Consider the following 114276-nt stretch of genomic DNA (forward strand, 5'->3'; position numbering starts at 1 on the left):
ATGAGGATGCCAGGGACGCGGTGGCCACGGCAGCTGCAGCCCTCCGTTCGCTGGACGAAGGTGCCAGGGCCGGCCTGGATCCGGCGCTGGCAGGACTGGAAGTGCTCGACGGCTATTATCCCCAAGACCCCGGGGTCCTGATCTCCCTGCTGCTCAACCGGGTCTCACTGGCTCCCGGGGAGGCCATCTACCTGCCCGCCGGGAACGTGCATGCCTACCTCAGCGGGCTGGGCGTGGAAGTCATGGCTTCCTCGGACAATGTCCTGCGCGGAGGTTTGACGCCCAAGCACGTGGACATCCCGGAGCTGTTGCAGACCATCGATTTCCAGTCCCTGGGCATCCCGCGGGTGGAAGCCCAGACCAGCGGCTTGGGCCAGGAAGTGTACCGGCCGCCGTTTAGCGAATTCGCGCTGCAGCGGCTGGAGCTGGTGCAGTCCGCCAACGGGGCGGAGAGCATGTCGGCCTCGGACGTGCCCGTACTCCAGAACGGGCCCACACTGGTCATTGCGCTCCGCGGCTCAGTGGTCCTGGACTCCCCGAAACAGGACCTGGTCCTGCACCCCGGAGACTGCGCCTTCATCCCGGCGGAGGAAGCCCCGGTGATCGCGAAGCTCGCCGCCCATTCAGCCCAGCACGACGACGGCGCCCTGGCCTTCGCCGTTACGGTCGGCGCCTCGGGCGCAGCCAACGTCCCGGACGAGCCCCAGCTGGACCTCTAGGGCGCCGTCCCCGCGGGCAGGGTCAGCGCCTTACCCGGGCGGCCACTGAGGAAGCCACCCCCCGGGCACGGCGCAGGGCCGTCTTGGCCAGCGGCAGCGCCGTCGTGAATACCGGATACAGCGGGGACAGCGGCTTGTCCCAGGTCCCGGCCAGCAGGTCTTCGTGCTGCGCCCAGCCCGTCTTGAACTTGGACACGCCGTCGTTGAGCAGTCCGTTGAAGTCGTAGCGGGTGACTCCCCTGTCCTTCATTTCCCGGATGGCGAACCATTTGAGCGCATAGTTGGCCCGGAGGCGTTCGCCTTCTTCACTCATGCCGCCGTAGAGTTCGAAGGCAGTGTGTCCGCTGGCGGAGAGCCACAGGAAGGCCACGACGTCGTTTCCCTTGAATGCGGCGTAGACCGGTGAATCAGCACCCAGGTTCTCGAAGATGTCCTGGTAGTACCGGTCCTCGTGGATGCCGAATCCGGCGCGTTCAGCGGTCTCCTTGTAGACGGCGAGGCACTGCGGGATCTCTGCGGCCGTCACGGCACGGTAGTCCAGGTCCTCCCGGCCGGACTTGCGGATGTACTGCCGGTGCTTCTTGCTCATTCCGGCCAGCAGGTCCTCTTCGCTAAGCGTCAGGTCCAGGATCAGCGTTCGCGGAATGAGGATGGTGTTGGTGCTCCGCCGGAACCCTGCAGCCGGCAGTGCGGCGGTAGCTGGAGCAGCGTCGTCCCAGTCCGGCTCGATCGTCAGGGCCACTGCGCCGTGGTGTGCTTTGGCCCATCCGGCGACGGCGTCGAGCATGGCGTTCTCCCGTCCCGGCTGCCCCTGCGGTCCGCGCGGAATGTAGGCCAGGGCCCGGAAGGGAAACGGCAGGGGCCGCAGCAGCAGCTGGGCGGCGCCCACTACCCCGGAGCCCTCGGAGAGCAGGAGCCGCTCCACACGCCAACCGTGATCAGCCTTGGTCTTCCCCCATCCCCACAGCTGCTGGGGATGACCGTTGAACTGGTTGACGTACTCGTTCCAGCGGGTGGGATCAGTACAGGGAGTAACGCTCAGTGTCATGACATCAAGCCTACGTGGAAGCCGGCACCGGGCTGGAACACGGCGGTTGCTATGCAGCTGGAACCGGCGGGGCGGTATATAGTAAGCAGGCTTTGCTAGGCTCGACTATGGCTACTTCGACCCCCAGCGCATCCAGTCCATCGGAACCGTCTGTTGATGGCCGGACCGGCTTCGGCCGCCGGGACCTGATCCGCCAACTGACGGTGACCGCCTCCTTTATCCTCTGCATCATCGGCTCGGTGATCGGCGTCGGCGTCTTCGGCGGCACCCGCATCGCCGAAGCTGCAGGCGGGGCCCTCAGCGCCGATGCCACTTTCCTGGCACCGGCGAGTCCGGCCTTCTCCATCTGGTCCGTCATCTACACCGGCCTAGGCGCCTACACGGTCTACCAGTGGCTGCCCTCACAGCGTTCGGCACCGCGGCAGCGCTCACTGGGCTGGCTCGTGGCCGTCTCCATGCTGCTGAACGCGGCCTGGATCCTCAGTGTGCAGGCGGGCTCAGTGCCGCTCTCCGTGGCCGTGATCGCCGCGCTGCTGGTCACTTTGGCCATCGTCTTCAAGCGGTACTCCCGCAGCCGTCCCGACAGCTGGCTCGGAGCCATAGTCGTCGACGGAACCCTGGGGCTCTATCTTGGCTGGGTCTGCGTGGCCATCTGCGCCAATATCGCCTCTGCCCTGACCGCCGGGGGCTTTGACGGGTTCGGCCTCGACCCGGTCCTCTGGGCGGGCACTGTGCTCGCAGCAGCTGCAGCCGTCGGGATCGGGCTGGCCGTGTACGGCCGCGGACGCCTGGCACCGGCTGCGGCTCTCGCCTGGGGCCTTTCCTGGATCGCGGTTTCCCGGGTCACCGGCGAACTGGTCTCGACGGCGACTGCGGTCCTGGCAGCGGCTGCGGCCGCGGTGGTGGTCATCGCGACGGTCGCGGCGCGGGTCGCCGCTGTCCGCCGCGGCTAGACCTTGCGGCAGGGCCGGAACACAGGAAGGGCGGGCCGGAAGACTCCGGCCCGCCCTTCCTGTGTTGGTTCCTAGCGCAGGCGCGCGTAGGACTCCCACTTGTGTGACTGGTGTTCGCCATCGACCACGCGGATGGTTCCGGACTTCGAGCGCATCACGATCGACTGGGTCAGCACGCGGTCCTTCTTGTAGCGCACGCCGCGGACCAGGTCACCGTCGGTGATGCCGGTCGCAGCGAAGTAGCAGTTGTCGCTGGTGACCAGGTCATTGGTGGAGAGCACGCGGTCAAGGTCATGCCCGGCGTCGATCGCCTTCTGCTTCTCCTCGTCCGAGGTCGGCCACAGCCGGCCCTGGATGACACCCCCCAGGGTCTTCACGGCGCAGGCGGTGATGATGCCCTCGGGGGTTCCGCCGATGCCCATCAGCGCGTCGACGTCGGTGCCCTCGCGTGCAGCGGCGATGCCGCCGGCGACGTCGCCGTCCATCAGCATCCGGGTGCGGGCGCCGGCGTCGCGAATTTCCTGCACCAGCGGCTTGTGCCGGTCGCGCTCGAGGATCATGACGTTGAGCTGGTTGATCTTCTTGCCCTTGGCCTTGGCGATCAGGTGCAGGTTCTGCTTGACCGGGAGGCGCAGGTCCACCATGTCGGCGGCTTCGGGGCCGGTGACCAGCTTCTCCATGTAGAACACGGCGGAGGGATCGAACATGGTGCCGCGCTCGGCAACTGCGAGCACGGCCAGGGCGTTGTTGATGCCCAGTGCGGTCAGGCGGGTTCCGTCGATCGGGTCGACAGCGACGTCGCACAGCGCACCCGTTCCGTCGCCAACATGCTCGCCGTTGTAGAGCATGGGTGCTTCGTCTTTTTCGCCCTCGCCGATGACAACCACGCCGTTGAAGTGGACCGTGGAGATCAGGGAGCGCATTGCGTCGACGGCAGCGCCGTCGGCGGCGTTCTTGTCACCGAAACCGACCCAGTGGCCGCCGGCGATCGCTGCGGCTTCGGTCACCCGGACCAGCTCGAGAGCCAGGTTCCGGTCCGGCTCGTCATCACCGACGGCCAGTGCGGGAGAAAGAGTTGAGTACTGGGCACCTTGGGACACGTTAACCTCATCTTCGAAATTCAGGCCTGCCCAGGACATGGTCCCGGACAGCGGCCTGCAGCTGATCCTTGATCCGATCATAGTCGCCGTGACACGGACCTCACCGCTGGAACGCTGTTTTGGGCTGCTTTCAGCTGCTCCCGTACCCCGGCGGCTTGGCCGAAAATAGGACTTGACCCCCCGGATAGGCGATTATGGAAGGGTGAGTGAGCAGCAGCCGGAGAATCCCGTAACCCCCACCTTGACCGCCAAGCAGGCCAAACGTGCCAACGCGAATGTCATTGGCATGCTCATTGCCACCGGGATCACGCTGGCAATCGTCCTCATACCGGTGCTCCTGAACCCGTACCAGAAGCCTCCGGTGCGGGACGTAGACGTCCAGGCCATCGCGGGCGAAGCTGCCGGCGACGCCGGGTACGATCCCCTGGCTCCCGGGCTGCCCGAGGGCTGGACCGCCAATTACGCCCGCTGGGACTCCGGGGTCAATTCCGGCGTCCCCGCCTGGGAAGTGGGATATCTCACTCCCGATACCGAATTCATCCGCCTGACGCAGACCGCCGAAGCCAACCCGACCTGGATTTCGCAGACCACCCGGGACTCGCTCGTGGCTGGTGAGCGCACTGCCGGTGGAGCCGTGTGGCAGCTGCGGGACAGCGCCAACGGGGAAGCGCACCTGGTCACGGAGGTCGAGGGCATGACCGTCATCCTCAGCTCCGAAGCCGACCTTGCCAGCGTTGACGTCCTGGCCGAGGCCGTCCTCCAGGACCTCGCGGCCCCCTCCGGCAACTAGCAGCCGGAACGTTGCACCCGGCGGTAACAGAGCACCGGAGTGCCGCCTGAGCCTTATGGTGGAACGGTGACCGAATTGAACAGCCCCCTTAGCGCTCCGCTCACTCCAGCCCAGGCATGGCAGCGCCTCCGTGAAGGCAACGAACGTTTTGTCTCCGGCACCTCCCGGCATCCCAACCAGGACGCTCCCCGCCGCAGCTCACTAGTGAACGAACAGAATCCGTTCGCTGTGATCTTCGGCTGCTCCGACTCCAGGCTGGCGGCCGAAATCATCTTCGACCTCGGCCTCGGCGACGTTTTCGTGGTCCGCACGGCAGGACAGGTCACCGACGACGCCGTCCTGGGTTCGCTCGAGTACAGCGTGGGAGTGCTGGGGGTTCCGCTGATCGTGGTCCTGGGCCATGACAGCTGCGGCGCAGTGACTGCGGCCAAGCACACGGTCGACACAGGCTCGATGCCTGCGGGCTACGTCCGGACACTGGTCGAACGCATCACCCCCTCGGTCCTGGCCGCCCAGCGCAACGGCCTGGAGGAGGTCAATGACATGGTCGTTGAGCACACCCGGCAAACCGCGGAACGCCTGGTGGAAAGCTCACGGCTGATTTCGGATGCTGTGAGCACCGGAGCAACCGCCGTCGTCGGGCTCTCCTACCGCCTGGCTGAAGGGCGGGCCGACCTCGTCTCCAGCATCGGCAAGATCGAGACCGAAGCCCAGGACCTGGCGGCGAACTAGGGCGCCTGCACTTTACGACGCGGGTTTCAACACCTGCGCCCGCGCCCACTAGGCTTGGAGCCATGACTTCGAACTCCGCTGAATACCGCATTGAACATGACACCATGGGTGAGGTCCGCGTCCCGGTAAATGCCCTTTACCGCGCCCAGACCCAGCGCGCCGTGGAGAACTTCCCGATTTCCGGCAAGCCGCTGGATGACGCACACATCGAGGCACTGGCACGCATCAAGAAGGCTGCCGCCATCGCCAACGCTGAACTGGGAGTGCTCGACGACGAGCGCGCCAAGGCGATCGCTTCCGCCGCCGATGAGGTGGCTGCCGGCCAGCACTACGGCCAGTTCCCGATCGACGTGTTCCAGACCGGCTCCGGCACGTCCTCGAACATGAACACCAACGAGGTCCTCGCCGAGCTGGCTACCCGCGCCCTCAAGGCTGCAGGCAGCGAGACTTCAGTTCACCCCAACGACCACGTCAATGCCTCCCAGTCCTCCAACGACGTGTTCCCGACCTCCGTCCACGTCGCTGCGACTTCCGCGCTGATCAACAACCTGATTCCGTCCCTGGAGCACCTCGCCGCGTCGCTGGAACGCAAGGCCGTGGAGTTCAAGGACGTCGTCAAGTCCGGCCGCACCCACCTCATGGACGCCACCCCGGTGACCCTTGGCCAGGAATTCGGCGGCTACGCTGCCCAGGTCCGCTACGGCATTGAGCGTGTCCAGGCTTCCCTGCCCCGCGTCGCCGAGGTTCCGCTGGGCGGCACCGCCGTCGGCACCGGCATCAACACCCCGGCAGGCTTCCCGCAGCGAGTGATCGAACTGCTGGCTGCCGACACCGGCCTGCCGCTGACCGAAGCACGCGACCACTTCGAGTCCCAGGCCAACCGCGATGCCCTCGTCGAGGTCTCCGGCATGCTGCGCACCATCGCAGTGTCCTTCTCCAAGATCGCCAACGACCTGCGCTGGATGGGCTCCGGCCCCAACACGGGCCTGGGCGAAATTGCCATCCCCGACCTGCAGCCGGGCTCCTCGATCATGCCGGGCAAGGTCAACCCCGTCATCTCCGAGGCCGTTATGCAGGTTGCGGCACAGGTTGTGGGCAACGATGCCGCCATCGCCTGGGCCGGTACGTTCGGCTACTTCGAGCTCAACGTCGGCATCCCCGTCATGGCCTCGAACCTGCTGGAATCGATCCGCCTGCTCGCCAACTCCTCCGTGATCATGGCGGACAAGATGATCGACGGCATCGAAGCCAACGTTGAGCGTGCCCGCTACCTGGCCGAGGCCTCCCCCTCGATCGTCACGCCGCTGAACAAGTACATCGGCTACGAGAACGCCGCCAAGATTGCCAAGTTCGCGGTCAAGGAAGGCAAGACCATCCGCCAGGCCGTCGTCGAACTCGGCTTCGTCGAGCGCGGCGAGGTCACCGAGGAGCAGCTCGACGCCGCCCTCGACGTCCTCTCCATGACCAAGCCGCCGCAGGCCTAGCCACCAGCGCTGAAAGGGGCCGCCGGTTCATCCGGCGGCCCCTTTTTCATAATCTCCATAATTTTGCACTGTGGAACAACGCGTGCAAAAGTTTACTTCGTGACGAATAGTGCATCCAGTGATCTGGGCCTCCGGGAACGCAAACGGGCGGCCACCAGGCAGGCGATCACCAGCGCCGCGCGTGCGCTCACGGCACAGTCCGGGCTGGGCGGCTACACCGTGGAGGAAGTGTGCGAGCAGGCCGGAATCTCCCGCCGGACCTTCTTCAATTACTTCCCTTCCAAGGAAGACGCCGTACTGGGGACGCCCGAGGGGCTGCCGGAAGAGCTGACCGCCCCCTTCATCGACGGCGGCTCCCCTGATGCGGGACTCTCCGAGACCCTCCTGCAGGACCTGGTGGACCTGGCCGTCGCCCATGTGGAGGGCATGGCCGTTTCCCGTGCGGAGCTGCTGCAGCTCAAGGAAGCACTGGCCACCGAGCCGCGCCTGGTGATGAAGGTGATGCAAGGCACGCGGGAACTCGAGGAAGGGCTGCGCCGCCTCATCGCCCAACGGGAAGGGCTGCTGCCTGAGGACCCCCGGATCGCGGCCGTCACGACCATCTTCACCGCCCTCGTCCAGCGGGCCGGTCCGGAGTTCTTCGATCCGTCCAACACCCGAACCTACCGCCAGGTACTCACGTCCGGTGCCGAGACCGCGCGGGCAGCCTTCGCTGCTTTCAGTCCCCTAGCCTCCACCAAGGAAAAGCCATGACCACCACCGCCGCGCCCGCCTCCGGGCCGCTGCTGCTGACCCAGAAACGCATCTGGATCATTTTCTCCGCCCTGATTGCAGGCATGCTGCTCTCCAGCCTGGACCAGACCATCGTCTCCACAGCCATGCCCACAATCGTGGGCGAACTCGGCGGCGTCGAGCACCAGACCTGGATTACGACCGCCTACCTGCTCGCCACCACCATCGTCATGCCGATCTACGGCAAGTTCGGCGATGTCCTGGGCCGCCGGAACCTCTTCCTCTTCGCCATCGCCCTGTTCACGCTGGCCTCGGTCGGGTGTGCCTTCGCCACCGATTTCTGGGGCTTCGTGATCTTCCGAGCCCTCCAGGGGCTGGGCGGCGGCGGCCTGATGATCCTCTCCCAGGCCATCATCGCGGACATCGTTCCGGCGAATGAGCGCGGCAAGTACATGGGTCCGCTCGGCGGCATCTTCGGCCTCTCCGCCGTCGCCGGCCCCCTGCTGGGCGGCTTCTTCGTTGACCACATGACCTGGCAGTGGGCCTTCTACATCAACATTCCGATCGGCATCGCCGCCTTCCTGATTGCGTTCTTCACCCTGACGCTGCCGAGCAAGAAGGCCGTGAAGCGCATCGACATCCCAGGCGTCGTCCTGCTGTCCATCGCCACCACTTGCCTGATCTTCTTCACCGACTTCGGCGGCGACGCCGACCGTGGATGGACCGATCCCCTCACACTGGCCTTCGGCACCGGCCTCCTGGCCTCAGCCTTTGCCTTCGTCCTGGCCGAGCGCCGTGCCGATGATCCGATCATCCCGCTGAGCCTGTTCAAGAACCCGATTTTCGTGAACAGCACGGCTATCGGCTTCACGCTCGGCATGGGAATGTTCGCTGCGCTGGCGTTCGTCCCCACTTTCCTGCAGATGTCCACGGGCACTTCAGCGGCGGCTTCCGGCCTGCTGATGCTGCCGATGATGGTGGGCATGATGGGCACCTCCATCTGGTCCGGACTCGCGATCACCAAAACCGGCAAGTACAAGAAGTACCCCATCTCCGGCGCCGTCCTGGTCCTGGCAGCCCTGCTGTGGATGACGATGCTCACGGCCGAGACTCCGGTGTGGGTGATTTGTTCACAGCTGTTCGTCTTCGGTGCCGGCCTCGGCCTGATCATGCAGGTGGTGGTGCTCGTGGTGCAGAACTCTGTTCCCGTGGACCAGATCGGCACCGCCACGTCGTCGAACAACTACTTCCGCGAGGTAGGGGCATCGCTCGGCGTAGCCATCTTCGGCGCCATGTTCACCACCCGGCTGTCGGAGAACCTCATGGGAGTCTTTGCCGGCGCCGGCTTCGATGCAGCGGCGGCCGGGGAGGCCACCGCCACCCTGCAGCCCTCCGCCATGGAGGCCCTTCCGGAACCGGTCCGCGACGGAATCGTCAATGCCTACGCCGAATCCCTGGCACCTGTCTTCTGGTACCTGGTGCCGTTCCTGGCCCTGGCCCTGATCCTGGCATTCTTCCTCAAGGAGATTCCGCTCTCCGACGTTGCCGGAATGGTTGCCCGGGGCGAGGCAGTCGGCGGCGAGGAAGCCGTGCGGCTGGAGAAGGAGCAGGCCGCCGCGCGTGCCTCGGGCACCCCAGCCCCGGGCTCCGGACACAAGGCGCAGCCTGTGCAGGATGCTCAGACCCGGCAGGACCCTGACGGCCCGCAGCCGTAGGTACCCACCCCAGCGGGAAGGACCGGCACCCTGCGCGGGTGCCGGTCCTTCTTGGTCTTCCTGGTCGTGCCTGTCGTTCCGCCGGCGCTTCAGGCCTCGAACACCGGCACGCCCGTGGAGGTCCGTGCCAGCTCGATGAGCATCCGGTGCCGCTTGTTCAGCTCCGGAAGGGCGTCGAGGGCGAACCAGCCCACGTCCGTGGATTCGTCGTCGTTCACCCGTGCCGTTCCGGCTTCATAGGTGCAGCGGAACACAAGGTTGAGGAACTGGCAGCGGTCCCGGTTCGGGAATTCGATGGGATCCGTGGTTCCCACATGGATCAGGTGGTCCAGCTTGGACCGGACTCCGGTTTCCTCTTCGATTTCCCGCAGCAGGCCCGGGCCTGGCTCCTCCCCCGGTTCCAGGATGCCGGTGATGATGGTCCAGCGTCCGTTGTCCGCCCGCCGGCAGAGCAGCACTTCGCCGGCGGGATTGAAAACGACGGCGGCAACTCCCGGCAGCCACAGCAGGTCATGACCAACTTTCTCGCGCAGGGAAAGGATGAAGTCGGGTGTGGGCATGGTCCTACTGTAGGCCAGGGGCAGCGAGCACCAAGGCGGCCCCTGCCAGCATGAACGGTCCAAAGGCGATCCGCGTCTTCCCGGTCCCGCGGCCGCTCAGCACCAGCCCCAGCCCCCAGATTCCTCCGAGCACGAAGCCCGCAGCGGCTCCGGCCAGGACGTGGCCCCAGCCGGCGTACCCCAGGAAGAGCCCCAGGACTCCTGCCAGTTTCACGTCGCCCAGGCCCAGTCCGCCGGGACTGATGAGCCGCAGCAGGAAGTAACCGGCCAGCAGTGCAGCGGCGCCGAAGGCCATACCCGCAAGCCGCCCGGGTTCCCCGGCGGCGAGCGCCGCAGCGCCAAGCAGCAACGACGACGCCGGGTAGGCGGGCAGCACCAGCCGGTTCGGTAACCGGCGCGTACGGAGGTCTTCACCGGCAAGGCGCAGGGACAGCACCACGAAGTAACCCAGCGCAGCCAGCAGCAGCCAGGCAGCAAAGCTGTTTCGAACCCAGTACTCCCCCACGATCCCCCACATGGGCCCTACCGTACCGGTAGGGCCGTCCACAGCGGGACAGCCGTCGCTCCGCTGTGGACAGAGCCTGCCACCACCCTAGGGGATCTGCCCGTCCTCCAGCAGTTCCGTTACCAGGGCCGCGATCGGTGAGCGCTCAGAGCGTGTGAGGGTCATATGCCCGAAGAGCGGGTGGCCCTTGAGGGTTTCCACCACTGCTGCAATACCGTCATGCCGTCCTACCCTCAGGTTGTCGCGCTGGGCGACGTCATGGGTCAGCACCACCTTCGAGTTCTGTCCGATGCGGGACAGGACGGTCAGCAGGACGTTTTTCTCCAGCGACTGGGCCTCGTCCACGATCACGAACGCGTCGTGCAGGGACCGCCCGCGGATGTGGGTCAGCGGCAGGACCTCCAGCATTCCGCGGTCCAGCACCTCCTCCACAACCTCCTTGGAAACCAGCGCCTCCAGCGTGTCGAAGACCGCCTGTCCCCAAGGCCCCATTTTTTCGCTCTCGCTGCCGGGCAGGTAGCCAAGTTCCTGGCCACCCACGGCATACAGCGGACGGAACACCACCACCCTGCGGTGTTCGCGGCGTTCCAGGACCGCCTCGAGTCCGGCGCAGAGCGCCAGCGCCGACTTACCGGTGCCGGCCCGGCCGCCCAGGGAAACAATGCCCACTTCCGGATCCATGAGCATGTCGATCGCCAGCCGCTGCTCCGCTGACCGTCCGTGCAGCCCGAAGACATCGCGGTCTCCGCGCACCAACCGCACCTGCTTGTCGGCTCCCAGCCGGCCGAGGGCTGAGGAGCGCCCGGCCAGCAGTACCAGGCAGGTATTGACCGGCAGGTCCGCAGCCTCGGGAATGAACACCGGTTCATGGTCATAGAGCGCGTTGACCTCGGCGTCGCCGATCTCCAGTTCCGCCATACCGGTCCACCCGGTATCCCGCACCAGTTCATTGCGGTACTCATCCGCGGTGAGGCCAACGGCTGCCGCCTTCACCCGCAGGGGAAGATCCTTGGACACCACGGTGATAGTGCGTCCTTCGTCCGCGAGGTTGCGGGCGACGGCGAGGATCCGGCTGTCGTTGTCCGTTCCCCGGATCCCCAGCGGAAGGACGTCAAGCGAGATGTGGTTCACCTCCACCCGCAGGGTTCCGCCGGCGTCGCCGATGGGCACCGGGCGGTCCAACCCGCCGTGCTCTACGCGCAGTTCGTCCAGGAGGCGCAGCGCGGTCCTGGCGAAGTAACCCAGTTCCGGATCGTTGCGTTTGCCCTCAAGTTCGCTGATAACCACCAGCGGCAGGATGACCTCGTGTTCCGCGAAGCGCAGGATGGCTTTCGGGTCGGAGAGCAGAACAGAGGTGTCAAGCACGAATCCGAGGGGTTGCCCGTTGGATCCGCCGGTGTGTGCCTGGGTGGATTGCGTCGATACGGCCACGTGGAACTCCAGTCAGGGACCGCAGGCCCCGATTCGCTAGAAGTGTGGTTATCCGCAGGCCGGCACGAGGGGCCGCCAGCGGCCTCCCTGGCACACACTGTGTGAGCATCCGGCCTCCGGTTCCGTCAGCGTCGGGCTGACCGATACGTACAAGCTACGCCCGCCCTCATGCCTGCCGGCAGAGGGACACGACCAAGTTCACGGAAGTTCGCCTCCTGTTTACTGCAATGAGGCCGGTCTGGGCCGGCCAGAGGGACGTCATTGCGGCAAGAGAATCTGCGGCGGAGCCGTAACAACCCTCGTGCAGCAGAGGAAGACCGCGAGCCGCTGCGTGCCCCTGGCTGTGGGCGCGGGAACCGGTGTTCCCGTTACTCAGTGGCTCGGGCAGCCCTTCCGGGTTTGCTGCGTTTTGGGCTGATTCGTTTGTTGTGGGAATTTGCTGCGCGGCGCCGTGGCAAGATTTTCCCCGGACGACCGGTTCCTCCCGAAACGCAGCGTATCCGTGTCACAGGGCGCAGCGAAATCCCGGAACGCAGTGTTTCCGAACCCAACGTGCAGCATTCGCCCAAGCTGCAGTGTTTCCGAACCCAAGCGCACTCAGCTGTGCCGGTGGCCGGGATGGCCCCAGGACGCTGCGGCCGCGATGACCAGCGCTCCGATCGCAGGGTTCAGCGCCGCCATCCCCAGGGCAAAGTAGGCCGCACCGCCGCAGAGAGATCCCACGGTCAGGGCGGACCACAGCAGCAGGTAGCGCCCCCAGCCGGTGTCCTTCTCGCCGAAAAGGGCGGCAACCGCGCGCTGGCCGAGCTTCACGAGGGTTCCGGTCATGTAGGTGATGCCGATGGACACTTCTCCCTCCCGCTCGAACACGGCGTTGAGGCTCCCCATGGACAGGGCAAGAAGCGGACCCAGCATGCCCTCGGTACCGGGCGTGGCCGTGCTGAGCAGGGCGGCCGTGAGCACGGCGGCAGATGCCAAACAGATGGCAGGGCGGCGGTGCCGGGACAGGAGCCGGCGCAGCACGGAGGCACCGGCAACACCCAGGAAGAACGCCGCAATGAGTCCGAAGGCCTGGAGGAAACCGGTCAGGGAAGCATTGGCTACGGCTGCACCGGCACGGGTCGAGTTTCCGGTCATGAAGGAAACGAACCAGCCGCCCAGGTGGAGGAATCCGATGGCATCTGCATAGCCTGCCGTCCAGGCCAGCCCTGAGGCCAGGAGGATTTCGGAACGTGTATGGCGCTGCATGGTCAGGGTGCCGGGCTAGGATCCAAACCGTCGCTGACGGCTGGCGTAATCGCGGAGGGCGCGCAGGAAATCCACCTTGCGGAAATCCGGCCACAGCGCCTCGCAGAAATAGAACTCGCTGTAGGCGCTCTGCCACATCAGGAAGCCCGAGAGCCGCTGCTCACCCGAGGTCCGGATCACGAGTTCAGGATCGGGCTGTCCCCGGGTATACAGGTACTCGGAAATCTGCGCGTCGCACAGTTCCTCGGTGATTTCCTCGATCTGCTTGCCCTGCCGGTGGGCATCGCGCAGGAGCTCCTTGACGGCGTCGACAATCTCGCGCCTGCCGCCGTAGCCGATGGCAACATTGACGTGAAGACCCGTTGCGGTGGCCGTGGCTTCCCCGAGGCGGGAGAGCTGGCCGGAGAGCTCCTGCGGCAGGATCTCCAGCGCACCCACGGGCTGGACCCGCAGGTCTCCCCGCTCCCCGAGCCGGTCCAGGGTGTTGGCGATGATACCCAGCAGGGGTTCCAGTTCATCCGGGTCACGGTTGAGGTTGTCCGTCGAGAGCATGTAGAGCGTCACTACGCGTACGCCGAGTTCCTCGCACCAGCCCAGGAACTCAAGGATCTTGTCCGCCCCCGCCTGATGGCCGTCCGACGTCGGTGCACCGGCGAGTTTTGCCCAGCGCCTGTTCCCGTCCACCATGACACCGATGTGTTCCGGAATCCGGTCATTGGCCAGGCTCCGCCTCAACCGCCGCTCATAGTAGGCGTAAACCACACCGGGAAACCGCACGGGTGACTCACCTGCCTCTGAGGATTGGGACCTGCGCAGAACGCAGGATCGACTGTTTCTAGGCTACCGCGCACTCTCGTCCCTGCCGTGCAGGGAGACATGGCGGGCGAGTGGCGGAGTCCTCTACCCGAAGGTAACCTACCGGATCGTAGGTTAGAATCGGCAGCATGACTTCACGCTCGCAGCGAGTGCCGGTCCAGCAGGATCCGGACTCCCGTACAACACCGGGGCCGCTCGAATCGGCAGTTGAATCCGTGGCCGATGCCCTGGACATTAAACCCCGTCTGCGCGGATGGCTGCATGCCGGGGCCACACCGCTGGTGCTGGCAGCAGGCATCCTCCTGGTCGTGCTGGCTCCCACCACCGGAACCCGGATCGCATCCGCGGTGTACGCGGTGACCGGGATACTTCTTTTCGGCATTTCAGCCGTGTACCACCGGGGCAACTGGTCCCCCGGCGTGAAAATTATCCTCAAGCGGCTCGACCACACGAACATCATGCTCGTTATTGCCGGCTCCTACACTCCGCTGGCCTGGGCGCTGCTCCCGCGCGACAAAGCTGTGCTGCTGCTGATCCTTATCTGGAGCGGTGCGCTGGCTGGAATCGCTTTCCGCCTGCTGTGGCTGCATGCTCCCCGCTGGCTCTATACACCGGTCTACATCGCCCTGGGCTGTGCGGCGCTGTTCTACATCCCGGACTTCTGGTCGGTGAATATGCCGGCAGCGGTGCTTGTGATCGCCGGCGGGGCTGCGTACATTGCCGGCGCGGTGATTTACGCCATGAAGCGGCCGAACCCGTCCGTCGAATGGTTCGGATTCCACGAGATCTTCCATGCCTTCACGCTTGCCGGATTCTCCTGCCACTACATCGCCATCATGATGGCTGTCCTGTCCGCCGGAAGCTAGCGGCAAGTCAGCCGCAAGCTAGCCGGCCGGCACGTCCGGCCGCAGCTGGGCACGCAGCTCTTCAGCCGTCGAGACCGGCTGCCGGCAGGCCATCCCCCTGCAGACGTATGCCAGGGCGGGAACCTCCGTGTTGCGTCCTTCGAGCAGCGGCACCCCGTCCGGGCGGCCGTGGGCTATGACCAGCGATGGTCCGCCTGCGGCCCGTCCTGCGGCGAGCAGGGCGGCGACGGCGTCCGGATCTGATCCGGTGACGGCAAGTTCACGGGGTCCGTCCAAGAGCGCCTGCTGGACGGACATCGCCCATCCCACTGCTTGTGGAGCCGCGGGCGCGGCCCGCAGCACATGGAACACCAGCTGTTCCGCCAAGGCACGGTGCCGGGCCGGCCCGCCATAGGATGCCGAGGTCAGCAGCACACCGGCGAACAGGGCCGTCCCGCTCGGCACCACGTCGTCCAGCGGGCTGGCAGATGACGTGCCGCCCTGGGCATGGCGCACCTGAGCTGACTCGGCCGCCGTGTCTGAGAGCTTGCCTGAGGCCAGGAACCGGTCAACGGCGGCCGCGACCAGGGTCTGGGCCTCAGCATGCCAGCGGGGTTCGCCGGTGACGGCGTACAGCGCGAACAGCCCCTCCGCGACCCCCGCATAGTCCTCCAGCAGGCCTTCTATTCCCTGGACTGAGCCGTGGTTGGACACCCGGTAAAGGATTCCGTCCTGCCGATGCACTGCAAGCAGGTACTCCGCCGCGTCGCGGGCAGCTTCCAGGACCTGCGGCTCGGGGACACCGTTGTCCGCCAGCACCGCGGCGGCGTCGGCGAGCCCGGCAACCGCCAGCCCGTTCCACCCCGCCACAACCTTCTCGTCGCGGTCCGGCTGGGGGCGGGAGCCGCGTACTCCGGCCAGGATCTGCCGCGCTTCTTCCCAGGTTTGTGCCTGTGCCTCGTCCGGAACGGCAGCCAGCCGCAGGGTGCTCCCGGGCAGGCGGTGAGAGGCACCGTCGTCGGCATCAACGTCCAGCAGGTCCAGCGCCGGACTGCCGGTGCCCAAGGCGGCCGTCAATTCAGCCCGGGTGAAGACGTAGGTGGCTCCCTCCACGCGCCGGCCGTCCACCTGGGTATCGGCATCCAGGGAAGAGGCATAGGCTCCTCCGGGCAGCCGCAGGCGAAGATCCAGCCAGTGTGCCGTTTCGCGCGTCACGCGCAGGGCGAGGGCGCGGTGGTCGGGATCTTCCGCGGACCGGGCCCACTGTGCGTAGAGCCGCAGCAGCTGGGCGTTGTCGTAGAGCATTTTTTCGAAGTGCGGCACCTGCCAGCGCCGGTCCACCGTGTACCGCGCAAACCCGCCTTCCACCTGGTCGAAGAGACCGCCCAGGGCCATGGCGGTGAGGGTCCGTGCGGCCAGCCCGGCTGCCGCCGCTGCGGTCGGAGCGCTGCTGCCCGAATGTGCCAGCAGGAAACGCAGAAGGGGCGACGGCGGGAACTTGGGTGCTCCGCCGAAGCCGCCAAAGTCGGTGTCCTCGGCGCCTTCGAGGACCTCGACGGCGGACGAAAGCGCCCGGGCGGCTGCTTCGGCATGCTCCGCTGCGTCCGGCAGGCCGGCGCCGTCGATGGTTCCCAGCAGGCGGGCGTTGGCAAGCTGGCCGGAGGCAAGGTGTTCGGCGATCTGGGCAGCGCTTTGCTCGACCTCCTGGCGCCGGTCGCGCCACGCGCCCGAGACTGCTTCCAGCACCTGCCGGAAGGACGGGGTTCCCTGGAGCTGCTGCGGCGGGAAGTACGTCCCGGCGTAATACGTCCTGCCGTCGGGAAGGGCGAAAACACTCATGGGCCAGCCGCCCTGCCCGGTCAGCGCCTGTGTCGCCGCCATGTAGGCAGAATCCACATCGGGCCGTTCCTCACGGTCCACCTTGATGCTGACGAAGTGCTGGTTGAGGAAGTCCGCAATCTCCGGGTCCTCGAAGGATTCGTGCGCCATGACGTGGCACCAGTGGCACGCGGCGTAACCGATCGAGATGAACACCGGAACGTCGCGGCGGCGCGCCTCATTGAAGGCTGCGTCGCCGAAGGGCCACCAGTCCACCGGGTTGCCGGCATGCTGGCGCAGGTAGGCGGAGGCCTGGTTCTTCAACCGCTCCGCCATGGTGCTTATCCCGCCGTGTCCTGGCCGGAGCGCTTACCGGCGGTTTCGGCGGTTGCCGTCTGGTCCGATTCCGGCACGGAGCCCACGGGGTCGGCCTCGCGGACGGGGAAGGTGGTCCCTGCACGGCCGTCCGTGTCGACGTCGCCGGCGGCCTGGGCGCGGTAACGGACCCGGCGGATCCTCTTCACCATGTCGCGGATCAGGAAGACCACGCACAGGGCGAGGAAGAGCGTCGCGAGGAAACCCAGCAGGCCGGGCGTGATGTCGCCTTCCTCCAGGCCGGGCTTCAAGTCGCCCTCGATCGGGGACGTGACAGTCAGGGTGAGGCTGTACAGCAGGTTCACGAAGTATCTCTCTCTTGGCAAAACACAGCGCCATGGAACGCGGTGTCTAGCCTCTATCGTATGCCAGCGAAGAGGTCGGTTTCAGGGACAGTGGCTGGAACGCGGGATTCGATCAGGGAATAGTCCTCCCACGGCCAAACCTGCTTCTGGAGATCGGTGCTGACGGCGAAGAAGAAACCATCCGGGTCCACCTGCGTGCGGTGCGCCTTCAGCGCCTTGTCACGCAGGGGGAAGAACTCCCCGCACTCCACCTGAGTGGTGGTGGGATGCAGCGGGGCCGGGGGCTGGTTTCCCTCGGTGTCCGTTTCCAGCCAGGCCGCCAGCCGTTCCGCGTACGGTGAGTCCAGCCCGGCCTGGATCAGCGCCTCGTGCAGGGCCCGGAACCGTTCGGGGTTGAAGCCGCGGTCGTAGTAGAGCTTCTGCGGTTCCCACGGGGCACCGGTGCCGGGGTACTTCGCGGGATCGCCGGCAGCATGGAAGGCCTCGACGGCAACCTTGTGCGCCATGATGTGGTCGGGGTGGGGATAGCCGCCGTTTTCGTCATAGCTGATGATCACGTGCGGGCGGAACTCCCGGACCAGCTTCACCAGCGGGGCTGCGGCCGTCTCAAGCGGGCGGAGGGCGAAGCACCCGGCGGGAAGATCCGGCAGCGGATCTCCTTCGGGCAGCCCGGAATCCATGAATCCCAGCCAGCGGTGTTCGATTCCGAGGGCTGCCTGGGAGGCTGCCATTTCGCTGCGGCGCAGCCCGGCCAGGTCCCGCTTGGCGGCAGGAATCCCTGCCGCTGCAGGATTGAGCACGTCTCCGCGTTCCCCGCCGGTGCAGGTGGCCACCATGACCCGGACCCCGGAGGCCGCATAGGACGCCATGGTTGCCGCGCCTTTGCTGGCCTCATCATCCGGGTGCGCGTGGACGGCCAGCAGCCGCAGTTCTCCGGCGGGCCCGGAACTCGTTTCGGTCGGCAACGCACTACTCCTGACGTCCGGCAAAAGGCCGGTCTGAATGTTCGGTAAAATGAAGCGGTGAGCACTGAGGATGGTACTGAAGAGGCAGCCGGCGGCCAGCCTGCTTCCGAGCGCCCCGTGGACGGAATGTTTTCTGAGACAAGGTTAGCCAATCGCTACGGCACCCCCAAGCCCGGCATGAGCCGGCGCACAAAGACCATCCTCGCTTCGGTGGCCGGTGCTGCGGCCGTGGGTGCCGCAGTCTTCATGGCTATTCCCACCGGAGCCGGGACAGTGACTTCCAAGGACGTGGGCTTCACCATCCCCGATGCCTCAACCGCCGTCGTCGACTTCACAGTCACCAAGCCAACGGATGTCACGGTCGACTGCGCCGTCCAGGTCCTCAACGACAGCTACGCCGTCGTCGGCTGGAAGACTGTCCGGATCGGACCTGCCGAGACCGGCACCGTGTCCCTGAGCGTCGCTGTGCGCACTGATTCGCTCGGCGTGACCGGAGGCGCCAACGCCTGCTGGGTTATCGACGCGGAACAGTAGGGCCCGGACCCCTCGCAAAGGGAAACCGCCCGGCGGTCTTGGGTTTGTGCCTCCGGCTGACTAGTATGGAGGCTACGTTACGCCCCGCCCAGGTGATCACCGGATTCAATTCCGAGCGAACCGGTCACCACATGAGCGGGGTCTTTGCTTGTAAGGCCAACCGGCCGCGCAGCAATTTCAGCCAAGCCGGACCAGGTTTTCAGCGGTCCGGATGTTCATCTAAGGAGAGACCCGTGTCTACCAACAGCACATCTGTTGCCTGGCTCACGCAAGAGTCTTACGACCGCCTGAAGGCGGAACTCGACCACCTGTCCGGCCCCGGCCGCACCGAAATCGTGGCTCGAATCGAACAGGCACGGTCCGAGGGCGATTTGAAGGAGAACGGCGGTTACCACGCTGCCAAGGAGGAACAGGGCAAGGCTGAGGCCCGGATCCGCCAGCTGACGCAGCTTTTGGAGACCGCCCAGGTCGGCGAAGCACCGGCGGACGACGGCGTGGTCGAACCCGGCATGCTGGTCGAGGCCCGGATCGCGGGAGACCTGGAACAGTTCCTGCTGGGCAGCCGCGAGATTGCCGGCGACAGCGACATCGACGTGTACAGCGAGAAGTCTCCGCTGGGCGCAGCCATCCAGGGCCTGAAGGCCGGCGACGCCACAACCTACACCGCGCCCAACGGCAAGAACATTTCAGTCGAGATCGTCTCGGCAACACCGTACGCAGGCTAGCAGCCGCCAACCGTACTCAAACGCGGGTCCGTCCCTAGGGGCGGACCCGTTTTTGTGTCCGGTCGGGGTCCGTGCGGAGCACGATAGCCGCCAGCACTCCCCCGGCGGCACCAAAGAGGTGTGACTGCCAGGAAACTCCGGCGGCGGTCGGCAGGATGCCCCACAGGATGGATCCATACACCAGGAACAGCACGCCCGCGATCAGGATCTGCGGCAGGCTGCGGTTGTAGAAGCCGCGGACGATCAAGTACGCGAAGAGTCCAAAGACGACGCCGGATATGCCAATCGTGAGCCCGCCTCCGAAGATCCAGACTCCGATTCCCGAGGCCAGCCAGCAGATGGCTGTCACGGCAGCGAACCGGCGGAGCCCTTCCAGCAGGACGAGGAAAGCGAACGCCAGCAGCGGCAGGCTGTTGCTGATCAGGTGCCCGGTTCCGGTATGGAGCAGCGGGGCGAAAAGAATTCCGTCCAGGCCTTCCAGCTGCCGGGGAAGGATTCCGAGTTCCGGCAGGAGGCTGTTCTGGAAGGGCAGGGTGAGGAAATACGCCAGCCACAGGAGGGCCGTAAAGCAGGCGGCTGCCAGGAGGGCACTTTTCGCACGGCGGGCCAGCATGGGCTACCCGTGCAGCACTACGGGATGGAAGCCTTCGGCCCGAAGGTTCTGCAGGACCTTTTCACAGTGCTCGTGACCCTTGGTCTCCATGTTGATCGTGATTGCCACGTCTCCCATGCTGATCGACCCTCCCACCCTGGTGTGGTCCACTCCGGTGACATTGGCGTCCGACTCGGCGATGATCCGCGAGATTGTCGCCAGTGAACCCGGACGGTCATCCAGCAGCATCCGCACCACCAGGTAACGCCCGGCGGCTGCGAGGCCGCGCTGGATAACCTTCAGCATAAGCATCGGATCGATGTTTCCGCCCGAGAGGATGACCGCGGTGGTGCCCGGATTCTCGATTTTTCCGTCGAGGAGCGCGGCCACGCCCACGGCGCCGGCCGGTTCAACCACCAGCTTGGCCCGCTCCAGCAGGAAGATCAGGGCACGTGCCAGCGAATCTTCACTGACCGTCACGACGTCGTCGACCAGTTCGCGGATGATCGAGAAGGGAAGCTGGCCCGGCCGGCCAACGGCAATGCCATCGGCAATCGTTGATACCTTGCTCAGCGGCACCAGGGCGTCGGCGGCGAGGGAGGGCGGGTAGGCAGCGGCGTTTTCGGCCTGGACGCCGATGATCCGCACCTCGCGGCCCAGCTCCCTGGCCCGTTCCTTGATGGCAACGGCTACGCCTGCCAGCAGGCCGCCGCCGCCAACGCCCATCAGCACGGTGTCCAGCTCAGGAATTTGGTCGAGCAGTTCCAGTCCGAGGGTTCCCTGCCCCGCGACGATGTCCACGTTGTCGAACGGGTGGACAAACACTGCCCCGGTTTCGTCCGCAAAGCGCTGGGCCTCTGCGAGGGCCTCATCAACGTTATGGCCGTGCAGGACGACTTCGGCTCCGTGTCCCTGGGTTGCGGCCAGCTTGGGCAGGGCGACGCCGAGCGGCATGTAGATCCGTGCGGCGATGCCCAGGCGGGCAGCCGCGACAGCCACGCCCTGGGCATGGTTGCCTGCCGACGCCGCGACGACGCCGCGTGCTTTCTCCTCGTCACTGAGTTTTGCCATGCGGACATAGGCACCACGGACCTTGAAGGACCCGGCACGCTGCAGGTTTTCGCACTTGAGGAAGACGTTGGAGCCGGTTAGCCTTCCCAGCGCCCGGGACTGCTCAATGGGCGTATGGGCAATCACGCCGTCCAGGAGTTTGGCCGCGGCCTGGATGTCGTCAAGGGTCACGGGCAGCTGGGGTGCGTCGGTCAAGGCTGGTTCTCTTGTTCTCTTGCTGTGGATTCTGAGGATGCTGAAGGTTTTTTGGACTCTGTGGATCGGGTTTCGTCGTCGCGGCGGGCGGCGGGTTCGGACTCTTCCTGCTCGTCGTCGGGTTCTTCATCCTGCGGCGGCGCGCCGGGCGGTCCGAAAAGATTGTCCGGAGTCAGCAGCGGGTCCTGTTCCCAGCGCCGGGCCGCGATGTACCGGACCATCGAGTTGACGATTGCCATCAGCGGCACGGCGAAGAGTGCGCCTGCAATGCCTGCGACCAGGGTTCCGCCCGTCACCGCCAGGATGACGGCGAGCGGGTGCAGCGAGACTGCGCGGCCCATGATCAGGGGCTGCAGGATGTGGGATTCGACCTGCTGAATCAGCAGCACGATTCCCAGCATAATCACTGCGTTGAGCCAGCCGTTGGCTACCAGGGCCAGCAGGACGGCAATAGATCCTGTGATGACGGCACCGATCAGCGGGATAAAGGAACCCAGGAACACCAGGACGGACAGCGGCAGCGCCAGCGGCACACCGATAATCGCAGCTCCGGCACCGATGCCGACCGCATCGATAAACGCGACGACCAGCTGCACACGGACGTAATTGGTCATGGATTCCCAGCCGCGGATTCCCGCCCCGTAGGCGGCAGCCTTGGCGCGGCGCGGCATCAGCCCGGCGACAAAGCGCCAGATCCGCCGACCGTCGAGCAGGAAGAACACCAGCGCGAAGAGCGTCAGCAGGACTCCGGCGGCAAAGTGCCCGGCGCTGCTGCCGACGCTGACGGCACCGGAGAGGATACTCGCGGAATTGTTCTGCAGCGCGGAAGTTGCCTCCTTCAGCAGCTCGTCAATCTGGGTGGAGGTCACCTGCAGCGGCCCGGACTCAAGCCAGTCCTGGAACTGGGTGAACCCGTTCAGCAGTTCATCCCACAGGTCGCGGAAGCCCAGCGCCAGCTGCCGCCCCACCAGGGTGAGCGCGGCGACGATCAGGCCCAGGAAGGACACGATGGTTACCGCTACGGCGAGCCCGGAGGGCACCTTGTTCCGCCGGAGCCAGGAACTGATGGGAGCCAGCAGTCCGGCGAGCAGGGCTGCGATCATCAGCGGAATGATCAGGAGCGAAAAGTGCCCAAGGATCCAGACCAGCCCGCCGCTGACCAGGAGCACGACGCCAAGGCGCCATGCCCAGGACGCGCTGACGCGCAGGGCATAGGGAACATCGTCACCGGCACGACTGGAGCGCACCGCTGCGGCCTGGACGGCCTTGGGCGCGGCAACCCGGCGGGCATGGGGTCTCATGGGGTTATCTTTCCATAATGCGGTGTTAGTTCCCTGACAGTTACGGGTCCCGGCAGTCTCACAGTGCGGCCTGAATACCCCACTCGGCGCTAAAGGCGCTTCCCGGCTCCAGCCACCGCAGCCCTTCGCCGGAGTTGAAGGCGTTGGCGGGCGCTGTCATTGGCTCCAGGGCTACGGCGCAGCTGCGGCCGGGGAACTGGTCCGTCACGAAAACATGCACGTAGCCATAGCTCGGCCCGGCCCACAGCTGCACGGACCGCCCGTCCGGTGCGGTGAGGACATGCCGGTATTTGCCGCCGCGCTGCGTCAGGTCCGTGTAGGCGGTGTCCAGCGCGAGCGAACCCACTCTCCGGCCGCTGCGAAGGTCCCAGTCCCCGGTGACGGGCTCCTGTCCGTCCGGAATCATCGACGCGTCCGTGGTGAGCCGCGTACCGGCATCGACCTGCAGGATGAGGTCCTCGGTGGGCACTTCCCCCAGCCGCAGGAAGGGATGTGCCCCCAGCGCGAACGGTGCCCGCGCTGCGGAAAGGCTGGTCAGCGACTGGCGCACGGACAGTCCCCCGTCCTCCGCAATCCGGTAGAGCACCTCGTGGACCAGGTGGAAGGGATACCCGTGCTGGGGATAAATCGCTGCACTGAGCCGCACGGCGTCGCCGCTAACCTCCACGGGAGCGTAGCCGGTGTTCCGCAGCAAACCGTGGATGGCGTTGCCGCGGGCAGGATCGGTGATGTCGAGCTGCTGTTCGCGGCCGTCGAGCGTCCAGCGTCCGCCGGCCACGCGATTGGGCCAGGGCGCCAGCAGGATCCCGGCCGCCGACGGCGGAATGGCGTCATCCGGGTAGGTCTCCACCAGCTGGATGCCGTCCACGGTGAAACTTCGCAGCGCCCCGCCCAGGGACCCGACGACGGCGGATGCCCGGCCGCGCTCCAGCCGGAACTGTTCTCCCGTGGCAGGTACGGCTGGGGCGTTGTTCCCGGTTGTCATCCTTCCAGCCTAGCCCTGGAGGCCCCGCGGTGCCCGGATGACGCTACTCATCGAAGTGCGTGCTGACCCGTTCGCTGACAGCGGCCACCACTCCGGCAGCGACCGACCGGATTTTGACGTTGCGGGTGTTCGAAACACTCCGGAGAATTTCCACTGCCGCCTGCTGGCTGCATCCGTTTTGGCCCATGATGATCCCCACCGCCAGATCGACCACGGTCCGGGACTCCAATGCCGCCTGCAGGTTGCGTGCCCGGTGCATTTGCCCGTCAATGCGCAGGGCAAGGCACAGCGTCCCTGATGCCTCGGCCGCGATCCTCTCGGCGGTACGCAGCATTGCGGGCTGGAAAAGATGCTGGCGCGGTGAATAGAAGCAGAGGACACCGCGGGCGCCGTCCTCCAGCGCAAGCGGTACGGCGGCCATGGACCGCAGGCCTTCCACCGCTGCCGTCCCCGGGAAGGCGCCGCGGCGTGTTTCGGTCCAGGCGTCGGTCACCACTACGGAGGTATCCCCTGTGATGGCTTCGGCTCCCGGACCTCCTGCCGCGAAAACCGGTTCTGCCAGCCGGGCTGCGCGGGCATCGCTGTCGCCTGCCACCCGTTTGCGCCTGGGGCGCTCAATGACGATCGAGCATCCGCGTACCTCTGCGGCACCGGCGATCGCTACCGCCAGCACAGCGAGCTCCGCTAAATACGCCTCCAGTCCATCTGCGCAGAGCAGCAGGTCCTGGAAGGCCGCGGCATGTTCGGCCTGCACCTGTGTCACCATTCCCCCTATTCCGTGGGGCCCAATGCTACGGAGGCGGTTCCAGAGGCAGAAGGGTACAGCGCCGTTAACGAACCGCGGGACCGCAGCTTTGCAGCTGCGGTCCCGCGGTTTGATGCTGAGACGGCGGTTAGTCGTCGCCGCGCAGGATCGCGAGGATCCGGATGATCTCCACGTAGAGCCAGACCAGGGTCACGGTCAAGCCGAAAGCCGCGGTCCACGAGTAGCGCTGCGGAGCACCGGCCTTCACGCCCTGCTCAATCGAAGTGAAGTCCATGATCAGCGAGAAGGCCGCGAGGCCAACGGCCAGAAGGCCAATGATGACGCCCAGCGGAATACCGGCAATCTGGAAGCCCCGCACGCCCCACGGATCGTCAACCACGCCAAAGATCATGAGGCCCACGTTCACCAGCGAGAACACCGCGTAGCCGATCAGGGCGATCATGAAGAAGCGCATCGCCTTCGGCGTGGCACGCACCTTGCCGTTCTTGAACAGGAGCAGGGTCACGGCGAACACAGAGAGCGTGCCCACTACGGCCTGCAGGCCGATGCCCGGGTACATCGCGTCCAGGATCTGTGTCAGTGCGCCGAGGAACATACCTTCGAGCACCGCGTAACCCAGGATGAGCGCCGGAACCGGCTCGCGCTTGAACGAGTTGACGAGGCCCAGGACGAAGCCGCCGAGCGCGCCCACGATCATCAGCAGGCCGGCCGCGCCGGGAAGCACGAACACGGGGATCGCAGCGCCGAGCAGGACAACCGCCAGGCAGCCAAGGGTCTTCATGATGACGTCGTCATACGTCATCCGTCCGGTCTCGGAGGGTCCTGCGGAAGGAGCTGCATAGAGATCCTGGAGCTGCTGAGGGCTCATGGGGTCCTGCTGGGGTCCTGCAAACGGGCCGCCGGACGGAACGGTGGCCGCTCCGCCGCGGGTCTGGGAACGGAAATTCTTCCCGTTGAAAACAGGGTTGCCGCCTAGTGCCATGAATATGTCCTCCGTTTGGGGGGGGGCTTGGGTCTGTTAATCAGCCTACCAATGGAACGCTCAACGGGCAGCGATGATTCCACGGACTGGAAATGCTTTGATAACGGTTTGGCACCGAGGACGCAGAAACCGGCCTCCGGGCTTCCATAATGAAGCACCCGGTGGAGTCGTTACCTGATCGCGACCAAAGGTCACTACTTCGGTCACCCCACCGAAACAAACGCCGGGTAGCATGATCACCATTCGTGACTGACATCACATGGTCACACATAGAATGCGCCGACAACCGGTGCATTTATACCCCCGGCGGAGGTTATTCACTTTGGGAAGAATATCGGCACTCGCCCGGTATATGGGGATGGTCGTGGCGGTGGCCGGCATATTTGCCGGGCTCCTGCTCGCTGCCCCTGCCGTGCATGCAACGACAGCTCCACCCCCGGCGTCGGAATCCCCGGCCTCGGAGGGCAGTACCGAGGCAACAGCGCAGGACTCCGGGAACACCGGAGGGGACGAAGTGACCGACGGCGCCGAGTACCAGGACCGCATCAGCGGAGTCCTGCGAAACGCAGGTTCCCCGGTTGCCGGAGTGAAAATCAAGGCAAGCGGCAACGGTTACGAAGCCGAGACGCAGACCGCCGAGAACGGTTCCTGGTCCATCGGGGTTCCCGAACAAGGTGCGTTTGAGGTGGAACTGGATGAATCCACGCTCCCCGAAGGCATGGCCTTGGCCGAGGGCCAGCAGAACCCGCGTACCGTGACTTTCGCCGGAACCTCGAACATCACCACACTCTTCCTCCTGGGTGAAGGCATAGTCCTGCAGGGAGACACCTTCGGCACCAAGCTCATCGAGCGGGCCGTCGCCGGACTCAGCTTTGGACTGCTGCTGGCCCTTAGCGCCGTCGGGCTTTCCCTGATCTTCGGCACCACCGGGCTGACAAACTTTGCCCACGGCGAGATGGTGACCTTCGGCGCCGTACTGGCGTTCGGTTTCTCCGCATTGGGCCTGCCGCTGTGGCTGGCACTGATACTGGCGGTGGTCGGAGGCGCAGGCCTTGGCTACGTGCAGGACGCAGGGTTGTGGAAACCGCTGCGCAAACGGGGAACCGGACTGGTTCCCATGATGATCGTGAGCATTGGCCTGGCACTGGCGCTGCGCTACACCATCCTCTTCTTCTTCGGCGGGGCAACCCAGCAGCTGCCTAACTCGCAGAGTCCGATGCTCGAGCTGGGTCCCATTTCGATCGCGCGGAACAACCTGGTTTCCCTAGCCGTCTCACTGGTCGTCATCCTGATCGTGGCCGCCCTGCTGCTGCGTACCCGGATCGGCAAGGCCACCCGTGCCGTCGCGGACAACCCGCCGCTGGCAGCGGCCTCGGGCATCGACGTCGACCGCGTGATCCGCATTGTCTGGATGGCCGGCGGTGCGCTTGCCGCGCTCGGCGGCATCCTGTGGGCGTACTACCGCCCCGGTGTCTCCTTCAACATGGGCCAGCAGATCCTGCTGCTGATCTTCGCGTCCGTGACCCTTGGTGGACTCGGTACGGTGTTCGGCGCCCTGATCGGTTCGATCATCGTGGGACTCTTCGTGGAACTCTCCACCCTCTGGCTCGAGGCGGACCTGAAGTACGTCGGCGCGCTGCTCATCATGATTCTCGTCCTCCTGGTTCGGCCGCAGGGTATCCTCGGCCGCCGAGAGCGCATAGGTTAGGGGCCTCTACATGGACTTTGGAAACATCCTGCTGGGTGCAGTCAACGAATTCTTCACACCCACCACTGCTGCCTATGCGCTGGCGGCCCTCGGGCTGGCCGTGCACTTCGGCTACACCGGCCTGCTGAACTTTGGCCAGGCCGGCTTTATGGCAATCGGAGCCTACGGCTTTGCCATTCCCACGCTGAGCTTCAACGCTCCCCTGCCGGTGGCTTTGCTGATCGCGATGCTCGCTTCCGTGGCCTTTGCGGTGATCCTTGGATTGCCCACGCTGCGCCTGCGGGCGGACTATCTGGCCATCGTCACCATCGCCGCAGCGGAGATCGTCCGCTACATCGTGACCACCAACGGCCTGACCGAAGTCACCGGGTCGGCCAACGGCCTGGCGGCGTTCGAAGGCGGGTTCTACTCGCTCAACCCCTTCGCCCCCGGCGTGTACAACCTCGGTCCGTTCAGCCTGAACGAACGCGACCTGTGGATCCGCGTGGTGGCCTGGACCGTCGTCGCGCTGGCCTGCCTGGTGATCTGGCTCCTGGTCCGCAGCCCCTGGGGCCGAGTGGTCAAGGGAATCCGCGAGGATGAGAACGCCGTACGGTCGCTGGGCAAGAACGTCTACGCCTACAAGATGCAGGCGCTGATCATCGGCGGCATGCTCGGTTCGCTGGCAGGCATCATCTTCACGCTCCCACGCGGCGCAGTGCAGCCGGCCAACTACGGCACCGAACTGACGTTCTTCCTCTACACGGCGCTCCTGCTGGGCGGTATGTCCACGGTGCTTGGCCCGGTGATCGGCGCCATGATGTTCTGGGCCGTGCTCTCCCTGACCCAGAGCCTGCTCTACGGTGCCATCGAGTCCGGGGCCGTCACCTTCCTGAACACTACCCAGGCCGGGCAGCTGCGTTACATCCTTGTTGGTGTGGCGTTGATGCTGCTGATGATCTTCAGGCCGCAAGGCGTGCTCGGCAATAAGAAGGAGCTGTCATTCGCATGAGCCATCAAGCACAAAGCCCGCAGCCGGAGCGCCTGCCCGGCGCCCATGCGGCTGCTCCGGCGGAGAAAGCCCACACGGCCGCTGCAGATTCCGGCCATGAGGCGAGCTGGGCCGGCAATGAATACATGACGGACGACAGGCCCATCGCTGCCGACGCCGTGGCCCCCGGTTGCCGGAAGCGCGATCCGATCCTCGTGGCGTCCAACGTGACCCGCACCTACGGCGGTATCCACGCCGTCGACGTCGAGCATGTGGAGATTCCGCGGAACAAGATCACGGCGCTCATTGGTCCGAACGGCGCGGGCAAGACCACACTGTTCAACCTGCTCACCGGATTCGATACCCCGCAGTCCGGGGAATGGAGATTCGAGGACCGTGACCTTGCAGGTGTTTCGGCCTACAAGGTGGCCCGGCTGGGAATGGTCCGTACGTTCCAGCTGACCAAGGTCATGGGCAAGCTGACGGTGCTGGAGAACATGCGGCTCGGCGCCAATGAGCAGCCGGGCGAGGCACTGCGCCGGGCACTGTTCCGGCCGCTCTGGAAAAAGCGCGAGAACGAGATTACCGAACAGGCCGACGGCCTGCTGGCCAAGTTCAAGCTCGACACCAAGCGCAGCGACTACGCCGCTTCCCTTTCCGGCGGCCAGCGCAAGCTCCTGGAAATGGCGCGCGCGCTGATGGTCAATCCCAAACTGGTGATGCTGGACGAGCCCATGGCCGGCGTGAACCCTGCATTGACGCAGTCGCTGCTGGACCACATCAAGAACCTGAAAGCCGAGGGCATGACGGTCCTGTTCGTGGAACACGATATGCACATGGTTCGGCATATTGCCGACTGGGTGATCGTGATGGCCGAAGGCAAGGTAGTGGCCGAAGGGCCGCCTGCCGAGGTAATGAAGGACCAGGCCGTAATCGATGCCTACCTCGGCGCGCACCACGACGTGGACCTGGGCGATTCCGAGGGCTTCGAAAAGCTCGAAGCAGTCCTGGAGAAGGATCCGGATTCAGACATTCAGGGCGGTGAGGGGCTGGCCCCCGTGACGATCCAGGAACGTAAGGACAGGGCATGACTGCTGAAAATTTCGAGGGCGACTCCGTCGTCAAAGTCACCGATCTGGTGGCCGGCTACATTCCTGGAGTCAACATCCTTAACGGATGTTCCATAGAAGCCCGGCGCGGTGAGCTCATTGGCATCATCGGCCCGAACGGTGCCGGCAAGTCCACCTTGCTGAAGGCCATGTTCGGCCTGGTGAAGGTCCATTCCGGCACTGTTATGGTGCGCGGTCAGGACCTTACCGGGCTGAAGGCCAACAAGCTGGTGAGCCGGGGGGTGGGGTTCGTTCCGCAGAACAATAACGTGTTCGCCTCGCTGACCATTGAAGAGAACCTGCAGATGGGCCTTTACCAGCAGCCGAAGAACTTCAAGGAACGCTTCGAGTTTGTGGCTGACCTGTTTCCGGAGCTGAAGAAGCGGCGCAGTCAGCGAGCCGGCTCTCTCTCCGGCGGTGAACGCCAGATGGTGGCCATGGGCCGGGCCCTGATGATGGAGCCGGCTGTGCTGCTGCTGGATGAGCCCTCTGCCGGCCTCTCCCCCGTGAAGCAGGATGAGACCTTCCTGCGCGTTCATGAGATCAACCGTGCCGGCGTCTCGGTGATCATGGTGGAGCAGAACGCCCGGCGCTGCCTGCAGATCTGCGACCGCGCGTATGTGCTCGACCAGGGCAAGGACGCGTACACCGGAACCGGGCGTGAGCTGATGAAGGATCCCAAGGTCATCCAGCTGTACCTGGGAACCCTGGCTGATACGGCCTAGTCTCAGTCTGGCGAGTGCCCGTCTGGAGCTTCGTCTCCAGGCGGGCATTTTGCTTTGACGCACTCCTCTGTTCCTCAACGCCGTGTTACCCCCCCTGTACCGAGGCACCCACTCCACGTGACGTCAGCCTCAGGCCTGCCCTCATCCTCCGTCCGCACAGCAAAGGGCCCCTGCCGGAACAGGGGCCCTTCGAGTGGTGCGTTAGTGATTGTGGTGCGTTAGTGATTGTGGTGCGTCAGCCTGCCTTAGAGCTTGCCCACCTCGGAGCGGCTCGGAAGCGGCTTGTTGTCAGCGTCGAACTCGTAGATACCGATGAAGGCTTCAGTCGGGTCACCGTTCTCATCGAAGGTAACCGGTCCGGAGTAGCCGTCGTAGTCGATGTCTTTGCCGTCGCGCAGGAGCGTGACGCAGCCGGCGAAGTCGAAGCACTTCTCTCCGTCTGCGGAAACACCCTGCAACTCGGCAGCTATTGCAGCGCCGTCGGTGCTGCCGGCTGCCTCTGAAGCGAGGGCCAGCAGGGTCACTGCGTCATAGCTTTCACCGGCATAGGCCCAGTCCGTCAGTGCAGGATCAATGCCCAGCAGTGCGTCCTTAAAGTTGTCCGAAGCGAACGGGCCGGGGATGGTTCCCTGGGCGCCCTCCAGAGTTCCGGCATCGAGATCGGCACTGAAGTCTTTGGTGTTGCCGTCAACGAAGAAAAGCTGCGACGGGTCAACACCCTTGCCGGTCAGCAGCGGTGCAATGCTCTTGGCCTGGTCGAAGCTGATGACCACAATTGCATCCGGGTTGGCGCTGGTAACGGCGTCAACCTGGCTGCTGAACTGGGAGTCGCCTTCGTTGAACATCGGTTCTGCCACGACCTGGCCGCCTGCGGCCTCGACGGAGCTCTTGATGTTCGACTGCAGGCCGGTGCCGTAGGCGTCGTTGAGGACGATCATGCCAACGGTCTGGGCGCCGCACTCCATGATGTAGTTGCCCAGGGTACGGCCCTGGAGAACGTCGGAGGGCGCGGTGCGCCAGTAGAGCCCGTTGTCATCCCAGTCCGTGAATTCCGGGGCCGTATTCGCGGGAGAGAACTGGATGACTCCGGCACCGGTGATCTGGCTGATGACAGTCTTGGAAACACCGGAGGAAGCGGCACCGATGATGGCGCTTACGTCCTGGCCCAGCAGGTCAGTAACGGACTGCGTGGCGATGTCGGTGGTGGTATCACCGGAGTCCCGGTGGACAACCTCGATGGGCTTGCCGAGGACGCCGCCCGCAGCGTTGACCTCTTCAGCGGCCAAATTGACGCCGGCGATTTCCGGCGGGCCAAGGAAGGCAAGGGTGCCTGTGGTCGGAAGAAGGGTGCCGAGCTTCAGAGGAGTCTCTGTGGTGCCGGTGGAAGCGGGAACAGCTGAGGGGTCGCCCTTCTCTCCCGGATCCTCTCCGGTGCCGCCCTGGCTTTCCGGGCACGTGAGAACTGAGCTGTCAGCTGACGACGAAGAAGCATCGGACGGTGTGGACTCGGTGCCGGACTCGCCGCCGCTGGCGCAGCCGGAGGCGAACAGGGCGATGCCCATGCCCAGTGCTGCGATCTTTGCTGCGCGGCTATAACCATCCCCCAGGCCAAGCGGCCCGGTCTTGCGAAGTGCAGTCATGTAGTTTTTCTCCCCGATCGAAAGGCGGGTGCCTTTGATGCTGTTACCAGGTGTTCCTGATTACAAGAAAAACTAGTTGAATAATGTGTCCAAGATAAGAGCCTACGGTTACAGCCTTGTAACACTCGTCACAGCTGAAGCCAAGATGTTGCACGATGCCAAGGCGCATGGTTGCTAAACGTTCATTTTGTACCCTAGGTCGGACACACAGATGGATGGCCAGCGTCCGGACATCCCGGCCTTGTCCCTGCATGACCTTCGTTCCACAGACGGCCCCGAGAGTGTCCCCGGAAGTTTCCTTCGACCATCAGGCAATTCTGCCGCTTAGGGAAGGTGGCGCTCCACCAAGTGCCCACCGCGAACTGAGGAAGACCAAGCTGCCCTCCCTCGGAGTTCCCGCTGCCAGCTCTACGTCACGGGCCCGGAAATCTGGTCCTGCCCCGTTCACCGCCGTGTCCGCAACAACCACGGCTGAGTGGACCCGAAGACTACAGCTCAGATTCGCTGGTGGGACAGCAGCTGCCCGGCGGAAGACTCTCTGAATACGCCACCGCGCCCTCACTCGCGCAGTTTGACCCCGGTCATACCTTCAAGTTCCTTTGCCCCCCAAATGCGCGCTTCCCGTGAATCCCGGACAACCTGTTCTCGAGAAAACTCCGCCAGATTGTGCCAATTAAGAGCGACGGAACACAACGTTGACGTCATATGATTCAGAATCCCAAAGGATTTCTCGGGCTCGCCCCATTCGCCCTTCTGTAGTTCAACGGCATGGTTCGTTGCTGCACCTAGAAGGAGACTTTCCCATTTGTGCAATTCGCGGGCCATGTCAGTCGGGCCGAGCTCCAGCTGCCAACGCACTACGGCACTTCGTAGAGAAGCTATTTCGGAATTGACGCTCTCGAACGACTGGCGTGCAGCCGGAATCAAGCCCGTCGCAGAGGCAATTATGTCTGCGATGGCGGCCTTTTCTCTGACTAGGCCTGCTTCGATGCGCTGGGCCTTCAGTTGCAGTTCCACGAGTTCCTGCTGTTTACGGTTCGATCGCTTTAGCACAGACACGGCAACCCAGGCCGCCAGGAGCGCAGCGGGTATGGCACCTATTGTGCCGGACCAGAGCTGAGCCCAAACACCTTCGTCAATCCCCCAGAATTCCCCCAGAACTATTCCCCGAAACATGCGCCTGAGTCTACGGGAGGTGCGCCGAGGGGTGCGTTCGTCGCTGTCATAGCACCCACGCGCCTCGCCGAAAGGTGCACAGTCACCCCAGACTCCGCCGCCCCAGTCTCCGGGGAATAGACGGTGCCATAAGGAGGCCATCGGTGACTCACGATCGGGAAGTCAGATACTCTGCCAGCCCTGACCCGATAGTTGCCTTGGGCTAGGGCATGATTTCGCCGAGGTGCGAAATGCTCCCAGGTATTTGCAGTGCCAGGCCAACCATGACGGGGTATATCAGGTTCTCCCTAATTTTTTGCCAGCGCCCTGGGTCCTTGGACGCGGTACCCGCCGCGTTTACAGAAACGAGTAAGCGGTCGAGGGCCGTCCGCAACTCAAAGTCTCCGTAGAGCTCGTAGTCTTCAAGGCAGTTCGACGCGTGTCTCAGGACGCCGTTGAGGTGCTGTCGGAGCGGGAGAGGCAGAGAATGATCGTCAGCCAGGGCGGACCTTACGTCATCCAGAGTGTTGGCAATATCGGTGCGGTCCTTTTCGCCTAGTGACGGTAGATCCCGATCCAGAGTATCCGCGAGGTTCTCGAGTACATCCAGATCGTGATCGCTGTCGAAAACTGCCCCTGGAATTGCATGTACCCAGGAATGCGGGTAGGCCAAAACCCACGATTGCCAACGTGGCAGCGCGGAACGGAAGGACCGCGTCCTACGCCCCGCAGCATCCATCCCGGCGAGCAGCTCTTCTATGTCCCTCAGGTACCCAGTTGCGATCAAGGTTTGGCGAAGCACCTCATCGTCAGTCCCTTGAACCTCGAGTCTAGTGTTGCGAACCCCTCCGCCGGGGCTCACACGCCAACGCTCGAGCTGTAGAAGTAGAAGCGCCGCGGGGTTTGCCATTGTTGGTCCTTTTGAACAGAAGTGATCGTGACTTCATCAAGGGTAGGCGAGCACGACCTCTATGCGGCTCAAATAAGCACGACGGCAATCCGCGGCAAAAGTGGAACAAGTCATTCACCGCCAGCAACGACGTCTTTGGACCGTCAGAAAAGTGGCGTGCCGGATCCATCAGCAGACCATCCGGCACTCTCCGGGTTCACTGTCGTTTTCCAACAGTCCTCTGCCGCCTCGACAGAAAGTTCCATCCTGACCACGATTGCCTTGCCTGCAATGAGTCCCCCCGGCAGTGTCAAGGATCACGCCGGAAGCCGTGCGGCGGGACTCCTGTGTCTCTTGGCAGTCCAACGTAGGCATGAAAACGAAAAAAGCCCAGTTCCTCACTCGCCGGGGACCGTTTTTGTCTCCCTGAACCGGAAAGACGCACTCCCCTTTTCAAGGAGACTTGTACCCCAGGTCGGACTCGAACCGACAACACACAGATTTTAAGTCCGCTGCCTCTGCCATTGGGCTACTGGGGCTCCACACACCGCGGCACGACGGCAGTTAACCGCGTTCCAAGCGCATAGACCAGCCTACTTGAGCGGCGGGGACGGCAGGAAACAGGGTTAACGCCAACGGCGGCCACCGGCGGATATCCAGTGGCCGCCGTTGTATGGCGGTTCGCGTACTGCTTACTTGCCGGCAGGCTTCTTGGCGGGCGTTGCAGCCTCCACGAATGCCTTGCGCGGGTTCTTCAGGTGGATCAGCTGCGTGAAGTCGCGGCCGAACCAGAAGTTCGCCGCCCAGCCGGAGATGACGCGGAACTTGCGCTCGAACATCGGCATGGCCATTCCGTGGTAGCCGCGGTGGGCCAGCCAGGCCGGGAGGCCCTTCATGCCGAAGCCCATGATGTTCGCAACGCCCTTGTACTGGCCCATGCCGGCCACGGCGCCGAGGTTCTTGTGGCGGTATTCCTGGACGCTGCCCTCACCGTAGCGTGCAGCAAGGAGGTTCTTGGCCAGGCGCTTGGCCTGGCGGACGGCGTGCTGGGCGTTCGGCACGCAGAAGCCTCCGACGCCGCCGCCGGTCAGGTCGGGCACTGCCGAAACGTCGCCGGCCGCCCAGGCACCCTCGAGGGGGCCGTCGTCGCCGGTGATCCGCAGTTCGGCGTTGGCACGCACGCGGCCGCGGTCATCGATCGGGAAGTCGGTGGCGCGGACCATCGGGTTGGCCTGAACACCGGCAGTCCAGATGAGGGTATCGGCCTCGAATTCGCCGGCCGGGGACTTGTCGGCCATGTTGATGAGCTTCAGCAGGCCGCCTTCGGCGCTGGCCAGCGAGGTGTTGAGCAGGACTTCGATGCCGCGCTCACGCATGGAGGAGACAACCCATTCGGCCTGGTCGGGCTTGACCTCGGGCATGACGCGGCCCATTGCTTCAATCATCACGAAGCGCAGGTCTTCACGCTTGAGGCGGTTGTTCTCGCGCACGGCGCCGCGGGCCATGTCTTCGATTTCGGTGATGGTCTCAATGCCGGCGAAGCCGCCGCCGACGACGACGAAGGTCAGTGCGCGGGCGCGGGCAGCCTGGTCGGTCATCAGGGAGGCGGTCTCGATGCGCTCGAGCACCTTGTTGCGCATCTCCACTGCTTCTTCGATCGTTTTCATGCCGATGCCGGCTTCGGCCAGGCCCGGGATGGGGAAGGTCCGGGTAATGGAACCGGCAGCAATAACGATGTCGCGGTAGCTGAGCTCGAACGGCTCGCCTCCGTCGGCGGGCTCCACGGTGGCCGTGTGGGTGGCGTGGTTGACCGCGGTGACCTTGCCCGAAATGAGCTCGGTCTCCTTCAGGTGCATGCGGTGCGAAACTACAGCGTTACGTGCGTTGATGGTTCCTGCAGCGACCTCAGGCAGGAAGGGCTGGTACGTCATGTACGGCAGCGGATCCACCACCGTGACGATCCCGCCGTGCTTCTTGACCTGCTTCTGCAGGTTCTTGGCTACGTAGAGTCCGACGTAGCCACCGCCAACCACGAGTACGCGTGGACGATCAGAGAACTGTGAGTGCGATGCCATAGCAAATATCCTACCCGACTTGTGAAAGTCTTCACGAAGTGTTCCGCAGTATGTTTCCACCCGGCCGCCCCAGTGCTTGTCAGGCGGAGCGGGAAGGTTCCATCTTCTGTTCTTCCCCGCCGGCGAGGTCCTCCGGAACGGCGCCGGCGGACGCCTCGGCGGAGCGCCGGATGCGCAGGACGGCGATGCTTCCGCCGGCACCAACCAGCAGGATCAGTCCGGCGAAGCCCAGGACCAGCACGGCTGGCAGCGGGTCTTCTTCAGTGTAGGGTTCAGCCGCGGTGGGCACCCGGGGTTCCGGAATATCCGGCAGGGCCTCGCTGACCGGTTCAGGTCCGGCCGGTGCGGCCGGAGCCTCGCCGCGGCGGTGGATCCGGATCCATTCTTCAATGGTTCCGAGTGGATTACCCGCCACCGCGGGAACGTCTGCGTTCAACGCTGCGTTGGCGTCGATAATGCCGTAGCCGTAGATGGTATCCCTGCCCGGGACTCCGCCGTCCTTGGCCGTGGTGATGATCCGGTTGATTACCTGGGCCGCCGTCAGTTCCGGGTAGGCGGACCGGATCAGGGCCGCAACGCCGGACACCAGGGGTGCCGCTGCGGAGGTGCCGGACCACTCGGCGTACCGGGAGGCGCCCTCCGGGAGCCCGCCGACCAGGTTCTCGGCAGGCGCGGCGACTCCGATGCTGATGCCTTCGGAGGAGGAGTCCCAGCTCGCCTTTCCTTCCCGGTCCAGGCCGGCGACGGTCAGCACGCCCGGGATGGTGGCCGGTGCTCCAACCTGGATCATGCCGACGCCGCGGTTTCCCGCTGCGGCAACAATGACGACGTCGTTCTGCTCTGCGTAAAGGAAGGCGTCGTCCCAGCTCTCCGGCCACGCGGTGGACGAAGAACCCAGTGACATGTTGATCACCTTCGCGCCGTTGTCCACTGCCCAGCGCACCGCGTTGGGCAGCTGCTGGTCAATCGGAACGCCGCCGGGATTTGCTTCGCCAATCCAGGCCGAAACCGTCAGCAGTTCGGCCTTGGGCGCTACGCCGATAATCCCGTCGGGTCCCTTGCCCGGGCCCTTGTAATCCTTGCCGTCCCCGTCGTCGCCCTCCTTGCCGGCATGCCCGCGGCCCGCCAGCAGGGTGGCAACCAGCGTCCCGTGCTCGGGGTTGACGCCCAGTCCCCTGCCGCCGGACGGATCACCGGCTCCGGACACGTCGGTTCCTCCGGCGATGGCACCGGCCAGGTCGGGGTGGGAAGGGTCGACGCCGGTGTCGATGACCGCCACCTTGACCCCTTCGCCCTGGGACTTCTTCCAGGCTTCGGTGATGCCGTAGTCGGCCAGCCAGTATTCCTTGTCCCGCCACTCATCGGCGTGGGCCGGCCCAGCTGCTGCCAGCTGGATCAGCAGGACCGCGGTCAGGGACAGGGCGCCGGTACCCGCAGCGCGTCTCATCGCGGCGCCCTTAGGGCGCCGCACCGTTCTTTCCGCGCTCACCGCAGCGTACTCAGTGCGATGCCGTCGAGGATGTCGTGCTCGGAAGTCACAGCGGACTCCACGCGTCCGTCAGTCAGTTCGGCCATGCGGTCCACGATCGTCTTCCAGATGAGGGCGCCGGCGCCAATGACGTCCACGCGGCCGGGGTGCATGTAGGGCAGGGCGGCCCTTTCGTCGTGTGACATATGCAGGAGCGACCGCGCTGCGTCGCCGATCGCTTCGGCGCTCAGTTCGCTGCCGTGGATCGCCGCGGAGGAGTATTCCGGAAGTTTCAGGGCATGGGCGCTCACCGTGGTGATCGTCCCGGCAACCCCCACAAGCCTGTCGGCCGTGGAGAGCGGTACGGTCTCCAGGACCTGCGCGACCATATCCAGGATGTCTCCCCGTGCCATGGCGATCTGGGCGTCGGTGGGAGGATCGGAAACGAGGTGGCGCTCGGTGAAGCGGACGCAGCCCATGTCGGTGCTCTTGGCGGCCAGCACACCCTCGGACGTGCCGAGCACGAACTCCGTCGAGCCGCCGCCAAGGTCCACGACCAGCGTTCGGGTTCCGTCGCCGGCAGGCAGGACGCTGGTGGCACCGGCAAAGGACAGTCCCGCTTCCTCGTCGCCGCTGATGACTTCCGGGCTCACGCCCAGCCGGGCGCGGACACCCTCCATGAATTCCTCACGGTTCTCCGCGTCACGCGTTGCGGAAGTGGCCACGAAACGGACCTTCTCAGCGCCGTGTTCCTTGATCAGGGCGGCGTATTCATCGGTCGCCGCAAAGGTGCGGTCCAGCGCTTCAGGAGAGAGGCGGCCTGTGGCATCGACCCCTTCGCCCAGCCGGACAATACGCATCAGGCGCACGACGTCGGTGAGCTTGGTGACGCCGTCGGCGGTTTCGGCATCGGCAATCAGCAGGCGGATCGAATTGGTTCCGCAGTCCACTGCAGCTACCCGGACCACGTGGTTCGCGTTTTCCATGGCCTTCTCCCCTTCTCCGGCCGCTTCCTGCTCCGCAGCGGCCGCCGCGCGCCGGGCAGCGCGCTTGCGGTCCAGCTCAGCAGCCGAAAGTCCCTGCGTCTTCGTGTGGCGGCTCAGGTCCCGCGAAGGTGCCGGCCCGTCAACCGCCCATGCGCCCTCACAATAGCAGCGCTCACGCGTCCACCATTCGGAGATGGCTTCCAGTGCTTCGTCGCCCAGGGGGTTCACGCCGGGGCCGGCCGCCAGGGAGTGGCCGACCAGCACGTGCAGGCACTTGACGCGGGTTGGCATTCCGCCGGCTGAAACGCCGTCGATCTCCGGAACCGGTCCGGTGCCCGTGCGTTCCCCGATCTCATTGCGGACCTGGAGATAGGCCTCATGGGCCTCGCGGTAGCGCGCAGCCAGTTCGGGATCAGTCTCCAGCCGGGCAGTCATTTCGGTCATCATTCCCGCGGCCTCCAGCCGGGAAACCGCGGAAGTGATCACCGGGTGGGTCAGGTAATACGTCGTGGGGAAGGGAATTCCGTTGCCCAGCCGGGGTGCCGTGGTGGCCACCAGCGGGTTGCCGCAGATGCAGCGGGCGCCGATCTCGACGACGTCGCGCACCGGCCGTCCGAGCTGCCGGCTCAGGGTCTCCAGATCGTCCTGGGTCGGTGTGAGCTGGTCAGGGGTCATGCGGCGAAGGTCCTTCCTGGGGGTCCACCAAGGACCCAAGGTGTAGCTGTCTCAGTCATCCAGCCTACTGTGCCCAGAGGGAAACCGGTTCCCCTCCGATGTTCCCGGACCGCATGCCGGTTACGGCGCAGTGGCGGAACGGAGGACCGAATCCCACAGCGCATCGACCCACTCCAGGTCTTGCGGCGCCTCTGCCGCGGCCTGTTCCTCGATCTCCTCGACTCCGTTCTCGCCCTTGACCAGGTAGCGGGTTTCGCCGGGCATCACCAGGAAGATCCGCTCCCGTGCCTGTGCCTTGATGAAGGCCGGGTCTTCCCACCGGTCAAGTGTCTGCTTGAGCTCGGCTCCTGCCTCCTGCTCCCGGGCAATCTCAGCCTCCAGGGCAGCGATTTCGGAGCGCTGCTGGAGATAGGTCCGCACCGAGGGCGCAAGCAGGACAGTGACTACCACCATCACAATGCCCAGTGCCAGCAGCCGCCCGGAGAACGACTTCGCCGGGACGGGCTGCAGGGGTGCGTCCGTCCGCGGGGAGGCCTGTGCCGGTTCGCTGCCGCCGGCCGAGACACCGCTTCGGATTTCGGCGGCAAGTTCCTGCCGTGCGGCGGCGCGGGCAGCCGAGGCGCTTTGTGCCTCTGAGTCCTTCTGTGACTTCGGCTGCCGAGGCTTGCGGCCTGCCGGTTTCTGGGCCTTGCTGCCCGTGGGCGTGCCGGGCGCCTTGCTGCCGGTGGGCGTGCCGGGGGCCGTGCTGCCCGTTGCCGGAGCGCCTGCCTTGCTGCCCGTCGGTGCTGCCTGCCCATCGGCATCCCGGCGGGCGCGGGGCGCGGCCGGAAGTCCGTCGGCCGCCGGCTTGGGGACCTTGGGTCGTCGGGTGGACATGGGGCTCCTTGCGTGGCGGACTCTGTGGATCTGGGTGTCCGCCGGTGAAAACGACGACGGCGGGCACCCCCGTATTCGAGGGTACCCACCGCCGGTGTACTTGCTAGGCCGTGAAACGCGGGAAAGCGCTGCGTCCTGCGTAGCGTGCGGCGTCGTCGAGCTCTTCTTCGATGCGCAGCAGCTGGTTGTACTTCGCCACGCGCTCTGAGCGGGCCGGGGCACCGGTCTTGATCTGCCCGGCGTTGGTGGCCACGCAGATGTCGGCAATGGTGGTGTCCTCGGTTTCGCCGGAGCGGTGCGAGGTGATCGTGGTGTAGCCGGCGCGCTGGGCCATGGTGATGGCGTCCAGGGTCTCAGACAGGGTGCCGATCTGGTTGACCTTCACCAGCAGCGAGTTGGCGGCGTTTTCCTTGATGCCGGTCTCGAGGCGGGCGGGGTTGGTGACGAAAAGATCGTCGCCAACCAGCTGGACCTTGTCCCCGAGGCTGGCGGTGAGGGCCTTCCAGCCTTCCCAGTCGTTCTCGTCCAGCGGATCTTCGATGGAGACCAGCGGGTAGTCGCGCACCAGTTCCTCGTAGTACGCGGACATTTCCTCCGCGCTGCGGTTCTGGCCTTCGAAGACGTAGGAGCCGTCCTTGAAGAACTCGGAGGAGGCAACGTCCAGGGCCAGCGCGATGTCGGTTCCCGGCGTGTAACCGGCCCGCGTGATCGCTTCGAGGATCAGGTCCAGGGCTGCACGGTTGGACGGCAGGTTCGGCGCGAAGCCGCCTTCGTCGCCGAGGCCGGTGGACAGGCCCTGCTCCTTCAGCACGGACTTGAGGTTGTGGTAAACCTCAACGCCCCAGCGCAGGCCCTCCGAGTAGGTGTCCGCACCCAGCGGAACAATCATGAATTCCTGGATGTCGACGTCGGAATCCGCGTGGGAGCCGCCGTTGAGGATGTTCATCAGCGGCACGGGCAGGATGTGCGCGTTCGGTCCGCCGAGGTAACGGTAGAGCGGCAGGGCTGCAGACTCTGCTGCGGCACGGGCCACGGCGAGGGAGACGCCGAGGATGGCGTTGGCGCCCAGGCCCGACTTGTTCTCGGTACCGTCCAGGTCGATCATGGCCTGGTCGATGGCACGCTGGTCGGCGGCGTCGAAGCCCAGCAGCGCCGGCTGGATCTGGTCGATCACGGCTTCTACGGCCTGGAGCACGCCCTTGCCCTGGTAGCGGTCCTTTTCGCCGTCGCGGCGCTCGTTGGCTTCAAAGGCGCCGGTGGAAGCACCGGAGGGAACGGCGGCACGTCCGAACGTGTCATCGTCGAGCAGGACCTCGACCTCCACGGTCGGGTTTCCCCGGGAATCAAGGATCTCTCGGGCGTGGATGGCATCAATGATGGCCATGGGAATGCTCCTGTTCATTGGAACTTGAGGGTGGAAACTACAGCCGGGCCTATGACGGGGACCACGCTGTCTGCTTCCAGACTAGTGGAATCCCGGCCCGTAGTAAGGACCGGGGGCGTCATTCAGTAACGGGAGGCGCCGCAGCCGTAAAACGGCGGACAGCGGCACGCAGGGCGGCTTCGGGATCGAGGCCGCGTTCAGTGGCCTGGCGCACCGTTTCGAACAGCAGCCCGCCGAGTTCCTCTTCGCCGTCCCAGGCAGGTACTGTTCCGTCCGCCGCGGGAACGGACAGACCGGCCCTGCGGGCCCTGGACTGCGCTTTCGCGGCCAGGGCGAGGGCCGGGAGGGAAGCCGGAATACCGTCGAACGGGCTTGCCCGGTGGGGCTTCTCGGTCTTCTTCACGGCATCCCAGGCACGCTCAATTTCCGTCTGGTCCTCAGTGGTTGCCTCCGTCAGTGTGCCGTCGGCCTTGAAGACGTGGGGATTGCGCCGGATCATTTTCCGGGTAAGCGATTCGACGACGTCGGCAATGGAGAAATGGCCGGCTTCTTCCTGGAGCCGGGCATGCAGCAGCACCTGGAACAGGACGTCCCCGAGTTCGCCGCTCAGTTCAGCGGCATCCGCTGCCCCGGTGTGGCCGGTTTCCACCGCCTCGATGACTTCGTAGGCTTCCTCGAGCAGGTATTCCAGGAGCGACTCGTGGGTCAGCGCACCGGTCCAGGGACAGCGTTCGCGCAGCAGGGCGATGACCTGGGCCAGACGGGCGAACGCCTGCCCCAGGTCACCGTTCCCGGATGCTTCGCTAGCCACGGGCGCGGTTGAATCCTTCGGTGATGTACCCGGCCAGGACTGCACGCTCTTCCAGCGGCAGGAACGCAGCGTTGACGGCGTTCATGGTCAGCTCCAGGATGTCGTCCAGATCGTAATCGAAGGTCTCGACCAGGAGTTCGAACTCGTCCGTCAGGCTGACACCGCTCATCAGGCGGTTATCTGTGTTCACCGTCACGATGAAGCCGGTCTGGTAGAGCAGGTCGATCGGATGCGACTCGATGTCTTCGCCGAAGGATTCCACGGCGCCGGTCTGCAGGTTCGAGGAAGGGCAGATTTCCAGGGGGATTCCCCGGTCCCGGACCCAGCCTGCCACGTCGCCCAGGGTGACCATGCCCACGGAGGTGTCGTCCCCGGCGTCGGGCGCGTCCTCATCTTCGAAGTCGACTTCAATGTCCTCGGCGATCCGCACGCCGTGGCCCAGGCGAAGTGCCCGGCCGTGGACCAGGGCGTCCACGATGCTCTCCACGCCCGCGGCTTCGCCGGCGTGGACAGTCACAGGAAACATCTGCTCGGCGAGGTAGGTAAAGGCATCCTTGAAGCGCGACGGCGGGAAGCCGTCCTCGGCTCCGGCAATGTCAAAGCCCACGGCGCCGCGGTCCCGGTGGCGGACAGCGAGTTCGGCAATCTCCATGCCGCGGTCGCCGTGGCGCATGGCGGTGATGAGCTGGCCTGCCTGAATCAGGTGTCCATTGGCTTCGGCATCGGCGACGCCTTCCTCCAGGCCGGCCTGCACAGCTTCAACGGCCTCGTCCAGGCTGAGTCCGCCGCGCAGGTGCTGCTCGGGCGCCCAGCGGACTTCGGCGTAGACCACGCCGTCCTCCACCAGGTCTTCAACGAACTCGCGGGCAACCCGGGTAAGGCCCTCACGGGTTTGCATGACCGCGATGGTGTGGTCGAAGGTTTCCAGGTAGCGGACCAGCGAGCCGGAGTTCGCCGATTCACGGAACCACTCCCCCAGGGCGACGGGGTCGGTGGACGGCAGGGTGTGGCCTGCGGCCTCGGCAAGCTCCACGATCGTTCCCGGGCGCAGTCCGCCGTCGAGGTGGTCGTGGAGGGAAACCTTGGGCAGCACGCGGATGTCGAAGGAGGAAAGGGCAGCGGGATTCGTCATGGGCTCAGTCACATGCCAACTCTACGTGAGGGTCACCGGGCGCGCTTAAGGCTCGGAGCTGACGCTCTCTTCCAGCGGCTGGCTGGTGCGGATAGGAGTCGGTCCGCGGAGTTTGGCGATGATCCGGTCGATGATCAGGCCCAGGACCAGCGCGACGGCGACGGCCACGACGACGGCGAGCAGGTGGTTCTCCTTGAACCAGGCCCCCGCGAGGGCGCCGATGGCCACGGAGTAGGCCGCCCACAGAATCGCTGACATGCCCGTCAGCGCCACGAACATCCGCCGCGGGAAGCGGGTGGCTCCTGCGGTCAGGTTCACCACCACCCGGCCCACGGGGATGAACCGTGCGATCAGGATCAGGGACACAGCCCGTTTCTCTAACTCACGTCCTGCCCACACGAAGCCACGCTGCATCCGTGGCCCGCGCATCCAGCCGAACCTGTCAGTGCGCAGTGTCCGGCCCAGGGCGTAGGCGATGTTATCGCCGATGAAGGCGCCGGCTGCGGCTGAGACGGCGATCAGCCAGACGTTCGGTCCGCCGTCCAGGAACACGAGTGCGGCCAGCCCGACCACGAGTGATTCGCTGGGGATGGGGGGAAAGAATCCGTCCAGCAGGCAACAGGCGAAGAGCACCAAATAGACCCAGGGATCCCCTGAGTAGGCCAGGACGAATTCGTTGATGTTGTCCATTACGGCGTTAAGAACGTCCAATGGGCGGCACTCCTCGGGTAGATATCTGTATCTACAACGATGCCACTTCCGAAAGGGTGCCCGCGATCGGGTATGACCCCGGAGTTCCCCTGAGGAACTGCGCAGGACCCCCTAAAGGTCCCGTTGGAAACCCTGAGGCTCTTTCTCCCTCCTTCCCCCTCGAGATAGCAGAAACTGCCCGTATGAGAGCTCATACGGGCAGTTTCTGTCATCTCAGTGAGGGGAGGTGCGGGACCTAGCTGATCCGGTCGAGGATCAGCGGTGCGACGGCACCGGCGGCCGGGGAAATCGTGGTGGCGTCCGCCAGCACTTCCTTGGCCCGGTCGAACTTCTCCGGGGTGTCCGTCAGCAGGGTCATCAGCGGGGTCCCGGCCTTGACCGTGTCGCCGGGCTTGGCGTGCAGCCGTACTCCGGCTCCGAGCTGGACCGCGTCTTCCTTCCGGGCCCGGCCGGCACCGAGCCGCCAGGCTGCGACGCCGACGGCAAGGGCATCGAGCTCCGTGAGCACCCCGTCAGCCGATGCCAGGATCGTCTCGGACTCCTTGGCCACCGGAAGGGCAGCATCCGGGTCGCCGCCCTGCGCCTTGATCATCCGGCGCCAGACGTCCATGGCACGCCCGTCCTTCAGCGCGGCCTCGGGATCGGCGTCGGGCTGCCCGGCAGCGGTGAGCATTTCACGCGCCAGTGCCACCGTCAGTTCGACGACGTCGGACGGGCCGCCGCCGGCGAGGACCTCCACCGATTCCTCCACCTCGATGGCGTTGCCCGCGGTAAGGCCCAGCGGCGTGGCCATGTTCGTGAGCAAGGCCACGGTGTTCACGCCTGCATCTTTACCGAGTGTGACCATGGTGCGGGCCAGCTCCCGGGCGTCGTCCAGGTTCTTCATGAAGGCGCCGGAGCCGACCTTGACGTCCAGCACCAGCGACCCGGTGCCTTCGGCGATCTTCTTGCTCATGATCGAGGACGCGATCAGCGGAATGGCTTCAACCGTTCCCGTGACGTCGCGCAGTGCATAGAGCTTCTTGTCCGCGGGTGCCAGCCCGGCACCGGCTGCGCAGATCACGGCGCCCACGTCGGCCAGCTGTGCCATCATTTCGTCGTTGCTCAGGGCGGCACGCCAGCCGGGAATGGCTTCGAGCTTATCCAGCGTTCCGCCGGTGTGGCCCAGGCCGCGGCCGGAGAGCTGCGGAACGGCAACCCCGAAGACCGCTACCAGCGGAGCCAGCGGCAAGGTGATCTTGTCCCCCACGCCGCCGGTGGAGTGCTTGTCCGAGGTCGGTTTGCCCAGGGAAGAGAAGTCCATCCGCTCCCCCGAGGCAATCATGGCTGCGGTCCAGCGGGAGATTTCCTCCCGGTTCATGCCGTTGAGCAGGATCGCCATGTTCAGGGCCGCCATCTGCTCATCGGCAATGGCGCCGCGGGTGTAGGCGTCGATCGTCCAGTCGATCTGTTCCGGGGAGAGTGTTCCCCGGTCCCGCTTGGTCCGGATGATGTCTACGGTGTCGAACTTCTCGGAACTCATTTGCCTGCCTCTTCCAGGTGCTGCGGCCCGAAGGCGTCCGGCAGCACTTCGTCCATGGTCCTGATTCCGCTTACGGTCAACAGCTGCATGCCCGGGGCACGGAATTCGTACAGCAGCTGGCGGCAGCGGCCGCACGGCATCAGGGTCTGGCCCTGGCCGTCTACACAGGTGAAGGCCACCAGGCGGCCTCCGCCGGTCATGTTGAGCTGGCTGATCATGGAGCACTCGGCACACAGCGTCAGGCCGTAGGAAGCGTTCTCGATGTTGCAGCCCGAGACGATCCGGCCGTCGTCGGTCAATGCCGCGGCACCCACCGGATATCGGGAGTACGGAACATAGGCGTGGGCCATGGCCTCGCGGGCAGCGTCCTGTAGGACGGCCCAGTCGACGTCGGCCGGTGCGTGGGCAGGGATGCCTGCTTCTGCATTCATTGTTTTCCTTTCGGGCTTCTCAGCCCTTGATGTACGGTATGCCGCTTGCTGCCGGTCCCCGGGACTTACCTACCACGCCGGCGACGGCGAAGATGGTCACCACGTAGGGCAGCATGGCCAGGAACTGGTTCGGGACCGGTGTGCCCAGGAGGCTCAGCACCGACTGCAGGTTCGACGCGAAGCCGAACAGCAGTGCCGCGAACAGTGCGCCGATCGGGTTCCAGCGGCCCAGGATCAGCGCAGCAAGAGCGATGTAGCCCTGGCCGGACGTCATGTCCCGGTTGAAGGAGGACACCGATACGAGGGTGAAGAACGCACCGCCGACTCCGGCCACGGCACCTGCCAGCAGGACGTTCCAGAAGCGGGTCCGGTTCACGTTCACGCCCAGGGTGTCTGCAGCCTTGGGGTGCTCACCCACGGCACGGGTGCGCAGGCCCCACTTGGTATGGAAAAGGCCGAAGTAGACGGCGGCCACGGCCACGTACATCAGGTAGCCGATGATGGACTGGTCGAAGAGGATCGGACCCAGGATCGGAATGTCGGACAGCAGCGGGATGGGAATCGACTCCAGGCGGGGCGGCGAGTTCCACTTCGCGGAGTCGGCGCTCAGCACGGTGGAGAAGAGGAATCCGGTCAGGCCGGACACCAGCACGTTCAGCACGACGCCGACGATCACCTGGTTCACGATGTATTTGATGCTGAACACGGCGAGGACCAGCGAGACCAGCACGCCGGCAATGGCTGCCGCGAACAGGCCCACAAAGGCGTTGCGTGAGAGCGAGCCTGCCACCGCAGCGGCAAAGGCGCCGAAGAGCAGCTGGCCTTCGATCGCAATGTTCACCACACCCGAGCGTTCACACAGCACGCCGGACAGCGAACCGAAGATCAGCGGGAACGCAAGGACGAAGGAACCTGCCAGCAGGCCGTAGAGCGCGACGCTGGGGCTGCGGGCACTGCCCACCGCCCAGGTAAGGAATGCAGCGACGAAGAACACCGCGAACACGGCAATCAGCCATCCTGGGATGTGCTGGTAGCGGCTGACCAGGACAAACGCATACGCTGCCGAGGCCAGCAGGACCACGGAAGCGATCCACCCGAGGACCGGAGCGGAGACCACGACGTCTGGCAGCGGGAACGCTGAGTCCCCCTCCGTCAACCGGAAGGTCACGTCAGTGGACGGCGCTCCGAGCCCAAAGACGATGAAGCCAATCAGGGCGAGGATGCCGAGCAGGATGGGTGTTTTCCAGCTGCGGATGATCTGGACGTCTGCCGGCTGGCCGGCCGGGGAAAGAGTTGTTGCGGTGCTCATGATGCTCCTTGCCCTGCATCGGCGTTTTTGGTCGTGCGCTTGCCGGACGTCTTGAACGCCCCGGGCGGCGGGATCCTGAAGATGGACCGGACCAGCGGCGGCGCGGCAATGAAGAGGACGATCAGTGACTGGACCACCAGCACAATGTCGATGTTGGTTCCCGTACTGGTCTGCATCGTGACGCCTCCGGCACGGAAGGCGCCGAAGAGCAGGCCGGCGGCAAAGGTGCCCCACGGGGTGGAACGTCCCAGGAGTGCGACTGTGATGGCGTCGAAGCCAAAGCTGGCCGCAACACCGGAGGTCAGAACGCGCTCGGTGCCGGAGACCTGTGCAACGCCGGCAAGGCCGGCAAGCGCACCGGCGATCAGCATCACGATCACGTAGCCCTTGGTCGTGTTGATGCCTGCGTTCCGGGCTGCAGCGGGGTTCGCACCAACGGCGCGAAGCTCAAAGCCGACCGTGGAGCGGTTCAGCAGCCACCAGATGAAGACCGTGGCGGCAATGGCCATGATGAAACCCCAGTGGAGGCGGAATCCGCTGCCCAGCAGGGGCGGGAACATGGCGGAATCATCCACCTGCGGGCTGATCGGGTTGGTGGAGCCCGGGCGCTGGAATCCGGGCGTGGTGAGCAGGAAGAGCACCAGCTGGATCGCGATGTAGTTCAGCATGATGGTCACGATGACCTCGTGCGCGCCGGTTCGGGCCTTGAGCAGGCCCGCTATGCCGCCCCAGATGGCACCGCCAAGCGCACCGGCAATCACAACGAGCAGCAGGTGCAGGCCTACCGGCAGGTGCCAGGTAAAGCCAACCCAGGCCGCCAGGGTTGCTCCGATGATGATCTGGCCCTGCGCACCGATGTTGAACAGCCCGGCGCGGAACGCCAGTGCGACGCCGAGGCCGGCGCAGATCAGCGGGGTCGCCACCGTCAGCGTCTGGGTCAGCGGGTAGATCATCCGGGAGAAGGTTTCGGCCTCGTTATTGAAGACCGATCCCTGGAAGAGGGCAACGTAGGCTCCCGAAGCTGCTGACCAGGCCGCGGCGAACAGGTCCGACGGCCGGGAGAAGAAGTAGGCCGATGCCTTCGCAACGTCCTCGTCGGTCAGGGCAATCAGCAGGCCGCCCACGACCAGTGCCATCAGCACGGACAGGACGGAGACCAGGGCGTTCCCGGTCACGATGCGGCGCAGGAGGGACTCCTGGGCTTCCTCGGGACGGAGTTCGGAGGCCGGCACCGGCACTGCGGGTGGCGGCATTGCTCCGCCCGCGGTCTCGGCAGAGGTCAGCAGGCGGGTTTCTTCAGCTGCCGCCTCCTCTTTCCGGTGGGCTGGATCGCCCTGCTGCCTGTGTGCTTCTTCCGGGCTCACTGCGCCCCTCCCTCGTTCTCGCTCTGCTGCGAAAGTGCGTCTTCGGCGCGCATGCCTGCCATCATCAGGCCCAGGACATCGCGCGAGGTGTTGCTCGGGACAATGCCCATGAGCTTGCCGCTGTACAGCACGGCGATCCGGTCTGCCAGCTCCAGGACTTCGTCCAGTTCGGTGGAGACGATCATGACCGGCGTTCCGCCGTCGCGCTCGGCAATGATGCGCTTGTGCAGGAACTCGATGGACCCCACATCGACGCCGCGCGTCGGCTGGGAGGCGATGAACAGCGACAGCGGGCGTGAAAGCTCCCGCGCCATGACAACCTTCTGCTGGTTGCCGCCGGACAGTGTCCCGGCGGCGGCTTCGGCTGACTGCGTACGGATATCGAACTCGTCGATCTTTTCCGCAGCGTTGGCCGCCACCACCGCAGGACGCATGGACAGTCCCTTGGCGAAGGGAGCCTTGTTGTAGCGGTTCAGGACCAGGTTCTCCGCCACGGTGAAGGGCCCGACCAGCCCATCCACGCTGCGGTCCTCGGGCACGAAGCCCACGCCTGCGTCGATGATCTGGGCGACCCGCTTGCCCACCAGTTCTTCGCCGTCCAGCTGGATCGAGCCCGTCACGTGCTCCTGCAGGCCCATAATGGCCTCGGTCAGTTCGGTCTGGCCGTTGCCCTGGACACCGGCAATGGCGAGGATCTCACCCTTGCAGATCTCGAAGCTCAGATGGTCTACCACTGCCTGGCCGGTGTCGGAAAGCACCACCAGATCGCGGACCTGGAAGGTGGCTGCTCCCGGCTGCGCCGGTTCCTTCTGCAGGTTGAGGCTGACAGAGCGGCCAACCATCATGGAGGCCAGCTCCGTAGTGGACGCGCCGGGCGCGGCATCGCCGACGACCTTGCCGCGCCGAATCACCGTAATGACATCGGAGACGGCTTTGACTTCGCGCAGTTTGTGGGAAATGAACACCACGGATTTGCCGTCGTCGCACAGCTGGCGCATGATCGCCAGCAGTTCGTCGGTCTCGCGCGGAGTGAGCACGGCGGTGGGCTCATCGAGGATCAGGACTTCGGCGTCCCGGATCAGTGCCTTGATGATCTCCACGCGCTGCTGCACGCCAACCGGCAGGTCCTCGACCACGGCGTCCGGGTCGACGTCGAACCCGTACTGGTTTGAAATCTCGCGGATGCGGGCACGGGTGGTGTCCAGGTTGAGGGCACCGGCGACCTTGGTGCTCTCATTGCCCAGGGCGACATTCTCGGCGACGGTAAAGACGGGTACCAGCATGAAGTGCTGGTGCACCATGCCGATTCCGGCAGCCATGGCATCACCCGGGCCTGAGAAGACAACGGGTTTGCCGTTGATCAGGATTTCGCCCTCTGTCGGTTCATAAAGGCCGTACAGGACGTTCATCAGCGTTGACTTGCCCGCCCCGTTTTCACCGAGAAGGCTGTGTACCTGTCCCGGCTCGATGACCAGGTCAATGTGGTCGTTGGCAACCAAGGTGCCGAAGCGCTTGGTGATGCCTTTGAGTTCGAGTTTCACAACCCCAACCAATCTGTTTGTGTCTAAGTGTTTGGGTACCCCCAGTTGGAAGGTTACCCGGAACAGAACGAACCGCCGTCCGCCCGGCTGCTGTACATCCGGACGAACGGCGGTTCTGGAAGCTGCCTGCCCCTGTTACTTGGGGCTGGCTGCGGATTCTACGGTGATTTCGCCGTCGATGATCTTCTGCTTGATTTCGTCAACGGCAGTCTTGACATCGGCCGGAACAGCGTCTTCCTGGTCGTGGTACGGAGCCAGGGTAACGCCGCCGTTCTCCAGGGTGCCGATGTACGGGGTGGAGTCGAAGTTGCCGTCCACGTCGGTGGAGATGACCTCTTCAACGGCCTCGCCCATAAGCTTCATGACGGAGGTCAGGATGAACTCCTTGCCGTTGCCGGCAGTCTCGAAGCCGTCGGAGTCGACCCAGATGACCTTGTTGTTGCCGCCGCCTGCGTTGGCTTCGACAACTGCATCGAGGGTGCCGGTACCAACCGGACCGGCAACCGGCATGATGATGTCAGCGCCTTCGTTGATGAAGTTTTCGGTGGTGGTCTTGCCGGCACCGGTGTTGGTGAAGTCACCGATGAAGGAACCGGTCTGCTCGGCCTTGTTCCAGCCGAGGACCTCGACGTTGGCGCCGTTCTCTTCGTTGTAGTAGGCAACGCCGTCAGCGAAGCCGTCCATGAAGATGGTCACGGTCGGGATGTTGATGCCGCCGTAGGTGGCGACCTTGCCCGTCTCGGACGTCCCGGCAGCTACATAGCCGGCGAGGAAGGCAGCCTGGGCCGTGTCGTAGATGATCGGCTTGACGTTATCCAGCTCGATGGAGTTGTCATCGATGATGGCGAAGTGGCTGTCAGGGTTGGCTGCTGCCACTTCCTGGGTGGCGTCGGCCAGGAGGAAGCCGACGGTGACCGTGATGTCACAGCCGTTCTGGACGACCATGGAATCCAGGTTCGGTCCGAAGTCGGTCTCCGACTGGGACTCAGCGGTCTTGATCTGAATGCCGAGGTCGGTTTCTGCAGCCTTCAGGCCCTCAAAGCCGGACTGGTTGAACGAGCGGTCATCGAATCCACCGGAGTCGGAAACCATGCAGGCCAGGAAGTCGCTGCTTGCGCTGCCGCTGGCGGCATCGGAAGAGGCGGTGTCTTCCTCCGGAGCTGCACCGCAGCCGGCCAGCAGAAGCGCGGACGCGCCCAGCATGGCGGCGGATACACCGGCATTGCGCTTAAAGCTGCGCGGGAAATTCTTCAATGTTCCTCCAGAAAAGAAATGGGATCCACCCGAGAAGTCTGCAGCACAGCCGTTCGGTGCGAATGGCCTTTCGCGCAGGCGCGTGGTGTGCGCCCCTTACCTCATGAGCGCAGCAAGACCTAACCTTAGCGGCACATCGGCCCTTGGGAAGGCAGAATCGTGACTCGGGGATCATTTGTTTACATGTTGTTATCAATAACGGCCTGCTGAAGGGCTGCCGGACCGGGCATTGCCTAGTGCCGCAGGCCCCGGGCCGCACGCACTGCCGCCGCGGCCATGACCGAAACGCCGCAGCTGATGGAGAGTTCATCAGGGTTGTAGTCCCCGCGGTGCAGGTCGTAGGTTTCCCCTCCCGGGGTACGGGTACCAAGGCGCATCATGGCTCCGGGGACTTCCTGCGTCATCCAGGCGAAATCCTCGCCGCCCATGGACTGCGGCGTCAGGACCACTGAATCTTCACCCAGTTCAGCCCGGGCAGACGCTTCAATGAGCCCTGTCTCAGCTTCGGCGTTGATGACCGGCGGCACGCCGCGGGTGTGTTCCAGGGACACCTGGACTCCGTAGGGAGCGGCAATTTCCCGCACGACGTCGTCGAGCAGCTTTCCTGCCGCGTGCCAGGCTTCGGCGTCGAGGCAGCGCATGGTCCCCGCCATGAACCCGTGGCCCGGGATCGCATTGGGTGCCGAGCCTGCGTGGATCTGCCCCCAGACCACGGAGACTCCGCTGCGGACATCAATCCTGCGGGACAGCACCGCCGGGACGCCGACTGCAATCTGGCCCAGCGCAAAGACCAGGTCCTGGGTCAGATGCGGACGGGAGGTGTGGCCGCCCTGCCCGGAGAGTTCGATCCGGATCGTGTCTGATGCCGAGGTGATGGCACCAATACGGGTACCGACCTGGCCGACGTCGACCCTCGGGTCGCAGTGCAGCGCCAGGATGCGCGGCACTCCCTCGAGGATGCCCTGCTCGATGACGGAGAGCGCCCCGCCCGGCATCACTTCCTCGGCCGGCTGGAAGATGACCCGGATCCGCCCGCCCAGTGAGCCCTGGGCTTCCAGCCGGGCCAGGACTTTCGCCGCTCCCACCATCACCGTGGTGTGGATGTCGTGACCGCAGGCATGCGCAATCCCGGTATTTACCGAGGCATAGGGCAGACCGGTCTCTTCCAGGACCGGGAGCGCATCGATGTCGGCCCGCAGCGCCAGGCGGACCGGGCCGTCACCAATGTCAACGTAGGCTCCCGTGTTCTCCAGCCGCTTGGGCTGCAGGCCGGCGCCCTCCAGCGCTTCGATAATCCGGTCGGTGGTGCGGAATTCCTTGTGCGAGAGTTCCGGATGCGAGTGCAGGTCCCGCCGGAACTCGATGAGATCGCTGAGAATCGGCGCAACACTTCCCCGGATCGAAGGAACGGGTGAACTGCTTAGTGGGGTCGTCTGCACATCTTCCAGATTAGCCAACCTGCTCTGGCTTGCGGGAAACGGCCGGCATTAAGACTTTCCACATGCCAATTGCGCTAAGCGTGCCCTAAAGTACGTCGGTGTCTCCGCTGGCTTTCAGGTGCTCCACGGCCTTCTTTACTTCCTGGGCATGGTCCTTGGTGGTCACCAGCAGTGCATCCGGCGTGTCCACAATCACGACGTCTTCGATTCCGATCAGGGCGATAACCCGCTTGGTATCGGAGACGACGATGCCTGAGGCGTTCTCGGAATAGACGCGGGCGCCCTCTCCCAGCACGGTCAGCTCGCTGTTTTCCTCGGCGGGATTCAGCCGGCCGATCGCGGCGAAGTCCCCCACGTCGTCCCAGCTGAAGATTCCGGGGATCATCGCCACGTCGCCGGCAGCGGCAGCGGGCTCCGCAACGGCGTAGTCGATGGCGATCTTGGGCAGGGTGGGCCAGATCCGCAGCACTGTCTCGCGGCGGTTTTCCGTATCCCAGGCTTCTGCGATTTCCATGAGCCCTGCGTGCAGCTCAGGCTCGTTCTCAAGGAGGTGCTTCAGCATCAGTGCCACGGGGGCAACGAACATACCGGCGTTCCAGCTGTAGTTGCCGCTGCGCAGGTAGCTGCGGGCCGTGTCCTCGGAGGGCTTCTCCACGAATTCGACGACGGCGTGTGCGCTGGGCGCTCCGTCGATCGCCAGCGCTTCGCCCGCTTTGATGTAGCCGAATCCGGTGGACGGGTGCGTCGGATGGATGCCGATGGTGACGATATAGCCCTGGGCCGCAGTGTGGATCGCTTCCCGCACTGTCTCCTGGAAGACCTCCACGGGCGTAATCACCTGGTCGGCGGCGAACGAGCCCATGATGATCGAGGGATCGCGCTGGTAGAGGATGGCGGCAGCCAGCCCGATGGCGGCGGCGGAATCCTTGGGTTCGCTCTCCAGCACCAGGTTCTCGTGCTGGATCTCCGGCAGCTGCGCCAGCACGGCGGCTCGGTGGAGAGTTCCGGTCACGACCATCACGCGGTCATCGCTGAGCGGAGCCAGGCGGTCGTAGGTGGCACGGATCAAGGTGGAGCCCGAACCCGTCAGGTCATGCAGGAACTTTGGAGCGGCGGCGCGGGAAAGCGGCCAGAGCCTGGTTCCCACCCCACCTGCTGGAATCACACCGTAAAAGCGGTCGAAAACTTCGGCGTCCGGTGCCGCGCCCGGGTTCACATTTGTCATTTCAGTACTCATCAGTGCCAAGGTTAGCTGACCGGTCCCCTAAAGCCCCGGCAGCAGGCTGCCCTGGCACACTCCCCCGGGCGTCGCAGTGTAAGCCAGGTCACACCGTAGGGGAACCTAAATTGATCCCGGTCTCACCGGGACCTAGATTATGCTTGAGCCTATAAGTGCTCTCGCACCGGCGTCATCACTGCGTGGAAGACGCGCTAGCGCCGCTGCGATGCAGGGAGGAAAATTCAGTGTCGAAGTTACCAGCAGGCACGCTTTACCGCGGCCGCGAAGGCCAGTGGTCCTGGGTCGCCCATCGGATTACTGGCGTGGTGATCTTCTTCTTCCTTTTGGTCCACGTCCTGGATACCTCATTGGTGCGTGTGTCGCCCGAGGCTTACAACGTGGTCATCGGAGCGTACAAGAACCCCATCATGGGCCTCGGTGAGCTCGGCCTCGTCGCCGCCATCGTGTTCCACGCCTTCAACGGCCTCCGGGTGATTCTTATCGACTTCTGGAAGAAGGGTCCCAAGTACCAGCGCCAGATGCTGTGGGGCGTAGTCGGTCTGTGGCTCGTGACCATGATCGGTTTCTCCATCCGCCACCTTCCCATCGTTTTCGGGGGTCACTAAGCCATGAGCACTCCTTCAATTGAGGCCCCCCGGGCCGGACGCATCGCCCCGAAGTACACCCGCAACGGTTCGGGCAAGGGAAACTTCGAGATGATCGCATGGCTCTTCATGCGCATCTCCGGTGCACTGCTCGTCGTCCTGATCTTCACTCACCTCTTTATGAACCTGATGCTCGGTGACGGTATCCACGCCATCGACTTCGGTTTCGTTGCCGGCAAATGGGCCTCGCCCCTGTGGCAGGTCTGGGACCTGGTCATGCTGTGGCTGGCAATGCTTCACGGCACCAACGGTGTGCGCACGATCATCAATGACTACGCGGACAAGAACTCCACCCGCATGTGGCTCAAGACAGTCCTGTACTCCGCCACCGTCGTCATCATCGTTCTCGGCACCCTAGTGATCTTCACCTTCGATCCGTGCCCGGCCAACGCGACTCTGGACCAGCTGCCGTCCTTCTGCCCGGCACCCTAGCCCGGCAGCAACCGCAGCAACTCCCTAAGAGCTACACACAGTTTCAACAGAAAGAGCATCTGGTATGCAGGTCCATAAGTACGACGTCGTCATTGTCGGCGCCGGCGGCGCCGGTATGCGTGCCGCCATCGAATCCGGACAGCGCGCGCGGACGGCGGTACTGACCAAGCTGTACCCCACGCGTTCCCACACCGGAGCAGCGCAGGGCGGCATGTGCGCAGCACTGGCCAACGTAGAAGAAGACAACTGGGAATGGCACACCTTTGACACGGTCAAGGGCGGCGACTACCTGGTTGACCAGGACGCCGCGGAGGTCATGGCCAAGGAAGCCATCGACGCCGTGCTTGACCTGGAAAAGATGGGCCTGCCCTTCAACCGCACGCCGGAAGGCCGGATTGACCAGCGCCGGTTCGGCGGCCACACCCGCGACCACGGCAAGGCTCCGGTCCGCCGTGCCTGCTACGCCGCAGACCGCACCGGCCACATGATCCTCCAGACGCTCTACCAAAACTGCGTCAAGCACAACGTTGAGTTCTACAACGAGTACTACGTGCTGGACCTGCTGACGGTGACGGACAGCTTCGGCCAGAAGCGCACGGCCGGCGTCGTCTCCTATGACCTCGCCACCGGCGAACTGCACGTCTTCCAGGCCAAGTCCGTGGTGTTCGCCTCCGGCGGCGCCGGCAAGGTCTACAAGACCACGTCCAACGCGCACACGCTGACCGGTGATGGCATGGGCATCGCATTCCGCAAGGGCATCCCGCTGGAGGACATGGAGTTCATCCAGTTCCACCCGACCGGCCTCGCCGGCCTGGGCATCCTGCTTTCCGAAGCAGCCCGCGGCGAAGGAGCGATCCTGCGCAACTCCGAGGGTGAGCGCTTCATGGAGCGCTACGCCCCCACCATCAAGGACCTTGCCCCGCGTGACATCGTGGCCCGCTCCATGGCCAACGAAGTCCGTGAAGGCCGCGGCTGCGGACCGAACAAGGACTACGTCCTGCTCGACCTGACGCACCTGGAGCCGGCTCACATCGATGCCAAGCTCCCGGACATCACCGAGTTCGCCCGTACCTACCTTGGCGTGGAACCGTACACCGAGCCTGTGCCCGTCTTCCCGACTGCGCACTACGTCATGGGCGGCATTCCGACCAACATCAAGGCCGAAGTCCTGCAGGACAACGACACCGTGATTCCCGGCCTGTACGCTGCCGGCGAGGTGGCCTGCGTGTCCGTCCACGGCTCGAACCGCCTGGGCACCAACTCGCTGCTGGACATCAACGTGTTCGGCAAGCGTGCGGGCATCTACGCCGCCGAGTACGCGCTGCAGGCCGACTTCGTCGACCTGCCGGAGAACCCGGAAGCTGACACCGTGGCCCTGCTCGACATCGTGCGCAATTCCGAAGGCACCGAGCGTGTCTCCGAAATCCGCCGCGACCTGCAGAACACCATGGATGCCAACATGCAGGTGTTCCGCACGGCCGAGACGATCAACCAGACCCTCTCCGACATTGCAGATCTGGAAGAGCGCTACAAGAAGATCAACGTCCAGGACAAGGGCAAGCGCTTCAACCTTGACCTGCTGGAAGCCGTTGAACTTGGGTTCCTGCTGGAACTGGCAAAGGTCATGTCGGTAGCGGCCCTGCACCGTGAAGAGTCGCGCGGCGGCCACTTCCGCGAGGACTTCCCGGAGCGCGACGACGAGAAGTTCATGCTGCACTCCATGGCCTACAAGGTCGATGAAGCGGACAACGCCGAGCACACTGCAGGCATCCGGCTCGATACCAAGCCGGTTATTTTCACGCGCTACGAGCCGATGGTGAGGAAGTACTAATGACAACGGAAGTCGCTGAGCCGGCCTCGAAGATTGACCTTGCCGAATCCACGGCCGGTGAGATCCCCTCCTTCGACATCACGCTGAAGGTGCGCCGCTACAACCCCGAGGTCTCCGACGAGGCTCACTGGGATGAGTGGACACTGACCATGTACGGCACCGACCGCGTGCTCGATGCCCTGCACAAGGTCAAGTGGGAGCATGACGGTTCCGTGTCCTTCCGCCGCTCCTGCGCCCACGGCGTCTGCGGTTCCGATGCCATGCGCATCAACGGCCGCAACCGCCTTGCCTGCAAGACGCTGCTGAAGGACCTGGATACGTCCAAGCCCATCCTGGTTGAGCCCATCAAGGGCCTGCCGGTGGAGAAGGACCTGATCGTGGACATGGAGCCGTTCTTCCAGTCCTACCGCGAGATCATGCCGTTCCTCATCACCAAGGGCCACGAGCCGGCCAAGGAGCGTCTGCAGTCGGCCGAGGACCGTGAGCGTTTCGACGACACGACCAAGTGCATCCTCTGCGCCGCCTGCACCTCCTCCTGCCCCGTGTTCTGGACCGATGGACAGTACTTCGGCCCGGCAGCAATCGTGAACGCCCACCGCTTTATCTTCGACTCGCGTGACGACGCCGGAGACATGCGCCTGGAAATCCTGAACGACAAGGAAGGCGTGTGGCGCTGCCGCACCACCTTCAACTGCTCGGAAGCATGCCCCCGCGGCATCCAGGTCACCAAGGCGATTTCAGAGGTCAAGCAGGCCATCCTGAACCGCTCCATCTAGTTCAGGGCAGACTGCCATAAGGCGGCGGGCCTTCCGGATCTTTCCGGGGGCCCGCCGCCTTTTGCATGCGTTCAGTGCGCAGGCGTCCCCCGGGCACGCCTGCGCAGCAGCAGATAGGGTTGGGCCATGCCTGAGTTTGAATCCGTTTCCTTCCCCGGAACCAACGGGACCACACTGGCCGGCACGCTGGATATCCCTGACGGGGATCCCCTGGGCTGGGCCGTTTTCTGCCATGGCTTTGCCCTGGGCAAGAACAGTGCCGCCGCGTCCAGGATCTCCAAGGTCCTCTCGGAACATGCCATAGGCGTGCTTCGCTATGACGCTGCAGGGCTGGGCCGTTCGACCGGCAACTGGGAGGACGGGTCTTTCAGCACCAAGGTTGCCGACCTGCACAACGCGTTCGACTTCATGCGCTCAACGGGCCGTTCGCCCGCACTGCTGATTGGCCACTCGCTCGGAGGAGCCGCCGCGCTGGCCGCCGCGCCCGGCCTGTCCGGGCTGGCGGCGGTTGTGACGATCGCCGCGCCGTTCCGGCCGTCCCATGTTGCCCACCTCTTCGAGGACGAGCTGGAGAACATCGCTGCCCAGGGACAGGCCGACGTCGAAGTGGGCGGGCGGACCCTGACCATTCGGCATGAGCTGGTTCAGGACCTGCACCGGCACGACCTGGCCGGGTGCATCGCCTCCCTGGACATGCCCCTGCTGATCATGCACTCCCCCACTGACGGCACCGTGGGAATCGACAACGCCTCCGAGATCTTCCGGACGGCACGGCATCCGCGCAGCTTCATCTCCCTGGAAGGGGCCCAGCACCTCATGCCGGAACGGGAACAGACCACACGGGCGGCGGATATCATCGCCGCCTGGTCCGGCATCTACCTCCGGCAGGCACGTGAGCGAGCCGGTTCCGGAAGCTAGCCCCGCAGGACCATTTCTTCCCGCAGGACCCACAGGCCCTGCGGATCATGCTCGAAGACCCCGATGTGTCCGACAGTGAAGCTTGCCTCATAATCCCGGAGCGTGCTGACGGCGTCGTCCATGCTTGCTTCACTGACATCGTGCGCCACGGTGACGTGCGGGTGGTAGGGGTAGGGCATCTGGTGGTCCAGCGGACCGCTCTGCAGCTGCTGGTGCAGGCGTGAGCACTCCTCGAAGCCGTCAGCTACCTGCAGGTACACCACGGGCGTGACGGGACGGAAGGATGCCGCACCGCGCAGCGTCACCTTGAAGGGTGCCTGCTCCGCGGTGACCTGGCGGACGTGCTGCAGGGCCGAAGGCCAGTCCGAGGCCGGAGTGGTGGTCACCAGCGTGATGTGCGCCGGAATGACCGAGGCCATGGGATCACCGAAGGAAGCCCGCGCCCGGCGGAGCTCCGAGGCGATCGGTTCCGGCACGGGAATGACGATCCCCACCCAGCAGGCGCTTTCGGGCGCCCGCCTATCGCCGCCGCTGGCTGCGCCGGGTGAAGTTTGGACAGGCGAGTTCGTGTATCCCATAAGCCTTAGCCGGCGGTTGAACCCAGTGGCAGGAAACCCATTTTGTCGTACACATCGGCAAGTGTAGCCGACGCGGTTTCCCGGGCCTTCAACGCACCCTTGGCCAAGAGCCGGTCCAGCTCCGCCGGGTCGTCCAGGAGTTCAAGGGCACGTTCCCGGATGGGCCGGATGTGCTCCGTCACTGCGTCTGCGAGATCGACTTTCAGGTGTCCGTACATCTTCCCCTCGTACTCCTTCACCAAAGTTTCGATGCTTCGGCCGGTAATGAGTGAGTAAATGGAAAGCAGGTTCGAAACGCCCGGTTTGGCCTCGCGGTCAAACCGGATCTCCGTGCCGTCGTCCGTGACGGCCGACTTGATCCGCTTGGCAATGACCTTGTCCGGATCCAGCAAATTGATCAGTCCTGCCGGAGAAGCGGCGGACTTGGACATTTTGGCTGCGGGGTTCTGCAGGTCATAGATCTTCGCGGATTCCTTCTGGATGAAGGCCTCCGGGACGGTGAAGGTGTCTCCGTACCGGGTGTTGAAGCGCTTCGCCAGGTCCCGGCTGAGTTCCACGTGCTGGCGCTGGTCTTCGCCAACCGGCACACCGTGGGGCTGGTAGAGCAGGATGTCCGCGACCTGCAGGATCGGATAGGTGAACAGCCCAACGCTCGCGGCATCGGCACCGAATCGCTGCTGCTTGTCCTTGAACTGCGTCATACGGGATGCTTCGCCGAATCCGGTGATGCAGTTCAGTACCCAGGCCAGCTGTGCGTGTTCGGGGACCTGCGACTGGACGAACAGCGTTGCGCGCTCCGTGTCCACGCCTCCGGCGATGTACTGGGCAGCCGTCACGCGCGTCCGCTGGCGAAGGTCCGCAGGATCCTGTGGGACGGTAATCGCGTGCAGGTCGGGGATGAAGAAATAGGCGTCGTACTGTTCCTGCAGCCGGACCCAGTTCACCAGGGCGCCGAGATAGTTGCCAAGGTGCAGGGAGTCAGCCGAGGGCTGCATCCCGGAAAGGATGCGCTGGCGGACGGGGGTTTCGCTCATCGGGGGCACCTTAGAACTGGTAGTCGACCACGACGGGCGCGTGGTCTGAGAAGCGGGCATCGTACGTTTCAGCGCGGTCGACGACGGCGCTGACGGCGCGCTCGGCGAGTCCCGGAGTGGCCATGTGGTAATCAATGCGCCACCCGGCGTCATTGTCGAAAGCCTGTCCGCGCCAGGACCACCAGGTGTAGGGACCGGCTACCTCGCCGGCGAGCTTGCGTGCCACGTCGACGTAGCCGATTTCGTCACTGAAGAAACGGTCGAAATAGGCGCGTTCCTCCGGGAGGAAGCCTGCCCGCTTGACGTTGCCTTTCCAGTTCTTGATGTCGAGCGTGGTGTGGCCCACGTTCAGGTCGCCCACGATCAGGGCGTAGTCGCTGGTGGCAGCCAGCACCGGCAGCCGGGCAGCCATAACGTCCAGGAACCGGTACTTGTCATCCTGCTTGGGGGTTCCGGCTTCTCCGGAGTGCACGTAGGCGCTCACCACGGTCAGGATCTTCTCTTCGCCCTCGACCGGAACCTTGAAGTCAGCCTCGACCCAGCGTCCGGACAGTGCGAAGTAGTCTTCGCCGATGTGCTCACGCACCGCGACCGGCTCGTTCCGTGAAGCGATGGCAACACCGGCGCGGCCCTTGGCTTCGGCCTCGGCATGCAGGATGTGCCATTCATCGCCCAGCAGGTCCCGGACGATCGCATCCGGCGCCCGGACTTCCTGCAGGCAAAGAATGTCGATTTCCCGGTCAGCCAGCCACTCGGCCATGCCCCGTTTGTAGGCGGCACGGATGCCGTTGACGTTCACAGTTGCGATTCTCAGTGCGGGTTTTTCCCCTGCCGATGCCATGCTCACGCCAATAACCTTACCCTCCAGTAGCCTCTGGGTTCATCTGGGCCGGCGCCGCCTGGGACAGGCGCGCACCGGGTGCTCCGTGCCTGCGGATCAGTCGACCAGGGTGCCCTCTACCGGGCCGCTGTCGTCCTTCTTCATCATTCCCCGGGCATTGTGCGCGGTGATTTCAATGGTCTCGAGCGCGCGTGCCACTTGGTCGGAATCACTGCCGAGGTTGTCGCGGATCACCTTGGACTGGACCTGGATGATCTTGAAGCTGTGGTCCAGCTTCTGGTCGCGGATGGTCGTGGCCTCGTCCATCACCTGTACTGAAGGCGCGCCGCCTGCTGCACGGTTCAGCGAGTCCTGGGCTTCGGCGATCTTGGCACCGGCCTTGCGTGCGGCGCCGCGGATGCTGAAGACCACGAAGGCGAACAGGAGCAGCCACCCCAGGGAGATGATCACCACCAGCCAGCCAACGACGTCGTTCTCATTGGCAGCGAAGATGACGGCAACGATGAACACAAACACCATCACTGTGGTGCCGATGGTGGCCATCTTGCGGCTGATTCCCCTGCCGGGGCTGGATGCTGACGGCGTCTGGCCGTTACGGATGGACTGCATGGCATCATTCTCTCAAATTTTCCCGCGTGCTCCGCCCGCTTACCCCTACGGCGAAAACGCCCTCGTGCGGGGGAACGGGGTGCATGCCTCCAGGGAGCTGTTGCCCGGGACCGGTCCGTGCTGGAAGGCTGGGGCGATGGAGATAGCGCTGGTCACCGGAGACATTACGCGTCGTAACGTGCAAGCCGTGGTCAACGCGGCTAATTCCTCGCTTTTGGGCGGAGGAGGAGTCGACGGCGCCATCCACCGCGCCGCCGGCCCGGAACTGCTGGAAGCGTGCCGGAAGCTGCGCGAGGAAACCTACCCTGGCGGGCTGCCCGTAGGCGAGGCCGTCGCGACCGAGGGCTTTGGATTACCGGCGCGCTGGGTCATCCACACTGTGGGCCCGAACGCCCGGGCGGGGCAGACCGACCCGGAGCTGCTGCGGGCCGCGTTCGCCAACAGCCTCCAGACGGCGGTCTCGCTTGGTGCGTCGAGTGTGGCGTTCCCCGCCATCAGCGCGGGTGTCTATGGCTGGGACGCCCGTGACGTGGCAGAAATCGGGCTGCGGACCGTCAGGGAGCATCCCGGCAACGGAATCGAGACCGTGGAGTTCGTCCTGTTCAGCGATCCCGTTGCCCAGGTGTTCCGTACGGTCCTGGCTGACCTGGATTCCCGGGACTGAGGACAGGCCCTAGCCGCCGAAGGGGTTCCATGATGCACCGGGGAAGAGCCCAGCGAGCCCTGCCCGCAACAGCAGGAACCCCACGATTCCCACAATCCAGAGCGCCGCTTCCCCCGAGGCCTTGGTGAGCCAGGCGCGCAGCCGCTCCAGCGGTCCGTCCAGGTGCCTGCCGAGCAGCCAACGGGAGAGAAGCAGGAGCAGGGCCGGCAGCAGCATCACTGCGCAGTAGGCCAGCAGGATCCCGGCTGAGGCGGACCATCCCGTTCCTGACGCGGTCACCAGTCCCACAGCGGCCAGGTACGGCAGCATGGTGGGCAGCTCCAGCACTCCGGCAAGCAGAGCGAGTCCCAGCAGTCCTCCCCTGGAGTCCAGGGCCTTGCCGATCCGGGACTGCCAGCGGTTTTCTGCCGCCTGCGAGCGCCGGGCTGCGGCGGATACGCGGGCACTGTCCGGCTGGGTGGTTCCGGCATCTGGAACGCTGCCGGGAACACTGCCGGGAATATTGGCGCGGCCATTTCCCGACGCCGCAACCGGGGCCGCGGGACTGTTCCCTTTGCTGCCGGTGTCTTTGAAAGACCAGAGGAGCATGCCCGCCCCTGCGGCAACCATCACCGTCTGCACGGCTGGGGTCTCCAGCAGTGCGCCCGCTCCTCGGCCCAGAATCCGCCCCAGTCCGCCCGCGCCGGAGAGCAGCACTATCCCTGCGAGGAAATAGAACACGCCCACAGCCGCAAGATAGGCTGCCACCTTTCCCGTGGTCTTTCCGGCATCCCGGCGCAGCAGAAGCCACACCGGTATGACCAGTGTGCCGATGCTGGTGCTGTCTATCAGGGCAAGTATGCCCAGCTGAAGAAGGGTTTCCGGCGTCATGGCCCCCACTCTTCCGCGCCGGGGGCGTGCGCGAATCCGGCCTTCGTTGCAGTTGCCGTCATCCTTTGGTGCCATGGCAGGGCGATCCCGCTTGGCTGCGCCGGGTGCCCGCGTCAGGATGGAGGGATGAACTACTCCTGGGACAGGCCCTCCCCTGCCCGCCGGATCCAGCGCGAAGACGCCCTGCTCGCCGTCGGCTATGCCGCCCTGGCCTGGCTGCTGCATTCCCTGGACCTCACTGCCACCGGTTCTCCGCTGGTACCGGGGCTGGCGCCGTGGTGGCCGGCCCTGACCGTGATCGGCTGTGCCGCGGTCCTGCTGCGCCGCAGGCAGACTGCCGTAATGGTAACTGTCTGCTTCGCGGCGGCGGTTGCACTGGTGCTGGCGAACAGCGCGGCCGGGTTGTTCCTGGCTTTTGAGGCGGTCTTCTCGCTGGTGCTGTTCGGCTCCGCCCGGGCCGCCCGTGCTGCGGAAGTCAGTGTCCTGGTGCTCTGCGGGGCTTCAGGCGCTGCTGCCTGGGCACTGACCGGGGACCTGCGCGACGGCGTCACAGTGATCCTGCTGACCGGCATGGTGCTGCTCCTCCCGGCTGAATGGGCCTCCAACCTGCGCAAGGCTGCCCAGCTTGCGGAGAGCGAAAGTGCACGGGCGGCCGCGATCCGTTCTGCCGCCCGTGACCAGGAACGGCTCGCTGCCCGGGAACATGAACTGGCACTGGCCGCCGAACGGCAGGACATGGCGAGGGAACTTCACGATGTGCTGTCCTCGCGGCTCTCCGCGATCGCCCTGCAGTCCGGCGCTGCGCTGCGCAGTCCCGCCGGCAGCAGCCTGCCGGTGGAGGTCTTGGGGCATGTGCGCCGGGAGAGCGTAAAAGGCCTGGAGGAGCTCAACGGGATGATCCGAACGCTCAGCAGCGGTGTCCCCCGGCCCCTGGCCGGCAGCGTGTTGGACCTGGACGCCGTCGTCGACGGGCACCGGGCAGCAGGAATGGACGTCAGCTGGTCCAACCGGCTGGACCGCCCGGAGGAGCTGCCTTCGCCGTTGCAGGCTGCGGTCTACCGGATAGCGGTGGAGGCGCTGGTGAACGCGGCCCGCCATACCGACGGCGCCAGGGTGCGTATGCTGCTCGAGCGTGCTCCCGGCGGCATCCGCCTGGTGGTGCAGGACGACGGCGGCAGCCACCCCGGCCGGTCGGCCGGCTCCCCCGCCCTCGCCGGAACGGGGACCGGGGTACCGAGCATGCTGGCACGTGCCGGGCAGCTTGGCGGCCGTGCCTGGGCCGGACCCGCAGCATCAGGCAGAGGCTGGACGGTTGAGGCGACCCTCCCGGCAGACGGATCACAGCTGCCGGAACCTCTGCCCGGCCAGGGAAACATCGGCACAGAAGGAACAAAGGTATGAGCGGGGACATTCGGGTACTGCTGGCGGATGACCATGCCGCGATCCGGCTGGGCATACGCATGGTCCTGGAAACCGAGCCCGGATTCGCGGTGGTCGGCGAGGCGGCCGACGGCGCCACAGCCGTGCGCATGGCGCAGGCGCTGGCCCCGGACGTTGTCCTGATGGACCTGAGGATGCCGGTTATGGACGGCGTTCAGGCGACCGCGGCAATTGCCGGTGCCGGAATCTCAAAGGTCGTGGCGCTGACTACCTTCGACCACGATTCCTATTTGTTCGGCGTCCTCTCCGCCGGTGCCGCAGGCTTCCTGCTCAAGACGGCTGAACCGGCGGAAATCACGACGGCGCTGCGCCGGGTACACGAAGGCGGCACCGTGATTGCCCCGGAGGTCGCCGGGCGGCTGGTGGACGCCTTTGTCTCCGGCCGGAAAGATGCCGCGGAGGCTTCCCCTGCGGCGAAGGAGCAGTTCCCGGAGCCGGAGCTGACTGCCCGTGAAGTGGAAGTCCTGGATTGCCTGGCGGAGGGCCTGAGCAACGTCCGGATCGCGCGCAAACTGGGCATCTCGGAAACCACGGTGAAGACCCATGTGTCCCGCGTACTGGCCAAGCTGGGAGTCGAGTCCCGGCTGCAGGCAGCGCTTGCCGCGCGTGTCCGCACGGCCTGACTGGCAGCGCCGGGAGCCGGACCACAGGGACACCTCCGCAACCGCTATTTCAGGAAGAGTGCTTCCAGGCGCCGGGTCGTGATGACCAGGCCAAAACCGATCATCACCACGAAGTAGAGCAGGTGTCCCGCGGTGGCCAGGGACAGTGCGCCTGCGCTGATCTGGCGCAGCATTTCCACACCGTGCCACAGCGGCAGCGCCTGGATCAGCCACTGCACAGCCTGCGGGTAGACGCTCAGCGGATAGAACGTCGCGGAGAACAGGAACATCGGCAGCATCACGAAGCTGATCCAGTCCAGCTGCTGGAAGGTCTTCATGTAGCTGGTGATGGCCATGCCGATGGAGGCGAAACCGAAGGCCACCACGACGGCGGCCGGAATCATCAGCAGGGCCGCGGGTGAACTGACCAGGCCCATGGCAGCCATGACCGCCGTGAAGCCGGTCGCGTACATGGCGCCGCGCAGCAGGGCGAGCAGGATCTCCCCCAGCGCCACGTCCAGCGGTCCGAGGGATGTGGCCAGCATGCCCTCGTAAAGCCGCGCGAAGTTCAGCTTGAAGAACACGTTCATGGTGGAGTCGTAGATCGCGCCGTTCATCGCGGAAACGGCCAGCAGGGCCGGAGCGATGTACGCGGCATAGCTAATCTGTTCGCCGCCCGGCCCGGCCACGGTTCCAATCAGCGAGCCGAGGCCGATTCCCATAGCCAGCAGGTACAGGACCGGTTCGACGAAGCCGCTGATCATAATCGACCAGTTGCTTCCCCAGGTGGCCTTCAGCCCGCGGGCAAAGACCGCACGGATGTTTCGGGCGTAGAGGGAACCCAGGATCCGCTGCTGCGGTTCGAGGATGCCCGCACGGTTGGTTGCGTGCGCGCTCATGCGCCGAGCCTTCCCGTAAAGATGCGCCGGGCGAGCAGCCAGCCGGCCACCGCCAGCACCAGCAGGTACGCACCGTGCACGGCCGTCAGCCAGACCGGCTCGGTGATCCCGTAGCTGAACATCCGGCCCAGTTCCGTCGCGTGCCAGAGGGGCGAAATCCAGCCGATCCAGCGGATGACCAGCGGCAGGGTGTCCAGCGGAAAGAAGGTCCCCGAGAAGAGGAAGAGCGGCATCACGATGAAACGCTGCACCATGGCGAACTGCCCGCGGTCGTCCTGGATGGAAGCGCTGTAGGCCATCAGCGGCAGGCCGAACGCGAGCCCGCCCAGGATCGCTGTGAGGATCATCAGCCACGCGGTTCCCGGATTCCCCACCGCTCCGAAGAGCAGCAGGAAGATGAAATAGGCGCCGCAGGTGATGAGCAGCCGCACGCCCAGTCCAAGGGCATGGCCGTCCACGAGCTGGCCGCTGGACAGCGGCGAGGCGTTGGGTCCGTAGTAGGTGCGCCGCCATTTGAAGCCGGACATCACCGTGTAGGTGTTCTCCTCGGCGGACACCATGATCGCCGCGGTTGCCAGGAGTGCCGGCGCAACGAACATCAGGTAGGAGACGGACGCGCCGTTCCCGGCGTCGAACGCTGCGTTGGTTCCCGTATCCACCAGGGTGGCCAGGCCCACGCCCATGCCAAACAGGTAGACCAGCGGGGTGCCGACGGCGGTGACCAGGACTGTCCAGCCGTAGCCGCGCATGCGGCGCAGCCAGTGCTCGGCGTAGTAGACCGGGCCGAACCGGCGTGCGCGGCGGGCAGCTTCCTCCGGCGTCAGCGGTGACCGCAGGCCCAGGACGGCATGGGTTTGCTGCTCAGTCAACGAGGCTCCTGCCGGTCAGCCGGAGGAAGACGTCCTCCAGCGAAGAGCGGCGGACCAGGGACGTGATGGGCCGCAGGCCGCGGCCGGTGACGGCTTCAAGGGCAGCCTCGCCGTCCTCGGCGTAGATCAGCACCCGGTCCGGCAGCGTCTCAATGCGCTCACCGATACCGTCCAGCTCGGAGGCGACCGTGGTGTTCCGTTCCGAGCCGAAGCGCAGCTCGACGACTTCGCGGGAGGAGTGGTTGCGGATCAGGGCTGCCGGAGAGCCTTCGGCCATGATGGTGCCCTTGTCCACGACAATCAGCCGGTCACAGAGCTGTTCGGCTTCATCCATGTAGTGGGTGGTGAGGATGAGGGTGACTCCGGCTTCCTTGAGCCGGAAGAGCCGGTCCCACAGGATGTGCCGTGCCTGCGGATCCAGGCCCGTGGTCGGCTCATCCAACAGCAGGATCTTGGGATCGTTGATCAGGGACCGGGCGATGGTGAGCCTGCGCTTCATGCCGCCGGACAGGTCGTCCACCCGTGCCCTGGCTTTGTCGGTGAGCTGCGCGAACTCCAGCAGTTCGTCTGCCTTGGGCTGAAGGTAGCTCTTGGGCAGCCCGAAGTACCGTCCGTAAGCCAGGAGGTTGTCCCGCACCCGGAGATCCTCATCCAGGTTGTCCTGCTGCGGAACCACACCGAGGTGGGCCCTGACTTCGGGGCCGTTGCGGTCAGGGTCCAGCCCCATGATCCGCAGGTCACCGGAGGTGCGCTTGGAGACGCCGCCGATCATCTTCATGGTCGTTGACTTGCCGGCACCGTTGGGGCCCAGCAGGCCGAACGCCTCCCCCGCCGGAACGTCGAAGCTGATGCCGTCAACGGCGGTGAAATCGCCGTATGACTTGGTCAGGCCGGACGCCGAAATGACGATGTCCTGCAGGCTGTCCGCTATGGGGCTGGCTGACGAGGTGATCTGGGGCACCCGGACAGCATAGTGCAGACGCCGAAGGCCTGTGCATCCGGCGCGCACAGGCCTTCAAACGGAAATCCAGCCCGTTGCCGGGACGGCGGTTAGGCGCCCGGCAGGATTCCCACGCGGCGTTCGGCTGCCTCAACAACGTTGGCGAGCAGCATGGCCCGGGTCATCGGCCCGACGCCGCCGGGGTTGGGCGAGATCCAGGAAGCCACCGCGGCTGCATCCTTTTCGACATCTCCGCTGAGCGTGGTCTTCCCGGTTTCCGGATCGGTGATCCGCGTGACGCCGACGTCCAGGACAATCGCTCCGGGCTTCAGTTCAGCGGCCTTGACCATCCCCGGGAATCCGGCCGCGGCCACAACCACGTCGGCCTCGGCAAGGAGTTCGGGCAGGTTTACCGTGCCGGTGTGGGCCAGGGTGACCGTGGCGTTGATCGGCCGGCGGGTGAGCAGCAGTCCCAGCGGGCGGCCGACGGTCACGCCGCGTCCGATGACCAGCACGTTCTTGCCGGTCAGCGCGATCCCGTTGCGGACCAGCAGCTGCACGATTCCGTGCGGAGTGCAGGGCAGCGGAGAGGTCATTGCGTCGGACACGTTGAGCACCAGCCGGCCCAGGTTCACCGGATGCAGCCCGTCGGCATCCTTCTCCGGAGCGATGCGTTCCAGGATGGCGTTGGTGTCCAGGTGCTTCGGCAGCGGCAGCTGCACGATGTAACCCGTGACGGCCGGATCCTCGTTCAGCTCGTCGATGGCTTTCTCGAGCTCTTCCTGGGTGATGTCCTCAGGCAGGTCGCGGCGGATGGAATTGATTCCCACCTGCGCGCAGTCCTTGTGCTTGCCGCCCACATAGGAGTGGCTCGCCGGGTCGTCTCCCACCAGGACGGTGGCAAGTCCCGGGGTGATGCCGTGCTCGTCCTTCAGGACCTGGATCCGCTGGGCAAGCTCTTCCTTGATGTCCTTGGCCGCCTGGATCCCGTCCAGCTTCCGGGCGGTCTGCGGCGCCTGCGTGGTTTCTTCCTCCACCGGGCCCTCCATATTCGTACCCTTTTCCACGATTACCACTGCTCCTGTCCGGGGTAGAGCGGGAAGTTATCTGCCAGGGCCGAGACGCGGCGGGACAGCGCTTCGGTGTCCGGTGCCGGCTTCAGCGCGGTGGCAATGATGTCCGCAACCTCGGTGAACTCCGCTGCGCCGAAGCCGCGGGTTGCCAGCGCCGGGGTGCCGATCCGCAGGCCGGAGGTGACCATCGGCGGGCGGGGGTCGAACGGAATGGAGTTGCGGTTGACCGTGATGCCAACGGAGTGCAGCAGGTCTTCGGCCTGCTTGCCGTCCAGTTCGGAATTGCGCAGGTCCACCAGGATGAGGTGGACGTCCGTGCCTCCGGTCAGGACCGAAACTCCGTGCTCGGCGACGTCCGGGGCGCTGAGGCGTTCGGCGACGATCCGGGCGCCCTCAAGGACACGTTCCTGGCGTTCACGGAATTCCTCGGAACCGGCAACCTTGAAGGCCACGGCCTTGGCTGCAATGACGTGCATCAGGGGTCCGCCCTGCTGGCCCGGGAACACGCTGGAGTTGATCTTCTTGCCGAACTCTTCCTTGGCGAGGATCACGCCCGAGCGCGGACCGGCGAGGGTCTTGTGCACGGTGGAGGTGACGACGTCGGAATGCGGGACGGGGGTTGGGTGCAGTCCGGCGGCGACAAGGCCGGCGAAGTGGGCCATGTCGGTCCACAGGTAGGCACCGACTTCGTCCGCGATGGAGCGGAAGGCAGCGAAGTCCAGCTGGCGCGGGTAGGCGGACCAGCCGGCAATGATGACCTGCGGGCGCTCGGCAAGGGCCTGCTCCCGCACCTTATCCATGTCGACCCGGTAGGTCTTGTCATCGACGCCGTACGCAGCAACCTCATAGAGCTTGCCGGAGAAGTTCAGCTTCATGCCGTGCGTCAGGTGCCCGCCGTGGGCCAGGTTCAGGCCCATGATCTTGTCTCCGGGCTTGATCAGCGCGGACAGTGCAGCTGCGTTGGCCTGGGCACCGGAGTGCGGCTGGACGTTGGCGAACTCAGCACCGAACAGGGCCTTGACCCGTTCGATCGCAAGGTTTTCCGCCACGTCGACCTGCTCACAGCCGCCGTAGTAACGGCGTCCGGGATAACCCTCGGCGTACTTGTTGGTGAGGACGGAGCCCTGCGCTTCCAGGACGGCGCGCGGGGCAAAGTTCTCTGATGCGATCATTTCCAGCGTGTTGCGCTGGCGGGCCAGTTCTCCGTCGAGCACGGCTGCAATCTCCGGGTCTACCTCGGAGAGGGGCGCATTGGTGACGGGCTGGGTGGATAGTCTCACGTGGATCTCCTGGGGAAGGGTGTTCTATAGGTCAGGCTACCTGCCGGGCACCCCCGGGTTCCGGGCATGACAAACAGATGACAACGTGACCATGGCCCAGGCGTGCGATCCGTGGTTGGACTTGCTTGTGCCGCTCCCTGGTGGTTACCCACCCAACGCCAGTCGCGACGCTCCCCAGTCTAGCGTGGGCCATGGTGCGCAGGGGTGCGCAGGGACTTGCGGCGTCAGGCGGTGCCGGCCGGGATCTCTTCCCAGACGAAGCCGGTGACAGTGCCGGCCTCCCAGTCCGAGCGCAGCCTGCTGTAGGTCACCGATGCGATGCGGTTCCCGTCGGGAAGCGGCCACCCTTCGCGGATGTGGGCTTCCTTGACGAACCCGGAGCGAAGGAGCGTCTTGCGCATGGCGATGTTGTCTTCCCGCATCTTTCCTCCCAGCCGCCGCAGGTGCGGGTACTGCGTAAAAGCCTCGGCCGTCAGCGCTTTGACTACGGGAACTCCCTTGCCTTCTCCCCGGTGCACTTCGATCAGGCGCAGGTCAAAGACGGCGCACTCTTCGGCCAGGTCCTCCAGGATCACCAGCCCCAGGCGCTGGTTGCCGCCAAATACCCAGAAGGTGCGCACGCCGTCGGACTCGAACCTGCCTTCCAGCAGCAGCCTTCGGACAAGTTCCTCTGACGGTGCCGTTATCCGGTGGAAGGGAAAACGGTTGGTGGTCAGGAACTTGACCAGCTCTTCCTCGTCCTTGTCGGTGAGCGGGGCGAATGTAACGTCCATGGCTCCAGCCTAGGCTTCCCCGCTGCGGGCGGTAACCTGTTCGGGTGACCGAACATGCAGCCGCCGGGTTCCCGGCATCCAACCCGCCCGCCACGACACCCGGTGAAGCCTCCTTCACCCTGACGCTTTCCTGTGCGGACCGTCCGGGAATCGTGCATGCCGTTTCCGGCGCCCTCGCAGCAGCCCAGGGCAACATCACCGAATCCCAGCAGTACGGCAGCCCGGACTCCGGCTCCTTCTTTATGCGCGTTGACTTCACGGCGCCGCAGACCTACGAGTCTGTCCGCGCCGGCATTGAGCCTGTCGCAGACGCCTTCGGCATGGACTTCGAACTGCATCAGGCCGGCGTACCGGTGAGGACGCTGATCATGGCCTCAAAGGACGGGCACTGCCTCAATGACCTGCTGTTCCAGCAGCGTGCCGGGAACCTGCCGATCGAGATTCCGGCTATCGTCTCCAACCACACGGACCTCGCCGGGCTGGCCGAGTTCTACGGCGTGCCCTTCCACCACATCCCGGTGACCGCGGACACGAAGCAGGATGCTGAGGAGGCGCTGCGCGCCCTCATGTCGGAACTGGACATCGAGCTTGTGGTGCTGGCCCGGTACATGCAGATCCTCAGCGACGGCCTGTGCCGCGAGCTTTCCGGCCGGGCGATCAATATCCACCACTCCTTCCTTCCTTCCTTCAAAGGCGCGCGCCCGTACCACCAGGCCCACGCACGGGGCGTGAAACTGATCGGGGCGACCGCCCACTATGTGACCTCGGACCTGGACGAGGGACCGATCATCGAGCAGGAAGTCATCCGCGTGGACCACTCCCGGACAGCGGCTCGGCTGGCCGCCCTCGGTGCCGGGGTGGAGGGACGCACCCTGTCAAAGGCTGTCCAGTGGCACGCTGAGCACCGGGTCCTGCTTGACGGGCGCCGCACCATCGTCTTCAACTAAGGCTCCCCGCCCGGATCCGGGCTGCCCGCTACAGTTGTCGCATGGCTCACATCATTCCCCTCCGCGGCAAGACTCCCGATGTCGATCCCAGCGTCTTCCTGGCGCCGACGGCCTCCCTGATCGGCGATGTCCACATGGGCCCCGGCTCCAGCGCGTTCTACGGCGTCTGCGTCCGTGGAGACTCCAATTCCATTCGGGTCGGGGCGGGAACCAACCTGCAGGACAACGTGGTGCTTCACGCAGATCCCGGCTTTCCCACGACGGTTGGCGAGCGGGTCAGCGTCGGCCACAACGCCGTCGTCCATGGCTGCACTGTGGAGGATGACTGCCTCATCGGCATGAGCGCCACTGTGATGAACGGCGCGGTCATCGGGGCGGGCTCCCTGGTCGCGGCCGGAGCCCTGGTCCTGGAAGGCACGCAGGTCCCGCCACGTTCCCTGGTTGCCGGGGTGCCTGCCAAGGTCCGCAGGGAGCTGACCGAGGAAGAGTTCGCGAACGTCCGCCGCAACGCCGAGCATTACCTGGAGACGGCTGCCGAGCACCGCGCGGCAATCACCGCCGAGTAAGCCGCTGCGTTCAGAACAACAGGCCACTTTGCCATCTTGCGTTCATTTCTTGACGGCAACATCCATCTGTAGGACGCTGAACGTTATGTCTGCCCAATCACCCACAATGATGACGGAGCCCACACCGGGCCGGCGCCGCAGCAAGCCAGGCTCCCAAACCGCGCTGCGGGCCCGCAACCAGCAGCGCCTGCTTGAGGCGCTGCTCACGGGCGGGCCGCAAACCCAGGCAGAACTCTCCCGGACCACCGGACTCTCCAATGCCACCGTCTCCAACATCGTCCGCGAGATGAGCCAGGCGCAGCTGGTCAATACCGAACCGACCACCAGTTCGGGCCGCCGGGCCCTCTCCGTACGGCTGAACGACACCGGGGCCGTAGCCGCCGGCATCGACATCGGCCGGCGCCACGTCCGCGTGGTCCTGGCGACCCTCGGCTACCAGATCCTCGAAGAGGCCTCGATCTCGCTGCCGCTGGGGCACACGGCGGATGAGGGCATGGACGCCGCCGGGGAACTCTTCAACCGGGTCCTGGCAGACGCCGGCGTTGAACGGCATCGGGTACTGGGTGCCGGCGTCGGCATTCCGGGGCCGATCGACCGCCGCACCGGAACTGTGGTGCGCGGCGCCATCCTGCCGGAGTGGGTGGGCGTGAACATGCGCGAGGACCTGGCTGCGCGGCTGCGGGTTCCGGTGTTTTTCGACAATGACGCCAACCTCGGCGCCCTGGCACAGGTAACCTGGGGCCCCCACGGAGGCTGCGAAAACCTCATCTTCGTCAAGGTCGCCTCGGGCATCGGTGCGGGCCTGGTCATCAACGGCTCGCTGTTCTACGGGCACGTCGGGGTCACCGGGGAAATCGGCCACGCGACCATCTCCGACCACGGCCTGGTCTGCCGCTGCGGCAACCGGGGCTGCCTGGAAACGGTCGCTTCCACCTCCACCATGATCGACCTCCTGAGCCGTACGGCCGCAGAGCCGGTGAGCACCGCCGACATCATGCGCCAAGCCGCGGCCGGAGACCCTGCCACCCTGCGTGTAGTGGACGACGCCGGAATGGCTGTTGGCCGCGCGGTTGCCGGCATTGCGAACACACTGAACCCTGAAGTCATCGTGGTGGGCGGATCCCTGACCGGGCTCGGCGACACCTTCCTGGACCCGATCCGGCGCGGCCTCATCCGCCATGCGGTGCCCCTGATCGGCGAGACCACCACGGTCACCATGTCCTCGCTCGGCGACCGCGCTGAAGCGCTGGGCGCAGCTTCCCTGGTGCTGGCGCAGGCCGGAGCGGTGCTCTGACCGTGAATTGATTTACAAAGTATGTTTTTCTCGGCCCAGCATCTCTTGCGTTCAAGACTTGACGACAAGCAGGGAATGAGAGTTTACTTCTCTATCGACCCATCTTCGGGTCTGCAGCAAGACAAAGAAGTCACAACGGGAGGCACTCATGCGAGCAGCAGTTGCAGCTCGGGCAACTGGATTGTGCAGCGTCCAGTGCCCCTACGCCAGGGGATACGCAGATGCCGGATAACCACACAATCCTGGAAATGCGTTCCATCACCAAGGAATTTCCGGGCGTCAAAGCCCTTTCCGACGTTTCGATCACGGTAAAGGCCGGAGAGATCCACGCCATTTGCGGTGAAAACGGCGCCGGCAAATCCACCCTCATGAAGGTGCTCTCGGGCGTCTACCCGTACGGGACCTACACCGGCGAGATCATTTTCCAGGGCGAAGAAGTCCAGTTCAAGGACATCCGTTCCTCGGAAGCCGCCGGAATCGTCATCATCCACCAGGAACTGGCGCTGATCCCCGAGCTTTCCATCGCGGAGAACATCTTCCTGGGCAACGAGCCCCGCCGGTTCGGCGTGATCGACTGGGACAAGGCAAACCTCGAGGCTTCCGAGCTGATGGCCCGCGTTGGCCTGGCCGAAGACCCGACGACGCCGATCAAGGACATTGGCGTGGGCAAGCAGCAGCTGGTGGAGATCGCCAAAGCCCTCAGCAAGCGCGTGAAGCTCCTGATCCTCGATGAGCCCACCGCCGCCCTGAACGAAAACGATTCCCAGCACCTGCTCGACCTGATGGCCGGCCTGCGGTCCAAGGGCATCAGCTGCATCATGATTTCGCACAAGCTCAACGAGATTGAGCAGATTTCCGACTCCATCACCATCATCCGCGACGGCAAGTCGATCGAAACGATCGACGTCGCAGCGGACGGTGCCGACGAAGACCGCATCATCAAGGGCATGGTGGGCCGCTCGCTGGAATCCCGCTTCCCGGACCACACGCCGAACATCGGCGAGGTGTTCTTCGAAGTCCGCGACTGGACCGTGGGCCACCCCACGGTGCCGGACCGCCTGGTCTGCAAGGGCTCCAACTTCCACGTCCGCCGCGGAGAGATTGTCGGTTTTGCCGGCCTCATGGGTGCCGGGCGCACCGAACTGGCCCGGTCCCTGTTCGGCCGTTCCTACGGCAACTTCATGTCCGGCCAGATCATCAAGGACGGCAGGGAAGTCGTCTTGAAGACCGTGCCGCACGCCATCAGGAACGGCCTTGCCTACGTGACGGAGGACCGCAAGACCCTGGGCCTGAACCTGCTTGATGACATCAAGGCCACCACCGTGGCCTCGAACCTTAAGAAGATCACCAAGGGCCTGGTCATCGACCAGGACGACGAATACCGCTACGCCGAGGACTACCGCAGAAGCCTGCGGACCAAGGCACCCACCGTGGACGAAGGCGTTTCCAAGCTCTCCGGCGGAAACCAGCAGAAGGTAGTCCTGGCGAAGTGGATGTTCACCGACCCGGACCTGCTGATCCTCGACGAGCCCACCCGCGGGATCGACGTCGGCGCCAAATACGAGATTTACGGGATCATCCAGCAGCTGGCCAACCAGGGCAAGGGCGTGATCGTGATCTCCTCGGAGCTTCCCGAACTCCTGGGTCTCTCCGACCGCATCTACACCATTTTCGAAGGCGCGATCACCGGCGAACTTTCCAAGGCTGACGCCAGCCAGGAAAACCTGATGAGGCTCATGACCTCCGCCGGCAAGCACACCTCCGACCTCGCCACCCAAGGACCTCTCTCATGAAAGCCATAAAACAGCTCCTGAGCGGCAACGGCCGCCAGTTCGGCATGATCTTTGCCCTCGTCGTCCTGATCGGCCTGTTCCAGTGGCTGACCGGCGGCAAGACCCTCACGCCCACGAACATGATCAACCTGTTCAACGGCAACTCCTACATCCTGATCCTTGCTGTGGGCATGGTCTTTGTGATCATCGCCGGGCACATTGACCTCTCCGTTGGATCAGTCGCCGCCGTCACCGGCATCCTCGTGGCAATGGCCATGCGGGACTGGGGCATTCCCTGGTGGGCCGGCATCCTGCTTGGCCTGCTGATCGGTGCCGCCATCGGCGCCTGGCAGGGTCTCTGGGTGGCCTACGTGGGCATACCGGCGTTTATCGTGACGCTTGCGGGCATGCTGATCTTCCGCGGCGCCAACCAGTACTTCGGCAAGTCCAACACCGTTCCCGTACCGCAGGAATTCCAGTTCATCGGCGCAGGCTACCTGCCCGAAGTTGGACCGAACACCGGCTACAACAACCTGACCCTGCTCCTGGGCCTGGCGCTGGCCGCCGTCGTGGTGGTCGGGGAAATGCGCCGCCGTGCCAAGACGGTGAAGATCGGCTCCGTCAATCCCCCGGCCTGGGTCGCCGTGACCAAGACCGGGCTGCTGGTAGCCGCCATCCTCTACGCCACGTACCTCTTCTCCACCGGACGCCCCGGCACTTCCTTCCCCGTCTCGGGCATCATCCTGGCTGTGCTGGTCATCCTGTATGTGTTCATCTCCACCAAGACCGTGATCGGCCGCCATGTCTACGCCGTGGGCGGCAACCTGCATGCAGCTGAGCTGTCCGGTGTGCAGAGCAAGAAGGTCAACTTCCTGGTCATGATGAACATGTCCATCCTGGCCGCCCTGGCCGGCATGATCTTCGTGGCCCGTTCCACCGCCTCCGGTCCGTTCGACGGCACCGGCTGGGAACTTGATGCCATCGCGGCCGTGTTCATCGGCGGCGCCGCGGTCTCCGGCGGCGTCGGAACCGTCGTCGGCTCGATCATCGGCGGCCTGGTCATGGCCGTCCTGAACAACGGTCTGCAGCTGCTGGGCATCGGCGCGGACCTCACCTCCATCATCAAGGGCATGGTCCTGCTCGTCGCCGTGGCACTGGACGTCTACAACAAGAGCCAGGGCAAACCTTCCATCATCGGAATGATGATGAAGAACTTCGGGCCCAAGGACAAGCTCTCTGTCCCTGCCCCGGTCAATCCCAAGCCTGAAATGCCTACCGGCACCAAGTCCACCATCGGAACGGATGCCTAAGCCCCACCGGGCCCTTTGATCCGCACCACCAAGAACCACCCGCACCACCAATCTAGAGAAGGAACACCATGCGTAAAATCGCAAAGTCATTTGCCGTCGTCGCCACGGTGGCAGCACTGTCGCTGTCCGCCTGCGGCCGGGCCGATGAGTCCGCCTCGGGCGAAACCGCAGGTTTCGAAGAAGGCTCGGCAATCGGCGTAGCACTGCCCCAGAAGACCTCGGAGAACTGGGTCCTCGCAGAAGGCCTGTTCAACGACGGCCTGAAGGAAGCCGGCTACGAGCCGCAGGTCCAGTTCGCCAACGGCGGTGTCTCGGAGCAGCAGAACCAGATCAGCTCCATGATCACCAACGGTGTCAAGGTCCTCGTTGTTGGTGCCATCGACGGCGCCCAGCTGGGCTCGCAGCTGCAGGAAGCCAAGGATGCCGGCATCACCGTCATCGCTTACGACCGCCTCCTGACCAACACCGAGAACGTCGACTACTACGTCGCCTACGACAACTTCCAGGTCGGCCAGCTCCAGGGCCAGGCCCTGCTGGACGGAATGAAGGCCAACAAGCCCGAAGGTCCGTGGAACATCGAGCTGTTCGCCGGCTCCCCCGATGATGCCAACGCCCAGGTCTTCTTCGACGGTGCCATGGACGTCCTGAAGCCGGAAATTGAAGCCGGCAACCTGAACGTTGTGTCCGGCCAGACCGAATTCAACCAGGCTGTTACCCAGGGCTGGAAGGCCGAGAACGCCCAGAAGCGCATGGACACCCTGCTCTCGGGTTCCTACGGTTCGGAAGAGCTTGACGGCGTCCTCTCCCCCAACGACACCCTGGCCCGCGCGATCCTGACCTCCGTTGCCGCTGCCGGCAAGCCGGTTCCGGTTGTCACCGGACAGGATTCCGAAGTTGAATCCGTGAAGTCCATCATGGAAGGTGTCCAGTACTCCACCATCAACAAGGACACCCGGGCCCTCGTTGCCCACACCATCGACATGGTGAAGGGCCTCGGCGCCGGCGAAGAGCTGGAAATCAACGACGACGAGTCCTACGAGAACGGCGTGAAGGTTGTTCCGGCTTACCTCCTCGAGCCGCAGATTGTCACCAAGGACAATGCTGCTGAGGCCTACGCCAACGATCCGACGCTGGCCGAACTGGTCAAGTAACTCCAGTTCATCAGCACAAGGCCCGGGCTCCTTTCCTTTGGAAAGCAGCCCGGGCTTCGCTGTCCCCGGCCTGCCTGCTGGCGCCCTCCGGAACGGGAGTTCCTGTTGGGGCTGGGCAGTACAGGGCGCGGACCATAAGGTAGTTCTATTGCCGAGAGACTAGTTGCCCAAGCTACAACCGAAAGCCGAGGATTATGAGCGCCCCGCAGTTTATCCGCACACCGCCGTGCGTCCTTCAAGGGGCGCCGAGCCCGGTGCAGGCGACCGGACGAATCCTCCGCTGGGGCGTTGTGGCCACCGGCCGCATCGCAGCGCGTGTCACCGAAGACATTGCACGCCTTGAAGACGCTGTCCTGCAGGCCGTCAGTTCCCGCTCGCAGGCTACCGCAGTGGAGTTCGCGGACCGGTTCGGTTTCGCCTCCAGCTACTACGACGACGAGGCCCGGGGCAAGGGTTACCAGCAGCTCTTCGAAGATCCGGACGTCGACGTCGTTTATATCGCTTCACCCCACGCGCAGCACTATGAGCTGACCCGCGAAGCCCTCGAAGCCGGCAAGCATGTCCTGTGCGAGAAATCGATCACGATCAACGCCGCCGAAATGGCGGACCTCATCGAGGTGGCCTCCCGCCACGGGGTCTTCCTGATGGAAGCGGTCTGGTCCCGGTTCCTTCCCTGCATCAACAGGCTCTGGGAAATCCTCGCCAGCGGCGAACTCGGGGACATCCACTGGGTCCAGGCGGACCTGGGCTTCCCCGCACCCTATGACCCCGCCAGCCGGCTCTGGGATCCGGCGGCCGGCGGCGGCGCGCTGCTGGACCTCACGGTGTACCCGCTGACTATCGCCGTGGGAGCGCTCGGTTTCCCGCAGCGTGTCCATGCCATGGGAGCGTTGAACAGCGACGGCGTCGATACCCAGAACGCCCTGAACCTTGGCTATGATTCCGGCGCCGTTGCCCAGCTGACCTCTTCACTCCTGGCCTCCGGACCGCGGACCGCCGTGATCTCGGGCAGCGAGGGCTGGGTGCGCACCGGTGCGCCGGTGCACAACCCCGTGGAACTGCACATCCAGCAGCACCAGGGCGAAACCAGAGTGGAACGGTTCCAGCAGGTGGGCAACGGCTACACCTATGAGCTCCGGGAGGTTACCCGCTGCATCCAGGAAGGGCTGACCGAAAGCCCCACGATGCCGCTGGCTGACTCCCTGCGGACCATGCAGCTCTTCGACGAGGTCAGGGCTCAGCTCGGCGTCCGGTACCCCAATGATGACCTGCAGGCTGCCGCCTCGCATGCGTTCAGCAAAGTCCCGGGTTCCGCCTAGGCCAGCCAAGGCGGCGACGCCGGCGGATGCTTCCGCCGGCGTCGTCCTTTTCTAGGCCCCTGGGAGCCCGCCGAGGCCTCCGGAGAACTTGCCGATCAGGTCCTGCGGATTGACTCCGAGCTTGCTGAGCAGGCCCGAATCCTTGTCCGTGTCCACCTTGTCGGGCAGCTGGGATTCCGCTTCGCCGGCCTGGTCGCCGCTCCCCCGGTTTTTCAGGAAATCAATAATCTGCTGCTTTCCAATCTCCATGCTGCGTCTCCTTGCTCTCTGCCCAACCGATCCGTTCCAATCCCGAGCCTAGGCGCAAGCCTGCGGCGGGCAACACCCTTCCCGGCTGCGGCAATCACTGCCGCAAGAGCCCGGGCCGGGTGCTATACATAGCCCGCATCGCGTGGTTATCTTCAACCATGGGAGCAGAAGTCACCTCGAAGTCCTTTAGCCGGGAACAGCGGACCAGGTATCGTGCACGCCTGCTGGAGAACCTTGACAGGTTTGCCGGTTTCCTCGGCACCGCAGAGTTCGCCGACACTGCCAGCATCGGTGTCGAGCTGGAACTAAACCTGACCAATGATGACTTCACTCCTGCCCTGCGGAACACGTCGGTGCTGGCAGAGATCGCCGATCCTGCGTTCCAGACCGAGATGGGCGCTTTCAACATCGAGATGAACCACCCTGCGCTCTCCATCCGCGGCCAGGGGCTGATGGAGCTCGAGGAAAGCCTGCGCCGCCAGCTCAACCGTGCCGACGAACTCGCGGCCAAGGCGGAAGCCAACATCCTCATGGTCGGCATCCTGCCCACCCTGACACCGTCAGTGCTCGACGGCGATGCCTGGCTCAGTTCCGGAGCCCGCTATGCCGCGCTGAACACCTCGGTGCTGCAGGCACGCGGCGAAGATGTCCATCTGTCCCTGACGGGAGCGGAGACGCTGACGCAGTATGCCAAGAACATTGCACCGGAAGCGGCGTGCACGTCCCTGCAGCTGCACCTTGAAGTCAGCCCCTCCGATTTCGCTCCGGCATGGAACGCGGCGCAGCTGATCGCAGGACCGCAGGTTGCGCTGGCCGCCAATTCCCCCATCTTCATGGAGCACGTCCTGTGGCAGGAAACCAGGATCGAACTCTTCAAGCAGGCCATCGACACGCGTCCGCCGGAAATGCGCAACCAGGGAGTGCGGCCGCGGGTCTGGTTCGGTGAACGGTGGATCACATCCATCTTCGACCTGTTCGAGGAAAACGTCCGGTACTTCCCCGCGCTGCTGCCCGAGGTATCCCCCTCCAGTTCAGGAACCACGGAGTCCGGCGCACCGCTGCTGCCGGAACTGCGGCTGCACAACGGCACCGTGTACCGCTGGAACCGGCCGATCTATGATCCCGGGACGCACACCCCGAACCTGCGGCTGGAAAACCGGGTCCTGCCGGCGGGACCGACAGTCCTTGACGTGACCGCCAACGCGGCCTTCTTCTACGGCCTGGTGCATACCCTGCGCACGTCTGACCGTCCGCTGTGGACCCGGATGGCCTTCAAGACGGCGACGGACAACTTCCTCGCCTGCTCACGGCTGGGTTTGGAAGCCTCCGTGTACTGGCCCGGCATCGGCGACATCCCGGTCGCCGAGCTGGTGGTCCGGCACCTGGTCCCCATGGCCGCAGACGGGCTGCGCGAACTCGGCGTCGACGACGCGCTGGTGGAGCGTTATCTCTCGGTCATCGGGGAGCGCGCCCGCAGCGAGCAGAACGGTGCGGCCTGGCAGGTCTCCGTCCTTAACAAGCTCGAGGCAACCGGCTTCGACCGGGCATCGGCGCTTGCCGAGATGACCCGGCGCTACTGGCACCACATGCACAGCAACGAACCAGTCCATTTGTGGCCGGTGGACTGACTTTGTGCGTGCCCGCGGCCTAGTCTGGAAGGACCGGCATTTCCACTTGGTGCCGGAGCGGTAATCGACCCTTCGTTTATTCATTCATTTTCGCCAGTGAAAAACACATGCACCCGCCCTGCGGGACGGGTGAAAAGGAGTTGATGAGAATGGCCATGAAATTCGATCCTTTCCGCGAACTGGACCGTGTGGCAGGCGCTCTCCTGGATCCGCGGCAGCGGCTGCGGCTGATGCCCATTGATCTGTACCGGGAGGGCGACCACTACATCATGAACGCCGACCTTCCGGGTATCGATCCGGGGTCGGTCGACGTCGACGTGGATGGCCAGCTGCTGACCATACGTGCCGAGCGCACGATCCACGTCCCCGAGGGGGCAACGTGGCTGACCCGTGAGCGGGAATCGGGGACGTTCCTGCGCCAGCTCAACCTGGGCCAGGGCATCGATATCGAGGGCATCTCCGCCAAGTACGAGAACGGCGTCCTCAGCGTCTTCATCCCGGTCAGCGAAAAGGCAAAGTCCCGCAAGATCGAGGTGTCCTCTTCGTACAGCGGTGACAGCAACGTCATCAGCGGAGAATCCTCCTCCGAGTCGCTGTCCTCCGTCAGCTCTTCCGGAAGCGGGTCCTCCGGCAGCATGGGCTCCTCAGGATCCGGTTCGGGGTCGGGTTCCGGATCGGGGATGGGTTCCGGCAGCTCCGGTTCCGGTTCCGGCATGGGGTCCGGCGGATCAGGGTCAGGTTCCTTCGGCTCCGGTTCCTCAGGGTCCGGTTCAGGCTCAGGTTCAGGTTCAGGCTCCTCCGGTTCCGGTTCCTAGTCCGGTACCTTCAAACACGAAACAGCCCCGGTCCATTCGGACCGGGGCTGTTTTGTGTTCTCTGTCTAACTGAGAAACCGGGGTATTAGCCCAGGCGCATCTTGAGGTTGTCATCCAGTGCGGCGAGGAACTCTTCGGTGCTCAGGTACGGCTGCTCGGGTCCGACCAGCAGTGCCAGGTCCTTGGTCATCTTGCCGGATTCGACCGTCTTGATGACGACGTCTTCAAGGGTCTCGGCGAAGTTGATGACCTCGGGGGTGTTGTCCAGCTTGCCGCGGTGCATCAGGCCACGGGTCCACGCGAAGATCGAGGCGATCGGGTTCGTGGAGGTGGGCTTGCCCTGCTGGTGCTGGCGGTAGTGGCGGGTCACGGTGCCGTGTGCTGCTTCAGCCTCAACGGTCTTGCCGTCCGGGGTCATCAGCACGGAGGTCATCAGGCCCAGCGAGCCGAAGCCCTGTGCCACGGTGTCGGACTGGACGTCGCCGTCGTAGTTCTTGCAGGCCCAGACGTAGCCGCCTTCCCACTTCATCGCGGAGGCAACCATGTCATCGATCAGGCGGTGCTCGTAGGTGAGGCCGGCTGCTTCGAACTGGTCCTTGAACTCGGCGTCGAAGACTTCCTGGAACAGATCCTTGAACTGGCCGTCGTAGGCCTTCAGGATCGTGTTCTTCGTGGAGAGGTACACCGGGTAGTTCCGCTGCAGGCCGTAGGCGAAGGATGCCCGGGCGAAGTCCTTGATGGACTCGTTGAAGTTGTACATACCCATGGCAACGCCGCCCTCTTCGGGGTACGTCACAACGGTCTGCTTGATTTCTTCGCCGCCGTCAGCCGGGGTGTAGGTCAGCGTCAGGGTGCCGGCGCCGGGGACCTTGAAGTTGGTGGCCTTGTACTGGTCGCCGTGGGCGTGGCGGCCGATGATGATCGGCTTGTTCCAGCCCGGGACCAGGCGCGGGATGTTGGAGATGATGATCGGTTCGCGGAAGACGACGCCGCCGAGGATGTTGCGGATGGTCCCGTTCGGGGAAACCCACATCTTCTTCAGGCCGAATTCTTCAACGCGGGCTTCATCGGGGGTGATGGTTGCGCACTTGACGCCTACGCCGTGTTCCTTGATGGCGTTGGCTGCGTCGATGGTGACCTGGTCATCCGTGGCGTCACGGTTCTGGATCGAGAGGTCGTAGTACTTGAGGTCAACGTCCAGGTAGGGGTTGATCAGGCGGTCCTTGATGAACTGCCAGATGATCCGCGTCATCTCGTCGCCGTCGAGCTCTACGACAGAGCCCACAACCTTGATTTTGTCAGCCACACGGTCTCCTTGTGGAATGGGGGTCCGCGGACATGGCTTTAGACATGCGGGGACCCGGCTTTTGGGTCTGGTTTCTGTGTCCAACTATGCCACAGCGCTGAAGCGCTCCCTAAACTGCGGGCCACACGTAGTCATGCGTGCAGCCCGCAGCGGGGCGATCGTCAGGTGGCGTTCAGAAGGCCCTAGTGGAAGAAGTGGCGTGCGCCCGTGAAGTACATGGGCACGCCCGCTGCGTTGGCCGCAGCAATGACTTCTTCATCCCGAACGGAACCGCCCGGCTGGACGACGGCGCGGACGCCGGCGTCGAGCAGGATCTGCAGTCCGTCGGCGAAGGGGAAGAACGCGTCGGAGGCCGCCACGGATCCGCGGGCACGCTCGTCGTCACTGCCCGCCAGTGTGTTGGCCCTTTCCACGGCGAGCTTGCAGGAATCCACCCGGTTCACCTGTCCCATGCCCACGCCCACGGACGCGCCGTCGCGGGCCAGCAGGATGGCGTTGGACTTGGCGGCACGGACCGCACGCCAGGCGAAGGCGAGGTCGGCGAGGGTCTTCTCATCTGCGGGTTCCCCGGCTGCCAGGGTCCAGTTCGCGGGGTCATCACCTTCGGCTTCAACAGTGTCCGGCTGCTGCATCAGCACGCCGCCGGAGACCTGCCGGAACTCCAGCGGGTTGCGGCCGTAGCCGTCGGGCAGGGTGAGCAGGCGGATGTTCTTCTTGCGGGAGAGGATCTCCACGGCTTCGGGGTCGAAGTCCGGGGCGATGACTACCTCGGTGAAGATGTCCTTCACCGTTTCCGCCATCCCGGCGGTCACGGTGCGGTTGGCGGCGATGACTCCGCCGTAGGCCGACACCGGATCGCAGGCATGTGCCTTCAAGTGGGCGTTGGCGATTGGGTCTTCGGCGCCGGGCGAGGCTACGGCCACACCACACGGGTTGGCGTGCTTGACGACGGCGACTGCCGGTTCCTCAAAGTCGAACGCTGCGCGAAGGGCGGCATCGGCGTCGACGTAGTTGTTGTAGGACATGGCCTTGCCGTGCAGCTGGTCAGCCTGCGCCACACCGGGCAGGGAGTCCTGGTCTGCGTACAGCGCCGCAGCCTGGTGCGGATTTTCGCCGTAGCGCAGCACCTCGGAGCGCTCCAGTGCCATGCCGGTATACGCGGGCCAGGTTGCCCCGGCTTCGGTGCCGTCACCGAACTGCGCGGCGGTCCACTTGGCCACTGCCGTGTCATACGCAGCGGTGTGGGCGAACGCTTCGGCGGCCAGACGGCGTCGTTCGTTGAGGTCAAAGCCGCCTTCAGCGGCGGCTGCGGTCACAGCGGCGTACTTGGACGGATCCACGACGACGGCGACTGACGGGTGGTTTTTGGCAGCGGCGCGGACCATGGAGGGGCCGCCAATGTCGATCTGCTCGACGACGTCGTCCTGGGCAGCGCCAGACTTCACGGTTTCGACGAAGGGATACAGGTTCACGACCACGAGGTCGAAGGGTTCGATGCCCAGTTCCTCGAGCTGGTCCCGGTGGTCCTGGCGCCGGCGGTCTGCCAGGATGCCGGCGTGCACGCGCGGGTGGAGCGTCTTGACGCGGCCGTCCAGGCACTCCTGGAAGCCGGTGACTTCGGCAACCTCGGTGACCTCGATGCCGGCTGCGGCGATCTGCTTTGCGGTGGAACCGGTGGAGACAATGCTGACTCCCGCGGCGGAGAGGCCCTGAGCCAGTTCCGTCAGGCCGGTCTTGTCATAGACCGAGATCAGGGCCCGGCGGATGGGTACACGGTCAAGGGGGGTGTTGCTCACGGAGTCACTCCAAGTTTTGATCGGCGAATCGATGCACACGGACCTTCTGGCGGCCCAGTTCCGAGTTTAGGCGCTGGCTGCCCGCGGGACAGGGCCGCAGGTAATACTCGCGGCCCGGGCCGTCACCCTTTTGACCCGGCCGCTTCGGGGGTTTCCGGCACCCCTGCGCCAGGCACCGGAAGATTACGGGACGGAGTCCGGCGGCGGCGCCGTTCGTTGTAGAGTGTGGGTCAGTTATTGTACTTCTGACCATAACTCGGTTCTGAGAGGCGCCACCCATGACGACAACGCACGCCCTGCCCACGGGTGACGAGGTAGTCCAAAACCTTCCCTGGCGCTGGCGCGTCCAGGGGCGGATCTTCCTCATTGGCGGGCTGGGCTTCATGTTCGATGCCTGGGATGTGACCCTCAACGGTGTCCTGATACCGCTGCTCTCGAAGGAGTGGGACCTGGTACCTGCGCAGGCGGCCTGGATCGGTACGGCGAACCTGCTGGGGATGGCGATCGGCGCCTTCCTGTGGGGCTCCATTGCGGATGCCATCGGCCGCAAGCGGGCGTTTACGGCGACGCTGCTGATCTTCTCGATCTTCACGGTGCTGGGTGCCTTCGCGCCGGACATCGCCTGGTTCTGCGTTTTCCGTTTCCTGGCCGGGGTTGGGCTGGGCGGCTGCGTTCCGGTGGACTATGCGCTGGTCGGCGAGTTCACTCCCCGGAAGCAGCGCGGGCGGGTGCTGACGGCGATGGACGGCTGGTGGCCGGTGGGCGCTGCCCTGTGCGGTGTTACCTCGGCGTTCATCATGGCCACCGTCGCGGACTGGCGGTGGACCATGCTCATCATGGTGGCCCCGGCTCTGCTGGTTTTCTGGGTCCGGCGTTCCGTGCCGGAATCGCCGCTGTTCCTGGTCCGCAAGGGCCGCGCCGACGAAGCCCGGTCCGTCATCAACGACCTGATCCAGCGCACAGGCGGCACACAAACGGAATGGCGGCTCCCCGAGGCGGAGGCGGCACCGAAGTTCTCCCTCCGGGCCATGGGCAGCCAGCTGGGCGAAGTGTGGCGGACCAATCCGAAGAATACGGTCACGGCCTGGTCGCTGTTTGTTACCATCCTGCTCGTCTACTACCTGGCACTGCAGTGGATGCCCAAGATCCTGGTGGATGCCGGCTACGCCGAGTACAAGGCGTTCCTGACGACCTCCGGCATGGCCGCCGTGGGACTGCTGGGCGTCATTGCTGCTGCACTGCTGGTGGAGCGGGTGGGCCGGAAGTGGCTGCTGGCGCTCACCGGTCCGGCTGCCGCCGCTTCGCTGGTGGTCGTTGCCCTGGTGGTGGACGTGCCCGCTGCGGCGACAACATGGCTGCTCATCTACGGTTTTGTGGTGCAGGTGGCCATCCCGGTGCTCTACACCTACGTGTCCGAGCTCTATCCAACCCAGGTTCGCGCCAGCGGCTTTGGCTGGGCCTCGACGGCCTCCCGCGTGGGAGCCGGGTTCGGGCCGCTGCTGTTTGTCTCGGTGCTGTGGCCGTATCTGGGCCTGCCGCTGTCCTTTGCCCTGGCTGGAGTGCTGGTGCTGCTCTCCGTCCTCTGGATGGCCAGGTTCTCACCGGAAACCCGCGGCGCGGCGCTCGACTAGCGGCCGGCCCGGATGTGCTGGTTCGCCTCCGGGCTAGGGCTGCGGCAGGCCGTCCTTGCTGATCTTGCGCAGGGTTTCGATCAGGAGCCGGCGCTCCTGCACTTTGATCCGCTCATGCAGGCTTTCCTCGGTATCGCCGTCGAGCACCTCGACTGCCGCCTGGGCAAGGATCGGGCCGGTATCGACTCCGGCGTCAGCAATGTGGACGGTGCAGCCCGTGACCTTCACGCCGTACGCCAGGGCGTCGCGGACGCCGTGGGCTCCGGGGAAGGACGGCAGCAGGGCCGGGTGCGTGTTCACGTAGCGCCCTTCGAAGGTGTCGATGAAATGCTCGTCAACAATGCGCATGAATCCTGAAGACAGCACGACGTCGGGCTGATAAGAGGCGACCTTGTCGGTCAGTGCGCGGTTCCAGTCGGACCGGACGGGATAGTCCTTGAAGTTCACCACGAAGGTCTCATAACCAGCTGCGGCTGCGCGCTCGACCCCGTAGGTTCCGTTCCTGTCCGCACCGACGGCTGAGATTTCGACGTCGAGCTCCCCCGCCGCAACGGCGTCGAGCACGGCCTGCAGGTTCGAGCCGGTACCGGAAACCAGAACAACAATTCGCATGTGTCAACCTTAAGTGCAAGCGTCGCCTAGGCTTAATCCATGAACAACGACGGCCCTCCATTGCAAGCGCGACCGCCGTTCCCACCGGCAACCCGCAAGCCGGAACCTACGGAAGCCCAGTCCAAAGAGGCACGGTCCTACCTGTGGGTCTTCATTGCACTGCTCACCGGCATGCTGCTCAGCTCGGAACTGGCCCTGCCGTGGAAGCTCCTCCCCCTGGCCCTGGGCATTGCCGCCATGGTGGTTGGCATCATGACCATGGTGAAGATCGTCCGCTACGGAATGCACCGCATGCTTCGCGTCATTGTTTCCATGGGCCTTGCCGCCACGGCGTTCATGACGCTGGGCCTCGCGGCCATGGTGGCGCTGTGGCCGATGACCGCCCGGTATGAAGCGTGCATGCAGTCGGCGCTGACCGTTCAGGCTACAGAAAGCTGCATCAAGGACTACACGAGTTTCGGCGGCATGCTGCCGCAGCCCTGAACGGCTGGGCTGGGGGGACGAACCTGATTATGAGCGCTGATGGACTGAGCCTGTTCGGAGTGCCGCTGGCCGAAACGGCAGAGCCGGTCGAGGCAGACCTTATTGCCCTGGCGTATGCCCCGGACCAGTCCGTCCTCCAGGCAAAAATCCCGGACCTGCTCAGGGCCTGCTCAGAACTGATCGGCATGGCCCTGAAATCCAGCGGAGAGGTTCCCGCAGAGGAACTGACCCTGAGCGAGTCCGTAGACCAGGCGCTCAGCTCCCTGCACCTTGCCCGGTATCACGCCGCGCTCCAGGTCCTGCTGGCCCTCAGGCAGGGGAACCCGGAGCCGGACAGCGAAGCGCTGCGCACTGCGACAACCCGCGGAGCCGTCCTGACCTCGCTCATCACTTCCGCCCAGCTCTGGGAAGCGGCCCCTGATGGCGGCGGTATCCAGCTTTGGAGCAGGGATCATCTTGAGGAGCGCTACTCTGAACGGCTGGGGGCTGTGCTTGAATCGAGGCCGCCTCTCCGTCAGCTCCAGCACGAGTGCACCTACGACATCCCCCAGGCGCCCCTTTCAGACCAGGGCCTCGAGCCGAAGTCCGCCCGCAAGACACGGACGCTCCGCCGCCGCCTGGAAGCTGTTGCCTTCCGCTTCAACACGTCGCTGAGCGGACCTCGGTCCGACACCTACTACGAGCTCTCGGACCTCCAGGAGCTGATCGTCCACCTGCGCCTGCACCAGACCAGATTCGGCAGTCCTTCCAGGCCGATGAAGCCGGTGGCGGACATGGTCGCCATGGCCGGGTCGAACATCATGACGGCGTTCCTCCATCACCGGAAAGAGGAGAGGGAGAGGGAAGCGGAGACGAAGCGCTAGCCTCACAGCTGCCCGCCCGGGCACCGCCTAGGTTGCGCTGCCAAGGGCGTCCGATGCCGGGCGCCGGGACTTCTCCCGCTCCAGCCACGGGCCCGCCGCGTAGCCGATGACCGCGCCCACAGCCACCTCGGCCGCAATCCAGATTCCGGTCCACAGCGGATCGGGACCCACATCCACGAACCGTCCGATACCGAGTGAACCCCGCGAGAGAAGCGCAGCACCTGCCGCAAAGAACCCGGCGACGATTCCGATGATGCCGCCGAGGCACACTGTCGAAACGGTGGCTGTGAACCAGCGTGCATCTACCTTGATCGCGAGCCATTCATCGAAGTGGTTCTCCCCTTCCCGCAGGAACCACCAACCGGCGAGGACTCCTGCCGCAACCGGGATCAGCAGGGCTGCGTAGGCGAATTCCATCTGCCCGCCGGGGAGCGCTGCGAGCACCGGAAGCGCGGGCAGAGGCCCCACGGTGGTTTCCAGCGGGCTGATCGTGCTTCCGGTGCCGAGGCTGAAGCCGGCGCCTGAGGCCCACGAAAGAGTCCAGGCCACGAGGTTGGGAAGCAGGCCAAGCTGCCCGACGGTGAGGACAGCGCCGCCGATGATTCCGGCGTCGAGCCTCTGGTAGACCGCCGCCATCTGGGTCCAGTTCATGGCCAGTGCTGCGACCAGGAGCAGGGCAGAAAGGCTTACCGCGGCGGTGACGCCCACGGCTCCGGCACGGACCGCGGCCCACAGATAGGAGCCGGCCCAGCGCGAATGCTGGCTGGTGCGCGCGATCCAGTCGGTGAGGTCGACGCCGATCAGCCGGACCCAGGAGCCGGCCTCCTGCCGGGCCCCGATGATGACGCCCAGGCCGGCCGCGATAAGCGGGATGAGTCCGCCTGCCACGAGCGAGATGCTTACGTCCTCATTGGCGGAGAAGTAGGCTGCGGCGACTCCGAGCATGGCGTATGTCCCGAGGGCACCGATCAGGGCCTGCCACAGCTGATCAGTGTAGGAGGCCCGGGCCAGACGGCGTCCTGCCCTCCAGCAGAGGAAAAACGGAATGAGGGTCAGGCCGAGCGGGATGAGGGACAGCAGCCCTGCGCTCTCTTCCGGGCCGATGGTGCCAGCCGGCAGGCTCAGGGTAAGCGGCACTCCGTGCAGCAGGAGCCAGGCCTGTCCGCTCAGCCGTGCCAGCGACGCGTAATCCCGGTCGGAGAACCCGTTGGCGGCCCAGACCCCGGTCAGGGGCAGGATGACGACGAGGGCAGAGAGCACAGCGGCCTGCCCCAGTTCGAACATTCCCTGCAGCCACAGCGGCATGGGCAGCACACCCGGCTTTTTCGGGCGCTTAAAGAGTTTCATCGCTCTCTATCGTGCCATTGGGGACCGGCGGCACGGCTCAGGTGCCCGGCGTGAGTCGGTGCCGGCCAGGTTCTACCCGAGCAGATCGAAGATTCCCTTGACCATCGCCGTCGCTGCTCCGAGAAAAGCGATGACGATGACCGCGAACCGTACGTGGTCATCCCGAAGATGCTTCTGGAGCCGCTCCCCGGCGTAGATCCCGCCGACGATCATTGCGGCAATCAGCGCCCACGCCAGGAAGCTGAACGGGGGCATCTGCGACGGATCCATGGTGAGCTTCACTGCCAGGGTCACAGCGGCGATGGTCACGAAGAACGGCTGCAGCGTGGCCGCAAACGGCCGCTGCGGCCAGCGGGCCATCACGGCATAGGCGCTGACGGCCGGACCGCCCACCCCCGCAACGGCGTTGGTGACCCCGGACGCGAACCCTGCCACGGCCTTGGCTGTATTTCCCTTGACCACCACGGAATTGCGCGCCAGGACAAGTGATGCCCCCAATGCCACCAGGACTACAGCGCCAACGATCACGGCCATCGGAGCCGCGGGAAGGAACACCGCAGCGATCGAGGCGGGAATGCTGCCGGCAACGGCGGGGATGGCCAGCCAGCGGTACATGCTCCAGTCGACGTCCTTCCAGACCCGGAACATAATGAGCAGCGACGACACCAAACCGCACACGTTGACCATGAGCACGCCCTCATGCGCGCCGAGGATGATGACCAGGAACGGTGAAATCAGCAGGGCAAAGCCCAGGCCGGCGATCCTCTGGGCCACCGCGCCCACAAAGATCGAAGCCAGCACCACAATCAGAAGTCCCATAGTCACCCGAACACACTACGCTGGGCTCATGGTTTCCCCCGCTTCGGCACTCCGGACCGCAGACTGGCGTCGACACATGTTCGGCATTTATGACCAGGTGCGCCGGGCCGCGGAGGAGGAATCGCCGTCGGCCGCCCATTCCTTGTGGCGCCGCGAGCGGGACCGGCTCTTCGCCTCCCATCCCGCCTCACCGCTCGGAGACGAGGCCAAGGCGCGCTTCGAAGGGCTCAGCGTCGCACCTTATGATCCGGAACTCCGCTTCCAGGCAGTGATTGACGACGACGGCACGGGCGAGCATATGGAAGTTGCCACCGGCACCGACGGCACTGTCTTCTTTGAGCGGCTCGGGACCGTTTCGACGCCGGTGGGCGGGCTGGCTGTCTGGCGGCTGGAAACCTACGGAGGCGGGATCTTCCTTCCGGTCCGGGATGGCTTGGCCGGGGCACCCGGCGGCACCTACGGGGGCGGGCGGTATCTGCTCGACACCATTAAGGGAGCACATCTCGGGGAAGGGCCTGGAGACTCGCTGGTGCTGGACTTCAATTTTCTCTACAACCCGTCGTGCGCCTACGACGAGCGCTGGGCGTGCCCGCTGCCGGGTCCGGACAACCGGGTGGACATTCCGCTGCTGGCCGGAGAACTGTATACCGAGTACTGATGCAGACTTTCCTCCCCTATGAGAGCTTCGCCCGCAGCGCCCAGGTGCTGGATTCGCCGCGGCTGGGCAAACAGCGGGTGGAGACCCTGCAGATCCTGCGTGCCCTGGCAGTGCCCGACTACGGCTGGCAAAACCATCCCGTGACGCGGATGTGGATGGGGTATGTACCGGCCTTGACGGCCTACGGACTGGCGATGACGGATGCCTGGACGGGCCGCGGCTTTGCCGACACGGTCCGGAAGCAGCTGGTGGAGTTCGCTCCCGAGGCCGACGGCGGCGATGTTGCCCTGCCTCCGTGGCTCGGAGATGCTGCCCTGCACGAGAGCCACCGGTCGAACCTGCTGGCCAAGGACGATGACTTTTACGGTCCTTTGTTTCCCGATACTGAGCGGGCGCTGCCGTATGTCTGGCCTGAGCCCGCGTCCCCGGTGCTCCCGGCTGAACCCACGCGGAACGTGTTGTGGGTCGCCCGGCCGGTCCGCGGGCCTTCGGGGCCGGCCATCGAGTTGCCGATGCTTTCGACCCGGGGAACCCCGGTGACCGGCAAGGCCGGACGGCAGCTGGAGCGTTTCCTGGATGTGGCGGACGACGGCGATGTGGTGGCCTTGCTTGGCCCCGATCCGTCAGTGCTGGAGCTGGGCACTGTTGGTCCGGCGACCCTGACCAATGATGCTGCCTGGCGGGAGGTTTCCGTCTCGGGACGCGTGACGCGTTCTGACTTCTCTTATCCCGCGCTGCTCCAGGACCCGCGGACGTTCTTTGCGGTTCCAGCGCCGGCTGGGGTGGCTGGCCGGCAATTGCCTGCCGGCTGACTCAGCGGCCTGAGCACCAAGACCCGCCCGGTGCCTGAACTCAGCAGCCAATCCCGGTTGGATTGACCAGGCAGTTGTCGGCAACGTTCCTGGACTCGGTCCGCCAGACACTGAGGACCTGTGCCGGTGACGTCACCTCCGCGCGTCCGTCAATCGGAATCAAAGGACCTCCGTTGACCGAATACTCTCCCGAGAAGAAGGTCGTCACCACCACCGGGAAGTCGCCGGTCTGTCCATAGACGTGGCTCGTTGCCGTCTGCTCACCCCATCTGGACTCAGGCAGCGGGCCTCCCGGAACCGGTGCCGGGCCGTAGGACGAACCGTCACCGTAATCAAAGGTGTATTCCGTCGGCTCCACCGCAATGCGGACTTCCTGGCCCAAGAGGTTCATCTCGAAGACCTGTCCGCTCGCCTCGACATAGACATTGGTGTGGGCACCGACAAGTGTGTGCGGGCTCGGCTGCAGAACCATGGAACCGGCGGCGATCGGAGCTTCCTGGAAAGCTGTGAGGACCTCCTCCCGCAATCGCTCCTGGAATGCAGCTGGGTCTTCCGAATAGATACAGGTCGGCTGGGAGCCAATCCTTTTCCATTCGGGTTCAGGTACGCCCTTGAACGCCGTCATCCACCACACCAAGCGTCCGTCAGGACCAGAATCACAAGACATTCCGAAAATCCGCAGGCACTCAAGATCACCGTTGCTCTCATCAAAGCAGGCCAGTTCGAACTGATACTGCATAGGGTCATCTGCCAGACCAACCTGAATATGCGACCAAGCTTTACTTACGGGGTCTTGATAATAATTAACTTCGCCCCTGACCGTCCCGGCATCCCCAAGCTCGCCCTCAGCATTTCCTGCGGCAAGAACTAGAGGCATAAGTGCCAGGGAGATAAATCCTCTTAGCGCTCTTTGCCTCGCGGAGATCATGGCAGTTTTTTCATTGTCACAATGTCGTAGGCAATCCAGGAACCATCTTCATAACGCCCGTTCAGGAGCTGAACGTATGTATCGCCCTCTCCAGTAGTGTCGATAAGGCCTTCCGGCCCATAAGACTGAATCGGGACCTGGGCAAACATGATCAAGGCCTGTCGCTCACCTGTTTCCGTCTGCGCGTATTCGGAGGCGATGGAATCAATGTCGATAAGGGAACCCGCGAGCCACTTGTCCCCCTCGTACCATCGCTCTAGTGCTGAATATACTCCGTTGCACGCAGTGCAATCCGGTCCGCTTATCGCTTTCATCGGCTCGACGTCACCTGTTTGATACGCATAGTTCGCTACTTCATACCAGTGCCGCGCGAAAGCGATCAGCCCTTCCTTGGACTCAACCTTCGCTTCCTCCGGCATCACCGGTAAAGGAACGTTCTCCGCGGGGCCGTCCGCCGAAGCAGGCTTGTAGGTCGCGGAAGGAGACGGAGAAGGAGAGGGGCTGGACGCCGTTTCGCTCGCCGAAGCACTCGGAGACTGCGCGGCATTGGCACCGGGATCCGGCGAATCCGAGCACGCTGACAGCGCAGCAACGCCGGCAAGGGACAAGAAAACCGCAGCAGCACGGCGTCGATCAGCGAGACTGAACATCAAGAACCCCCGGGTTGGCTATCCAATGTGCGGTAGATGCTACTCAAACTGCCGCAAAGCATAGTGACTTATCCACAGGAAGCCACCGAAATGGTAAGAAAACTCGAAAATGCCCGGTCAGCCGTGCCGCCGGATCAGTCAGTATTCCGCAGCGAAACCAGCATCCGCTTCACGTCCCGGAACTCCTGGGAATTTTCAAAAGCCGCGGCTTTCTGCAGGTGCTGCTCAACGCTGGACCCCTCATCAGCATGCACCGCCCCGGAGAACCGCCCACCGCTAGATTCCGTCAGGTCAAAGTAATCAAAAAGCCCGCAGGCAACTGCCTCGGGAGTCGGAACCGGCCCGCTGACCACCGCATACGTCACCTGTGCGCCGGCACCCGGAGCAGGAGACACCGACCGGTATACAAAACGCTGCTCCGTGCCGCCGGCCGACTCGAGTTCGGGCATCGGCTGGGCGTCATACTCGACATAGGCAGGAGGCTGCCCCGTTGGAGTGCAGACCAGGTCAGTAATGACGCCGGTATCCAGCCCGGCGATCAGCCGCCCGCCGCCGTCGCGCACCTCCAGCGACACACCCCCGGCAGGATCATTGGCGATCGGGGCGATCTCTTCCACCGCCCAGTCAGAGCGGTGCTCAAACTCCAGGGAAGCGGCATCAACTTCATACCAGCGCCACGTCACGGGCTCCTCCTCGCTCTCCTGGGACACCGCACAGGAGGACAGAGTAAGCCCGGCCATTATTACTGCCGCAAACAGGGTGTTACGGTATTTCACATCGGCTCCCGGAAGTTTCCGCGTGCTCCAGTCAATGCTACGCATCCCCGGCAACACCGCCCATAGTTTCCGCGGTTCCCGGCATCCGATCGGCCCCAACCGGCCCGGCATCAGCCCGGAACCGGACACCGTGCAGCGCCGCACGCTTCCACCATTCACGTGTGCCCCCGCGGCACGACACTTCGGAGGCTCCCATTACCGACATCACTGCCGAGCACGACGTCTACTTCGGCACCCCGGAAGAAGGCCTCGAAGCCGAAGACCTGCAGACAGCGTCGCTGGCTGTCATTGAACGGGTGGAGCACCGCCCCAACGTCACAAAGATCAAGGGCCGGCTGACCCTGATGGACACCGGCCTCACTCCGCACCAGGCCATGGTCGAGGACCTCCTCTTCCTGCGCCGGGTCCTGGAGGACGCAGGCCTTGACTACCTGCTGGTGCGCGGCAACGACGAGCGTCCCGTCGTCGCCGTCGATGTCAGGCTCCGGGAGGAGCTGCGCCGTGCCCTGGTCAACGCTTGCCGCGACGAACCGTTCTATTCCCGCAGTGTGGACACCGAAAAATCCCGCACACTGCTCATCGCAGACGGCGACCTGTCCCAGCACGAAAAGACCCGCATCTTCCGCATCTTCCGCCCCCGCGGAACCAGCGGGACGAACCTCGTCTTCGGGCCTTCAGCCGGAGTGCAGGTGGAACTCTGGGAACTCGGCGAGAAGGAAATCACCCTTCCGGTGGAAAACTCGCTGACCCGCCGGACCCTGCCCTCCTCCGAAGTAGTGCGCGGCAGCGTGGACAAGCACGGCCTGACCTGGCCGACCATCGAGAACATGTTCGCCGACCATGCCACGGACATCCGCTTCGACGTCGACCTGGTCTTTTCCTGGGTGGACGGCAGCTCCCCCGAATACCGTGCCCGGCGCGCTGCCCTGATGGAGAACGCAGTCGTCGGCGAGGGCGACGACCACGAGGCCCGCTACCGGCAGATCAATGAACTCAAGTACGCCCTGCGCTCGGTGTACATGTTCGCGCCCTGGATCCGGCGTATTTTCATCGCCTCGGATTCCCCGCGCCCGGACTGGCTGGCCGATCATCCCTCCGTCACGTTCGTGCCGGCCGTGGAGCATTTCCGCGACCCCTCCGTGCTGCCCACCTTCAACTCGCAGGCCGTTGAGTCCCAGCTCCAGCACATCCCCGGACTCTCCGAACACTTCCTGTATTCCAACGACGACATGTTCTTCGGCCGCCCGGTGGGGCCGGACCTGTTCTTCTCCCCCGGCGGCATCACCAAGTTCATCGAGGCCAGCACCCGAATCGGACTGGGCGCCAACGATCCCGAGCGCAGCGGCTTTGAAAACGCCGCCCGGGTCAACCGGCGGCTGCTGTGGGAGCGTTTCGGCAGGGTCACCACCCGCCACCTCGAACACACCGCGGCTCCGCTGCGCAAAAGTGTCCTGGTGGAAATGGAAGCTGTGTTCCCGGAGGAGTTCGCCGCCACAGCCGCCAGCAGGTTCCGTGCCAAGGACAACATCTCCGTCACCAACTCGCTCTACCACTACTACGCGCTGCTGACCGGCCGGGCGGTCACGCAGGAAACCGCCAAGGTGAAATACGTGGACACCACGTCCTACCGGGGCCTGAAGTCCATGGACCATCTCCTGGCCAAGCGGAACAAGGACCTGTTCTGCCTGAACGACGGCTCCTTCCCCGAAGTCTCCGCCGAAGAACGCACCGACCGAGTGACGGACTTCCTGGAAAAGTACTTCCCCATCAAGGCACCCTGGGAGAACTAGGAACTAACGCGCGACGCCGGTGCTGCCGCCAGGTCAGGACGCCGCCAGGTCAGGACGCCGCCAGGTCAGGACGCCGCTAGGTGAGGAAGCCGCGGAGCAGGCGTTCGGTCCCCTCCAAATGGGCGACGGCGGCAGCCTCGGCTGCGTCTGCGTCACCCTTGAGGATCGCCTCGGCAAGTTCGCGGTGCTGGGCCTGGGAATGGTCCAGGTTGGTCTGGAGCAGCGGAATCCGGTCCAGCAGGTCGCTGGTCTGCGCCCGGACATCCGCAACGGCTGCCACAAGCCGGGCGGATCCCGAAAGCTCGGCCACGGCAATGTGGAACCTGGAGTCCTTGGGCCGGAACGTGTCAGTGTTCGCTTCATCCACCTCAGCGAGCGCCGAGAGCAGGTGGGCCCTGGCCGCCGCGGTCAGCGTCGCCTCCGCAGCCAACCGTGCAGCAGCCGGTTCCACCACCCTGCGGAACAGCAGCACGTCCTGGACATCGGCGGTGTCGCTGTCCTGTGAAAGGGCAGCCGTGCCCGGCAGCACCGTAGCGGCGAAGGTGCCCCCGTACCGGCCCCGGCGTGACTGCAGGTAGCCTGCGCCCTGAAGTTCCGCGAGCGCGTCCCGCAGCGTCGCCCGGGAAACGCCCAGCTGCGCCGCGAGTTCCCGTTCGGGCGGCAGCCGAGTGCCGGCAGCATAAATCCCCAGCTTGAGTCCCTGCAGCAGCCGTTCGACGGTCTCTTCGAAGGCATTCCGCCGGCGTGCGGGCCGCGGCGCAAGACCTGCCGATGCGAAGCTGGGGTCGTTCATGCAGCAAGCCTAGCCTCAAATGGATGGAATCAGACCAATGAAATATCTTCGCCAAAGCCCTTGACGGAACATACGAGCTGACAGCAGACTGGCCCCACATTCTCTATGGACTGAAATTAGTCCATTGCAATTTCCTTTGCATCTCAGTCCTGCACAGCGCGCTTCCACCTCTTCCTGCGTTTCATCCGGCCCCCTCTCCGAGAAGGACAACGGCATGGCTAAATCCCGGGTCGACTACACCAAGGTCGACGCAAACTACATGAGCCACCGGCAGCTCAAGCGCGGCGCAGCAGGCTGGATCCTGCTGGCAGGCCTGGGCGTGGCCTACGTGATTTCCGGAGACTTCTCCGGCTGGAACCTCGGGCTGGCGCAGGGAGGCTGGGGCGGACTGCTGATCGCCTTTGTGCTCATGGGCGTCATGTACACCTGTATGGTCTTCGGCCTGGCGGAGCTGTCCTCCACCCTCCCCACAGCCGGAGCAGGCTATGGCTTCGCGCGCCGGGCGCTGGGCCCCCTTGGCGGCTTCGCCACCGGCATGGCCGTGCTGATCGAGTACGCCGTGGCCCCCGCAGCCATCGCCACCTTCATTGGCGGCTACATAGAAGCCCTGGGACTCTTCGGCCTCACCAACTCCTGGCCGGTCTACCTGGTCACCTATGCCCTCTTCATCGGCATTCACCTGCGCGGCGTCGGTGAAGCCCTGAAACTCATGTTCGTCATCACCGCCATCGCAGTCCTCGCGCTTGTCGCCACGGTGGTGGGACTGGTCCCGAAGTTCGACGCCGCAAACCTGTTCGACATCGTTCCCTCCGACGCCGCGGGGGCCAGTTCCTTCCTCCCGATGGGCATTGCCGGTGTCCTGGCGGCACTGGTCTACGGCATCTGGTTCTTCCTGGCCATTGAAGGTGTCCCCCTTGCGGCCGAGGAGACGGCCGACCCCAAGAGGGACATGCCGCGCGGAATCATTGCTGCGATGGCTCTCCTGCTCGTCTTCGGTGCCCTGATGCTGGTGCTGGTGCCCGGAGCTGCCGGTGCCGAAGCCATGAGCACCTCGGACAACCCGCTGCCCGAAGCACTGCGCATCGCCTACGGCGGCAACACGTTCCTGGCCGACTTCGTGAACTACGCCGGTCTTGCCGGCCTGGTCGCCAGTTTCTTCTCGATCGTCTACGCCTACTCCCGGCAGCTCTTCGCCCTCTCCCGGGCGGGATACCTGCCCCGGTGGCTGTCCCTGACCACCAAGTGGCGCACTCCGTACATGGCCCTGATCGTCCCTGGCACCATTGGCTTCCTGCTCGCCGCGTTTACCCGCGACGGCGGCCTGCTGATCAACATTGCGGTCTTCGGCGCCACGGTCTCCTACGTGCTGCTGAACCTCTCGCACATCGTGCTGAGGCGCCGCGAACCGGATCTGCCGCGCGGATACCGCACCCCCGGCGGTGCGTTCACGACCGGCGTCGCCCTCTTCCTTGCAGTGGTGGCCGTCATCGCCACCTTCGTGGTGGATGTCCTGGCTGCCTCGATTACCGCAGGGATTTTCGTGGCGGCGCTGGCCTACTTCTGGTTCTATAGCCGGCACCACCTGGTAGCCAGCGCACCCGAAGAAGAGTTTGCGCAGATCGACCAGGCGGAATCGGAAATCAGGTAAGACCGGTACTACGACCTCGGAGTGTGGAAAGCATGAAGCAGCAATCCCCCAACGGACTGGCTCTCGAAGAACTGCGCGACCTTGTCGCGGCGGGCAGCATCGACACCGTGATCGTGGCCATCACCGACCATTTGGGCCGGCTTCAGGGCAAACGCTGCGGTGCAAGGTCCTTCCTCGAGGACGTGTATCCCCACGGCGCCGAAGGCTGCAACTACCTGCTCGCCGTGGACGTGGACATGAACACGATCGAGGGCTACGAATCATCCTCCTGGGAAAACGGCTACGGCGACCTGGTCATGCGCCCGGACATGGACACCCTGCGGCTGGTGCCCTGGCTGCCCGGGACAGCCATGGTGCAGTGCGACGTCCTGCGTACCGACGGGTCTCCGCTGGCTCCCTCGCCCCGGCAGATCCTGCGCCGGCAGCTGGACCGGCTGGAAGAACTGGGCTACCGCGCCTACATCGGCACCGAATTGGAGTTCATCCTCTTCGACCACAGCTACTCGGATGCCTGGGACCGGGGGTACGCCGGCATGCAGGCCTCCAGCAGGTACAACGTGGACTACTCGCTGCTGGCCACCTCCCGGCTGGAGCCCGTCCTGCGCGCGATCCGCAACGGAATGGAAGGTGCCGGGATGGTGGTGGAGTCCTCCAAGGGCGAGTGCAACTTTGGCCAGCAGGAGGTGACGTTCCGGTTCGACGAGGCGATGCGGACCTGCGACAACCACTCCTTCTACAAGACCGGAGCCAAGGAGATCGCCGACCAGCAGGGCAAGAGCCTGACCTTCATGGCGAAGTTCAACGAACGCGAAGGCAATTCCTGCCACATTCACTTCAGCCTCCGGGACCTGGACGGCGAACCGGTGTTCCCGGGGATGAGCGAGCACGGCTTCAGCCCGGTCATGGAGCAGTTCATCGCCGGCCAGCTGGCAGCGCTGAAGGAACTCACCTATTTCCTGGCACCGAACGTGAACTCCTACAAGCGGTTCGTGGAAGGCAGCTTCGCGCCGACGGCGATCGCCTGGGGCCTGGACAACCGCAGCTGCGCCCTCCGCGTCGTCGGGCACGGTGCCGGAATGCGTACCGAAAACCGGGTTGGCGGCGGTGACCTGAACCCTTACCTGGCGACCGCTGCCCTGGTTGCCGCGGCTATCCACGGCCTGGAGAACCGGCTGCCGCTGGAGCCGGTCACGGCAGGCAATGCCTACACCACCGGTGCCGACCGGCTGCCCACCACCCTGCGGGCGTCCCGGGACCTGCTGGCGGGCAGCGAGATTGCCCGCAAGGCCTTCGGCGACGAGGTCGTCACCCACTACGTTCACGCGGCCGACGTCGAACTGGCCGCCTTTGACGGAGCCGTCACCGATTGGGAGCGCAAGCGTGGCTTTGAACGGCTCTGAGCCCGGCGGCGGGCGCCCGGCCTTGCGAAGTACAGCTTCGAGGCGCCCGCTGATCGGCATCACCACCTACTACCAGCAGGCTGCCTGGGGAGTATGGAAAGGCAGTGCGGCACTGGTCCCGGGCACCTATGTTGAGGCGGTCACCGCGGCGGGCGGCAGCCCGGTCCTCCTTCCGCCGCTGGGAACCGAGACAGCCGTCCTGGACGGGCTCGACGGTCTGGTCACCTCCGGCGGCACCGACGTGGACCCGGCTGCCTACGGCCATGACCCGCACCCCAAGACCGTCAGCCAGCCGCTGCGGGACTCCCACGACTTCGCCCTGACCCAAGCTGCCCTGGATCGGGACCTCCCCCTGTTCGCCATCTGCCGGGGAGCGCAGATCTTGAACGTCGCCCTGGGCGGAACACTCATCCAGCACCTGCCGGACGTCCGCCCGGAGGTCGACTACCAGGCCACGCCGGGGATCTTTGCCGACGTCGCTTTCAGCACTGCGCCGGACAGCATCATCCGGTCCCTGCTGGGACCGGCCGCGAGCGCCCCCTGTTACCACCATCAGGGCATCGCCGAGCTCGGCCACGGTCTGCGCATCACCGCGGAAGCGCCCGAGGGGACGGTGGAGGCGGTCGAACTGCCGGGACGGGACTGGGTCCTGGGCGTGCAGTTCCATCCCGAACAGAATCCCGGGGACCTGCGGCTGTTCGAAGGGTTCGTGGCCGAGTGCGCCAGACGGCGCGCCGCAAAGGACGGGACCGGGGACAGCACCCCAATACGGACACCTGTTGCGCAAGGAGCACGCCGGTGAGCACCACCATCCTGAATCCCGCCACGGAGGAGGTCATCACCGTCGTCGCTCCCCTGGGGCTGGCAGAAACCGATGCCGCCATTGAGGCCGCCGCACGGGCGTTCGTGTCCTGGCGCGCCACCGGCCCCTCAGACCGCGCCCGGCTCCTGCGGCGCTTCGCCGCTGCCGTGGACGCCGACGTGGAAAACCTCGCCGCCCTGGAAGTGGCGAACGCGGGGCATACCCTGGCCAACGCCCGCTGGGAAGCGGGCAACGTCCGGGACGTGCTGAACTACTACGCCGGCGCCCCGGAGAGACACACCGGCGCGCAGATTCCCGTGGACGGCGGCATCGATGTCACCTTCCATGAACCCCTCGGTGTGGTGGGAGTCATCGTGCCGTGGAACTTCCCCATGCCCATCGCGGGCTGGGGATTCGCTCCGGCGCTGGCTGCCGGCAACACCGTGGTCCTCAAACCGGCCGAACTGACCCCGCTCACGGCCCTGCGGCTGGCCGAGCTGGCACTGGAGGCCGGCCTTCCCGAGGGTGTATTCCAAGTCCTTCCGGGCAAGGGGTCGGTCATCGGCGAGCGCTTTGTGACCCATCCAGCGGTGCGCAAGGTGGTGTTTACCGGGTCCACCGAGGTGGGCCGGGGAATCATGGCCGGGTGCTCCGCGCAGCTGAAGCGGGTCACCCTGGAACTGGGCGGCAAAAGCGCCAACATCATCTACGACGACGCCGACCTCGAGTCCGCAGCAGCCGCCGCCCCCGGCGGGGCGTTCGACAATGCCGGGCAGGACTGCTGCGCCCGTTCAAGGATCCTGGTCCAGGAGGGGGTGTACGAACGTTTCCTTGAGCTTCTTGAGCCCCATGTCACGGGGCTGTCCGTGGGCGATCCGCGGCAGGCGGATACTGCCATGGGTCCCCTGATTTCTGCAGCTCAGCGGGACCGGGTGGCCGGGTACGTGGCGGAGGACGACGTCGTGTTCCAGGGCAAGGCGCCGGCCGGCCCCGGATATTGGTTCCCGCCTACCGTGCTGGCCCCTGCCCCGGACAGCCGGGCCCTCCGGGAGGAAATCTTCGGCCCCGTGCTCGCCGTCGTTCCCTTCCGGGACGAGGAGGACGCTGTCCGCATTGCCAATGACTCCGCCTACGGGCTGTCCGGATCCATCTGGACCCGGGACCTGGGCCGGGCCCTGCGGACGGCCCGCGCGGTGGAGGCGGGAAACCTCTCCGTGAACTCGCACTCGTCGGTGCGCTACTGGACGCCGTTTGGCGGCTTCAAGCAGTCAGGGCTCGGCCGGGAACTGGGCCCGGACGCCCTGGATGCGTTCACGGAAACCAAAAACGTCTTTATTGCGACGGGCCGGTAGCGGCCAAAGGAGGAAACACCATGCTGGATCCGGTCTCATCCACACCGCCTCGCCGGCTCGAAGGACGTTCTGCCGTCATTACCGGGGGCGGCAGCGGGATTGGCCTCGCCAGCGCCCGCCGGCTTGCAGCCGAAGGCGCACACGTCGTCGTCGCGGACATCGATCCGGTCGCCGGGAAAGCTGCCGCCGATGAGGTGGGAGGCCTGTTCGTTCCGGTGGACGTCACCAATGAAGAAGACGTCAAGCGCCTCTACGCGATCACCCGGGAGACCCACGGCCGGGTGGACATTGCCTTCAACAACGCCGGGATCTCCCCGCCGGATGACGCCTCGATCCTCGACACCGGAATCGACGCGTGGCGGAAAGTGCAGGAGGTCAACCTGACCTCTGTCTTCTACTGCTGCAAGTACGCCCTGCCGCACATGCTGGAAGCGGGCAAGGGCTCCATCATCAACACGGCATCCTTCGTGGCGGTCATGGGCGCGGCTACCTCACAGATTTCCTACAGCGCTTCCAAGGGCGGGGTCCTGGCGATGAGCCGGGAACTCGGCGTCGAATTCGCGCGGCAGGGGGTGCGGGTCAACGCGCTGTGCCCCGGACCGGTGAACACTCCCCTGCTGCAGGAACTGTTCGCCAAGGATCCGGAGCGGGCTGCCCGCCGGTTGGTGCACATACCGCTGGGCCGCTTCGCCGAGCCGGAGGAACTGGCCGGCGCTGTGGCGTTCCTGGCCAGCGACGACTCCTCCTTCATCACGGCCTCCACCTTTATGGTCGACGGCGGCATCTCCGGCGCGTACGTCACCCCGAACTGAGGGATTAGCGCGGACGGCGGCGGGAGGCATAAAGCCTTCCGCCGCCGTCGCGCCGTCTTCCTGGTTCCTGGCGGGTTACCGGGTGACCACCACGTGCTCATTCGGCACGCAGTGGGTCATGGTCAGGCCCTCGACGTTCCTCGGGCCGTTGGCTCCGAGGTTCTTCATGCGTTCCAGCTCTTCCTCGTTCAGGGTCTGGGTGGGAAGCGGACCCAGATCCTTGACCTCAGCCAGCCCAATGCCCAGGCCTTCGCCAACCCGCGCGCCGAGTTCGTCGTCGCACATGTAGAAGTGCCAGAGCATGCGTTCCTGGACGGGACGTGCGGCCTGGGAGATGTTGTCGACGAAGTTCTTGACCAGGTCGTCCTTCTCCCACTGCTCCATCAGCTGGTACCGCTGCCCGGCCTGCATGTAGTCATTGGTGCGCTCAAGCCTGGCGCGGGTCAGCCGCCCGTTCAGCTCCGGCCCCACCTCGGACGGGCCCTGCTTCGGAGCCTCCTGCACACCGCCGGTGATGCTGGGTTCGTAGTTGACGTGCGGGTTCTGGCCCGGGGCCAGGTCCGTGCCGTAGGACATCTGACCGCCGCGCTGGTTGGTGGCAACCTTGGCGTTCTTGGCCGAGTTGACCGGCAGCTGCAGGTAGTTCGGCCCCACCCGGTAGCGCTGGGTATCCGAATAGCTGAAGGTACGTCCCACCAGCATCTTGTCGTCGGAGAACTCCAGCCCGTCCACCAGCACACCGGTGCCGAAAGAGATCTGTTCGTTCTCATTGTGGTGGTCGGAAACGTTCCGGTTCAGCGTCATGGTACCCACCAGCCGGGGCACGAAGTCCTGCTCAGGCCAGGTCTTCGTGTCATCGAGCGGATCGAAGTCCAGTTCCGGATGGTCGTTGTCATCCATCAGCTGCACGTACAGGTCCCACTGCGGGTAGTCGCCGCGTTCAATGGCCTCATAGAGGTCCTTGGAGGCGTGGCCGAGGTCGCCGGCCTGGATGTTGGCGGCGTCCTCTTCGGTCAGGGACTTCACACCCTGCTTCGGCAGCCAGTGGTACTTGACCAGTTTGGAATCCCCATCGGCGTTGACCCAGCGGTAGGTGTTCACGCCGAATCCCTGCATGTGCCGGTAATCCGCGGGGATGCCGCGCGGGCTGAAGAGGTTAACCAGCATGTGCATGGACTCAGGGGTCTGCGACATGAAGTCGAAGATCCGGGCCGGCTCCTGGCGGAAGGTGACGGGGTCCGGCTTCAGGGAGTGGATCACGTCAGGGAACTTGATCGCGTCACGGATGAAGAAGACTCCCAGGTTGTTGCCCACCATGTCCCAGTTGCCGTCTTCGGTGTAGAACTTGACCGCAAACCCGCGCGGATCCCGTGCGGCTTCAGACGAATCCCGGCCGCCGATCACGGTGGAGAACCGGATGGCGACGTCGGTCTTCTTGCCGGGCTCCGAGAACAGTTTGGCCCGGGTGTACCTGGAAATGGGTTCTTCGCCCCATTTGCCGGTCGCCTCGAACTCTCCGTACGCCACGAACCCGCGGGCATGGACCACACGCTCGGGGATCCTCTCCCGGTCAAAGTGGCTGATCTTCTCCAGGAACTGGTAGTTCTCCAGCGTGGCAGGACCCCGGGAGCCCACGGTGCGGGTGTTTTGGTTGTCCGAGACGGGATGGCCCTGGCGGGTGGTCAGGTTCTGCTGTGCGGAGTACTGCTTTTCGTCGTCCGTCATCATGCTCTCTCTCGCTTGAGGTAAGTGCTGATCAGGTGGAATAGCTTCCGGACCCTACTCTTGTAACCTGTTGCGCCGCCGTCAACTTCGGAAGCCGCCTTACTGTGGCGGTGGGACGCGCGGCTTGACACACTGGGGTCATGACTAGCGAAGAGAAGCCTCCGGTTGTCGAGCTCACGGCTGAGGAATCCTGGAAGTACGTTGAAAAGACCTTTCACGGCCGGATCGCGACGAGCGTTGCAGGCGAGCCGGATATCTTCCCCATCAATTACTACGCCCACGACGGGGTGCTTCTTTTCCGCACGGCGCCGGGGAACAAGCTTGCCGAGCTGACGGTCAATTCCCACGTCGCCTTCGAGACCGACGGCATCATGAGTGACGAAGCCTGGTCGGTGGTCATCAAGGGCACGACCCGGGAACTCGAGCTTTCCGCAGAGATTGAAGAAGCCGAGAAACTCCCCCTGAAGCCCTGGGTGCGCACGCGCAAGAGCCGCTATGTGGAACTCACGCCGACTTCCATCTCGGGACGTTTCTTCAACCTCGGCCCGGAACCCGAAGACGAGTACTAGTCCGCTGCCGGCCTAGGCGCTGCTCAGGGTACGGGCGTCCAGTATCCGGATGCCCGCGGCATCCAGCCGGCGCCGGGTCTCTGTCTCGTCCACCCGCTCCCCCACAGTTTCCCGTTCCTCCAGCGGAACCACTGAGTGGACCACGGATTCCTCGTACACATGGATCATGTGGAACGCCTGCCCCGCGTCCTGTCCCCGGGTTCCAGGCGTTGCCAGGTCCTGCGTGTAGCACGTTGCCGACGCGACCGAGACGGGAATCCCCGCGAACGTGGTGAAGGTCGAGTAGTGCAGGTGACCGGCAATAATTGCCCGGACATCCGTGCCGGCCACGGCAGCCGCCAGGTCACGCTGGTGACGCAGTTCCACCAGGACCGTGAGGTCCTGGACGCTGGGTACGGGCGGATGGTGAAGGGCCAGGATGGTTCCCTCTGCGGCAGGCGTGCGCAGCTGGGAGCGAAGCCAGGTCAGCTGCGCGTCGCTGAGTTCGCCGTGGTGATAGCCGGGAACAGTCGAATCCAGGGTGATGATCCGCAGCCCGTTGACCTCGTAGACTCGGTCCAGGGGGGCCATGCTCGGGGCCTCGTCCAGCAGGCGTTCCTTGAACGTTTCCCTCCGGTCATGGTTGCCCATCACCCAGATGACCTTTGCTCCCATCTTGTCGGCCGCAGGTTCCACAATCGAGCGCAGGTGGTCATAGGCTTCCGCTTCGCCCTTGTCGGTGAGATCGCCGGTGAAGATGATCGCCTCGGGCTTGCGTTCAGCGGACTCCAGCCTCTCGAAGACGGCTTGGAGCTTGGCCTTGCTGTCCACCGCTCCGTAGAGCGGATCCGGGCCCGCCAGCAGATGGGTGTCGCTGAGATGGAGAATGAGATGTCGCGGCCGTGGATGTTCGGCCGGGAGGTAATCCATTGGTGACCTTCTCGTGTCGTCCAAAAGTCTTCTGCACGTGTCTGCGGGGGTGCTTGGCACCTCCTTAATCAAAGCAGAAACAAGCAGACGAAGGTAACGCAGCGGCGGTGTGTTGGGTTTACGCTCCCAATGTCGCGGCCGGGATGCCCATGGCTTTGTCCCAAGAGTCTGGCGCCGTGTCCTGCGCCGCCGTAGGCTCGGGCGTGAAAACCGCTGACCCGTGCGACCCAGTTAGGAACGACCATGAAACTCAGCCATATTCCACTGCGGCTCACCACCGGTGCCTACATCCTGAACTCGGGCCTTAACAAGCGGAACCTGGACGAAGAATCGGCGGCCGGCCTGCAGCAGATGGCGGGAAACGCCTTCCCCCAGGTCCTGGACCTGGAACCCGCCCGCTTCGGAAAGCTCTTGTCCGCGGCAGAGATTACTCTCGGACTCACCCTCCTGACTCCTTTTATTCCCAGCCGGCTCGCGGGCCTCGCGCTGGGCGCCTTCTCCGGCGGCCTGGTCACCATGTACCTCAAGACGCCTGAACTCACCGAAGAGGACGGTTTCCGGCCCTCACCGGCCGGAGTCCCGTACGCCAAGGACCTTTGGATGCTGGGAGTCGCGGGGGCCCTCATCCTGGATACGAAGAACAAAAAGAAGGTCAAGGTAGTCAAGGTGCCGACGCCGGTGAAAACGGCAGCCGCAGCAGCAGCCATCAAGACCGCGAAGGATGCCACGAACTCGACCACCAAAAAGGCTGCCAAGGCCGCCAAGACAGCTACGGCGGCCAAGGCAGCCAAGGCAGCCGCCAAAGCTGCCACGCGGGGCAAGAAGAACTAGCGAAGGCCGCGGCAGCTTCCCGGCACGGGGCCGGCAGCGGATGCAACATCCCGGAAACATCTCCGTGATTTTCCGAAACATCAAGGTGGAACAATCCACCCATGTTCCTCACACCGTCGGACACGGAAAAACTGCTGCTGAGCGTAGCCGGTATGGTCGCCCGCGACCGGCGCGACCGGGGAGTCAAACTTAACTACCCCGAAACCGTTGCCCTGCTCTCCTGCTGGGTCATGGAGCGCGCACGCGAAGGCGGACTGGTCGCAGACCTCATGAGCGAGGGACGCAGCGTCCTGACCCGTGCCGATGTGATGGAAGGTGTGCCGGAGATGATTCCGGACCTTCAAATCGAGGCCACCTTTCCCGACGGACGCAAGCTCGTCACCATCACGGAGCCGATCTCATGAACACTCCCCTGATCCCCGGCGAAGTGCGCACCGCTGAAGGCACCGTGGAAATCAACGCCGGCCGGGAAACCCGGACACTGGTAGTGGTGAACGACGGCGACCGTCCGATCCAGGTCGGGTCCCACTTCCACTTCGCGGACGTGAATTCCGCACTCTCCTTCGACCGGAGCGCCGCCGAAGGATTCCGGCTGGCCGTACCCGCCGGAACCGCCGTCCGGTTCGAACCGGGGGCTTCACGCGAGGTGACGCTCGTCCGCCTGGCCGGCGCTGCCGCTGTGCCTGGACTCCAGATCCGCACCCCTTCCGAAGGAGCCCAGGCATGCAGGTGAGCCGGCGCGAATACGCCCACCTTTACGGACCCACCGTCGGAGACCAGATCCGGCTGGCCGATACCGACCTGTGGATCTCCCCCGAGCAGGACCTGACGTTTGGCGGCGACGAATCGGTGTTCGGCGGCGGCAAGAACATCCGCGAGTCCATGGCCCAGTCCACCCGGACGTCCGCTGAGGGTGCCCCGGACCTGATCATCACGAACGTCGTGATCGTGGACCACTGGGGAATCGTCCGCGCCGACGTCGGGGTCAGGAACGGCCGGATCGCCGGGATCGGAAAATCCGGAAACCCGGACATCATGGACGGGATCGATCCTGCACTGGTGATTGGGCCCGGCACCGAGGTGGTAGCCGGCGAGGGCAAAATCCTGACGGCGGGCGGCATTGATACGCACGTGCACCTCCTGGGAACCGACGCGCTGAGGGAAGCCCTTGCCTCCGGCATTACTACGGTGGGCGGCGGCGGCACCGGACCGGCTGAAGGATCCAAGGCCACCACCGTCACTCCCGGTGCCTGGAACCTGCAGGTGATGCACCGGGCGCTGGACCACCTGCCGATGAATTTCCTGCTTTACGGCAAGGGCAACACCGTCAGCCAGGCCGCGCTGGAAGAACAGGCGCTGGCAGGCGCTGCAGGTTACAAGGTCCACGAGGACTGGGGATCCACTCCCGCAGCCATTGATGCAGCACTGACGGCGGCCGACCGCTGGGGCGTGCAGGTGGCGCTGCACGCGGACTCACTGAACGAAGCAGGATACGTCCAGGACACCCTCGCGGCCATCAAGGGCCGCGGCATCCACGTGTTCCATGCTGAGGGAGCCGGCGGCGGACATGCACCGGACATCATCACGGTGGCCGCCGCAGCCAACGTGCTGCCGGCGTCGACCAATCCCACCTTGCCGTTCACCGTCAACACCGTGGCCGAGCACCTGGACATGCTCATGGTGTGCCACCACTTGAACCCCCGCATCCCTGAGGATCTGGCCTTTGCCGAGTCGCGGATCCGCGCCAACACGATGATGGCCGAAGACGTCCTCCAGGACCTCGGAGCCATGTCCATCACCTCCTCAGATGCCCAGGCCATGGGACGCATTGGCGAGACGATTACCCGGACGTGGCAGGTGGCCCACGTGATGAAGGACTACATGGGCCCCGCCGAATCCGCCTTGCCTGCCGACAATGAGCGGGTGCGCCGCTACATTGCCAAGTACACAATCTGCCCCGCCGTAGCGCACGGGATCGACGCCGAGGTTGGCTCGGTCGAGGTCGGCAAGATGGCGGACCTGGTGCTGTGGAACCCTGCCTTCTTCGGGATCCGTCCCTCGATCGTGATCAAGGGCGGTGCCATCGTGGCCGGGCAGATGGGCGATCCGAACGCTTCGCTGCCCACCCCGCAGCCCGTCTGGATGCGCGAGGCCCTCGCCGGCACCGCTACCTCCGCACCCCACCTCTCGACGTCGTTTGTTTCCCCCGACGCACTTCAGGACGGGCTTGCCGAGAAACTGGGACTGACCCGTTCGCTGACCGCCATCAGTTCTACCCGCGGCGTCACCAAGGCCTCCCTGCCGAACAACACTGCCCTTCCCGACATCCAGGTGAACCCGGAGACCTTTTTGGTCAGCATCGACGGGCAGGTCATTGAGCCGGCGCCGGTCTCCGAGCTTCCCCTCACGCAGCGTTACACCCTGTTCTAGGCGGTCCCATGTCTGACACTGGTTCGGTGCTGGCCGGTTTCCTGCTCGCGGATTCCCGCCTGCCCTCCGGCGCCTACTCGCATTCGGCAGGCCTGGAGCCTGCGGTGCTGGCCGGGTTAGAGGTCGACGGCGTGTATCCGTACCTGCTCTCGCGGCTGCACACGGTGGTGCAAATGGAGGCCTGCGCGTCCGTCCTGGCTTTCCGCCACGCACGGCTGATCCAGTCCGGTTCAGCGGGTGCCGGCTTCTTTCCGGTGCTTGAAGCCGCCCTGGATGCGCGGACCCCGTCCGGCGCCCAGCGTGATGCCTCCCGGCGGCTCGGCCGAGGGATGCTGCGCCTGGCGGGAACGCTCAAGGGCGCGGACCCCGCCGTCGAGCGCTTGGCGGCAGAGGTACGGAAGCCCATGCGGCCAGTGGCGCTCGGCGTGACCGCCGCGGCCCTCGGAATGGGTGAAGCGTCGCTGGCCCGGCTCTGCTGCTACGACGACGCGCAGTCCGTTGTTGCTGCGGCGCTGAAACTCCTGCCCATTGACCCCATGACCGCGACCGGGTGGATCCTGGCCGCTGAAGAGACGATCGAGGCCGTCGCCGATGCCGCCCAAGGCATCCGGGGCCTCGACGAACTTCCCGCACTGAGTGCTCCCTGGATGGAGCACTGGGCCGAAGACCACACCACAAGAACAAGGAGGCTGTTCGTTGCCTGAGAACACCACACCCCCATCCACCCGTTCGCTGCGGCTCGGCGTTGCCGGTCCCGTTGGAACCGGCAAGAGCTCGCTGATCGCCACCGTCTGCCGGGCCATGTCCCAGGAACTGAACATCGGCGTGATCACCAACGACATCTACACCGATGAGGACGCACGCTTCCTCCGCTCGGCCGGTGTCCTTCCCGCGGAACGGATCCGCGCCGTCGAAACCGGGGCCTGCCCCCACACGGCTATCCGTGACGACGTCACTACCAACCTCCTGGCCGTGGAGGACCTGGAAGCCGACTTCGCTCCGCTGGACCTGGTCCTGGTCGAAAGCGGCGGGGACAACCTCACCGCCACCTTCTCCCCCGCCCTCGTGGACGCGCAGATCTTCGTCCTGGACGTTGCCGGCGGCGGAGACGTGGCCCGCAAGGGCGGACCGGGCATTGCCCGGGCGGACCTGCTGGTCATCAACAAGATTGACCTCGCCCCGCATGTGGACGTCGACGTCGAGCAGATGGTCGCCGATGCCACCGCGGCACGTGAGGGCGGACCCGTCCTGGCGCTGTCCCGCAAGCGGCAGGAAACGATCGACGAGCTCAGCACCTGGATCCGCTGGATGGTGGCCCAGCACCGCGACGGCGCGCACACTCCGCAGGACCCCGGGCCGATGGCACCGCATTTCCACGCAGATGAAGAGGGCGGCTACATCCACAGCCATGATGAGGCGCCGGGTGCCCTCCACCAGCACTGATCCCCTTCCCGCCACCACGGCGGTCAGCGGCACCCGGCCGACCCGGATTGCCGTCGAGCGCGCCGGCGACCGCGCCAGGTTCTCCGTACTGGACCAGGGTCTCTACCTGGCACCGCGGCCGGTTGCCGGCACCGCCGGACCGCTGCATCTGCGGGTTGCCCTGATCGGGATCCACATGATGCTGCTCGGCGGGGACGACGTGCGGATCGAACTGCACGTCGGATCCGGGGTGACCCTGGAAGTCATTGAGCCGGCGGGCCTGGTGGCCTACGACGCCGACGGCTGTGCATCGCGCTGGTCGCTGGACGCCGTCCTGGCGGAAGGCTCTGCCTTGATCTGGGACGGCGCGCCGTTCGTGGTGGCCGGCGGCGCCAACGTCCAGCGGGAGACCCGGGTGCGTTTCGCCGAGCGCTCCCGCGTACTGCTTCGGGAAACCCTGGTCCTGGGCCGCTCCGGTGAACCCGGCGGTGCGCTGCGCAGCGTCACCCGGCTGACAGGACCTTCCGGGGACAGCCTTTATGAAGACCTGGACCTCACCGGCATCCGGCACCGTTCCGTCGGTGTGCTCGGTGAATCCAAGGTCCTGGCCAGCGCGACGGCGGCGGGCTGGCGACCGGCGGCCGGACCACCTGCCCCCGTGGAGTCACCGGACCGCCGCCGCCAGGACCAGGCGGTTTCTGCCCACCGGTTTGAGCTGGCGGCAGAGGGCTCGGTCCTGCGTGCCATCGCAGCATCAGCCCATGAGGCCGACCGGGAAGTTGCCCCGCAGTACGCCCAGTGGAGCCAGGAGCTGCTGCGGTGAGCCGCAGCAGCTCCTGGCTCCGATTCCTTAGAATGCGTTGGTTGGTGCAGTTTCCGCTGCTGCGGGTCCCGCGTTAGGGGTGTGTTTCGGGTCAGCGGTAATAGGGCTGTTCCGGGCTGCACCCACGCGGACGAAGCGCGGCCCCTGGGGTCCATATGCGTCAGCGGGCTCCGGGAAGATGACCAGGACCAGCAGATACAGGACTGCTGCCAGCCCCAGGGAAACGGGGATGCTGAGATCTACCCCGGCAGCCAGGTTGCCCAGCGGACCCACGAACTGCCCGGGCAGGTTTACGAACATGAGTCCGGTAGCTGCGGAGACTGCCCACACTCCCATGGCACGCCAGTTCCATCCGTTGTTGAACCAGTAGAGTCCACCAACCTGCCGCCGGTTGAAGACCTGCAGGGAATCTGAGTCGTACCAGCCGCGGCGGGTCACGAAGCCGATGATCATGATGATCATCCACGGCGCGGTGCAGGTAATGATCAGGACCGCGAAGGTCGAGATGCTCTGCACCACGTTGAAGGCGAACCTGCCCACGAAAATGAAGATGATCGCCAGCGTGCCGATGAAAATCGTGGCTTGCACACGGGAAAACCGCGGGAAGACCGAGGAGAAGTCCAGGCCCGTTCCGTAGAGGGCCGTGGTGCCTGTGGACATGCCGCCGATGAGCGCGATCAGGCAGACAGGCAGGAAGTACCACGCCGGAGCGATCTCCAGCAGGCCGCCCACATAGTCGGAGTTCTCCAGGAAGACCGGAGCCTGGACAGCCACGATCGAAGCCGTGACCAGCCCGAAGAAGAACGGAACCAGAGTTGCCATCTGCGCCAGGAAAGCCGCACCCATTACTTTGATCTTGGGAGTTTCCTTGGGAATGTAGCGGGACCAGTCACCCAGGAAAGCGCCAAAGGAGATCGGGTTGGACATGGCGATGAGGGCTGCCCCGATGAAGGACGGCCAGAAAAGTGCCGCGGTCTCGGCATCAGCGCCCGGACCGAAGATCCCCGCGTAGGAGGGGTCGAAAGCACCGGCGAAAGCGAAGATTCCGAGCAGGAAAAGCGCCGAGGCCGCCACGACGGCGATCTTGTTGACCCACAGCATGAACCGGTAGCCGTAGATGCAGACGGTCAGGATGAGGACAGCGAAGACCGCGTAGGCCGCGCTGAGGGTGAACACGTTGTTTGGCAGTCCCACCAATCGGTTGGCACCGCCAACCAGCGCATCACCGGAGCTCCAGACAGAGATGGAAAAGAACGCGAAAGCGGTCAGCAGCGAGAGGAAGGACCCGACGACGCGGCCGTGGACACCGAGGTGGGCTGACGAAGAGACGGCGTTGTTGGTTCCATTCGTGGGGCCGAAGACGGCCATCGGCGCCAGGACCAGGGCCCCGGCGATTACTCCCAGGAGCGTGGCGAGCACCGCATCACGGAAGGACAAACCGAAGATGATCGGAAAGGATCCCAGGACCACTGTGGCAAAGGTGTTCGCACCTCCGAAGGAGAGACGGAACAGGTCCAGCGGGCGTGACGTGCGTTCTGGCCCGGGAATCGGCTCGATTCCGTGCTGCTCTACGCGGGTCACGGGAGGAATGGTCGCGCTCAATGCTGCCTCGGTTTCGGTAAGGGGCACGAGCTTGGTTCGTGCCGGAAAGGACGCGGAAGGACAGGGCCGCGTCACTCTTTTGACGCGAGTGTGACCACTAAACATCAGAATTTACTTATAGGACAACTTCGAAACGGGCCCGAAACATACTGCCGTCATCTAAGCGTCATGAAATGACAGGAACTGCGGCCGCAACGCGGCCGCAGTTCCTGTCGCTGGTCCGGAATCCGACGAACCCGACGGACCATGCGGAAGGTGGCTATGCCTGCAGCATCACCTTCAGCGCATCGGTCTCCGCTGCCCGGGAGAACGTGTCGTACGCCGTCATCATGTCGTGCAGCGCATACCGGTGGCTGATGAACTGTTCCGCCGGCAGCTTTCCTTCAGCGATCAGCTTCAGGAGCATGGACAGGGTATTGGTATTAACCAGGCCCATGCTGATGTCGATGTTCTCAATCCACAGCCGCGGCAGGTCCAGGCTCACCGGAGCGCCGTGCACACCCACGTTGGCCACATTCCCGCCGGGACGGACAATCTCGGTGCACATCTCGAACGTGCGCGGAATGCCCACCGCTTCCACGGCAACGTCCACGCCCCATCCGTCGGTCTGGGACATGATCTGCTCTTTCCAGTCCGCGTCACCGGAGTTGACGCCGTGCGTGGCACCGAATTTCCGTGCCTGCTGGATGCGGTTCGCATCCAGGTCGACGGCGATGATCTTCGCGGCACCGTACAGCCCGGCCGTAGCTATGACCGCCAGGCCGACCGGCCCGGCACCGATGACTGCCACCACGTCGCCGGGCTTTGTCCGGCCGTACTGCACGCCCATCTCAAAACCAGTGGGGAAAATGTCGCTC

At 64.9% G+C, this 114276-nt stretch carries 108 protein-coding genes, 1 tRNA gene, 2 pseudogenes and 1 riboswitch (2 of these 112 cut by a window edge); of the genes and pseudogenes, 50 read left to right on the forward strand and 61 right to left on the reverse strand.

The genetic code is table 11. The features are described 5' to 3' along the window. Positions 1–719 carry the 3' portion of a mannose-6-phosphate isomerase, class I gene (manA, locus tag LOC59_RS11110; protein WP_229971966.1) on the forward strand. Its footprint begins 610 nt before the window's first position, so 719 of the gene's 1329 nt are visible here — the last part of the coding sequence; its start codon lies beyond the left edge, outside the window; its stop codon occupies positions 717–719. A gap of 22 nt (positions 720–741) precedes the next feature. On the opposite strand, the gene LOC59_RS11115 is transcribed toward manA, so the two are convergent. Beyond that, entirely contained in the window at positions 742–1767 is a 1026-nt protein-coding gene (locus tag LOC59_RS11115; protein WP_229971968.1) for a lipid II:glycine glycyltransferase FemX, read from the reverse strand. Positions 1768–1874: 107 nt separating this feature from the next. On the opposite strand from LOC59_RS11115, the gene LOC59_RS11120 reads away from it, so the two are divergent. Next, positions 1875–2720, forward strand: a complete 846-nt coding sequence (locus tag LOC59_RS11120) for a TspO/MBR family protein (RefSeq protein ID WP_229971970.1) — start codon at positions 1875–1877, stop codon at positions 2718–2720. 71 nt (positions 2721–2791) lie between these two features. On the opposite strand, the gene glpX is transcribed toward LOC59_RS11120, so the two are convergent. Then, complete coding sequence (glpX, locus tag LOC59_RS11125) at positions 2792–3820, reverse strand: class II fructose-bisphosphatase (protein WP_227916429.1); 1029 nt, start codon at positions 3818–3820, stop codon at positions 2792–2794. Between the two features lie 202 nt (positions 3821–4022). On the opposite strand from glpX, the gene LOC59_RS11130 reads away from it, so the two are divergent. From LOC59_RS11130 to LOC59_RS11150, 5 genes are all read left to right on the forward strand, one after another. Continuing rightward, positions 4023–4610, forward strand: a complete 588-nt coding sequence (locus tag LOC59_RS11130) for a DUF4245 domain-containing protein (RefSeq protein WP_229971972.1) — start codon at positions 4023–4025, stop codon at positions 4608–4610. A gap of 66 nt (positions 4611–4676) precedes the next feature. Next, entirely contained in the window at positions 4677–5342 is a 666-nt protein-coding gene (locus LOC59_RS11135; RefSeq protein WP_331460447.1) for a carbonic anhydrase, read from the forward strand. Between the two features lie 62 nt (positions 5343–5404). Further along, positions 5405–6826: a class II fumarate hydratase gene (locus LOC59_RS11140; protein ID WP_227895149.1), complete on the forward strand. Its 1422-nt coding sequence runs from the start codon at positions 5405–5407 to the stop codon at positions 6824–6826. Positions 6827–6925: 99 nt separating this feature from the next. Next, the gene (locus tag LOC59_RS11145) at positions 6926–7579 is read left to right on the forward strand and encodes a TetR/AcrR family transcriptional regulator (RefSeq protein WP_229971974.1); all 654 of its coding nucleotides are present in this window, start codon (positions 6926–6928) and stop codon (positions 7577–7579) included. Continuing rightward, on the forward strand, positions 7576–9273 hold the full coding sequence (locus LOC59_RS11150) for an MDR family MFS transporter (RefSeq protein ID WP_229971982.1): 1698 nt from the start codon (positions 7576–7578) through the stop codon (positions 9271–9273). The genes LOC59_RS11145 and LOC59_RS11150 overlap by 4 nt, the downstream gene beginning before the upstream one ends. A gap of 89 nt (positions 9274–9362) precedes the next feature. Here the strand turns inward: LOC59_RS11150 and LOC59_RS11155 are convergent, their stop codons facing one another. From LOC59_RS11155 to LOC59_RS11175, 5 genes are all read right to left on the reverse strand, one after another. Continuing rightward, positions 9363–9833, reverse strand: a complete 471-nt coding sequence (locus LOC59_RS11155) for an NUDIX hydrolase (RefSeq protein WP_227895157.1) — start codon at positions 9831–9833, stop codon at positions 9363–9365. A gap of 4 nt (positions 9834–9837) precedes the next feature. Continuing rightward, the gene (locus LOC59_RS11160) at positions 9838–10350 is read right to left on the reverse strand and encodes a prepilin peptidase (protein ID WP_227895159.1); all 513 of its coding nucleotides are present in this window, start codon (positions 10348–10350) and stop codon (positions 9838–9840) included. Between the two features lie 75 nt (positions 10351–10425). Next, the gene (locus LOC59_RS11165) at positions 10426–11703 is read right to left on the reverse strand and encodes a PhoH family protein (RefSeq protein ID WP_227895342.1); all 1278 of its coding nucleotides are present in this window, start codon (positions 11701–11703) and stop codon (positions 10426–10428) included. Between the two features lie 663 nt (positions 11704–12366). Further along, the gene (locus LOC59_RS11170; RefSeq protein ID WP_227916425.1) at positions 12367–13017 is read right to left on the reverse strand and encodes a YoaK family protein; all 651 of its coding nucleotides are present in this window, start codon (positions 13015–13017) and stop codon (positions 12367–12369) included. A 15-nt stretch (positions 13018–13032) separates the two neighbouring features. After that, complete coding sequence (locus LOC59_RS11175; protein ID WP_229971985.1) at positions 13033–13794, reverse strand: isoprenyl transferase; 762 nt, start codon at positions 13792–13794, stop codon at positions 13033–13035. Positions 13795–13961: 167 nt separating this feature from the next. Between LOC59_RS11175 and trhA the strand changes: the two genes are divergently transcribed. After that, entirely contained in the window at positions 13962–14699 is a 738-nt protein-coding gene (gene trhA, locus LOC59_RS11180; protein ID WP_231707906.1) for a PAQR family membrane homeostasis protein TrhA, read from the forward strand. Between the two features lie 18 nt (positions 14700–14717). Here the strand turns inward: trhA and LOC59_RS11185 are convergent, their stop codons facing one another. Genes LOC59_RS11185 through mca form a run of 3 tightly spaced genes read right to left on the reverse strand, consistent with a single transcriptional unit; the run spans position 14718 to position 18141 of the window. After that, positions 14718–16832, reverse strand: a complete 2115-nt coding sequence (locus LOC59_RS11185; protein WP_229971987.1) for a thioredoxin domain-containing protein — start codon at positions 16830–16832, stop codon at positions 14718–14720. Between the two features lie 5 nt (positions 16833–16837). Next, positions 16838–17176 (reverse strand): hypothetical protein, encoded by a 339-nt coding sequence (locus LOC59_RS11190; RefSeq protein WP_229971989.1) that lies wholly within the window; start codon positions 17174–17176, stop codon positions 16838–16840. A gap of 53 nt (positions 17177–17229) precedes the next feature. Further along, on the reverse strand, positions 17230–18141 hold the full coding sequence (gene mca / locus LOC59_RS11195; RefSeq protein WP_229971992.1) for a mycothiol conjugate amidase Mca: 912 nt from the start codon (positions 18139–18141) through the stop codon (positions 17230–17232). A gap of 57 nt (positions 18142–18198) precedes the next feature. Here mca and LOC59_RS11200 point away from each other — a divergent pair, with 57 nt between their 5' ends. Continuing rightward, the gene (locus LOC59_RS11200; RefSeq protein WP_229971993.1) at positions 18199–18675 is read left to right on the forward strand and encodes a DUF4307 domain-containing protein; all 477 of its coding nucleotides are present in this window, start codon (positions 18199–18201) and stop codon (positions 18673–18675) included. Positions 18676–18908: 233 nt separating this feature from the next. After that, a complete protein-coding gene (gene greA / locus LOC59_RS11205) occupies positions 18909–19400 on the forward strand; it encodes a transcription elongation factor GreA (protein WP_227895173.1) in 492 nt (163 codons plus the stop codon). Positions 19401–19434: 34 nt separating this feature from the next. Here greA and LOC59_RS11210 read toward each other — a convergent pair whose 3' ends face one another. The 6 genes from LOC59_RS11210 to LOC59_RS11235 all read right to left on the reverse strand — a co-directional run bounded on the left by LOC59_RS11210 (position 19435) and on the right by LOC59_RS11235 (position 25292). Further along, complete coding sequence (locus tag LOC59_RS11210; RefSeq protein WP_229971995.1) at positions 19435–20013, reverse strand: rhomboid family intramembrane serine protease; 579 nt, start codon at positions 20011–20013, stop codon at positions 19435–19437. Between the two features lie 3 nt (positions 20014–20016). Continuing rightward, positions 20017–21258 (reverse strand): threonine ammonia-lyase, encoded by a 1242-nt coding sequence (gene ilvA / locus LOC59_RS11215; RefSeq protein ID WP_227895177.1) that lies wholly within the window; start codon positions 21256–21258, stop codon positions 20017–20019. Beyond that, positions 21255–22559: an AI-2E family transporter gene (locus LOC59_RS11220; RefSeq protein ID WP_227916418.1), complete on the reverse strand. Its 1305-nt coding sequence runs from the start codon at positions 22557–22559 to the stop codon at positions 21255–21257. Before LOC59_RS11220 ends, ilvA begins: the two co-directional genes overlap by 4 nt. A gap of 58 nt (positions 22560–22617) precedes the next feature. Further along, positions 22618–23544 carry an aldose 1-epimerase family protein gene (locus LOC59_RS11225; protein WP_227895180.1) on the reverse strand — a complete coding sequence of 309 codons (927 nt, stop codon included), beginning with the start codon at positions 23542–23544 and terminating at the stop codon, positions 22618–22620. 43 nt (positions 23545–23587) lie between these two features. After that, positions 23588–24310 (reverse strand): GAF and ANTAR domain-containing protein, encoded by a 723-nt coding sequence (locus tag LOC59_RS11230; RefSeq protein ID WP_227895182.1) that lies wholly within the window; start codon positions 24308–24310, stop codon positions 23588–23590. 127 nt (positions 24311–24437) lie between these two features. Then, entirely contained in the window at positions 24438–25292 is an 855-nt protein-coding gene (locus LOC59_RS11235; protein WP_227916416.1) for a Bax inhibitor-1/YccA family protein, read from the reverse strand. Positions 25293–25644: 352 nt separating this feature from the next. On the opposite strand from LOC59_RS11235, the gene LOC59_RS11240 reads away from it, so the two are divergent. The 4 genes from LOC59_RS11240 to LOC59_RS11255 all read left to right on the forward strand — a co-directional run bounded on the left by LOC59_RS11240 (position 25645) and on the right by LOC59_RS11255 (position 29804). After that, positions 25645–27000, forward strand: coding sequence for a branched-chain amino acid ABC transporter permease (locus tag LOC59_RS11240; RefSeq protein WP_423721511.1), 1356 nt, complete (start codon positions 25645–25647; stop codon positions 26998–27000). 10 nt (positions 27001–27010) lie between these two features. Next, on the forward strand, positions 27011–27991 hold the full coding sequence (locus LOC59_RS11245; protein ID WP_227895186.1) for a branched-chain amino acid ABC transporter permease: 981 nt from the start codon (positions 27011–27013) through the stop codon (positions 27989–27991). A gap of 125 nt (positions 27992–28116) precedes the next feature. Further along, positions 28117–29061, forward strand: a complete 945-nt coding sequence (locus LOC59_RS11250) for an ABC transporter ATP-binding protein (RefSeq protein WP_227895345.1) — start codon at positions 28117–28119, stop codon at positions 29059–29061. Continuing rightward, positions 29058–29804 (forward strand): ABC transporter ATP-binding protein, encoded by a 747-nt coding sequence (locus LOC59_RS11255; protein ID WP_227895187.1) that lies wholly within the window; start codon positions 29058–29060, stop codon positions 29802–29804. Before LOC59_RS11250 ends, LOC59_RS11255 begins: the two co-directional genes overlap by 4 nt. Before the next feature lie 245 nt (positions 29805–30049). Here the strand turns inward: LOC59_RS11255 and LOC59_RS11260 are convergent, their stop codons facing one another. The 20 genes and pseudogenes from LOC59_RS11260 to LOC59_RS11355 form a co-directional block, all read right to left on the reverse strand. After that, positions 30050–31444, reverse strand: coding sequence for an ABC transporter substrate-binding protein (locus tag LOC59_RS11260; RefSeq protein WP_227895188.1), 1395 nt, complete (start codon positions 31442–31444; stop codon positions 30050–30052). Between the two features lie 558 nt (positions 31445–32002). Next, positions 32003–32461: a hypothetical protein gene (locus LOC59_RS11265; RefSeq protein WP_229971997.1), complete on the reverse strand. Its 459-nt coding sequence runs from the start codon at positions 32459–32461 to the stop codon at positions 32003–32005. Between the two features lie 1493 nt (positions 32462–33954). Then, a tRNA-Leu gene (locus tag LOC59_RS11270) sits at positions 33955–34027 on the reverse strand. Positions 34028–34180: 153 nt separating this feature from the next. Then, a complete protein-coding gene (locus tag LOC59_RS11275) occupies positions 34181–35563 on the reverse strand; it encodes an NAD(P)/FAD-dependent oxidoreductase (RefSeq protein WP_227895189.1) in 1383 nt (460 codons plus the stop codon). 79 nt (positions 35564–35642) lie between these two features. Beyond that, positions 35643–37010 carry a S8 family serine peptidase gene (locus LOC59_RS11280; RefSeq protein WP_229971999.1) on the reverse strand — a complete coding sequence of 456 codons (1368 nt, stop codon included), beginning with the start codon at positions 37008–37010 and terminating at the stop codon, positions 35643–35645. 38 nt (positions 37011–37048) lie between these two features. Further along, positions 37049–38017: a Ppx/GppA phosphatase family protein gene (locus LOC59_RS11285; protein WP_227916518.1), complete on the reverse strand. Its 969-nt coding sequence runs from the start codon at positions 38015–38017 to the stop codon at positions 37049–37051. A 105-nt stretch (positions 38018–38122) separates the two neighbouring features. Further along, positions 38123–38692: pseudogene (locus tag LOC59_RS11290) on the reverse strand (DUF501 domain-containing protein); the annotation flags it as partial. Between the two features lie 120 nt (positions 38693–38812). Then, positions 38813–39568 carry an FtsB family cell division protein gene (locus tag LOC59_RS11295; protein ID WP_229972000.1) on the reverse strand — a complete coding sequence of 252 codons (756 nt, stop codon included), beginning with the start codon at positions 39566–39568 and terminating at the stop codon, positions 38813–38815. A 103-nt stretch (positions 39569–39671) separates the two neighbouring features. After that, positions 39672–40952, reverse strand: a complete 1281-nt coding sequence (eno, locus tag LOC59_RS11300; RefSeq protein ID WP_229972002.1) for a phosphopyruvate hydratase — start codon at positions 40950–40952, stop codon at positions 39672–39674. A 118-nt stretch (positions 40953–41070) separates the two neighbouring features. After that, positions 41071–41763: a MazG nucleotide pyrophosphohydrolase domain-containing protein gene (locus LOC59_RS11305; RefSeq protein WP_229972004.1), complete on the reverse strand. Its 693-nt coding sequence runs from the start codon at positions 41761–41763 to the stop codon at positions 41071–41073. Further along, a complete protein-coding gene (locus tag LOC59_RS11310) occupies positions 41756–42895 on the reverse strand; it encodes an adenosine deaminase (RefSeq protein WP_229972172.1) in 1140 nt (379 codons plus the stop codon). Before LOC59_RS11310 ends, LOC59_RS11305 begins: the two co-directional genes overlap by 8 nt. A 45-nt stretch (positions 42896–42940) precedes the next feature. Continuing rightward, positions 42941–43585 (reverse strand): DedA family protein, encoded by a 645-nt coding sequence (locus tag LOC59_RS11315; RefSeq protein ID WP_227916516.1) that lies wholly within the window; start codon positions 43583–43585, stop codon positions 42941–42943. Positions 43586–43841: 256 nt separating this feature from the next. Beyond that, the gene (locus LOC59_RS11320) at positions 43842–45128 is read right to left on the reverse strand and encodes a thymidine phosphorylase (protein WP_229972006.1); all 1287 of its coding nucleotides are present in this window, start codon (positions 45126–45128) and stop codon (positions 43842–43844) included. Continuing rightward, complete coding sequence (locus LOC59_RS11325) at positions 45125–45559, reverse strand: cytidine deaminase (protein ID WP_227895195.1); 435 nt, start codon at positions 45557–45559, stop codon at positions 45125–45127. The genes LOC59_RS11320 and LOC59_RS11325 overlap by 4 nt, the downstream gene beginning before the upstream one ends. Positions 45560–45578: 19 nt before the next feature. Then, a complete protein-coding gene (locus tag LOC59_RS11330) occupies positions 45579–46868 on the reverse strand; it encodes an ABC transporter permease (RefSeq protein ID WP_227895196.1) in 1290 nt (429 codons plus the stop codon). Next, positions 46865–48121, reverse strand: coding sequence for an ABC transporter permease (locus tag LOC59_RS11335; RefSeq protein ID WP_227895349.1), 1257 nt, complete (start codon positions 48119–48121; stop codon positions 46865–46867). Before LOC59_RS11335 ends, LOC59_RS11330 begins: the two co-directional genes overlap by 4 nt. Before the next feature lie 107 nt (positions 48122–48228). Beyond that, complete coding sequence (locus LOC59_RS11340; protein ID WP_227895197.1) at positions 48229–49773, reverse strand: ABC transporter ATP-binding protein; 1545 nt, start codon at positions 49771–49773, stop codon at positions 48229–48231. A 135-nt stretch (positions 49774–49908) separates the two neighbouring features. Beyond that, on the reverse strand, positions 49909–51027 hold the full coding sequence (locus tag LOC59_RS11345) for a BMP family lipoprotein (RefSeq protein ID WP_423721457.1): 1119 nt from the start codon (positions 51025–51027) through the stop codon (positions 49909–49911). A 233-nt stretch (positions 51028–51260) separates the two neighbouring features. Further along, positions 51261–52427 carry an amidohydrolase gene (locus tag LOC59_RS11350; protein ID WP_423723857.1) on the reverse strand — a complete coding sequence of 389 codons (1167 nt, stop codon included), beginning with the start codon at positions 52425–52427 and terminating at the stop codon, positions 51261–51263. Positions 52428–52551: 124 nt separating this feature from the next. Further along, positions 52552–53703, reverse strand: coding sequence for a mannose-1-phosphate guanylyltransferase (locus LOC59_RS11355; RefSeq protein ID WP_227895199.1), 1152 nt, complete (start codon positions 53701–53703; stop codon positions 52552–52554). Between the two features lie 227 nt (positions 53704–53930). Between LOC59_RS11355 and sdhC the strand changes: the two genes are divergently transcribed. The 5 genes from sdhC to LOC59_RS11380 all read left to right on the forward strand — a co-directional run bounded on the left by sdhC (position 53931) and on the right by LOC59_RS11380 (position 58307). Continuing rightward, positions 53931–54311 carry a succinate dehydrogenase, cytochrome b556 subunit gene (sdhC, locus tag LOC59_RS11360; RefSeq protein ID WP_227895200.1) on the forward strand — a complete coding sequence of 127 codons (381 nt, stop codon included), beginning with the start codon at positions 53931–53933 and terminating at the stop codon, positions 54309–54311. Between the two features lie 3 nt (positions 54312–54314). Further along, entirely contained in the window at positions 54315–54782 is a 468-nt protein-coding gene (locus LOC59_RS11365) for a succinate dehydrogenase hydrophobic membrane anchor subunit (protein WP_227895201.1), read from the forward strand. A 64-nt stretch (positions 54783–54846) separates the two neighbouring features. Continuing rightward, positions 54847–56613 (forward strand): succinate dehydrogenase flavoprotein subunit, encoded by a 1767-nt coding sequence (gene sdhA, locus LOC59_RS11370; protein WP_227895202.1) that lies wholly within the window; start codon positions 54847–54849, stop codon positions 56611–56613. After that, positions 56613–57389: a succinate dehydrogenase iron-sulfur subunit gene (locus LOC59_RS11375; protein WP_227895203.1), complete on the forward strand. Its 777-nt coding sequence runs from the start codon at positions 56613–56615 to the stop codon at positions 57387–57389. Before sdhA ends, LOC59_RS11375 begins: the two co-directional genes overlap by 1 nt. A 126-nt stretch (positions 57390–57515) precedes the next feature. After that, positions 57516–58307, forward strand: coding sequence for an alpha/beta hydrolase (locus LOC59_RS11380; RefSeq protein ID WP_229972014.1), 792 nt, complete (start codon positions 57516–57518; stop codon positions 58305–58307). On the opposite strand, the gene LOC59_RS11385 is transcribed toward LOC59_RS11380, so the two are convergent. The 4 genes from LOC59_RS11385 to LOC59_RS11400 form a co-directional block, all read right to left on the reverse strand. Then, positions 58304–58801, reverse strand: coding sequence for a 2'-5' RNA ligase family protein (locus tag LOC59_RS11385; protein ID WP_227895205.1), 498 nt, complete (start codon positions 58799–58801; stop codon positions 58304–58306). The genes LOC59_RS11380 and LOC59_RS11385 overlap by 4 nt on opposite strands. An 89-nt stretch (positions 58802–58890) precedes the next feature. Further along, positions 58891–59919: a tryptophan--tRNA ligase gene (gene trpS, locus LOC59_RS11390; RefSeq protein ID WP_229972016.1), complete on the reverse strand. Its 1029-nt coding sequence runs from the start codon at positions 59917–59919 to the stop codon at positions 58891–58893. 10 nt (positions 59920–59929) lie between these two features. Continuing rightward, positions 59930–60760, reverse strand: a complete 831-nt coding sequence (locus LOC59_RS11395; protein WP_229972174.1) for an exodeoxyribonuclease III — start codon at positions 60758–60760, stop codon at positions 59930–59932. 96 nt (positions 60761–60856) lie between these two features. Further along, positions 60857–61369: a hypothetical protein gene (locus tag LOC59_RS11400; protein WP_227895207.1), complete on the reverse strand. Its 513-nt coding sequence runs from the start codon at positions 61367–61369 to the stop codon at positions 60857–60859. A 136-nt stretch (positions 61370–61505) separates the two neighbouring features. Between LOC59_RS11400 and LOC59_RS11405 the strand changes: the two genes are divergently transcribed. After that, positions 61506–62033 carry an O-acetyl-ADP-ribose deacetylase gene (locus LOC59_RS11405; RefSeq protein WP_227895208.1) on the forward strand — a complete coding sequence of 176 codons (528 nt, stop codon included), beginning with the start codon at positions 61506–61508 and terminating at the stop codon, positions 62031–62033. Positions 62034–62042: 9 nt separating this feature from the next. Here the strand turns inward: LOC59_RS11405 and LOC59_RS11410 are convergent, their stop codons facing one another. Next, positions 62043–62903, reverse strand: a complete 861-nt coding sequence (locus LOC59_RS11410) for a GAP family protein (protein ID WP_229972018.1) — start codon at positions 62901–62903, stop codon at positions 62043–62045. Positions 62904–63029: 126 nt separating this feature from the next. Here LOC59_RS11410 and LOC59_RS11415 point away from each other — a divergent pair, with 126 nt between their 5' ends. Continuing rightward, positions 63030–64304 (forward strand): sensor histidine kinase, encoded by a 1275-nt coding sequence (locus LOC59_RS11415; protein WP_229972019.1) that lies wholly within the window; start codon positions 63030–63032, stop codon positions 64302–64304. Then, positions 64301–64966: a response regulator gene (locus tag LOC59_RS11420; protein WP_229972021.1), complete on the forward strand. Its 666-nt coding sequence runs from the start codon at positions 64301–64303 to the stop codon at positions 64964–64966. Before LOC59_RS11415 ends, LOC59_RS11420 begins: the two co-directional genes overlap by 4 nt. 44 nt (positions 64967–65010) lie before the next feature. Here LOC59_RS11420 and LOC59_RS11425 read toward each other — a convergent pair whose 3' ends face one another. The 6 genes from LOC59_RS11425 to LOC59_RS11450 all read right to left on the reverse strand — a co-directional run bounded on the left by LOC59_RS11425 (position 65011) and on the right by LOC59_RS11450 (position 70779). Next, on the reverse strand, positions 65011–65844 hold the full coding sequence (locus LOC59_RS11425) for an ABC transporter permease (RefSeq protein ID WP_229972023.1): 834 nt from the start codon (positions 65842–65844) through the stop codon (positions 65011–65013). Beyond that, a complete protein-coding gene (locus tag LOC59_RS11430) occupies positions 65841–66713 on the reverse strand; it encodes an ABC transporter permease (RefSeq protein ID WP_229972025.1) in 873 nt (290 codons plus the stop codon). Before LOC59_RS11430 ends, LOC59_RS11425 begins: the two co-directional genes overlap by 4 nt. Next, complete coding sequence (locus LOC59_RS11435; RefSeq protein WP_227895214.1) at positions 66706–67674, reverse strand: ABC transporter ATP-binding protein; 969 nt, start codon at positions 67672–67674, stop codon at positions 66706–66708. Before LOC59_RS11435 ends, LOC59_RS11430 begins: the two co-directional genes overlap by 8 nt. Positions 67675–67763: 89 nt before the next feature. Continuing rightward, a complete protein-coding gene (locus LOC59_RS11440; RefSeq protein WP_227895352.1) occupies positions 67764–68702 on the reverse strand; it encodes a bifunctional methylenetetrahydrofolate dehydrogenase/methenyltetrahydrofolate cyclohydrolase in 939 nt (312 codons plus the stop codon). 20 nt (positions 68703–68722) lie between these two features. Next, positions 68723–70006: a serine hydroxymethyltransferase gene (gene glyA / locus LOC59_RS11445; RefSeq protein ID WP_423721464.1), complete on the reverse strand. Its 1284-nt coding sequence runs from the start codon at positions 70004–70006 to the stop codon at positions 68723–68725. A gap of 87 nt (positions 70007–70093) precedes the next feature. Continuing rightward, positions 70094–70182: riboswitch (ZMP/ZTP riboswitch) on the reverse strand. Between the two features lie 48 nt (positions 70183–70230). Next, positions 70231–70779: a GNAT family N-acetyltransferase gene (locus LOC59_RS11450; RefSeq protein WP_227895215.1), complete on the reverse strand. Its 549-nt coding sequence runs from the start codon at positions 70777–70779 to the stop codon at positions 70231–70233. Between the two features lie 119 nt (positions 70780–70898). Here LOC59_RS11450 and purU point away from each other — a divergent pair, with 119 nt between their 5' ends. From purU to LOC59_RS11485, 7 genes are all read left to right on the forward strand, one after another. After that, positions 70899–71726, forward strand: a complete 828-nt coding sequence (gene purU, locus LOC59_RS11455) for a formyltetrahydrofolate deformylase (RefSeq protein ID WP_227895354.1) — start codon at positions 70899–70901, stop codon at positions 71724–71726. Between the two features lie 41 nt (positions 71727–71767). Beyond that, positions 71768–72292: a gamma carbonic anhydrase family protein gene (locus tag LOC59_RS11460; protein WP_229972027.1), complete on the forward strand. Its 525-nt coding sequence runs from the start codon at positions 71768–71770 to the stop codon at positions 72290–72292. An 85-nt stretch (positions 72293–72377) separates the two neighbouring features. Further along, on the forward strand, positions 72378–73586 hold the full coding sequence (locus LOC59_RS11465) for an ROK family transcriptional regulator (RefSeq protein ID WP_229972029.1): 1209 nt from the start codon (positions 72378–72380) through the stop codon (positions 73584–73586). Between the two features lie 221 nt (positions 73587–73807). Then, positions 73808–75379: a multiple monosaccharide ABC transporter ATP-binding protein gene (gene mmsA, locus LOC59_RS11470; RefSeq protein WP_227916402.1), complete on the forward strand. Its 1572-nt coding sequence runs from the start codon at positions 73808–73810 to the stop codon at positions 75377–75379. Beyond that, positions 75376–76668, forward strand: coding sequence for a multiple monosaccharide ABC transporter permease (gene mmsB, locus LOC59_RS11475; RefSeq protein WP_227895219.1), 1293 nt, complete (start codon positions 75376–75378; stop codon positions 76666–76668). Before mmsA ends, mmsB begins: the two co-directional genes overlap by 4 nt. Positions 76669–76736: 68 nt before the next feature. Continuing rightward, complete coding sequence (locus LOC59_RS11480) at positions 76737–77819, forward strand: substrate-binding domain-containing protein (RefSeq protein WP_227895220.1); 1083 nt, start codon at positions 76737–76739, stop codon at positions 77817–77819. Positions 77820–78013: 194 nt separating this feature from the next. Then, the gene (locus LOC59_RS11485; protein WP_227895221.1) at positions 78014–79138 is read left to right on the forward strand and encodes a Gfo/Idh/MocA family protein; all 1125 of its coding nucleotides are present in this window, start codon (positions 78014–78016) and stop codon (positions 79136–79138) included. 51 nt (positions 79139–79189) lie between these two features. On the opposite strand, the gene LOC59_RS11490 is transcribed toward LOC59_RS11485, so the two are convergent. Beyond that, positions 79190–79387 carry a hypothetical protein gene (locus LOC59_RS11490; protein WP_227895222.1) on the reverse strand — a complete coding sequence of 66 codons (198 nt, stop codon included), beginning with the start codon at positions 79385–79387 and terminating at the stop codon, positions 79190–79192. Between the two features lie 158 nt (positions 79388–79545). On the opposite strand from LOC59_RS11490, the gene LOC59_RS11495 reads away from it, so the two are divergent. After that, positions 79546–81015, forward strand: a complete 1470-nt coding sequence (locus LOC59_RS11495) for a glutamate--cysteine ligase (RefSeq protein ID WP_227895223.1) — start codon at positions 79546–79548, stop codon at positions 81013–81015. A 149-nt stretch (positions 81016–81164) separates the two neighbouring features. Continuing rightward, positions 81165–81558: pseudogene (locus LOC59_RS11500) on the forward strand (Hsp20/alpha crystallin family protein); the annotation flags it as partial. 357 nt (positions 81559–81915) lie between these two features. On the opposite strand, the gene LOC59_RS11505 reads toward LOC59_RS11500, so the two are convergent. Together LOC59_RS11505 and purH are read right to left on the reverse strand one after the other, a co-directional pair. Continuing rightward, on the reverse strand, positions 81916–83136 hold the full coding sequence (locus LOC59_RS11505) for an NADP-dependent isocitrate dehydrogenase (RefSeq protein WP_227895224.1): 1221 nt from the start codon (positions 83134–83136) through the stop codon (positions 81916–81918). Positions 83137–83318: 182 nt separating this feature from the next. Continuing rightward, a complete protein-coding gene (gene purH / locus LOC59_RS11510) occupies positions 83319–84932 on the reverse strand; it encodes a bifunctional phosphoribosylaminoimidazolecarboxamide formyltransferase/IMP cyclohydrolase (RefSeq protein ID WP_227895225.1) in 1614 nt (537 codons plus the stop codon). 278 nt (positions 84933–85210) lie between these two features. Here purH and LOC59_RS11515 point away from each other — a divergent pair, with 278 nt between their 5' ends. Then, positions 85211–86563, forward strand: a complete 1353-nt coding sequence (locus tag LOC59_RS11515; RefSeq protein ID WP_229972031.1) for an MFS transporter — start codon at positions 85211–85213, stop codon at positions 86561–86563. Positions 86564–86596: 33 nt separating this feature from the next. Here LOC59_RS11515 and purN read toward each other — a convergent pair whose 3' ends face one another. Beyond that, positions 86597–87175, reverse strand: coding sequence for a phosphoribosylglycinamide formyltransferase (gene purN / locus LOC59_RS11520; RefSeq protein WP_227895227.1), 579 nt, complete (start codon positions 87173–87175; stop codon positions 86597–86599). Positions 87176–87214: 39 nt separating this feature from the next. On the opposite strand from purN, the gene LOC59_RS11525 reads away from it, so the two are divergent. Further along, positions 87215–87658 (forward strand): hypothetical protein, encoded by a 444-nt coding sequence (locus tag LOC59_RS11525; protein ID WP_227895228.1) that lies wholly within the window; start codon positions 87215–87217, stop codon positions 87656–87658. A 29-nt stretch (positions 87659–87687) separates the two neighbouring features. Further along, positions 87688–88521, forward strand: coding sequence for a hypothetical protein (locus tag LOC59_RS11530; RefSeq protein ID WP_229972033.1), 834 nt, complete (start codon positions 87688–87690; stop codon positions 88519–88521). Positions 88522–88548: 27 nt separating this feature from the next. On the opposite strand, the gene LOC59_RS11535 is transcribed toward LOC59_RS11530, so the two are convergent. Both LOC59_RS11535 and LOC59_RS11540 read right to left on the reverse strand, forming a co-directional pair. After that, entirely contained in the window at positions 88549–89868 is a 1320-nt protein-coding gene (locus tag LOC59_RS11535; protein ID WP_229972035.1) for a cell division protein PerM, read from the reverse strand. A gap of 72 nt (positions 89869–89940) precedes the next feature. After that, the gene (locus tag LOC59_RS11540; RefSeq protein WP_227895355.1) at positions 89941–90687 is read right to left on the reverse strand and encodes a sulfite exporter TauE/SafE family protein; all 747 of its coding nucleotides are present in this window, start codon (positions 90685–90687) and stop codon (positions 89941–89943) included. 28 nt (positions 90688–90715) lie between these two features. On the opposite strand from LOC59_RS11540, the gene LOC59_RS11545 reads away from it, so the two are divergent. Beyond that, positions 90716–91345 carry a DUF1684 domain-containing protein gene (locus LOC59_RS11545; protein ID WP_229972037.1) on the forward strand — a complete coding sequence of 210 codons (630 nt, stop codon included), beginning with the start codon at positions 90716–90718 and terminating at the stop codon, positions 91343–91345. Continuing rightward, a complete protein-coding gene (locus tag LOC59_RS11550; RefSeq protein ID WP_229972039.1) occupies positions 91345–92157 on the forward strand; it encodes an MSMEG_6728 family protein in 813 nt (270 codons plus the stop codon). Before LOC59_RS11545 ends, LOC59_RS11550 begins: the two co-directional genes overlap by 1 nt. Before the next feature lie 40 nt (positions 92158–92197). On the opposite strand, the gene LOC59_RS11555 is transcribed toward LOC59_RS11550, so the two are convergent. From LOC59_RS11555 to LOC59_RS11565, 3 genes are all read right to left on the reverse strand, one after another. Beyond that, positions 92198–92896: a hypothetical protein gene (locus LOC59_RS11555; RefSeq protein ID WP_229972041.1), complete on the reverse strand. Its 699-nt coding sequence runs from the start codon at positions 92894–92896 to the stop codon at positions 92198–92200. 185 nt (positions 92897–93081) lie between these two features. Then, positions 93082–93735, reverse strand: coding sequence for a DUF6318 family protein (locus tag LOC59_RS11560; RefSeq protein WP_227895234.1), 654 nt, complete (start codon positions 93733–93735; stop codon positions 93082–93084). 134 nt (positions 93736–93869) lie between these two features. Further along, a complete protein-coding gene (locus LOC59_RS11565) occupies positions 93870–94418 on the reverse strand; it encodes a hypothetical protein (RefSeq protein ID WP_229972044.1) in 549 nt (182 codons plus the stop codon). Between the two features lie 437 nt (positions 94419–94855). On the opposite strand from LOC59_RS11565, the gene LOC59_RS11570 reads away from it, so the two are divergent. After that, a complete protein-coding gene (locus tag LOC59_RS11570; protein WP_423721518.1) occupies positions 94856–96301 on the forward strand; it encodes a stealth family protein in 1446 nt (481 codons plus the stop codon). A gap of 76 nt (positions 96302–96377) precedes the next feature. Here the strand turns inward: LOC59_RS11570 and LOC59_RS11575 are convergent, their stop codons facing one another. Then, positions 96378–97094, reverse strand: coding sequence for a FadR/GntR family transcriptional regulator (locus tag LOC59_RS11575; RefSeq protein WP_229972053.1), 717 nt, complete (start codon positions 97092–97094; stop codon positions 96378–96380). Positions 97095–97308: 214 nt separating this feature from the next. Here LOC59_RS11575 and eat point away from each other — a divergent pair, with 214 nt between their 5' ends. Genes eat through LOC59_RS11600 form a run of 5 tightly spaced genes read left to right on the forward strand, consistent with a single transcriptional unit; the run spans position 97309 to position 103108 of the window. Further along, positions 97309–98742: an ethanolamine permease gene (gene eat, locus LOC59_RS11580; protein ID WP_229972055.1), complete on the forward strand. Its 1434-nt coding sequence runs from the start codon at positions 97309–97311 to the stop codon at positions 98740–98742. 32 nt (positions 98743–98774) lie between these two features. Continuing rightward, positions 98775–100142, forward strand: a complete 1368-nt coding sequence (locus tag LOC59_RS11585; RefSeq protein WP_227895239.1) for a glutamine synthetase family protein — start codon at positions 98775–98777, stop codon at positions 100140–100142. Then, the gene (locus tag LOC59_RS11590) at positions 100123–100944 is read left to right on the forward strand and encodes a gamma-glutamyl-gamma-aminobutyrate hydrolase family protein (RefSeq protein WP_331460449.1); all 822 of its coding nucleotides are present in this window, start codon (positions 100123–100125) and stop codon (positions 100942–100944) included. The genes LOC59_RS11585 and LOC59_RS11590 overlap by 20 nt, the downstream gene beginning before the upstream one ends. Further along, positions 100941–102296 (forward strand): aldehyde dehydrogenase family protein, encoded by a 1356-nt coding sequence (locus tag LOC59_RS11595; protein WP_229972057.1) that lies wholly within the window; start codon positions 100941–100943, stop codon positions 102294–102296. Before LOC59_RS11590 ends, LOC59_RS11595 begins: the two co-directional genes overlap by 4 nt. 20 nt (positions 102297–102316) lie before the next feature. After that, positions 102317–103108: a 3-oxoacyl-ACP reductase gene (locus LOC59_RS11600; protein ID WP_229972059.1), complete on the forward strand. Its 792-nt coding sequence runs from the start codon at positions 102317–102319 to the stop codon at positions 103106–103108. A gap of 75 nt (positions 103109–103183) precedes the next feature. Here LOC59_RS11600 and LOC59_RS11605 read toward each other — a convergent pair whose 3' ends face one another. Continuing rightward, the gene (locus tag LOC59_RS11605) at positions 103184–104833 is read right to left on the reverse strand and encodes a catalase (RefSeq protein WP_229972061.1); all 1650 of its coding nucleotides are present in this window, start codon (positions 104831–104833) and stop codon (positions 103184–103186) included. A gap of 140 nt (positions 104834–104973) precedes the next feature. Here LOC59_RS11605 and LOC59_RS11610 point away from each other — a divergent pair, with 140 nt between their 5' ends. Further along, positions 104974–105402 carry a pyridoxamine 5'-phosphate oxidase family protein gene (locus tag LOC59_RS11610; RefSeq protein ID WP_227895243.1) on the forward strand — a complete coding sequence of 143 codons (429 nt, stop codon included), beginning with the start codon at positions 104974–104976 and terminating at the stop codon, positions 105400–105402. Between the two features lie 12 nt (positions 105403–105414). On the opposite strand, the gene LOC59_RS11615 is transcribed toward LOC59_RS11610, so the two are convergent. Then, positions 105415–106311 (reverse strand): phosphodiesterase, encoded by an 897-nt coding sequence (locus tag LOC59_RS11615; RefSeq protein WP_229972063.1) that lies wholly within the window; start codon positions 106309–106311, stop codon positions 105415–105417. 243 nt (positions 106312–106554) lie between these two features. Here LOC59_RS11615 and LOC59_RS11620 point away from each other — a divergent pair, with 243 nt between their 5' ends. From LOC59_RS11620 to LOC59_RS11650, 7 genes are all read left to right on the forward strand, one after another. Beyond that, positions 106555–107142 carry a hypothetical protein gene (locus LOC59_RS11620; protein WP_331460450.1) on the forward strand — a complete coding sequence of 196 codons (588 nt, stop codon included), beginning with the start codon at positions 106555–106557 and terminating at the stop codon, positions 107140–107142. A gap of 101 nt (positions 107143–107243) precedes the next feature. After that, entirely contained in the window at positions 107244–107546 is a 303-nt protein-coding gene (locus LOC59_RS11625) for an urease subunit gamma (RefSeq protein WP_227895245.1), read from the forward strand. A gap of 8 nt (positions 107547–107554) precedes the next feature. After that, positions 107555–107875, forward strand: coding sequence for an urease subunit beta (locus tag LOC59_RS11630; RefSeq protein WP_229972181.1), 321 nt, complete (start codon positions 107555–107557; stop codon positions 107873–107875). Continuing rightward, positions 107866–109572 carry an urease subunit alpha gene (locus LOC59_RS11635; protein ID WP_229972065.1) on the forward strand — a complete coding sequence of 569 codons (1707 nt, stop codon included), beginning with the start codon at positions 107866–107868 and terminating at the stop codon, positions 109570–109572. Before LOC59_RS11630 ends, LOC59_RS11635 begins: the two co-directional genes overlap by 10 nt. 8 nt (positions 109573–109580) lie before the next feature. After that, positions 109581–110276: an urease accessory protein UreF gene (locus tag LOC59_RS11640; RefSeq protein ID WP_227895247.1), complete on the forward strand. Its 696-nt coding sequence runs from the start codon at positions 109581–109583 to the stop codon at positions 110274–110276. Continuing rightward, complete coding sequence (gene ureG / locus LOC59_RS11645; RefSeq protein ID WP_227895248.1) at positions 110269–111015, forward strand: urease accessory protein UreG; 747 nt, start codon at positions 110269–110271, stop codon at positions 111013–111015. Before LOC59_RS11640 ends, ureG begins: the two co-directional genes overlap by 8 nt. Further along, on the forward strand, positions 110996–111817 hold the full coding sequence (locus LOC59_RS11650) for an urease accessory protein UreD (RefSeq protein WP_229972067.1): 822 nt from the start codon (positions 110996–110998) through the stop codon (positions 111815–111817). Before ureG ends, LOC59_RS11650 begins: the two co-directional genes overlap by 20 nt. A 27-nt stretch (positions 111818–111844) precedes the next feature. Here the strand turns inward: LOC59_RS11650 and LOC59_RS11655 are convergent, their stop codons facing one another. Further along, positions 111845–113446, reverse strand: coding sequence for a purine-cytosine permease family protein (locus LOC59_RS11655; protein ID WP_229972069.1), 1602 nt, complete (start codon positions 113444–113446; stop codon positions 111845–111847). A gap of 232 nt (positions 113447–113678) precedes the next feature. Then, positions 113679–114276, reverse strand: the 3' portion of a protein-coding gene (locus LOC59_RS11660; protein WP_227895251.1) for a zinc-dependent alcohol dehydrogenase family protein. 458 nt of this gene lie beyond the right edge of the window; 598 of the gene's 1056 nt are visible here — the last part of the coding sequence; the start codon falls outside the window, past its right edge; the stop codon is at positions 113679–113681.

The organism is Arthrobacter sp. zg-Y916 (assembly GCF_020907385.1).
GTDB lineage: Bacteria > Actinomycetota > Actinomycetes > Actinomycetales > Micrococcaceae > Arthrobacter_B > Arthrobacter_B caoxuetaonis.

Coding starts and splice junctions, on each gene's coding strand:
- LOC59_RS11115 (WP_229971968.1), bottom strand. CDS start 1,767: ATGACACTGAGCGTTACTCCCTGTACTGATCCCACCCGCTGGAACGAG.
- LOC59_RS11120 (WP_229971970.1), top strand. CDS start 1,875: ATGGCTACTTCGACCCCCAGCGCATCCAGTCCATCGGAACCGTCTGTT.
- LOC59_RS11140 (WP_227895149.1), top strand. CDS start 5,405: ATGACTTCGAACTCCGCTGAATACCGCATTGAACATGACACCATGGGT.
- LOC59_RS11150 (WP_229971982.1), top strand. CDS start 7,576: ATGACCACCACCGCCGCGCCCGCCTCCGGGCCGCTGCTGCTGACCCAG.
- LOC59_RS11155 (WP_227895157.1), bottom strand. CDS start 9,833: ATGCCCACACCCGACTTCATCCTTTCCCTGCGCGAGAAAGTTGGTCAT.
- LOC59_RS11160 (WP_227895159.1), bottom strand. CDS start 10,350: ATGTGGGGGATCGTGGGGGAGTACTGGGTTCGAAACAGCTTTGCTGCC.
- LOC59_RS11170 (WP_227916425.1), bottom strand. CDS start 13,017: ATGCAGCGCCATACACGTTCCGAAATCCTCCTGGCCTCAGGGCTGGCC.
- trhA (WP_231707906.1), top strand. CDS start 13,962: ATGACTTCACGCTCGCAGCGAGTGCCGGTCCAGCAGGATCCGGACTCC.
- LOC59_RS11185 (WP_229971987.1), bottom strand. CDS start 16,832: ATGGCGGAGCGGTTGAAGAACCAGGCCTCCGCCTACCTGCGCCAGCAT.
- LOC59_RS11210 (WP_229971995.1), bottom strand. CDS start 20,013: ATGCTGGCCCGCCGTGCGAAAAGTGCCCTCCTGGCAGCCGCCTGCTTT.
- LOC59_RS11220 (WP_227916418.1), bottom strand. CDS start 22,559: ATGAGACCCCATGCCCGCCGGGTTGCCGCGCCCAAGGCCGTCCAGGCC.
- LOC59_RS11225 (WP_227895180.1), bottom strand. CDS start 23,544: ATGACAACCGGGAACAACGCCCCAGCCGTACCTGCCACGGGAGAACAG.
- LOC59_RS11230 (WP_227895182.1), bottom strand. CDS start 24,310: ATGGTGACACAGGTGCAGGCCGAACATGCCGCGGCCTTCCAGGACCTG.
- LOC59_RS11235 (WP_227916416.1), bottom strand. CDS start 25,292: ATGGCACTAGGCGGCAACCCTGTTTTCAACGGGAAGAATTTCCGTTCC.
- LOC59_RS11240 (WP_423721511.1), top strand. CDS start 25,645: ATGGGGATGGTCGTGGCGGTGGCCGGCATATTTGCCGGGCTCCTGCTC.
- LOC59_RS11245 (WP_227895186.1), top strand. CDS start 27,011: ATGGACTTTGGAAACATCCTGCTGGGTGCAGTCAACGAATTCTTCACA.
- LOC59_RS11250 (WP_227895345.1), top strand. CDS start 28,117: ATGACGGACGACAGGCCCATCGCTGCCGACGCCGTGGCCCCCGGTTGC.
- LOC59_RS11255 (WP_227895187.1), top strand. CDS start 29,058: ATGACTGCTGAAAATTTCGAGGGCGACTCCGTCGTCAAAGTCACCGAT.
- LOC59_RS11260 (WP_227895188.1), bottom strand. CDS start 31,444: ATGACTGCACTTCGCAAGACCGGGCCGCTTGGCCTGGGGGATGGTTAT.
- LOC59_RS11275 (WP_227895189.1), bottom strand. CDS start 35,563: ATGGCATCGCACTCACAGTTCTCTGATCGTCCACGCGTACTCGTGGTT.
- LOC59_RS11280 (WP_229971999.1), bottom strand. CDS start 37,010: ATGAGACGCGCTGCGGGTACCGGCGCCCTGTCCCTGACCGCGGTCCTG.
- LOC59_RS11285 (WP_227916518.1), bottom strand. CDS start 38,017: ATGGAAAACGCGAACCACGTGGTCCGGGTAGCTGCAGTGGACTGCGGA.
- LOC59_RS11295 (WP_229972000.1), bottom strand. CDS start 39,568: ATGTCCACCCGACGACCCAAGGTCCCCAAGCCGGCGGCCGACGGACTT.
- eno (WP_229972002.1), bottom strand. CDS start 40,952: ATGGCCATCATTGATGCCATCCACGCCCGAGAGATCCTTGATTCCCGG.
- LOC59_RS11310 (WP_229972172.1), bottom strand. CDS start 42,895: ATGACGAATCCCGCTGCCCTTTCCTCCTTCGACATCCGCGTGCTGCCC.
- LOC59_RS11315 (WP_227916516.1), bottom strand. CDS start 43,585: ATGGACAACATCAACGAATTCGTCCTGGCCTACTCAGGGGATCCCTGG.
- LOC59_RS11320 (WP_229972006.1), bottom strand. CDS start 45,128: ATGAGTTCCGAGAAGTTCGACACCGTAGACATCATCCGGACCAAGCGG.
- LOC59_RS11325 (WP_227895195.1), bottom strand. CDS start 45,559: ATGAATGCAGAAGCAGGCATCCCTGCCCACGCACCGGCCGACGTCGAC.
- LOC59_RS11330 (WP_227895196.1), bottom strand. CDS start 46,868: ATGAGCACCGCAACAACTCTTTCCCCGGCCGGCCAGCCGGCAGACGTC.
- LOC59_RS11335 (WP_227895349.1), bottom strand. CDS start 48,121: ATGCCGCCACCCGCAGTGCCGGTGCCGGCCTCCGAACTCCGTCCCGAG.
- LOC59_RS11355 (WP_227895199.1), bottom strand. CDS start 53,703: ATGAGTACTGAAATGACAAATGTGAACCCGGGCGCGGCACCGGACGCC.
- LOC59_RS11365 (WP_227895201.1), top strand. CDS start 54,315: ATGAGCACTCCTTCAATTGAGGCCCCCCGGGCCGGACGCATCGCCCCG.
- sdhA (WP_227895202.1), top strand. CDS start 54,847: ATGCAGGTCCATAAGTACGACGTCGTCATTGTCGGCGCCGGCGGCGCC.
- LOC59_RS11375 (WP_227895203.1), top strand. CDS start 56,613: ATGACAACGGAAGTCGCTGAGCCGGCCTCGAAGATTGACCTTGCCGAA.
- LOC59_RS11380 (WP_229972014.1), top strand. CDS start 57,516: ATGCCTGAGTTTGAATCCGTTTCCTTCCCCGGAACCAACGGGACCACA.
- trpS (WP_229972016.1), bottom strand. CDS start 59,919: ATGAGCGAAACCCCCGTCCGCCAGCGCATCCTTTCCGGGATGCAGCCC.
- LOC59_RS11395 (WP_229972174.1), bottom strand. CDS start 60,760: ATGGCATCGGCAGGGGAAAAACCCGCACTGAGAATCGCAACTGTGAAC.
- LOC59_RS11400 (WP_227895207.1), bottom strand. CDS start 61,369: ATGCAGTCCATCCGTAACGGCCAGACGCCGTCAGCATCCAGCCCCGGC.
- LOC59_RS11405 (WP_227895208.1), top strand. CDS start 61,506: ATGGAGATAGCGCTGGTCACCGGAGACATTACGCGTCGTAACGTGCAA.
- LOC59_RS11410 (WP_229972018.1), bottom strand. CDS start 62,903: ATGACGCCGGAAACCCTTCTTCAGCTGGGCATACTTGCCCTGATAGAC.
- LOC59_RS11415 (WP_229972019.1), top strand. CDS start 63,030: ATGAACTACTCCTGGGACAGGCCCTCCCCTGCCCGCCGGATCCAGCGC.
- LOC59_RS11420 (WP_229972021.1), top strand. CDS start 64,301: ATGAGCGGGGACATTCGGGTACTGCTGGCGGATGACCATGCCGCGATC.
- LOC59_RS11425 (WP_229972023.1), bottom strand. CDS start 65,844: ATGAGCGCGCACGCAACCAACCGTGCGGGCATCCTCGAACCGCAGCAG.
- LOC59_RS11440 (WP_227895352.1), bottom strand. CDS start 68,702: ATGGAGGGCCCGGTGGAGGAAGAAACCACGCAGGCGCCGCAGACCGCC.
- LOC59_RS11450 (WP_227895215.1), bottom strand. CDS start 70,779: ATGGACGTTACATTCGCCCCGCTCACCGACAAGGACGAGGAAGAGCTG.
- LOC59_RS11460 (WP_229972027.1), top strand. CDS start 71,768: ATGGCTCACATCATTCCCCTCCGCGGCAAGACTCCCGATGTCGATCCC.
- LOC59_RS11465 (WP_229972029.1), top strand. CDS start 72,378: ATGTCTGCCCAATCACCCACAATGATGACGGAGCCCACACCGGGCCGG.
- mmsA (WP_227916402.1), top strand. CDS start 73,808: ATGCCGGATAACCACACAATCCTGGAAATGCGTTCCATCACCAAGGAA.
- mmsB (WP_227895219.1), top strand. CDS start 75,376: ATGAAAGCCATAAAACAGCTCCTGAGCGGCAACGGCCGCCAGTTCGGC.
- LOC59_RS11480 (WP_227895220.1), top strand. CDS start 76,737: ATGCGTAAAATCGCAAAGTCATTTGCCGTCGTCGCCACGGTGGCAGCA.
- LOC59_RS11485 (WP_227895221.1), top strand. CDS start 78,014: ATGAGCGCCCCGCAGTTTATCCGCACACCGCCGTGCGTCCTTCAAGGG.
- LOC59_RS11490 (WP_227895222.1), bottom strand. CDS start 79,387: ATGGAGATTGGAAAGCAGCAGATTATTGATTTCCTGAAAAACCGGGGG.
- LOC59_RS11495 (WP_227895223.1), top strand. CDS start 79,546: ATGGGAGCAGAAGTCACCTCGAAGTCCTTTAGCCGGGAACAGCGGACC.
- LOC59_RS11515 (WP_229972031.1), top strand. CDS start 85,211: ATGACGACAACGCACGCCCTGCCCACGGGTGACGAGGTAGTCCAAAAC.
- purN (WP_227895227.1), bottom strand. CDS start 87,175: ATGCGAATTGTTGTTCTGGTTTCCGGTACCGGCTCGAACCTGCAGGCC.
- LOC59_RS11525 (WP_227895228.1), top strand. CDS start 87,215: ATGAACAACGACGGCCCTCCATTGCAAGCGCGACCGCCGTTCCCACCG.
- LOC59_RS11530 (WP_229972033.1), top strand. CDS start 87,688: ATGAGCGCTGATGGACTGAGCCTGTTCGGAGTGCCGCTGGCCGAAACG.
- LOC59_RS11535 (WP_229972035.1), bottom strand. CDS start 89,868: ATGAAACTCTTTAAGCGCCCGAAAAAGCCGGGTGTGCTGCCCATGCCG.
- LOC59_RS11540 (WP_227895355.1), bottom strand. CDS start 90,687: ATGGGACTTCTGATTGTGGTGCTGGCTTCGATCTTTGTGGGCGCGGTG.
- LOC59_RS11545 (WP_229972037.1), top strand. CDS start 90,716: ATGGTTTCCCCCGCTTCGGCACTCCGGACCGCAGACTGGCGTCGACAC.
- LOC59_RS11550 (WP_229972039.1), top strand. CDS start 91,345: ATGCAGACTTTCCTCCCCTATGAGAGCTTCGCCCGCAGCGCCCAGGTG.
- LOC59_RS11555 (WP_229972041.1), bottom strand. CDS start 92,896: ATGCAGTATCAGTTCGAACTGGCCTGCTTTGATGAGAGCAACGGTGAT.
- LOC59_RS11560 (WP_227895234.1), bottom strand. CDS start 93,735: ATGTTCAGTCTCGCTGATCGACGCCGTGCTGCTGCGGTTTTCTTGTCC.
- LOC59_RS11570 (WP_423721518.1), top strand. CDS start 94,856: ATGGACACCGGCCTCACTCCGCACCAGGCCATGGTCGAGGACCTCCTC.
- LOC59_RS11575 (WP_229972053.1), bottom strand. CDS start 97,094: ATGAACGACCCCAGCTTCGCATCGGCAGGTCTTGCGCCGCGGCCCGCA.
- eat (WP_229972055.1), top strand. CDS start 97,309: ATGGCTAAATCCCGGGTCGACTACACCAAGGTCGACGCAAACTACATG.
- LOC59_RS11585 (WP_227895239.1), top strand. CDS start 98,775: ATGAAGCAGCAATCCCCCAACGGACTGGCTCTCGAAGAACTGCGCGAC.
- LOC59_RS11600 (WP_229972059.1), top strand. CDS start 102,317: ATGCTGGATCCGGTCTCATCCACACCGCCTCGCCGGCTCGAAGGACGT.
- LOC59_RS11605 (WP_229972061.1), bottom strand. CDS start 104,833: ATGACGGACGACGAAAAGCAGTACTCCGCACAGCAGAACCTGACCACC.
- LOC59_RS11610 (WP_227895243.1), top strand. CDS start 104,974: ATGACTAGCGAAGAGAAGCCTCCGGTTGTCGAGCTCACGGCTGAGGAA.
- LOC59_RS11615 (WP_229972063.1), bottom strand. CDS start 106,311: ATGGATTACCTCCCGGCCGAACATCCACGGCCGCGACATCTCATTCTC.
- LOC59_RS11620 (WP_331460450.1), top strand. CDS start 106,555: ATGAAACTCAGCCATATTCCACTGCGGCTCACCACCGGTGCCTACATC.
- LOC59_RS11625 (WP_227895245.1), top strand. CDS start 107,244: ATGTTCCTCACACCGTCGGACACGGAAAAACTGCTGCTGAGCGTAGCC.
- LOC59_RS11635 (WP_229972065.1), top strand. CDS start 107,866: ATGCAGGTGAGCCGGCGCGAATACGCCCACCTTTACGGACCCACCGTC.
- LOC59_RS11640 (WP_227895247.1), top strand. CDS start 109,581: ATGTCTGACACTGGTTCGGTGCTGGCCGGTTTCCTGCTCGCGGATTCC.